Origin of the sequence: Ureibacillus sp. FSL K6-2830 (assembly GCF_038004145.1) — a bacterium.
Lineage (GTDB): Bacteria > Bacillota > Bacilli > Bacillales_A > Planococcaceae > Ureibacillus > Ureibacillus thermosphaericus.
Genome location: NZ_JBBOQR010000001.1, coordinates 1,268,776 through 1,384,118, shown reverse-complemented (window position 1 = coordinate 1,384,118; position 115,343 = coordinate 1,268,776). Strand labels below are relative to the sequence as shown.

Below are 115,343 nucleotides of genomic sequence, written 5' to 3'. Positions count from 1 at the left end.
AGGAATATTAGTGGAATAAAAACAAGGTAAGCAAACATATTTTATTCAACGTAAAAATGTAGCTGCTACGTTAGCGATGCAAAAGTTTCTCGAAACAGTAATGGATTCTTGTTAGTCTAAGGGAAAGAGGAGGGAAGAGAGCGTACTTTTCTTCCAGTAATCAGGAGGGCTTGACCATTTTCCCAAACACTGCCATCGTATGAATTTCGCCAAGATCCACACCGGCCGAATGTCCCGGCTGATAGGTTTTCGCTTTCTGGCCATCTTCATACGTAACCGCTAAATACCAACCGTTATCGTAACAACATTCGATTTCTTTAATCGTTCCTTGAGGTAAATTCGAGGCATAGACGATAATCGGCTTTTCTCTCTTCCCGTTATGGATGCCCATCGACAAGGTAATTTTCCCATTTTCATGAATCGTGAAACCGTCTTTCGCCCATTTAGCGGTGACAGTTTTCAGTTGGTTAGATGAGGCAGAAGTAGAAGAACTCAGGAACACGTTTCCGTCTCCGCATACAAAGGAAGAGGACGAGTGGTTTCAACAAGCGATAGAGTATGATATGCTTAAGAACGACCTGCATGAGCCGAATGTTGAATAAGAAAATAAAAAAGAACCTGTAACGCTCTTTACCACACCGTTCAGATGTTTCTTGTCGACAAGCATTCATATTAATGACCCATGATGTTCACATCGCTGAGACGGCGGAAGAGGGAGCAATTACTAAAATGTGTTTGGCAAACGGCAAGCACTGTAGACTTAAATCTGCAGTGCTTTTGTATTTGGTTTCTATTGAATTTATCGCTATGATAACGTAAGAATACGGAGCGGTTGTAATAATTTTACGATAAAAGTGAAATCGTCCCCAACAGTTACACTTGATTGAAATCCATAAATTCTGCAAATTTAGTTTATAAAATAAACATATCGTCCAAAGGCATAAATAGAGAGAGCGTACAAATATTTATTTGACGGAACCCATATGCCATATCGCTCGGAATCAACGAAAAAGAGATCAAAAAACAGTTTTTCCTAAACGATATGGAAGTTAATGGACTGATAAGGAAGGGACAAAAATGAGAAAAATCTCGTTTAAATTAGGACTATTATTTTTTCTATTTGTGTTAGGAATCGAAACGGTTTTGTTTGTGTCATTATATATTACGCTTGTTCATTCTAGAATTAATGAGGAATTTGAGCAGCTGTTGGCAAGAGGAAATAATCACCGCGATGTGTTAGAAAAAAATTACGACTCTTCTACGTTGGAACATGTCACCATGATGGAGTCGGAAGCGGTGACGGACGTTGTTATCACAGATGACAAGGGGAATATATTATATTTTTCGGATCATATTTTACCATTTGCCAAAAGAATAATAAAAAACGAAGTTAAAAACATTCCCCATGATGGTATGATTGTACAAAAAAATTGGCAAAAAGAGTCGCATATTTCAACAGTAAGCCCGATTCGGGTTGACGGCAAGATAAAAGGGTATGTCTATATGTTTCAAAATACAGCTTCCATTCAAAACATGATTTATAAGTTAAAGCATCATTTTATTATCGTTGGAATTCTTTCTGTATTTTTAACGATTATAACGATTGCTTTCTTATCAAGAGTGATTACGATTCCTCTCATTCGCATGAAACAGGCGACCGAAAAATTGAGCAAAGGTGATTTTTCTGTCCGTTTACAAGTAAAAGGAGAGGATGAATTAGCGCAATTAGGAAAATCTATTCAAACATTGGCAAGGGATTTAGAATACTTAAAAAAAGAAAGAAACGAATTTCTTGCCAGTATTTCTCATGAGCTTCGTACCCCTCTCACATATGTAAAAGGATATGCGGACATCGCCAGAAGACCAAACATTAAGGAAGAAGAGAGAGAGAAATATTTGACTATTATTTATGAAGAAGCAGAGCATATGCAAAAATTAGTAAAAGAACTTTTTGAATTAGCAAAAATGGATCAGCATTCCTTTCACATTCATCAGTCATCGACCAACTTATGTTCATTTTTAAGAAAAGTATACGAGAAAATGCACCCTGCTTTTCAGGCGAAAAACATGTCTCTTATATATCACTGTGATGGAAACATTACGGTCCATATAGACCAAAAACGTTTTGAGCAAGTGATGATGAATCTGTTAGATAATGCTTTAAAATATTCTGAGCAAGGTTCTACCGTCTCTATTGATGTAAGGACGGAGAAAAAGAACATCGTGATAATTGTTTCAGACGAAGGCAGAGGAATTCCTGAAGAGGATTTGCCGCATATTTTTGAACGGTTCTACCGGGTGGATAAATCAAGATCAAGAGCCAGCGGTGGAACGGGATTGGGCTTAGCGATAGCAAAAGAAATTATTGAAGCCCATGGAGGTTCTATTTATGCGGATAGTATCTACGGAAAAGGAACGAAAATGATGATTACATTACCGAAGGAATGAGGGAGCATGTATACGATATTACTTGTTGATGATGAAAAACGAATGTTAGATTTACTTGATCTTTATCTTTCGCCTAAAGGGTACCATTGTGTAAAGTGTGAATCCGGTTTATCAGCAATACAGTACTTAGAAAATAACAAAGCGGATTTAGTGTTATTGGATATTATGATGCCGGAGGTGGATGGTTGGGAAACTTGTAAATGTATTAGAGAATTTTCCAATGTCCCTATTATTATGGTGACCGCAAGAGATCAAACATTGGATATCGTAAAAGGACTTAATATGGGAGCTGATGACTATATCACAAAACCATTTGACGAATCCGAACTGCTTGCCCGCATAGAGGCGGTTCTGCGCCGTTCAGCAGGGAAACAACCAAAAATTGAGTTTCAAGGTTTAGTGTGGGATGAAGCTCAACATAAGGTTCAATATAATAAACATGATCTTTTTCTGACACCTAAAGAGTTTGCCATATTGGGGCTTTTTCTGAAAAACCCAGGCAGAGTGTTTAGCAGAGAACAAATTATTCTATCACTATGGGGCTATAACGCAAATACAGAAGAGCGCACTATTGATTCTCATGTGAAAAATATTAGAGAAAAGCTGAGACAAGCTGGGTTTCCAATCGATCGATTTCTGCAAACTGTTTGGGGGGTGGGGTATAAATGGAAGGGATAAGATGGGAAGAGAATGAAAGAGCAAATGATTACACTACTCAACACATATGAAAATGCTGCTTACTTCATTAGTATCGTTATAAATATAATAATCAGTTTTTAGGACTTGTGCCAAGCGTTTTTTTAACCGCTGCCAATTTGGCTGTGTTCGGGTTTTAGAAAGGCACCTTTTTATCTTTTGCTGGGGAAGCCATCGGGGCCGTTGTCTCTTTTGTTTTATATCGTAAAAAAGGATTTAGGAAACTTTCTGAAACAAAGTTGTTTTCTCATCCGAAAGTCAGACGTTTGCTTGAAGCAAAAGGTTTAGAAGCCTTTTTTCTTGTTTTATCTTTGCGGCTTCTTCCTTTTGTTCCGTCAGGAGTCGTTACCTTTGTTAAAGCGATCGGAAAAACTTCCTTGCTTATCTTTATGATTGCCAGTTCAATAGGGAAAATACCTGCCTTACTTTTAGAAGCCTATTCGGTTTATCAATTGATGAATTGGACATGGAAAGGGAAGGGAATATTAACATTTTTGTCTGTTTCTTTATTTCTTTTTACTTGGAAGAAAATCAATCGAAAAAAGGATCAAACCAACAAAACTTAGAGAGTTTATGTTTATGAAGAGTGACAAATATCATATCCAAAGAAGCAAACTCCATAAATTCTGCAAATCTTTCTGCTATAAAATGTACGATCGCTATTTCATACACAAAAAGGGGTTATCAGCAATGAAAAAAATGACGAAAGTGATGATGATATCGGCTATTCTTCTTCTGAGCGCTTGTTCATCATCCAATGAAAAAGAACAGTCCTTTATTACGAGCAAAGAACAAGCAAAATCCAACACATCTGTTACAAATAATCCTTTCTTTAAAGAAAAGAAAGAAGGAAAGTTCGAACATTTACATGGAATTGGTTATGCAGGCAACCAAAATGCGATTTACTTTGCTACACATGAAGGTTTACTTGTTTACCAAAATAATCAATGGTATGAAACCACTTCCAATAAACATGATTATATGGGCTTTTCTGCAACAGACGATGGGTTTTATGCATCGGGACACCCAGAAGAAGGTTCATCTTTAGGAAATCCGCTTGGTCTTGTAAAAAGTCTTGATCATGGACAAACGTTGATGAACTTAGGGTTTTATAAAGAATCTGATTTTCATTATATGGCAGTAGGCTATAAAAGCCATACAATTTATGTCGTGAACCAAGAAGAAAACAAAAAGCTAGGACAAGGGTTATTTTACAGTAAAGACGACGGCAAAACGTGGTCGCCAAGTCAATTAAACGGCCTACCGCAAACTGCTGCAGGAACGATTGCTGCCCATCCAACGGAGGAAAATATGGTCGGAATTAGTACGACCGAAGGAATTTTCATTTCAAAAGATAATGGAAATACGTTTGAACGGTTTACTCGAAAAATCAATACAATGGCTTTTTTCTTCCAAGAAAAATCGATTTTATTTGCTGCTGTAGAAAACAATAAGCCTGTACTTATCAAACAATCATTCGATTCAAAGCAGGAGGAAGTTCTTTCTGTTCCTGCACTCGATGAAAAAGATCATATCATGTATATGGCTTCTAATCCGAAAAATGAAAAGGAAATGGTGATGGCCACCATGAATGGCGATATTTTCGTGACAACAAATAACGGTGAAAGCTGGACTCAAATAGCAGTAAAGGGGAAACTACTATAGGCTAATGACAAGGCGTGCGATTAGCATGTCTTTGTTATTTACCACTCCACATTTCTACAAAATCCACTGCTACAATATAGACATCAGATTAGAGGGGAAGGTGAGAGGAAGGATGTATTCATTTTTCAATCAAATAAGTAACCTTTTAAGTCAACCATTTCTAAATATTGCACATGATACAACCACTATCCCCATTTTATCAGCGTTTGTTCTTGGTATAGTAGGAGCGATGGCCCCGTGTCAACTCACCGCTAACTTAGGAGTAATCACGTTATACAGTAATCAGTCCTTGCAAAAAGGAATTGCGTGGAAAGAGTTGTTTCTTTATATTTTTGGTAAAATTATTGCCTTTTCCGGTTTGGGGATGATTGTCTGGCTTTTGGGGAATGAGATTCAAAGTACACTAACATTCTATTTTCCGTGGCTAAGAAAGCTGATCGGTCCCATTCTCATTCTTGTAGGTTTATACTTGTTAGGGCTTTTTAAAATGTATTGGAACCTAACCTTGTTCAAAATACCTGAGAGATTTTTAAAGAAAGGAAAAACAGGTTCTTTTTTAATGGGGTTCAGTTTTTCGTTAGCGTTTTGTCCAACGATGTTTGTGCTGTTTTTCGTGACTTTAATGCCTCTTGTGTACTCAACGTCTTATGGAGTGATATTGCCGGGCATCTTTGCCATCGGAACCTCTGTACCTGTTATTTTCTTCATCTTCATTCTATGGTACTTAGGATTTAGCGGTACTCTAATGAAAAAAGGAAAACAAGCAGGAAGGTTCGTTCAGAAGGCAGCTGGAATCGTGATAATCTTACTTGGCATATTAGACACCATCACTTATTGGTTTTAAAATTAGGAAAAGGAGGAAAGTGAACGGTGATGTTTGGAGATTTGGCCATGATGATTGGGATGATGTTATTCTGGGTTGTATTAATCGCCATTGGTTTTTATCTCTTACATCGTTTTATCAATGACCGCAAAGAAGAGTTATCTCCGATGGAAATATTAAAAGTGCGATTAGCCAAAGGAGAGATCACTTTAGACGAATTTGAACAACTATCCAAAAAGCTATAGTAAAATCTAGCCTCTTTTATTGTATCAAGCATCAGAAATGTGATTTACAATTGTCTCCCCCTATTTCAATTTTATATAGATGAAGGAAGTTGTTGATAAGAGTATTGTCAACAACTTCTTTTGTGTGCGCCTGGCATGGATGTAATCTATAGGGTGCAAGTCCCGAGCCGTGAAGGCAGAAGTAACGGTTAGCTTAACGCAAGGGTGTCTGTGGTGACGCGGAATCTGAAGGAAGCGAGCGGCAAACTTCCGGTCTGAGGAACACGAACTTCATACAAGGCTAGGTATCATTGGATGAGTTTGCACAACAAAACAAAGTCCTTTCTGCCGAAGGTGATACAGAGTAAATGAAGCAGATAGATGGAAGGAAAGATTACATTCTTACCCAGGGAGGTCTGATGGATACGTGAAGTACACTTCATAACCTACTTAGTGATAAGTAGCTGAACCATCAGAAGTCAGCAGAGGTCATAGTATTAGTTGGTCTAGAACAACTGAGAAGGACCGAACAATGAAGAGAGAATAGCCCTTGGCATTCAGTGAGTCATGATGAACACAGAAAACGTAGTACCTCACTTGAGGGAGGAAGCGGTGAATCCCGTGGGGGACCTCTTGGAGGGTGGAGTGACCACTGGCATAAGAAGACAAGCTATTCACGGAAGGAGAATAACGATGCTTTTGAATCAAATCCTGTCACGGGAGAATATGCTTCAAGCACTAAAACGTGTAGAACAGAATAAAGGAAGCCACGGAGTAGATATGATGCCCGTACAAAATCTACGACAGCACATAGTTGAAAACTGGCTATCGATTAAAGAAGCAATTATCAAGGGAACTTATGAACCGATGCCAGTCCGCAGAGTCGAAATCCCGAAACCTGATGGCGGAGTTCGCTTACTAGGAATCCCTACCGTAACAGACCGTTTGATTCAACAAGCAATCGCCCAAGTACTTTCAAAAGTGTATGACCCTACATTCTCTGAAAACAGCTACGGATTTCGACCAAACCGAAGTGCTCATGATGCGGTGAGGAAAGCGAAAGAATATATAAGAGATGGATATCGATGGGTTGTAGATATGGACTTGGAGAAATTCTTTGATAAGGTCAACCATGACAGATTAATGGGTACACTCGCGAAGAGAATCCAAGATAAACCATTACTGAAATTGATTCGTAAGTATTTACAATCGGGCGTCATGATTGATGGTGTGGTGTCAAGCACATTAGAAGGAACTCCACAAGGAGGACCATTAAGTCCGCTACTATCTAACATTGTACTAGATGAACTAGATAAAGAATTGGAAAGAAGAGGACACAAATTCGTTCGATATGCGGATGACTGTAACATTTACGTGAAAAGTAAACGAGCAGGACTTCGCACAATGGCAAGTATCCAGCGATTTATTGAAGGAACACTACGACTGAAAGTAAATGAAAAGAAATCAGCGGTCGACCGTCCATGGAAACGTAAGTTTCTAGGATTTAGCTTTACCTATCATAAAGAGCCAAAGGTTCGTATCGCAAAAGAAAGCCTTAAACGAATGAAGAATAAAGTTCGTGAAATCACATCACGCAAGATGCCCTACCCGATGGAATACCGCATTCAGAAACTGAATCAATATCTAATGGGATGGTGTGGATATTTTGCGTTAGCAGACACCAAATCTATATTCCTTGGATTAGATAAATGGATTCGTAGAAGACTTCGAATGTGTCTATGGAAGAACTGGAAGAAACCGAAAACAAAGATACGCAACCTTATTCAACTTGGCGTACCACAATGGCAAGCGTATGAATGGGGAAATACTCGGAAGAGTTATTGGCGTATTTCAAAAAGTCCAATATTACACAGAACCCTTGGTAACTCCTATTGGAGAAACCAAGGGCTGAAAAGTCTTGAAGCTCGTTATGAAAACTTGCGTCAATTATCTTAATTGAACCGCCGTATACGGAACCGTACGTACGGTGGTGTGAGAGGACGGGAGTTAATCGCTCCCTCCTACTCGATTGACAAAGTTGACAAGCTTCAGTCTTTAGAACAACTAGCTAAGAAATTTTAATATGTTTCTCCATAAAAAATTCATATTTTTTATTTATAATAAACTCAACTTTCGCACACAGATATTGTCAGACATCCCTTGATGTAATTGGGTAAAGACGCAATCCATTCTTGTACTTTACTTTTAAATAATTCCATGTTCAAACAAACATTAGCTTCTGCTAATGTTTGGAAGATCGCTAATAATTGATTCAATGCACTCTCTAGATTCATATCTTTTACATCTTCACATAATAGAAAAAAGAGATTTCCAATCGTTTTAGGATCGTTGTTTTGTCTATGCTCCCACTCTAAGAGTATAAAGCGAGTAAACACAATCGTTGTATGACTAATCAACAGATCATACGAACGACCTTGAAATTCTTTTGCTAGGTTAAGCAATGATTTGGTACACTTGAAAAATGTTTCGATGTCCCAGCGCATCCCGTAAATACGCACAATTTCTTCATCTGAAAGTGTGGTATCTGTACTCAAAATGGCTAACCATTCACTCTTTTTATTGCGGTTACGCACGAATACAATCTTGACTTGTCGTCCTTTTGCAAGATGAACATGGATCGAACCGAGTAGGTCTTTCTTTTCCATGGTACGCTTTGCTTTTTTAAAGAGTTCATCCAGCGTATGGGCTTCACCATCTATGAAATAACGTTGTTTTAGCTGCTTGACCATACCAATGACAAATAAACCTTTATCCGTGATTTTTTTCAATCAAAGGCTCATGCGTAAACCAAGTATCCATTAACACATAATCAGCTGTAATTCCTGCATTTAAGGCATGATCCAATAAAGCAGAGACAACGCTTGGCTTATCTTGTTGTGCTTCAAGACGACGCTTGTAGCCGGAAGTGCGTTTATCAATGGATTCATCGACCCCGTTCAGTTGATTTTCCTTTTTCGCTGAACTCAATAAAGCAAAGTCTACAGGTAGAAAAGAATATCCATCAGACCAACCAAGAGTAAGCAACTGAAACCCCTTATAGAATCGTTTCTCTGTATGATCAAATACTCGTGAAAGAAGTTCAACAGACTTGCTTCGGTTGCGTGAAAAGAGTGAATCATCAACAATAAACACCTTCACTCTGTTGTTTGATGTAAGCTTTTTTATACGTCCAGTAAGATCTTGACATAAGGAAAGTAAAAAAGTTCGCCAAGCATAAGTAGATGAATTTAGAAAACGGTAGATCGTATCTTTTTTAGGTAAGTCCACGGCTTTCTTACTTTGAAGTGCTTGAAACCAATTTTTATATTGGAAAACAAGCAAAAAAAATAAGACGGAAAATAGATAAGCATGAATAACCAAATCCCTTAGTAATTCTCGCTTTTCTCAAATGTTTGCCTATATTTAATTCAGAAAATCTTCGTTCAAGTTCTTTTGGTAGTTGTGCAAAAGTATCTTTTTTCGTTATCATAATGGTGACACCTTCTTTGGTATTTGGTTTGATCACCATAATTTTACCAAAAGATAGGTGTCTTTTTCTTTTAAAAAAATAAAATCAATAAAAAACAAGAGAAATAATGAAAGACGATATAAAACAGTCATATCAAGAGTTGCAATAAGATATTACTCTGCGAAAGTTGAGTAATAAATAAATCACATGAAATTGGGGAGAGATGCGTATTGCAATTTGGTAGTATTATAGTTCAAGGTGAAAATCTTTTACTAATAAGCGGCTTATTAATTAGCTATGTGATGTTTTATTATGGTATTAGGATATTAAAAATAGAACGAAACATCATGGATTTAATTTTTAATAGTTTTATTAATGGAGTACTAATTTGGAAATTTAGCTATGTCGTTTTACACCCTAATTCAGTTTTACAAAATCCTATGACTATAATTTATTTTAACGGGGGATATGTTGGAATTGGTATAGGGATTATTTTCATCACGATCTCTACTTGGTTATCTATCAAAAAACAGAATATTTCTTTGGTTTCTTACACACGTGCGGCCGTTCCTGCGTATTTGGGGTATTTTAGTACGTTTGTATGGATCCGCGTAATGGAAGATCCTCAGAATCATCTCATCATTTTGCAAGCAATAGTAGCTGTTTGTTTTTTTATAGCAGCCTCACGAATCAACACCCAAAAAACTTTGTTACAACTTCTCATATGGTTTCATTTAATTCAATTTGAAATAGCCCTATATAAAAACAATTTTGTATACGCTGAGATAATATCAAAAGAAGTATTGTTATATGTCTCTTTAATTATTATCTTTTTATGTATTTTATACTGGTCAGAGAGGCAAGGTGTGAACGTCAACCCCAAATGAACATTTTTTGCTCATTTACGGTGAACACTTTTTGTTAGTTAAAAATTGTTTTTTGATGCTTTAATCGATAGCTTTCATTGTTCATATGAATAACCTCAACTCGGTGTAACAGGCGATCTAATATTGCTGTCATAATTCCTTGATTATCTACAAGCTCCGTCCATTCTTCAGGACTTCGATTGGATGTTAAAATGAGTGAACTTTGTTCATATAATTGGTGAATTAATTGGAAAAACAGTGTTGCTTCTCTTTCATCCATCGCCATATACATGACATCATCGATAATCACTAGATCTGAAGAACGAAGCCGCTTTAATTGAGTTCTTGATTTGTTTGTAAATTCTTCTGTTTTTAGTAGCTGAATTAATTCACCCATTGTCACAAAAGATACTTGAAATCCTTTTTGAATGGCCTCAATTCCTAATCCAACCGATAATAACGTTTTGCCTGCACCTGGTGGTCCAAGTAAGATTAAATTGTAGGCTTGTTCTAGCCACTGATACTCACGTAGCTGCTTTAATTGGCGCTCTGTTATAGCTGTTTGCTCATCTAAATCAAACATAGTGATTGGTTTATAGAATGGAAAACGAGCCCAATTCAACCGCCTTTCAATGCTTTTTTCTTCACGTCTTTTTAGCTCATACGTAGTTAATTGTTCTAAAAATTCTAAGTACGTCCACGATGTTTGCTCTGCTTTACGAAGAAGCTCTTGAAGCTCCTCCGCTGTTTCAGATAATCGTAATTGCTTAAATGCTTGTTGAATTTCTGTCACACTCTTACTCATTCACTTTACCTCCCATTCGTTGAACATATGTCCTTAAATCTCTTGTTCCTACAGGTATTGAAACAGTTGTTGTTGTTTCTACCGGTATATCAAGAACGGGAGTCGATTGCTGCCGTTTTAAATAGTCCACGACATCACGAAATGCATTTGCACTATACAATTTTTCACGGATACATTTTTCAAGTGCCGTTGGAATCCACTCTGAGTTCTCTTCGGCTACCTTTTGTAAAATGAGTAATTGATCACGACGATAACGTCCATATGTACGACAGATTTCTTCAATATATTGACGAGCTGCTTCTTCACTTGGAAATAAAGTAAGCACATGTTGTTTAAGCCTATCGATTGTTCTAGAACGGTCACGTGCATGGTTTGGATTTTTAATCAATTTCCCTTTTTCCAAACTAATTGTGTGTTTCGCAAGAATCTCACCTGTCGATGGATCTACTAAGATTAACTGTTGACCATCAATTTGTAAGTTTACTTGAGGACATTTTGTATATGTTCCTAATGGAACAGAATAACGATTAGATTTAAAACGAATCGTGTTGTCCTTATTCACATTCCTTGTTATAATTTCTGTAGGGTTGCTTTCTGAATAAGAAAGCGGTGAAGAGATCTTTCGTAAGTGTTGCTTTTCTAAGAGAAACACTTCGACAGGTCTCTTTTTTATTGTCTGATGGACTTTGTAGTTACCCGTTCGTTCAAGCCATTTCCATGCTCTTTCATTCCAATCGTCAATTGTTGAAAAGACACGATGAACAGCGAAGTTTTTCTTCACATATTTCACAACGTTTTCAATTTTCCCTTTGGACTCAGGATCTGCTTTTCGACAAAGATAGATTTTAAACTTCCTCTCATTGACATACTGTTGAAATTCTTTTGTTAAGATAACGTCTCCTGCATTTTCATTGACCGCAATGAGATTATCTTGATCATAAACAATTTCTTCAGGCATCCCCTCAAAATAACGGAATGCATTCTCATGACAACGAATCGTATCACGTGTAGTAAAAGGACGGTCTTGCCATTCCATATATTTTTGACGAGAATGAGCCAATACAAAAGCGATGAAATAGAGTTTTACTTCTTTTTTCTGTGTAGACTTTTGAATCGTTTGTCCCCAATCCACTTGCATTTGTTTCCCTGGTGGTTGCTCGTCAACTGCTTCGTAATCTCTAGGTTCATCTGTTTTTTCAATGTGATAAATTTCTCTCATCTCATTGACATACCGACGAACGGTACTTTCTCCAACTTCAATTTCGGGGAATTTTTCTTGTAGCCAATCTAATATTTGCGCTCCACTTATACTTGGATGTTCTTGTAACCAAGTCACAATCCAATCTCGGTAGGGATCCAACTTTTTCTTTCGCTCAATTGGTCCAAATTCTTCTACAGCTTCATCAAAGGTCATCTTCAAATATTTATAAACTGTATTACGTGAAATTTTTAATTGTCTAGCAATTTGAGAAATACGTGCGGTAGTGCCTCTCGTTCAATTCACTAGCGATAAAAAGAAAATGGGTGAGTTCGCAAATCCATTATGGTTGAAAGTTCTTGCTTGGATGGTAGCGGTTGTGATTATCAGCTTAAACGCATATTTATTGTTCCAAACATTCTTTGGTTAAGGAATAATAAACCTCATTATCTTTTTGCGGATAATGAGGTTTATTGTTTTTATCTAATAGAATTTTTTGATGTAGCTAATTAAATGAATAACCTGGTAAATATTAGGTTGATTTTTTTAAATCCAATTATTTTTTATTTTTCATTCAAATAAATATTTGAATAATAAAAGGAATGAGGTATAATATATTCAAACGGAAATTTGAATATGAAAGGGGGATAATTAATGAGTAAGAAAGATACATGTGAAATTTATTGTTATGACGAAGAAAAAGTCAATCGAATACAAGGGGAATTGCAAAAAGAAGATATATCCAGTGTTGTCCTGTTGTTTAAAGCACTGGCAGATGAAAATAGGGCAAAAATTGTCTATTCACTTTGCCAAGATGAAGAGTTATGTGTATGTGATATTGCTAATATCATCGGGGCTTCTGTTGCAACAACTTCCCATCATTTACGCACCCTTTATAAACAAGGGATTGTAAAGTATCGAAAAGAAGGAAAGCTAGCATTTTATTCGCTGGATGATGACCATATTAAGCAGTTAATCATGATTGCGTTAGTACATGATAAAGAGGTGAAAGTCCGTGTCTGAACAACAAGCAAAATTATCTAAATCAGAAGCGAAAACCTACCGTGTTCAAGGATTTACTTGTGCAAACTGTGCGGCAAAGTTTGAAAATAATGTAAAATCATTGCCAGGTGTTCAAGATGCTAAAGTAAACTTTGGAGCATCTAAAATTACCGTTTTGGGTACAACAACCATCGAAGAATTAGAAAAAGCAGGAGCTTTTGAAAACTTAAAGGTTCGGGAAGATAAAGAAAAATCAGTCAAGCGTGAACCTTTTTGGAAGCAAAAAGAGAACATTAAAGTGTATATTTCCGCCGTTTTGCTTGTGATCAGTTGGTTTTTAGGGAAGCAATACGGAGAAGAGCATATCTTTGCGACAATTGGATATGCTGCAGCAATTTTAATCGGTGGATATTCGTTATTTATAAAAGGTTTCAAAAACCTAGTTCGATTGAATTTTGATATGAATACGCTGATGACAGTGGCGATTTTAGGAGCTGCAGCGATTGGTGAATGGGGAGAAGGTGCAACGGTTGTTATTCTATTCGCCATTAGCGAAGCCTTAGAGCGTTATTCCATGGATAAAGCTCGTCAATCCATTGAATCGTTGATGGATATTGCTCCAAAAGAAGCATTAATTCGTCGCGGAAATGAAGAAATGATGGTCCCTGTTGACGATATTCAAGTCGGAGATATTATGATCGTAAAGCCTGGTCAGAAATTAGCGATGGATGGAATCGTCATCAAGGGTACATCTACGCTAAATCAGGCTGCCATTACGGGAGAAAGTGTTCCAGTAACCAAAACAGTCGGTGATGAAGTCTTTGCAGGAACATTGAATGAAGAAGGGTTATTGGAAGTAAAAGTGACAAAACGAGTGGAAGATACAACTCTTTCGAAAATCATCCATTTAGTGGAAGAAGCTCAAGCAGAACGAGCACCTTCTCAAGCGTTTGTAGATCGTTTTGCCAAATACTATACACCAGCCATTATCATTTTTGCTCTTTTACTAGCCGTTATTCCTCCATTATTTATGGGTGCTGATTGGAGCGAATGGATTTATCGAGGTCTAGCTGTATTAGTGGTTGGTTGTCCGTGTGCGTTGGTTATTTCCACGCCTGTTTCGATTGTAACTGCCATTGGAAATGCAGCGAAAAACGGTGTGTTAATTAAAGGTGGTATTTATTTAGAGGAAGCAGGAAACTTAAAAGTGATTGCTTTTGATAAAACAGGAACATTAACAAAAGGTATTCCTTCCGTCACCGATGTAGTCACTTATAATGGCAATGAAAATGAACTAATGACCATTACAGCAGCCATTGAAAAAGGCTCACAACATCCACTTGCTTCCGCCATTATAAGAAAAGCAGAAGAAGATGGATTGAATTTTAATGATGTATCGGTTGAAGAATTCCAATCCATTACAGGTAAAGGGGTCAAAGCCAAAGTAAATAACGCAATGTATTATGTCGGAAGTCCAGGTCTTTTTGAAGAACTTCTTCCAAATGGCATCCAATCAGAAATAAAAGAACAAATTACAACCCTTCAAATACAAGGGAAAACGGTCATGGTATTAGGGACGGAAAAAGAAATTCTGGCGTTAATTGCCGTGGCAGACGAAATAAGAGAATCATCCAAAGAGGTTATTCGAAAACTTCATCAAGTCGGTATTGAAAAAACGGTAATGTTGACAGGGGATAACCAAAGAACAGCCGAAGCCATCGGAAAACAAGTCGGCGTTTCCGATATTAAAGCCGATTTACTTCCAGAAGATAAACTGAATTTCATCAAAGAGCTTCGTGACAAGCATCAAAGCGTGGCGATGGTTGGAGATGGTGTGAACGATGCACCAGCTCTTGCAGCTTCAACCGTTGGTGTGGCAATGGGTGGTGCTGGAACCGATACAGCCCTAGAAACAGCCGATATTGTCTTAATGTCTGATGATTTAAGCAAATTGCCATATACGATTAAATTGAGCCGCAAAGCTTTAGCGATTATTAAGCAAAACATTACCTTCTCTTTGGGCATTAAGGTGCTGGCGTTATTGTTAATTGTACCTGGTTGGTTAACGTTATGGTTAGCGATATTTGCCGATATGGGAGCAACATTAATCGTAACATTAAACAGCATGCGATTGCTAAATGTGAAAGAATAATGCAACACAAAAAGACCGAATTTATTTCGGTCTTTTTGTGTGGTTTAAAAATCAACATTGAAATTTAACAAAGTCCTGATTAAAAACAGTCAAAACTAACAAAACAATGACCTAAATTTTAGAGATCTTAATTAATTAAATGGGATTTTAATAAAAATGCTTGGCGCTTAAAGCCAAGCATTTCTTATTTTCCTAAAATTACTTAGGTAATGTCATAGGTATAACATTACCAACATATTTTTATTTTAAATAATTTTGAGCGGGGGAGAAGGAGATGGAAGTATATAATGTTCACCAAGCACTAAAAATACTTCAGGAATATTACATTACTGACTCAATTCAAATGGTTACTCGTTGGATCAGAGAAGGAAAGATTAAAGCAGAACGTTCGGCAAATCGAAAGGAGGGTTGGCGAATTTATCACGATGATTTATTCGAGTTTATTGAAGAACAGAGACCAGGTTTGCCTGAAGTAATGGGAGTTTATGAATGGTATGTAGAAAACTCTTTTTCAATGTTGGCGAATGACCATCGTGAAAAGCATAATAAATTGGATTCTGAAGAAGTTAAAGGTGATAGCACTCACTCGGAATAATTAATTAAACAGCTCATGGAGGAGAAGAAGCAATTAGAAAATCAACTCATTAGCATGCAGGACGAGATGAATCTTGTTTATAGGAAAGTGGCTGAATTAACCACTGAAGTTCAAAAGCTGAAGGAAGAAAATGCTTTTTTTATCGATTTATATGAGCAAATAGATGAGATGTATCAAGAATTAAAAAAGAAAAATCAACAAGAAAGTAGTAATGAAACACTAAAAACAATGGAGCGCAAATTAAAGAAAGGTATGTCTGCTGAAGATTTTAAAATGATTGTTAAAGAAGTGATCAATGAATACGAAAGTGAAACAATAAACTTCATGCAGCAAGAAGGTGAGCCAATCAACGAAATATATCCATTGTTTTTCAATAAAGATGAGGAGTTAAGAAATGAGATTATTCATGATGAAGAATATAGTTGTCCATTGACTGGAAAGAAATACAAAAATTTAAAATCCATGCTCAAAAACACTATCCGAACCAAATTAGAACAAACCCTGAATCCAATTGACGGAACATCGTTCACTAACGGCTCGAGTCGTTAATCTTTTTTCTTTTTAAACAAATAAAGATTTGAAATGGAGTTAACAAACGAACTGAAACAAAATTTGTTTGCTTGCAATCTAGATCCGGAAGCAACAATCAAAGCCTATCGAGAAAAAGTTGTGGGTCCCTATCGCAAAAAGTTACCGGATTCTGTTGTTGCCTCAATGGAGGAACAATTGTCGGGGGCTTGTACAGTAGAAATTGCTGCTTTCGATGAATTTACCAACTTGTTAACCAACCTTGATACATCGAAACGAAAGAAACATTAAAACGTTTGTTTCCAAAAGCATAGCGACTAACGATCAATTAAGAAAAGGGGAAGAGAAATATGGTGTACTGATCAAGCGAAACAAGCACTACAAGATATTTTAAAGAAACACGGTAAAGAAGGAGTTTGTCTTTATTCTGCAAACCACAGATCGGTTGGAGATTATTAATGGTATTCGGGTAGCGATGGATGAGAAAGTGGCTTCTATCATCGAGAGAGTTACACTTGATGTGGAAGAAACGGGAAAAGGCGTTCAATTCGTCTTATTAGGCTTAAATCAATGTTGTTAAAAAGTTGAATTGCTAATAGACCAAAGTAATGAGGACAAAAAAGTTGTTTAAACATAAATTAACGAAAGTAGATTTTAATAAGCTATAAAAACTTCGAAATTCATTTGACCCTGTACTATGGTACAGGGTTTATACTTTATCTAGGGGTGATAAGATGAAATATCGTATTGGTGAACTGGCTGACAAATGTAACGTTAATAAAGAAACCATTAGATATTACGAGAGAAAAGGCTTAATCAAAGAAACTTCACGAACAGATTCAGGGTATCGAATGTACTCGGAAGAGACTGTGAAGCGCATTGGTTTTATTAAACGTATGCAGGAACTAGGGTTTTCTCTAAGTGAAATTCATAAATTACTTGGTGTTGTTGATAAGGATGAGGTTCGATGTGCGGATATGTATAGCTTTGTTTCTCAAAAAATAGGTGAGGTTCAACAACGAATTAAAGATTTAAAGCGTATCGAAAATATGTTGAATAAATTAAAAGAAAGCTGTCCGAATGAAGAGCAACTACATGAATGTCCAATTATTGAATCTCTGATTGATGATTAAAGAAATGAGATATCAATGAAAAATAAGACATTTATAGTGATCGGAACACTTGTTACATTATTACGACTTGTAGTAACGAAAATAATGTAGAAACTACAGCGAATGGAAATAATACTAAAAGTGCTACCTTTACCATTACTGAAATGGATTGTTCAAGTTGTCCTGTGTTGTCAAAAGTGCTCTTGAACGTGTAGAAGGTGTAAAAACAGTGGAAGTAACCATTACAGAAGGTTCCCAAGGAACAGCTAAAGTTGTGTTTGATGCTTCAAAAACAGATGTAAAAACTTAAAAAAATACCGTCTTAGAATTAGGATATGGTGTTAAACAATAGGAGGTGTTTCATTTGTCAATTCGTAAATATCGTTTACAAGTGGAAGGTATGACATGTACTGGGTGTGAAAGGCACGTTGAAACAGCTCTAAACAGCATAGGAGCTAAAAATGTAGATGTAAATTTTCGCCGTGGAGAAGCTGTTTTCGAATTGCCAGAACATATAGGTATCGAGAAAGCCAAAGAAGCTGTGAATAAGGTTAATTATAAGGCAGGTGAAGCTGAAGTTATTCATCAACAAAAAAGCTCCGTTGTTGGTGATGATGAAGGTGATTATGATTATGATTATGACTTTATTGTCATTGGTTCTGGGGGAGGAGCTTTTTCTGCTGCTATTAAAGCAGTGGAATATGGGGCAAAAGTGGCGATGATTGAGCGTGGTACCATCGGTGGGACTTGTGTAAATATTGGATGTGTTCCATCAAAAACATTGCTACGTTCTGGAGAAATCAATCATTTAGCAAAAAACAATCCATTCCTTGGTTTAAATACTTCAGCTGGTTCGGTAGATTTGAAAAAACTAATGGAACAAAAAGATGAACTGGTGAGAGAATTACGTCAGCAAAAGTATGTTGATTTAATTGATGAATATGGGTTTGAACTAATACAGGGAGAAGCAAAATTTGTCAATGAAAAAACAATAGAAGTAAACGGGAATAAAATAACAGCTAAACGCTTTTTAATCGCAACAGGAGCTTCCCCATTGATTCCTAATATTCCGGGATTAAAAGATGTTGACTACTTAACAAGCACTTCTTTGTTAGAGCTTAAAGAACTGCCAAAAAGTCTTGCTGTTATTGGTTCAGGATACATCGGATTGGAGTTAGGTCAGCTTTTTCACCATTTAGGAGTGGAAGTAACGTTAATGCAGCGTAGCCAAAGAATTCTTAAAGAATATGATCCTGAAATTTCAGAAGCTGTAGAAAAAGCATTAACAGAACAAGGCATTCATGTTATTACCGGTGCTACATTTGAGCGTGTAGAACAGAATGGAGATATGAAACAAATTCATGTTACTGTTCATGGTGAAAAGAAAATCATTGAAGCTGAGCAGCTACTTGTAGCTACGGGGCGCAAGCCAAATACGGAAGCACTAAATCTTCAAGCTGCAAACGTAGAAGTGGGTTCTCGCGGTGAAGTTAAAGTTGATGACTATTTACGAACCTCCAATCCTAGAATTTATGCTGCCGGAGATGTAACAATGGGACCGCAATTTGTTTATGTTGCTGCATACCAAGGTGGAATTGCTGCCGATAATGCAATCGGTGGCTTGGAGAGAAAAGTAAATCTTGATACTGTTCTGGCTGTTATATTTACTAGTCCATCGATTGCTACGGTAGGATTAACTGAGGAGCAAGCTAAAGAAAGAGGATACGAGGTGAGAACTTCTGTTTTACCACTTGATGCAGTTCCAAGAGCGCTTGTGAATCGCGAAACGACAGGTGTATTTAAACTTGTTTCTGATGCAAAAACATTAAAAGTGCTAGGTGTTCATATTGTTGCCGAAAATGCTGGTGATGTGATTTATGCAGCCACATTAGCTGTAAAATTTGGTCTAACGGTGGAAGATTTGCGGGAATGCCTTGCACCATATTTAACGATGGCAGAGGGATTGAAATTAGTTGCCTTAACATTTGATAAAGATGTTAAAAAATTATCTTGTTGTGCTAGTTAAAGCTCCTTTTCATAAACATATAGGATTTTTGATTATTCTAACTGTACTTGAGTAAATTTACAATGAAGCAGAAAAAGAGATACGAACCGATTCCTTGGTTAGAATAGAATGTACCATCAAATTCCCCAATCAAGGACAAGGAGGGAAGATGGAAAATTGGAAGGGAATTTTTTATGGGAACAGAAGCTCTCCAACTGATTGGAGAGACGTTTACTTGATAAACACTCCAAATTAAAACATTTTCATTAGCATCATTGTCGATTTCTATTAGAATCGAAACAGTATGATGGAAATCATATGAACAAAAGGAGTATATAAACATGGATTCAACTGTTTCAAAGAAAGTAACGATGATTTCATATATCATTAGCATTACATTCATTATCGCGATGATTACGGCTTCGGTGATGTTGAAAGATCACGAAATTATTTTGCCGGAAGTTGCGGCAATGGCGATTGCCATGTGGGTGTACCGAGAAGCAGGATGGATCAGGCAACCATCGAAAATTTTTCTTGCGCCGTCCATCACGGCAGTGATCGGTTTCGCAGTGAATCAACTACACATTTCTTATTTAGGAAAAGTAAGCCTTACCCTTATACTTTTAATGCTCTTTTTACGTATCATTCAATCAAATTTGGGACCGTCCATTGCAACGGGCTTACTGCCAGTGGTGACAAATGCAAATGAATGGTCATTTATTATATCCGTTTTTATTTTTACCTTTATATTGATGCTTGGAGTTCTCAAATTTGGATTGAATAAAGGACTTGAAAAGAAAGTGAAGATACAGTACAAGTACATGCTGGTATTCTTAGTGCTGATTTTCGTGTGGATGGGTTTATGCTGGCTTGCTGGCTACCCACTGGCAGTGATCCCGCCGATTCTCGTTGTTGTGTATGAGTCACTTCAGAAGCCGATGTACAACGGAAAAATGGCTTTTAAACAAGGGCTTGTATTGACCATATCTGCGACTGTCGGAACGCTGTTGTACTTTGCTATTGATTCGTGGATATTGGTCACCCTGTTAGATATGATTTTAATGCTTATTCTGTTACGTATTGTTGGCATCCGTGTCCCGGCTGTGTACGCCTTTCCACTGCTCCCGTTTGTCTTTCCTGATCATATCGTAGCCATGTTGCCGCTAGGTTCGTTGATTACATGTGTATTCTTGTTTACTTCGGTGTTAGCATATAAAAAGATGGAGATGAAGCGAAGTAGAAAGGTAATGCAAATGTAAAGGAGATAAAAGAATTCATGTACTCGAAGAGAGGACCTATTTTCTATTCTTCGTAGGCATCTCGTTTATCCGCATAAAAAGATTTGGTGACTAGGTTATAAAGTTAAACGTCATGTTTTAGGCTATCGGAACGGAAAACCACCGATAGCCTTTCTATTAGCGTTAAAACCTATTGAATTTATATAAATTTAATCAAAAATTATTCAATAAAAAATAATTGTAATTTATGTTGATAATTTGACTGTTATTTTGTACAGAACCCGTTACTTTAAAGAACGAGTTCCTTTTGTATCGATACAGATTTAAACAGAAAATAATTGAATAGATGTACGTTACTCTGATTCAAAATAGGAATAAAAAATTACACATAGAAAATCATACATTAAGTAAGATATCATTTGCCTTTTATACCCGTTACCGGTATAATGTATTTAGAAATAGCTAATATAAAAAAGAGGGGATGCTAGTGAATAACATTGAAGATAAAGATATAAATCCAAAAATGGTTCCGAGAACCGAAAAAGAAATAGAAAGCATCATTAATCGCTTGAAGCGGATTGAAGGACAAGTCCGCGGAGTGCAAAAAATGGTGGAGGAAAATCGCTATTGCATAGATATTTTAGTTCAAATATCAGCGATTCAAGCAGCATTAAAAAAAGTAGGACTTCACTTATTAGAACGTCATGCAAATCATTGTGTTTCTAAAGCGATCCGCGAAGGCAGCGGGGAAGAATCCCTCCGAGAATTAATGGATGTGATTAAGCAATTCACAAAGTAAAGGGGTGGAAAGCTTTATGAGTGAACAAAAGCTCGTTACACTTACTGTGACTGGCATGACATGTGCCGCTTGTTCTAATCGTATTGAAAAAGCGTTAAATAAAATGGATGGAGTAGAAGCTAACGTCAATTTAGCGATGGAAAAAGCGACAATAAAATATGATCCATCCAAACAAAGTGTAGCCGATATCCAATCGAAAATTGAAAATTTAGGGTATGGTGTAGCGACGGAAAAAGTGACGTTGGATATAGAAGGGATGACATGTGCGGCATGTGCGACACGGATTGAAAAAGGGTTAAATCGTATGGAGGGCATTACAAACGCAACTGTAAACTTAGCGACAAACAGTGCGGTTGTAGAATACAATGAAGGCCTTGCATCTGTAGAAGACATTTTAGAGAAAATTAAAAAGCTTGGATACAAGGGGCAAATCCGAAACGAAGAACAAGATCAGGCAGGTCGAAGAGAAGAGCTGCTTAAACAAAAACAACGGCAGCTTGCCATCTCTATCATCTTATCACTGCCATTACTTTATACGATGATTGGTCATATGCCGTTTGAAATAGGCTTACCGATGCCGGACATTTTGATGAACCCGTGGTTCCAGCTTTTATTAGCTACACCTGTTCAGTTTTACATTGGCGGTCCATTTTATGTAGGGGCGTACCGGGCATTACGAAACAAGAGTGCGAACATGGATGTACTCGTAGCCCTTGGAACTTCGGCGGCTTATTTTTATAGCTTGTATGAATCTTTCAAAACTTTAGCGAATCCTGAATATATGCCTAGATTGTATTTTGAAACGAGTGCCGTGCTAATTACGCTTGTACTTGTCGGAAAATATTTTGAGTCACTAGCGAAAGGGCGAACAACAGAAGCGATCTCTAAACTGTTGAGCCTTCAGGCAAAAGATGCTCTTGTCATTCGTAATGGGGAAGAAGTAAGAGTTCCGCTTGAGGAAGTCGTCATCGGCGATACCATTCTCGTTAAGCCGGGAGAAAAAATACCGGTAGACGGTATCGTCATCTCTGGGGTTTCTTCCGTCGATGAATCGATGATAACCGGTGAATCCATCCCGGTTGATAAGAAAACCGGCGACCCTGTGATCGGGGCAACCATTAATAAGAATGGTGTACTAACCATTCGGGCTGAAAAGGTAGGGAAAGATACAGCACTTGCTAATATCATTAAAATCGTCGAAGAGGCACAAGGTTCGAAAGCACCTATTCAGCGTATGGCTGATGTCATTTCAGGTATTTTCGTGCCAATTGTTGTAGGAATTGCTGTCGTTACATTCATTATATGGTACTTCTTTGTGGCACCGGGCGACTTGCCAAAGGCGCTTGAGGTAGCCATCGCGGTTCTTGTTATTGCGTGTCCTTGTGCGCTTGGCCTTGCCACACCGACATCCATTATGGTCGGTACAGGCAAAGGCGCAGAAAAGGGAATCCTCTTTAAAGGAGGTGAGTACCTAGAAGGAACGCATAAAGTTGATGCCGTGTTATTGGATAAAACAGGAACAGTGACAAAAGGAAAACCGGAAGTAACAGATGTGCTGGAATTCCAAGAAGGCATGCTTGACTATGCTGTCTCAGCCGAAAGTGCTTCAGAACACCCGCTTGCTCATGCCATTGTGGAATATGGGAAAAAACAATCGATTCCAGTTAAAACATTAGAGCATTTCTCTGCCATTACCGGTCATGGAATTGAAGCGGTCGTTGATGGCAAAAACGTCCTTGTTGGTACGCGAAAATTAATGAAAGAACGATCTGTCGATATCTCCATGTATGAAGAGAAGATGGTGGAACTTGAAAAACAAGGAAAAACAGCCATGTTAGTTGCTATTGACGGGCAGCTTGCTGGGATCATTGCTGTCGCTGATACTGTAAAAGAAAGCTCAAAAGAAGCCATTCAAACATTAAAACAAATGGATATTGAAGTTTATATGGTAACGGGAGATAACAAACGAACAGCTGAAGCCATTGCCAAACAAGTCAATTTAGATCGAGTGTATGCAGAGGTTCTTCCTGAGGACAAAGCGAATATCGTCGAAGAACTGCAAAAACAAGGAAAACGAGTGGCGATGGTCGGTGATGGCATTAATGACGCTCCCGCTCTTGCAAAAGCAGATATTGGAATGGCCATCGGTACAGGAGCGGATGTTGCCATCGAAACGGCCGATGTTACGCTGGTTGGCGGTGACTTAGCTCATATCCCAAGAGCGATTGAGTTAAGCCGCAAAACCATGAAAAACATTCGTCAAAATCTGTTCTGGGCTTTGTTCTATAATTCAATAGGCATTCCAGTCGCAGCTGCTGGATTATTAGAGCCTTGGATTGCCGGGGCAGCCATGGCATTCAGCTCCGTATCCGTTGTAACAAACTCGCTTCGTTTGAAACGAGTGAAAATATAAAAAATAAATGAAGGAGGAATAGAATATGGCGATTACATTACAAGTAGAAGGAATGACTTGCGGACATTGCAAAATGGCGGTGACAAACGCTCTAAAAGAGTTAGACGGAGTAAAAAATATAGAAGTACATTTAAAAGAAGGCACTGTTGATGTAGATTATGATGAAACAAAAGTAAGTGTAGATAAACTCAAAGAAGCGATTGAAGAGCAAGGTTACGAAGTGAAGTAACGGTAAAAAATCCCCTTCCAAATTTTTGGAGGGGATTTTTTACATTGTTATTCCAGTTTATTTGCGGATCTGGCTTAAAGTCTTATTTGTATTTCTGAGTTGGCCACGTGTACATATAATGAAAAAGATGAAAAAGATGAAAAAGATGAAAAAGATGTTAATGAGCATGCCTACAATGATCAGGAGGAAAACATGGAAGGAATGGATCATGGTTCATATGACCAAAAGAATGTGCAAAAAGTCTGAAATATCATGCAAAACCAGAAATATTTTGCAAAGTAAAAGATGCACACTATTTCAAATTTTGAGCTGAAATAATTTGAAAAAGTCTGAAATAATATGCTTATTTCTAATCAAATAAGTATTTAGGGCTCTATAATATTTGTTGGGTTTTAGACACAATTTCAAGGTAAAAAAAGACACGCAACTTACCATTCCTTTATACTTGAATTGAGCAGAAACAAACAAAAAGAATGGAGTTGCGTGCACGATGAATTTTATCATGAATATCCCTGGATGAAAAGACTGCATAGTGACAAAAGTAGAGGAGCGATCTGGAGAAGTTCTCATTTATGTAGAAATGGAACGGAAATATCATCGTTGTCCGAAGTGCGGACAAAAAACGAATCGTGTACATGACTATCGGTGGCAAAAAATTAAACATCTCAAGTGGTTTGAGCGAAAGACGTATATTTGGTATAGACGTCGTCGATATGCTTGTACTTGCGGGAAACGATTTTCAGAACAGAATTCTATTGTGAAACGATATCAACGGACATCCAATGAATGGAACCAAGCTGTCTCTATTCGTTCCATTACAGCTAAAACGTTTAAGGAAGTGGCAGATATCTATGGAACCTCCTCCACTACTATTATCAGACGATTTGATCGCTTGTCCCAAACAGAAGTAAAACAAGTAGAGTCCCTGCCACCTGGGATTGCGATTGATGAATACAAAGGATATACAAAGGAAGGAAAATATCAGGTCATTATAGCCGATGGGGTGACGAAACAACCACTGGATATTCTACCGAATCGGAGGAAGAAGACGACGAAGCAATATCTTCAGAAACATGGTCACCAAGTACAGATGGTTATCATGGATATGAGCCCGTCTTTTAAGGCAGCCGTTCAAGACGCATTAGGAAAGCCCGTTATTGTTGCCGATCGTTTTCACTTCTCTCGATATATCTACTGGGCATTAGATCGTGTCAGAAGACGGGTTCAAAAGAGCTTCCATGAATACGACCGTAAGAAGTGTAAACGAATGAAATACATTTTTTATAAACACTCAAAGGACTTAACAGAGAGTGAAAAATGGTATTTAGAGCGATATTTGAGTATGTCAAAGAAGCTTCAAGAGGCCTACAAATTAAAAGAGCTTTATCAAGAATGGTTTACAAAAGCAAAAATGATCGGGAAAGAACAAATCGTAAAAGTCAAACAAGAGTTGGAACATTTTTATCAAAAGGTAGAAGAATCAGGCATTCCAGAGATGATGAAAGCGATAAAGACGATTCAAAACTGGCAAACAGAAATTCTGAATAGTTTTGTTTATGACCAATCCAATGGATTTTTAGAAGGGATCAATAATACCACCAAAGTTCTTAAGCGAAATGGATATGGCTTTAGAAATTTCAAGCGATTTAGAGCAAAAATTTTACTGTTACACAAGTATAAAGGAATAGGTATACATATTGGGTAAAGGTGACGACACATGTCACCACCCCAACATTTGACATAGAACCGTATTTAGAGGCTAATCATGTATCGATTTCTTTTGAGGTTTTCTGAAAATCTTAAGACGATTTTGTTTTCTATTTCGAAAGATACCTACATTCTGACCGAGGCATTCAATAGAATCATCCTAAATTTTAAAAGAGGGTAAAGAAAATTGGTTTTCAGCAGTCTATGTCTTTCGAAAGAAGAACTGTATATGGAAACGTTAAGGAGTTCATAGAAAGTTGTTTTTGTCAATATTAATTTGAGCCAGAGTGATCGCTTCAAAAGTGAGCCACTTAATCTTGTGTAATCTCCATTTATGGGAGCAATTGGGTGTTTGGGTGTCTTGCCCCGGGGAGGGGCAAGACACCCAAACACCTCGCACCGCCGAACTATCTTTCGATTTCTTCTTTCCGTTTCATACTTTGACGAAAGCGGTAAGATTCACCATTTAGAAGATGAATATGAGCTCGATGCGTGAGGCGATCGAGGAGGGCAGCTGTCATTTTTTCATCTCCAAAAAGAGAGGTCCATTCTGTGAATTCGAGATTGGTTGTAATAATAACGCTTGCCCGTTCATACCGGCTTGAAAAGAATTGAAAAAGCAGTTCAGCTCCTATTTTAGAAAAGGGAACATAACCAAGTTCGTCAATAATGATCACATCATATTTGAGCCACTTTTTCTCCAGGGTCCCCAGCTTGTGTTCCTGATTAGCCATAAGCAGTTCTTCCACTAGTTCAGTAGCTGTTATAAACTTCACCTTATATCCAATTTGGATCATTTCAATGCCAAGGCCGGTAGCCAGATGGGTCTTCCCTGTTCCACTGTTCCCAAGAAAAATAATATTTTCTTTTCTCTCAACAAATTCTCCCTTTGCCAATGTCAAGAATCGATTCTTATTTAACGGTATAGAGTTGATTAGTTTCATAGGATCTTGGATGTTCAGCGATCACTTGATTTTGAGCCACTACGATCACACGATCAACAAAAATTTTTGCCCATACAGCTTGTCCCACAAAGTTGCACGGAACAGAATATTGATTGGTTTCCACTGTGATTAACGAAGTTTTATTCACCTGGCAGGAAACCAGTTTACACGCTTCGAACTGATTTTCAGGGAGAGGATGAAGATACACCTTTTCCTTCTCCCACATCTCCGCAACGGTGCTATTCGAGTGTGGAACTTTTTTATTCTTTGCATCTTCTAAGCACCATTCTTTCAGATACTCATTTAATTCCTCGATGGATTGGAATTCAGGGTATGGCACAAAGGCGTTTCTCCTTATGTACCCAACGGTTCCCTCCACCCTCCCTTTTTCATTTCCAGACCTTGGATTAGCAAATTCTGCTTTGAACAGATAGTGAGCCTGCAAAGCGATAAAAGATTCTTGTTCCAACCGATCTCTTCCTTGAAGGATTTTTCGTACGGCTGTTTTCAAGTTATCAAAGAGTCCTTCAGTCGGAACCCCGCCAAGGAATTTAAAACCATGGACAAAACCATCTAAGAAAGCCTCCTGTTTTTCATGAAGATAAGCTCTGACAAATCGCATCCGACTTGCCGAAAACTGAAGGCAAAAGAGGTACACTCTTTGTGTTTGACCCTGTAGAATAATATCCGCCTCTCCCCAGTCGAATTGGAATTGGTGGCCGAATTGAAACTCAAGAGGAATGAAGACTTCCTGTAGCTTTTTCTTCCGTTTGGCAACGATTTTCCGAATGTTGGATTCTGAACCCTTGAAATCATATTCATCTTTCAATCGTTGATAAATGCGTGCAGCTGTATGTTTTTGTTTACCCCATCGCTTTAGATCGTCCTCAAGCCATTGATCAATAATTGGTAACACCCGTTTCTTCTCATCTGAGTATTCTTTTGTGCCGTACACTTTCTTACGATGTATAGTGGTTGGTGCCTCACATTGTTTGAGGTATTTACTCACTGTATTCCTTGAAATGTTAAGCTTTTTTGCAATTTGTCGTTGGGATAGCCCTTCAAGTCCTTCAAAAATTTGATAGTATGAAATTGAGCCATGTTGATCATCCTTTTTTCCACTCCCTATGTAGATTGTTGCATCACTATCTATCATAAGAGAGGGTATGAAATTTGGAAATCAAGTGGCTCATTTTTTATGTGATCAAACCACTGAAAAGTGGCTCAAATTTAGATTATCAAATACAAAAGTTAAGCTATTTTACTTGTTGAAATACATCTACCTCATCATTTTACCTTCCATCCGCTTACATCTTTCGTTAATTTCATATACCATACGTCTAATTTCATCCGTCATTCTAATATGTTCTCTCATCATATCCATCATTTGTTTCGTATCTCCAGGCATCAACATTTCTTGTCTGTTCGATTGATAAGGGTAATACCACGGACTTGGTTGTATATAATACATATTTACCTCCTCATTTAAGTTTTCACCTTATTGTATGAATTCCTTTAGATAAATGCTCTAATGAAAATACCCATACTTGATACATTCAAGAAAGTAGAAATGAGAAATAAGAACTTATAAATAAGCGAAAAGGTTCAGGACGTTTATTAATTTTTTAGTGATAAAAATATAGTATAAAACGCATTTCTCCATAATTTCTTTAAAATTTCGCATTATAATTCAATGGATCGTATACATTTCTAAATAGGACGTGGGATATATTATTGGGACACTGCATTCTAATGCCGGGTCTTAATGGTATTCAATTTCCTTAGCAAACTAAAAGTATGTGTAAAATATTTCTCGAGGCTATTTACTGGAAAAAAAAGAGAAGGCGCTCTATCATTTATGTACGCTTACCAGGGCGAATACATTAAGAAAAAGGCCTTCCTATGGAGAAAATTATATCAAAAATATACGAACTAATAAAGAGTACAGAAAATCTTATTGAACTAGAGGAACGTATCCAGTGATTCATGTATGATGTCTTTTCGACATTGCTGGGGGAAGTTTTCACAAAAATCGATCAAGCCATCGTGAAAAAGAAACAAGCTGAAGGTTGGACCGTCAAACGAAGAGATTCGAAGACCATTCAGTTCACGTTTGGTGCTGTTAGTTTTCAACATACGTTAGAGGAGACAGAGAAGGACATCCACACTACGTTTTTGATGAATGGATCGGATTTCGGAAATATCAGCGCTTTAGTCCTTTGGTGGAAGTAAAGGTAGCCGAATTGGCCAGTGAATGTACCTACCGTGAAACGGCCCGTGTGTTACAAGAGTGGACGGCTGTTCACATCAGTCATCAAACAGTTGGAAGTATTGTTAGAAGGGTAGGAAAAGCGCAAGCCCAAGCAGATAAAGAAATGGTGGAAGAATTGGAAGAGGCGGCTTCCCTGCCGAAGGGGAAAGAAGTGGACATCTTATTTGCAGAAGCAGATGGAGTATTTGTTCGTGGAACGGAGAAAAAAAGCATGGAAGTTCATCATGCGATTGTGTATGAAGGATGGGATATGAACGGAAAGCGAGTATCCTTACGGCAGCCAAAAGTGATCATGACGACCGGGTCCTCGGATGCATTTTGGAAAGAAGTTCAAGCGTTTGCAGCCCATCACTATTCATTAGAAAATGCCCAAATCGTCACGAATAGCGATGGGGGAAAAGGATACACAGCTGAGAAGTTTCAAGAAGCCTTTTCACAATCACGGTATCCTGTCCTGAATCAACTGGATCCTTACCATATTTCTCGAGCTTTCATTCGGGCATTTGGGGGAGGAAAAAGTGAATATAAAGACGCAGTTAAAAAGGCGATAAAAGAGCACAATCTCGAAAATTTTAAGTTATGGATGGACACTTACGAAAGCACGCTAGAGGATCCGAAAAAGCTGGAAAAGGTAAAGGATTTTCGTACTTATATTCAACATAATTGGGACCGAATATTTGATTGGAGAGAAAAAGTGGGGAACCCGCCGAATGATGCAAGAGGCTTGGGAGCGATGGAGTCGAACCAAAGACATATCTCCTTCCGAATGAAAAAAAGAGGAATGCATTGGAGCCCAGAAGGTGGAGAAGCCATGGTAAAAGTGAAACAAGGCATCTTAAATCAAACCTTACGGGCTGTGTATCTCAAACATCAGCATAGAAGTAAAAGAAAACAACGAGACGTGAAAAAAATGACCAGACTGGCGAGTCTTCTTCACCAGACTACTCGTCCGGCAATTGGAGCGAAACAAGGTCGTATTAGCTTATATGGGGCTCATTCAACGGCGATTGGACAATTAATAAAGAGTTTACGATAATCCCCTGAATTTTTTTGTCAGGTTCGAAGAACGTGACGAAAAAATTCAGGTAACCAAGCGAAAGCGCGGTAGCTGAAAGTGAGCGTACAAAAAGGGAGCGCTGAAAATAGCGTGCTTAAAGCAATGTCGAGAAAAACTTGACACATACAAACTAAAATAAATTCTTTTACATACTATAAAGGGTATTATATAATTTGGATCAAGGAGGGAATTATAGGTATGACAAAATTTCCTTCAAAGAAGAAAGGGGTTGCAGTATTGTTATTAGTGATAGAAAAAAAGCCATCATTCCAATAAAGTAATGTGTATTGAATGAAAAGAAAAGGTGTATCTTTAAGATGGTAGGGTAGATTAGAGAAAGAATAAAGAAAGTCTAGTGTAAGTCATCAAAAAATTTTCTACTCTTTATATAATAGTAAAACTAAAGGAAAGGTGATATATATGATGGGTCCATCAGGAATGATGTTTGGTCAAATGTCAGTATATGGATTTTTTGGATGGTTAATAAACTTACTTATAAACGGTGCTGTTGTTTACCTTGCTGTTAGACTCGCACTAAAACATCATAAGTAATTGTTTCTTGTAACTAGAATGTTGAAACAGAGAGTCTTTTTGTTAAAAGGCAACCAACTTAACATCATTTAACCGTAGTCTACTTTATATCTTTGCATTAACTCAACCAATTTTTTTGAGAGGTTGAAACAATATGAAAAAAAATTTGGGCATTTTCATCGCTATATGTATCATTTTCTTTGGTGGTATACTACTGTTCTTTTTGAAAAATACAGATCGTTCAGTGGGGATGCCTCCATCAGATCTTACCATTGATAGTTCCGTAACAATTGATGAAAAACCATTACCAATACCTCCTTTATTGCAAGATCGGAATCCATTACCTAATCAGGCAGAATTTCATTTAACTGCACAGGAATCAACAATGGAATTCATAAAGGGAATAAAAACGGAGACTCTGGGATACAACGGAGATTATCTCGGTCCCGTCATCAGAGTGAAAAAGGGTGATGATGTTACGATTAAAGTCAAAAACGACCTAAATGAACAAACAACAATACACTGGCATGGGTTAGAAGTTAGTGGGGACAAAGATGGGGGCCCTCACAGTGCGATCAATCCAGGGGATACTTGGAGTCCCAGATTCACAATCAATCAGCCGGCAGCAACCCTTTGGTATCACCCTCACTTGCTGCACAAAACAGGAGAACAAGTTTACAAAGGTCTTGCAGGTTTGTTCATAATTGATGATGAAGTTACCAAAAAACTCTCTATTCCAAAAGAATATGGTGTGGATGATATTCCATTAATCATTCAAGATAAGAAATTTGCTGCGGATGGAAATATTCCTTATGACTTAGAAATGAGAGATGTAATGATGGGTCTCCACGGAGATACCATTCTTGTTAATGGAGCCATAAATCCATTTCTGGAAGTTCCGCGTGGAAAAGTTCGTTTACGATTATTAAATGGTTCCAATGCACGTGTATATGAGTTCAAATTGAATAACAATCAAGATTTCTGGCAAATAGGCAGTGACGGAGGGCTTTTGGAAAGTCCTGTGAAAATGAATAAACTTGTGTTAGGTCCTGCAGAAAGAGCAGAAATCATTATTGATTTTGCCAAATTTAAAAAGAATGACGTCGTCTTTTTACAAGATCAAGATACAAAATTGATGAAATTTATTGTGAATGGGGAAAAGAAAAATAATGAAAAGCTACCCGAAAAACTTGCGGTTTTACCGAAAATAGATCCGAAAACAGCAATAAAAACGAGAGAATTTGTTTTTCAAGGTATGGGACCAATGGTGAATATTAACGGGAAACAAATGGATCTAGACCGAATTGATGAAGAATTGAAACTTAATAGTACAGAAATCTGGGAAATTTCCAATGAAAGTATGGGAATGATGGGCGGAAGCGGAGGCATTCCACATCCATTTCACGCACATGGAGTACAGTTTCAAATTCTAGAACGAAATGGATATCCGCCTCCGGCGAACGAAACTGGCTGGAAAGATACAATCCTCGTTTATCCAGGTGAAAAAGTAAAAGCGATCGCGACTTTTAAAAATCCAGGTCTATTCATGTACCATTGTCATATTCTTGAACACGAAGATGCCGGTATGATGGGACAGTTTATGGTAGAATAAGAACGTTTTAGAAATAATTGTTATCAACACATATTCGTTAAAATGAAATCACTAAAATACCCTTTCTTATCATGATCGCCTGTCCGTTTTTTGGACAGGTTTTATTTGTTTTTTTAGGATAAATTATTTACTTTTTCTAACATATTGATTTTTAAAAAACTAGGTAAAAATCTGCCTTGTTAAAACAGGTATTTACGATATTTATTTGAAACCGAAATCCGCTTAGTAACGGTTAACTCTTCAACAATCCGCTCATTACCGAAATGGCCCATACCAATTGATTTCGTTCCTCCAAAGTGCACTGTCGGAAAACAGTGCACTTCGCAAACAAAAGTATGTAGATTTTATTAATGAATATGGATTTGATTAACGGTGATGCAACATTTGTGGAGAAGTGGTTCCAGTTGTCACCATCACTACTCCATCTATTGCCACTGTGGGTTTGATAGAACAACAGGCAAAAGAAAAAGGAAAGAGAATAAATCCAATAGATACAATAACCAACATGTATCTCCATATTTTCTTCAAAAATTTTTTTCAAAATTAATCAACGTAAAAATCAATGAAAATGGTGATTGAATTGTGTTGGGATTGCTGGGCACAATGACCTCTTAGCCGCTATGAATATCTTTACATTTTAAAATATTCATAACTCAACTTTCGCACACAGAAATATTTAAGCATTGCTTGATATAATTAGGTATAGTGGCCAACCATTTATTCATTTGATTTTTAAAGATGTCCATGTTCAAAGAAACCTCGGCTTCCGCCAAAGTTTGGAAAAGGTCAATAAGTGATTGAAGGGCAGTAATAAAATCTATGTCTTTTACATCTTCGCAAAGGATGTAAAAAAGGTTGCCAATCGTCTTAGGATCCTCCTCTTTTCGCATTTGCCAAGCAATGAGAATATATCGTGTAAAAACAATGGTTGTATGGCTAATTAACATGTCGTAGGAACGTCCCTGGAATTCTTTCTCTAAATTTAAAAGGGATTTATTGCATTTGAAGAAGACTTCAATGTCCCAACGCATGCCGTAAATACGAATGATCTCTTCATTTTCTAATGTTGTATCTGTGCTGAGAATGGCAAGCCATTCGCTCCGTTTATTACGGTTTCGTACAAATAGAATTTTTACTGGAATTCCATTGTCTAAAGTAGCATAAACGGATCCGAGAATGTCTTTTTTACCCATGTGAGGTTTTGCCAATTTGTAAAGTTGATTCAGTGTGAAACGTTCACCATTGTAAACGTATCGCTGCTTTAATTGCTTCACCATGCCAATGACAAATAACCCTTTGTTCGTAATCTTCTCAATTAAAGGCGCTTGTGTAAACCAGGAATCCATGAGAACATAGTCAGCTATAATCCCTTTTTCAAGCGCATGATCAAGTAAAGCTGAAGCCACGTCCGGTTTTGATTTCAGAGCTTCCTGGCGACGCTTATAGCCAGATGTTCGTTTATCAATATTGGTATTGATTTCTTGCAGGCGATTTTCCTTTTTCGGTGAACTTAGAAGAGCAAAATCAACGGGAATAAAAGTAAAACTATCGGTCCAGCCAAGGGTAAGCATTTGAAACCCTTTCAAGTACTGATGGGTAGAGTGATCAAAAACCTTAGCCAACAGTTCAACCGACTTACTACGGTTTCGTGAAAAGACAGAATCATCAATCACAAAAGCTGTGACACGATCTTTTGAAGTTAATGGTTGAAGCAGACGGATCATTTCACTGCTTAATGAAAGCAGAAACTTTCTCCAATGATAGGTTGGTGTATTTAAAAAGCGATAGACTGTATCCTTTCCGGGCAGATCCTGAGATCGTTTACTCATAAAAGCACGAAACCAGTTCTTATATTGGAAGACTAAAAGAAAAATCAGTTTGAAAACAGTAAGACAAGAATACCCGGAAAGTTTCGTAATATTCGCTTTTCTTAAATGATATCCAATATTTAATTCGGAAAATCCTTGTTTAATTTCTTTTGGTAATTGCGCAAAGTAGTCTTTATTCGTTATCATAGTGGTGACACCTTTCTTTTGGATTTGGTTTCGTCACCAATATTTTACCAAAAGAATAGGTGTCTTTCTTTATGTTTTAAAAAATGTCAAATGATAATTTTGTACTTCCCAAAACCATTTACATCAAGCATTTAAACAAGATTTTGGACTGCGAAAGCTGAGTTCATAATAAATAAATAGTGTAAAAATATAGAGGTTTTCAAATATCTAAAAAATGGACTATATTTTTACAGAAGGAATGTTACTGACTCCAGATTGTGCCTTAATTATTTTGTGGAAGAAACATTTTATACAGTCTATTACGACGACCGCTCGAGGCCTAACAAGCAGGGGGAGTTATCAGAAAGTGCTTCAGGGTTTAGTATATGGGACATTGATTGTCTATATTTTTTAACTAGGCAAAGATGAATGGCTAAAGGATGAACAATTGAACGGATTGGATTTAAGTCAATATTTTGGACACCAATAAGTGAAATTTAATTTTGATCTCATGCCATATTTTTCATGACATCGCTGGTCGCTTGACATGGAGCCTCTGCGGGCGTGGTGTTATGCGAAGGGCGAAAGGGGCAATGATTTCTTTCGCATGGCAAACAAGCCTACCACGCCCCGCCACTCCATGTAAAGCGGATGCTTGTAAAATTGTGAAGAGCACTACGCTGCCCCTTTGATACTGTCTTCTGTTTCTTGTGGCGTCATATAGCCCAGGCAGCTATGAATCCGTTTCCGATTGTACCAGCCTTCTATAAATTCGAATAAGGCTCTTCTGGCAGCTTGAAAGTTCAAATAGTTGACTCTGTAGATCTCTTCCTTTTTCAGAATTGCATGGAAAGACTCAATGCAGGCGTTATCGTATGGGTAACCTTTTTTACTGAAGGAGTGTTTGAACTGCTTCTTTTCCATGTATTCTGCGAATTTCTCGCTTGTATACTGGGATCCCAAATCAGAATGCAAGATCAATCCCGGACCTGGACGTTGTGCCTGATAAGCGTTTTCTACTGCCTTTAAAGCCAGTTCAGTCGTCATGTGGCGGTCAAAAGCGTAACCGACAATCTTTCTGGAATGTAAATCCATTACGGAAGCCAGGTAGCACCAACCGTCTCTCAAAGTATGAATGTACGTAATATTCGTAACCCATTTCTCGTTGATGGTTGTCGTTGAGAAGTCCTGGTTCAGCAGGTTATCGTGTTCTTCCATCTTGCCCTTATTGGAATGGGGGCGGTACTTTTTTCTGATAATGGAATAAATGCCTGCAGCCTTCATCAAACGCTGAACCCGTTTCAGGCTGACTTTGATCCCTTCTTTTTCAAGCATATGGTGGATCTTCGGTGCTCCGTATCTCTGCTTGCTTTCCGTATGGATTTTTCGTATTCTGTCTGTCAGCTCCCGGTTTTCCCGTTTTGTTTTTGACTCTGTTTTTTGTTTGGATTGATAGTAGGTACTTCTCGGCACGCCAAGGACCGTACACATGGTTTTAAGGTCATAATGGTGTTTGGCTCTTATCTCGTCAATCATGGATATTACAGTGGTTTGATCTACTTCTTTGCGAATATGGCCATAGCTTTTTTTAAGATTTCGTTTTCCTCTTTCAACCGGTGCAATTCTTTTTGCAGGTTCAGAAATTCTTCCGGGGTAAAAGAGCCCCCGTCATCCAGCTTAACCGGTTTTTGTTTTCTGATCCATTTGTAGATTGTCGTTTCAGACAGGCCATATTCGCTGCAGATCTGTTTTACTGGTGTTCCAGTTTGATAAAGCTCAACCACCATTTCCTTAAATTCAGCATGATAACTTTTACGTTTTTCGCTTGTGTTACCCATATCAGGACACATCCCTTCGTTAATATTATATTTCACTAAAGGGTGTCCATGAAACTATACTAGCATCAATCTTTGGTTCTTGTCATTTATCCAAATCACTGGTAAGGTCGCCAGTACTATAATCATCGTGTATATTTTATGTTTGTTATTTTCATTTAAATTCAGGATGATGAGTTTGAGTCTCGGATTTACGACGTCATTCCTCTTCGATCCAATATTCTCTGCGGTATCAAAATTCTTACCTTTTTATTTTTATAAAAGTGTAAATAGCTTTTTAATGCCAATTTTATTCTCAGTAACAATAGTAACTCCAGTTTTAATCATGAGTTTGCTAGTATATGGATTTGAAATAGACAAACAATTAAAAAACAGAAGAAGGTTCAACCATGTAAGAATTTGGGTATCTATTGTTTTCGGTTTTTTAGTAAGTTTGAATCTATTTTTTATTTTTTTCGTGTAAAATTTATTGTTTGGAAGGAAGAAATAAAATGTCAAAAACGTAATATCATTTACAAGTTGATTGAAACAGCACTTGCCATACTGGCGAGGCAACCATGCAAAAAAGAGGTTGCAAGTCAATATGTAACAAGCAAAAATAAACACTAAAGAAAAAGAAAAGGGAGCTATTTCCTTCTATAGGAAATAACTCCGGTTTTTTTACATCCACCTTTTTGGGGTTAGAGCCCAATGCTATTCAGGTTTATTTGTTGTGTCATTCGGATCTGGCCTATAGTCAGATTTGTAATCTTTATATTTTACTTCTGTGACCATTCCATCTGCAGCATGGTGCAAGTCATGGCAATGGAACATCCAATTTCCCGGATTGTCCGCTTTAAATGCGACTACAAATTCTTCCCCCGGTTTTAAATTCAAGGTATCCTTAATCAATAGTGAGCCTGTAATTGGCTTACCATTTTTACTTAATACTTGGAAGAAATGTCCGTGTAAATGCATAGGATGTAAATCTTTCGGTGAATTGTTCACCAACTTTACTTTTACCAGATCTCCTTTCTTAACTTTTACAGGTGCTGTTTCAGGATATGTTTTCCCATTAATCGTGTAGACCATGCCATCTTTGCCCATGGCTGTTCCTAAATCCATTGTGTACTCTACATCGTATTTTTGATCTAATGTAAATTCACCTAGCTCTTGTTTCCCATAGCTTGTCACATCAATTACAGGTAAATCTTCTGTTGCATTCGCTTTATCAGTGTTGCCTTTTTCGCCTTCGTATTGAATTTTCACTTTCATGTCACCGGTACCTTTCATATTACCATGGCATTCTAATAACCATTCTCCCGGATTATTCGCTGTAAATTCAATATCGTAACGTTCACCCGGAGCAATATTTAATAATTCATCTTTGATTGGCTGCGGATCTTTTAACGGTTGCCCGTCTGTTGCGACAATTTTAAAATCATGACCGTGTAAATGGAGTTTGTGGGACATGTATCCTGCGTTTACAAGGCGAAGTCGTACTTTTTCTCCTTTCTTCACTTTTAAAGGTTTGATAGCGGAACCGCTTTTCCCGTTAATCGTAAAAATATCATACATACTCATATCGTGATTCATACTGTTCATCGAGCTATGTTCCATCTGACTATGATCCATGCCGCTCATATCCATGTTGCTTTCATCAGGATTACTTATCCATTCATCGAATACAAGTGTATAATCCCGATCGGCTTTTTCTTCATTCCTCGGCTCTACGATGAATGTGCCATACAACCCTTTATCTACTTGTTTCGCGCTTTCTTGATGGGAATGATACCAATATGTTCCCGGTACGGTTGCAGTAAATTCATACGTAAAGGTTTCACCCGGTTGAATTGCGTTCATCGTGACGCCCGGAACTCCATCTTGACGATTTGGAACAGGGTAGCCATGCCAGTGAATCGTAACCGGTTCTGGTAATTCATTTTTCAAATGGATTTTCACCGTATCTCCTTGTTTCACCCGGATTTGTGCTCCTGGAACCGATCCATTGTACGTGTAGACCGGAAGTTTTACTTTATCATTTATTTGTAATAGCGCTTCCTTTGCGGTAAGGTGAATCTCTTTGCCCGTTAACACTTCCATATTTGTTGCTGAAGGCAGTTGTTTGCTGACTTCAGGCGTTTTATTTTTCATGTTTGCCATATCATGTCTTTGCATCGAATCGTTTGAGCATGCCGCACCAACAGCAACAACTCCCGCCAAAACGGTTCCAAACAATAATTTCTTCATTCTAGCTCCATCCGTAAATATGTCATTTTTATGTTTTTCAAAAAATATACTATTCTGACAGCAACATTGTGAATCTATAAATTCACTTGATAAAGTGAGGGAACAATATCATGTGCGGTTTTATTGGGTGCATTCATGATCATCCGAGAACCATTGATGGAAAATGGAAAGAAACGTTTCAAGAAATGAATGATATCATTATTCATCGGGGTCCTGACGATGATAGTTATTTTTTTGATGAATATGTAAACTTTGGATTTCGACGGCTGAGCATTATTGACCTTGAGGCAGGGTATCAGCCATTGTCTTATGAAAATGAGCGATATTGGATTATATTTAATGGCGAAATCTATAACTATGTGGAATTGAGGGAGGAATCGCTTGCAAAGGGATATCCATTTGAGACTCAATCCGATACCGAGGTAATCTTTTTAAAGCAACGATGATATGTATAGTTCTTATAATCAAGTTTTGTTTGATCTTTCAGAAGGAGCTTCCAGTATGTTTTCAATTTATTGTAATTCTTTTTATCCCGATTCATGACGTTGATGCGCGTTTTGTTTAAAGCTCTGCTAAATAGTTGGAGGATATGGAATTTGTCGAGTACGATTTCCGCTTTAGGGAAAACTTCGTGAATTAAGGAAATATAAGGGCTGTACATATCGATGACAATCGTTTTTACCGCATCTCTCGCCTTCTTGGAATACCGTAAGAAATACTCTTTGAGGACATGTAATCTTCGGTCCTCCACGATATCCACCATCTCCCCCGTTTCAGAGTCGCAGAAAATAAAGGACATCGCTCCAGCTGCGGATTTCACTGATTTAAACTCATCAAAACACAGGTGCTTAGGAAGATAGTGATTATTCGGCTGATAGTAGCTATAAAAGCTGTCAATGACACGACTGACAGTGGCATGATATACATTGTGTTTGATGGCAATATCTTTTTCGGAGATTTTATCTTTGGCGTTTAAAGCAATTGATACTTTGGTATTGTTGGAAATGCAACAGTTTTTAGCCACGACGCTCGTTTTTCAAGTAAACGTGGAATGACAATGTTTACAGAAATAACGCTGTTTACGCAATTTTAAGTAAGTATGAAAACCTGAAATGCTAGGCATTTTAATGAGAGACGTTTTAAAACCGTGTTTAATGATTTGATCATCGAAGACATGGCCACAAGCATAGCACGCTTTTGGTTGGTACGTTAACGTCCCATGAAAGACTTTCGCTTTTACTTTTTTGATCGTTTCGGTAGAACAAAAATTTTCATCAAATGTGATATTTTTATCTTTAATATTTAATAAATTACGTATAGAATAATGATGAGACATGTGACATCACTCCTTGTAAATGTGGTTTTGGTCGATTACATTTTACCAGAGTTTGTCACATGTCTCATTTTTTTGTGTAAAAAATGGTACTGGTTGTATCCACCAACACCAAATATTATAGAGCCCAATTTTCTTACAATATCGTTAACATTCTATTAGATATATTCTAAATTCCTCAACAAAGCATCTATTATTTTTAAAAACAGTTTCCATGTTTACTATACAATATAAAGTATGCAAGTAGGAAAAATTGTAAAATAGAACAATAGTTTATTTGATAAAACAATTTTCTTAAATCAGCACAACACTATTAATGCTCCATATGACAAAAATATCATATTAGAATAATTTAATATTTTATACCCTCTAACTAATAAAAAGTAAGGGGGTATTTTGTTATAAAAAATCTCAAAAATTAGAAAATTTTATTCATAAATAAGAAAAAAGATTAGTATATTATACAAAACATCTCATCTATTAACTGCTAATGTAACTAATAAACTAAAAGGGGGAACTTTATTGGGGCCGATATTGGAGATAGAAAATGTTTCATTACACTTTGGAGGAGTGAAAGCTTTAGATCAAGTTTCATTTCATATTAACGAAGGAGAAATATTCTCACTTATAGGTCCAAATGGTGCGGGAAAGACAAGCATGTTGAATTGTATTAGTGGATTGTATCATCCAACAAGCGGCTCAATCCGCTATAAAGGGAAAGATATAACTAATATGAAACCTTATGAACGAACAACCCTTGGAATTGCACGGGCTTTCCAAAATATTGCGTTATTTGCGCATATGTCAGTATTGGACAATATTAAATTAGGTAGACATACATTAATGAAATCAGGTGTGTTTAGTGGTGGAATTTATGTTGGTAAAGCATCAAAAGAAGAAATAGAACATCGTGAAAAAGTAGAAGAAGTAATAGAGTTTTTAGAGTTACAGGATATTCGACATAAACCAGTTGGCACTCTTCCATATGGACTACAAAAGAGAGTAGAAGTAGGCAGAGCGTTAGCCTTAAATCCCGAGCTGATTTTATTGGACGAACCAATGGCTGGGATGAATGGTGCCGAAAAAGAAAGAATGTCTCAATTTATATTAGATATGCATGAAGTCATGAAAATTACAGTAGTACTTATTGAACATGATTTAGGTGTTGTAATGAGCTTATCTAATCACATCGCAGTGTTGGATTTTGGGAAACGCATAGGTTTTGGAACACCTAAGGAAGTAAGAGAAAATCCAGATGTAATAAAAGCTTATATTGGAGAAGAAACAGTTATTTGAAGGGGGAAAAACATGGTAACAACGGTCACGTTACCGTCACTTTTATTTGAACGAGCGAAAATCGAATCTTTAGGAGTAGCTTTTAGACAGAAACAATTGGGAATATGGAAAGAAATCACGTGGAGCCATTACTTAGAGAATGTAAAGAGATTATCGATTGCTTTACAGAAACATTATGATTTTAAAGAAGGGGAAACGCTAGCCATTATAGGGGAAAATAAACCACAATGGCTATATGCTCAGCTTGCAGCACAGACAATTGGTGGAATATCAGTAGGAATTTATCAAGAATCTTTACCAGAGCAAATTCGATTTTATTTGAATGATACAAGACCGAGAATCGTCATTGTTGAAGATAAGGAGCAAGTGGATAAATTATTAGCAATTGAAAATGAAGTCCCATTCATAGAACATATTGTTTATTATGATGCTCGAGGTTTAAGACATTATCGTCACCCAAAACTAATTTACTTGGAAGAATTACTGAATATTGGTGCAGAACGATTAAAAGAACATCCGAATTTTTTCGAAGAACAGATTTGCCTTTTAGAAGAGCAAAGAGAAGCGCTTATTTCCTACAGTGCCGCAACAAGTGGAAACCCAAAAGCAGCCGTATACACCCATTATCAACTAATTGAAGCAGCCAAAAATTTAACTCAACTAGATGAAATGAAAAAAACGGATGATTATTTTTCATTTCTCCCGCTTGCTTGGATACATGAGCAAATTATGGGGATTGTGGTTCCTTTAGTTATTGGGTTGACAGTAAATTTCCCTGAACGTTCGGATACAGTTATTGGTGATTTAAGAGAAATTGGACCACAAACAATAATTGCTTCTCCGAGAGTGTATCAATCGATCATGTCAAATGTTCAAGTTCGTATGGAAGGAGCTAGTTGGTTCAAAAGAAAAGTATATCAACTATTTAAAAAATATGGTGATAAGCGCGCAAAGGCAAAGTTGGAGAATCTCCAGCTTACTGCATTTGAACGTTTTATGTACTTCCTTGGAGATGTCATTATTTTTAGTGCAATTCGCGATCATTTAGGTTTAGCGAGAACGAGAAGAGCATATGTTGCAGGAGCAGCATTGCACCCTGAAGCATTATATTTTTATCATAGCATCGGTGTAAATGTGAAGCAGACGTATGGTGGAACAGAAGTAGCGGGAATTGCCATTGTTCAACGAGATGATGATATCAAAGTGGGCAGTTCTGGTATGGCGCTTCCAAATACGGAAGTAAAAATTGGAGAAGATGGACTAGTATATTTAAAAAACAATGCCATTTTCTCTAGATATTTAAACGATGAACATCAGGAAATGGTGATTGATGGATGGATTTCCCTTGGAGATAAAGGTTTTATTGATAAGGATGGTCATCTCTATATTTTGGATAGAAAAGAAGATGTGATCGTCATGCCAAAAGGAGAAATTTATCCTCACAAAATTGAAAATATAATAAAGTCCAGTCCATATATTCAAGAAGCGATTGTGTTTGGAAAAAATCGTCCATTTTTATCTGCACTTATTAATATCGATATGACTACTGTTGGAAGATGGGCGGCTAAAGAGCGCATAGTATATACAGAATTTTCTGATTTATCAGTAAATAACAGAGTGATTAAATTAATTCAACAAGAAGTAAAAAGGTTAATGGAGGAATTACCTCCACAAGAACGGGTAAAGCGATTTATCATTTTACACAAACAATTTTCAGCAGATGCAGGAGAACTGACAAGAACATTAAAAATCCGAAGAAATTTCGTTGAAAATGCTTATAAAGAGCTAATCGATGCAATGTATTCAAATAATCAATTGATTCAAGTGCGCATATCGGAAACAGAATCAGTAGAGGAGATTCCATTGCGCATCGTTCAATTGGAGCAGAATTTGGAGGTGCCTGAGGATGTTCTTCTTGCAAATGCTTATTAATGGAATTGTCGTTGGTAGTATTTATGGTCTTGTAGCTCTCGGTTTTGTTTTGATTTACAGAGCCAGTGGAGCGCTAAACCTAGCTAATGGTGAATTTGTATTATTTGGCCCATATGTTTGTTTAGTCATTATGACGGCTTTAAACGTGCCTTTCCTTGTTGCATTTATAGGGACGTTATTATTTAGTGCATTTTTAGGGTTAGTCGTTGAGCGACTAGTCATTCGGCAATTACAAAATGCACCGACAATTTCTGTCATTATGGCAACACTAGGATTATCAAGTTTACTAGCTGGTGCTGTTCATATTATTTGGGGACATACAACTAGAACTTTTCCACCTGTGTTTCCGCAGACGCCGCTGAATATAGGAGGAATCATAATTACACCAGTCTATTTATGGTCCTTTATTATTGTCATGATTTTACTAGTTATTTTTTCAATTTTTTTCAAATACTCCAAAATGGGTCTAGCGATGCGTGCGGTTGCAGACGATCGACAAGCTGCATTATCCATGGGGATGAGCGTAAAGTTCGTTTTAGCGATGACTTGGATGATTGCCTCCATGGTAGCCGCAATAGGAGGAATATTGCTTGGAAATATTAATGGAGTTAGCCCTACTATGTCAGCAATTGGTTTAACAGTATTACCGGTTGTGATTCTTGGAGGACTTGATAGTGTAATGGGGGCAATTATTGGAGGTTTTCTCATTGGCATTATACAAAACTTGGCAGGAGGTTATTTAGATCCTCTCGTAGGAGGAGGATTAAAAGATGTAGTGCCATTTATTGTGGTTCTATTAATCCTAATGTTAAAACCATATGGCTTGTTTGGTAGCCGTGGTATTGAGAGGGTGTGACGTTGTTGAGGAATTTGTTTGTAAGAGAATGTGGAAATTACAAAACATCCTATAAAGATGATATGAAACTCTTTGGAACGAAGAGTGAAATCGTAAAATGGCTTTTTTTGTTCATCATTTTACTAACATTACCGCTCTACGTATCGAATTATTGGGTAGGGCTTCTTACCCTTTGTGCTATTTCCGCTATCGGTGCAATTGGCTTAAACATTTTAACCGGATTTACTGGACAAATCTCTATCGGAGTTGGTGCATTTTTAGGGGTAGGAGGATATACAACAGCGATACTCACTACAACTTATGGTTTAAGTTTCTGGGTTTCTCTCCCGCTAGCTGGTATTGTGACAGCATTGGTTGGAGGATTGTTTGGAATTCCATCTTTAAGACTAAAAGGGTTATATTTAGCCATTGCCACATTGGCAGCACAAGTGATTATTACATTCATCATCAGCCGATGGGATAGCGTCACAGGTGGAACAGCAGGAATGGTATTGAGCAGGCCTAGTATCGGAAGCTATTCTTTCATGTCTAACGCATCTTATTATTATTTATCGATTATCATTTTGATTTTAACCGTCATATATTCGGTGAATTTATTGAGAACGAGAGTCGGACGAGCCTTTTTAGCTGTTCGAGATCGAGATATTGCTGCGCAGATTATGGGGATTAACTTATTCTACTATAAAGTACTAGCCTTTATTATAAGTTCCTTTTTCGTTGGGATTGCAGGAGCATTATTAGCTCATTACACAATGATTGTGAGTCCTGAACTATACAATATCCATGTTTCCATTCAATACCTCGCCATGGTGTTGATTGGTGGTTTAGGAAGCATTTTAGGATCTATTTTAGGGGCTATATTCATTACCCTTTTACCTGTAGGACTAACATCTATTGTTGATTTGTTAACTGCATACATGCCTAACTTATACCAATTATTCTCAGCCTTTAAAGAATTTGTTTTCGGTTTAGCGATTATTCTGTTTTTAATTTTTGAACCAGGTGGTTTAGCTCATATTTGGCATAACATAAAAAACTATTTCAGAGTTTGGCCATTCTCCTATTAAGTTAGTTAATAAATTTTATATAAAAAAGGGGGATTTTGTTTTGAAAAGCAAACAACTTTTGGGGATTATGCTAGGGGTGTTGCTCATCATCCTTTCAGCTTGTGGAGGTGGAGACTCAGCAAATCCAAGCACTTCAAACGATGGTAGTTCATCGAATTCGAGCGATAGTGGAGGCAAACGCACAGTCGTTGTTGGAGGTTTGTATGATATCACAGGTGGTACTGGAGATGTAGGAACACCATATGCGGAAGGAGAAAAAGCATATTTTGAGTATCTAGAAATGAAAGGCGGAGTGGAAGGACTTGACCTAAAATTAATCGGTAAAGATTACGCCTACCAAATTCCAGAAGCTCAAAAAATTTATCAAGAATTGCGTGATAAGGAAAAGGCTGTTGCTATTTTAGGTTGGGGTACAGGTGACACGGAAGCTTTAAGACAGCAAGTAGCTACAGACCAATTACCATTTATTTCAGCTTCTTACTCTGAAAACTTGAAAAATATTAATGAAAGTCCATACAATTTCTTAACAGCTGCTTCCTATTCAGATCAAGGACGAGCAATTCTTAAATGGATTGTTGAAAACCATGAAGGAGACGATGCTCCAACTTTAGCATTGCTTTACAATGACACAGCATTTGGGCGTTCACCAATTGAAGATATTAAAGAATATGCAAAAGAAGTTGGAGTGGAAGTAGTTGATGAACAAGTTATTGATGTTCAAGCAACAGAAGCTCAATCCCAATTGTTAAATATGGAAAAGAAAAATCCAGATTATGCTATTATTCAACAAACTTGGGGAGCTACATCTACAATTTTACGTGATGCAAAAACATTAGGCGTTGATACGCAATTTATCGGATTAAACTGGGCAGCAGGTGAAGGAATTATTGATATTGCAGGTGCAGATGTTGCAGAAGGATATATAGGTATCCTTTCCCATGCATTCCCTTATGAAGATATGCCTGGTATGGCGGAGATTAAAGAATATTTAGATGCAAAAGGTAAGACAGTTGATGATATTAATCAAAAATTTGTACAAGGATGGATTGCAGCAAAAATTATGGTTGAAGCAATTAAAATCGCTGCAGAAAAATATCCTGAAGGCGATTTAACAGGACCACAAATTCGCGAAGGTCTTGAATCCATTCAAAACTTAGATTTAGGCGGTTTAGCTGCAAATGTATCCTTTGCTCCAGATAATCATGCTGGTACAGAAATGACTCGACTTGGTATTGTGAAAAACGGAAAATGGGAGCCAATTACTGATTACTTCAGCTACAAAGATTGAAAAAATCAAAATTAATGAAAGGGACAACATTCTATTGTCCCTTTTTCTCTTTAACGATTGATGGAAGGAGATAAAAAAATGCTTCGTGTGAGTAATTTAGAAGCGGTTTATCAAAAAATGATTCTAGCATTGCGAGGAATTTCGCTTAATGTTAAAGAAGGGCAAATAGTTGCACTGCTTGGCAGTAATGGTGCGGGGAAATCAACAACTTTAAAAGCTATTTCAGGTCTATTGGCTGCAGAAGACGGACATATTACGGAAGGAACAATTGAATTTCAAGGAGAAATCATAAACAATATTTCTCCCGATCAGTTGGTGAAAAAGGGAATCTTTTTGTGTATGGAAGGTCGTAGAATATTTAAAGATTTAACGGTGGAAGAAAATTTATATGCAGGAGCATATACAAGAAAAGATCGCTCTTCAATTAAAAGTGACATTGAAAAGATTTATGAATACTTCCCAAAATTAAAAATGCTTGAACATCGAAAAGCAGGTTACTTATCTGGTGGAGAACAACAAATGTTGGCCATTGGCAGAGGACTTATGGCAAAACCAAAATTATTACTGCTTGATGAACCATCATTGGGCATTGCCCCATTGCTTGTAAAGGAAATTTTTGAGAATATAAGAAAGATTAACGAAGAAGAAGGTTTGACGATATTAGTCGTCGAACAGAATGCTAACATCGCCCTTTCTATAGCACATTATGGATATATTATCGAAAATGGTAGGGTTGTAATGAAAGGTGAAGCATCGGCATTATTAGATGATAAAAATATTAGTGAACATTATTTAGGCACTGGAAAAGATATAAAAGAAGGTAGAAGCAATCGACGCCGACAAAGAATTGTTTGGTAAGAAGTATTTACAATTATAGAATTGGCTACCTTAAAGGTATTAGCATACTTTTAAGGTAGATATAAATTTTTTTGAAAAAAATTTAATTTTTCTATTGCATAGTTCAGTAATACATGATATTATAATTCTTGTCTTGTTAAGGAGACAATGGCCCGTTGGTCAAGTGGTTAAGACACCGCCCTTTCACGGCGGTAACACGGGTTCGAATCCCGTACGGGTCATTATTTTTTATTAATTTAGGAGGATTAGCTCAGCTGGGAGAGCACCTGCCTTACAAGCAGGGGGTCGGCGGTTCGATCCCGTCATCCTCCACCATATATTGTTTGGATATACATTTGGAGGGGTAGCGAAGTGGCTAAACGCGACGGACTGTAAATCCGTTCCCTTTGGGTTCGGCGGTTCGAATCCGCCCCCCTCCACCATTTATTGGGGTATAGCCAAGCGGTAAGGCACCGGATTTTGATTCCGTCATGCCCAGGTTCGAATCCTGGTACCCCAGCCACTAAAATAATATTGCTTAAGATTGTATATTACCCTTCAATAAAGTGTTAATCGAATAAATAATTTTAACTAGTCAATCCTTTACTCAATGAGTAAAGGATTTTTTTATTGTATAAAGGTCAAGAGTACACGAAAAACTATAATTTAATTCCATGCTTACAAGTTTAATGGAAAAACGTATTTTTGAAATACATTCTATATGAAGAATCGCTATATTCTGCGTTTTTTTATGTATATTTATACAATTTTTTGTCAAGTTGAGTCAAACCATCATTCTCTTATAGAATTAAATTTATCAGGGGGTGTTTTTATGGAAAGAAAAAAAATATCAATTATAGGAGTTCCGTCAGATTATGGTCAACAACGTAGAGGGGTAGATATGGGGCCAAGCGCGATGAGATACGCTGGCGCAATTGAAAGATTAGAAAGATTAGGATATGAAGTGATTGATGAAGGAAATGTATCAGTTCATAAAACGAAAAAAAGTGAGATTAGCGATAAGAAATTGTTAAATTTAGAAGAAGTTCTAGAGGTTAGTGAAAAATTAGCGGACAAAGTGGATGAAGTTATTCAGCAAGGAAGATTTCCTGTAATTCTTGGAGGAGACCATAGTATCTCTATCGGTTCCATTGCTGGAATAAGAAAACATTATAACAATTTAGGTGTTATTTGGTTTGATGCTCATACAGACATCAATACTTCAGAAACAACTCCTTCCGGAAATATTCATGGTATGCCTTTAGCGGTAAACCTTGGACTTGGTGATGAACGATTAATTAATATCGCAAAAAATGCACCAACGATTAAATATGAAAATGTTGTCATTATAGGCGCTCGTTCGATTGATGAGGGAGAAAGAGCTTTAATTAAAGAAAAGGGGATTAAAATTTTTACAATGCATGAAATCGATCGAGTGGGTATGACAAAAGTAATAGAAGAAACAGTGGCATATTTAAGAGAGCGGGAAGTTGATGGGGTGCATATTTCCATTGATTTAGATGCTTTGGACCCTATCTATACACCTGGAGTAGGAACGCCAGTACCTGGAGGAATTACTTATCGAGAAAGCCACTTAGCAATGGAAATGTTGGAAGAGGCCAAAATTATTACTTCATGTGAATTTGTGGAAGTAAATCCAATTCTTGATGAGCGCAATAAAACTGCTGATACTGCGGTAGCATTAATGGGGTCGTTGCTAGGCGAAAAATTAGTGTAAAATGCACTATTTATTTGATAAATTTGGTATTTTATACTTTATTAGGGTCAGAATTCTTTTTTTGTATTTCAACTAAAAATTGAAACTTTGTGAAGAATTCATTCGTATATTACGTTAAGCCAAAAAAGGTGGAGAGAAACACATGGATGCGTTAGTGAACAAAAGAATAAAGCAAGTGCTAAAAGGTGATCAAAACGCATTTTCAGATATTGTGAGCCTCTACCAGCACAAGCTATACCAAATTTGTTATCGAATGCTTGGAAATAAGCAAGAGGCGGAAGATATTGCTCAAGAAGCTTTTGTTCGGGCGTATATTAATTTACATACGTTCGATCAAAATAGGAAATTTTCAACTTGGCTTTATCGCATAGCAACGAACCTATGTATAGATCGAATTCGTAAGAAAAAACCAGATTACTATTTAGATGCTGAGGTAGATGGTACTGATGGATTAAATATGTATTCACATATTGCAACTGAAGAAGATCTACCTGAAGATGTAGCTCTCCAAATGGAATTTCAAGAACGCATCCAATATGAAATTAGCAGATTACCTGAGAAATATCGTACGGTGATAGTACTAAAATATATTGAAGAATGTTCTCTTCAAGAAATAAGTGAAATACTTGACTTGCCTTTGGGAACGGTGAAAACTAGAATTCATAGAGGCCGTGAAGCGTTAAGAAAGCAGCTTAACAAATTGTAGGAGGGGAATTGCATGAGTACGTGTCCACAACACATTATTGACTATATGCACGAGTATTTAGATGGCGACATTAGCCGTGAACACGAACAAGTGCTAAAACAGCATTTGAAGACATGTACGGAATGTCAACAACATATGCATCAACTGAGTGACACGATTGCATTTATTAAAAGTGCAGCGCATATTACAGCACCTCCACATTTTGAGGAAAAGGTAATGAAGCGTCTGCCTAGACCGAAAAGTCGAGTAGGCGTGCAAAAATGGCTTAGAAGACATCCATTTTTAGTAGCGGCCGCAATGTTTGTTTTATTTATGAGTGCAACGTTATTTGGAAGTTTTAATGATGATAAATTTTCAGTAACGAAACAACCAAACTTAATCGTTGAAGGGCAAACGGTCATTGTTCCTGAAGGTGAAGTCGTAAAAGGTGATATTGTTGTAAAAAACGGAGATATTGTAGTTGAAGGAGAAGTAGATGGCAATATAATCGTCATTAATGGGGAATATATGGCATCTACGGCAGTTGTATCGGGACAGATTCAAGAAATTGATCAAGTGTTTGAATGGATATGGTATGAGATTAAACGAATGGCATCGGACTTTGTGACACTGTTTGAAAAAGATGAAGAATAAAATAGGAATTGGATTGTTCAGCAGCAAGTAGATGTAACAGAAATTAAATGTGTTTTTAAAGAACTGTAATCTTACATGTGGCGTGGACATATAGACAGTTTCTATGCATGCATTCTTCAGGAAAGTAATGTCTGAAAAGTGGCAAAGAAGCATTTCTAGTATGTTCTTCTTTTGAAACAATAATGATTTAAACAAAAAATTATCATCCGAAAATGGATGATAATTTTTTGTTATTAATCAAAATCGATATTTTTAGACAAGAAAAGAAAAAAAGAAACAATTGATATAAAAGTTTCGTCAATACTATAAAAGCTTTATGGATTTGATTATGATATACTTGTTGATAGTATAATTGGGAATTTTTTAAATTTATAAAAATGGAATTTTTTATATACTATTTTTATAAAAAATGCATAAACTATATCGCATGTGTTTTTTTGTTATTGATTTGGTGAATTAAGTGGGGGATGCCACATGAATATAATTGAGCAATTTACTGACTTTACTCCTGTAAATATTATTTTTAGTTTATTGGACGTCATACTTGTTTGGTACGTTATATATAAAATTTTAACCCTTATAAAAGGGACGAAAGCCGTTCAGTTATTAAAAGGTTTATTCGTCATTATCATTGCAAGAATTGCAACTGAAATCTTTGGTTTGGATACATTAGGCTGGATGCTCCAAGAAGTAATTGATTGGGGATTTTTAGCGATTATTATTATTTTCACACCTGAAATTCGAAGAGCCCTTGAACAAATTGGACGCGGTAGGTTATTTCAACGTCCAGTAAATCAATTGGAAGATGAACAAGCGCGTCTTATTGAAGCAATGAAAAAAGCTGTAAGTTATATGGCGAAAAGACGAATTGGTGCACTCATTTCCATTGAAAAAGAAACAGGCTTAAACGAATATATCGAAACAGGTATTCGACTTGATGCCCATATTACGTCAGAATTGATTATTAATACTTTTATTCCAAATACCCCACTTCATGATGGAGCAGTAATTGTACAAAAAGATCGAATAGCAGCAGCGGCATGTTATTTACCATTATCAGAAAGCACATTGATATCAAAAGAACTTGGTACAAGGCATCGAGCTGCTCTTGGGTTAAGTGAAGTTACAGATGCTATCGTAGTTGTTGTATCGGAAGAAACAGGTGCAGTTAGTATTGCAGTGAATGGCAATCTACATAGAAATCTCACATTAGAAAATTTCGAATCTTTACTTAGAACATTATGGTTTGGGCCAGAAATGGAACTAGACGCATCCTCTAAGTGGACTTGGAGGGGGAAAAAACATGGATAAATTTTTTGATAATATATGGGTGTTGAGAGCAACAGCCTTCATATTAGCGTTTCTTCTCTTCTTTTACGTGAAAGCGGAATTAACTGGTGGTGGAAAAGAATCTACATCGAATAATCATGTAGATATTATTACGGATGTTCCTTTAGAGGTCTATTATGATTCCGAAAATTTAATTGTTACTGGGTTGCCAGAAACTGTAGATGTAACAATTGAAGGCCCAATGCAAATTGTGTTAAAAACAAAATTCCAAAAAGATTTTAAAGTATTTGTTGACTTAAATTCATTGTTAATTGGTGAACATAGAGTTACAATACAGCATGAAAATTTTTCTGATAAACTGAATGTGACAATTGACCCAGAGGTAGTGGATGTTGTTATTGAAGAAAAAGTAACTCAAGAGTTTAGGGTAGATCCTGAAATCAATAACCGATTGTTTGCGGAAGGTTATGTGTTAAAATCGATGATGGCTGAGCCGAGTAAAGTGATTGTAACAGGTGCCAAGAGCATAATTGAAAACATAAGTTATGTAAAAGCAACAGTTTCAGCACCGGAAGGAATTAAGGAATCTTTTACCCAAGAAGCGAATGTCAAAGTATTAGATAGTAATTTAAATAAACTAGATGTATCTATTCAACCAGAAACGGTTAATGTGGCTGTTGAAGTGGAGGAATATAGCAGAGATATTCCAATCACACTCAGGCAAATAGGAACACCACAACAAGGTGTAGTAATTAATGAACTAAATACAGATACAAAGACGATTGAATTGTTTGGTCCAAAATCTATTATTGACTCCCTAAAGTCTTTAGTCGTAGAATTTGACGTATCGAAGGTTGACCGCTCAGGAAATTATGAAGTGGACCTAAACTTGCCGAAGGGAGCTACTAAATTAGGAACTGATAAAATTATTGTACGCGCTAATGTTACAAAAACACCAACTCAACCAGATTCAGTTGATGAAGAAACCGTTGAAAACCAAAATATGGATGAGCCAAATGGTGTTGATGAGGAAATAAAAAGCGAATAAAATCTTGAATTTCAAAATAAAAAACTACTCAAATAACATAAATAGCTTGTTTTGATTCCATGAATTATTCAAATATGGAATGTCAAGTGTTGAAGGAGAGAATAGTTATGGGAAAATATTTTGGAACAGACGGCGTACGAGGAGTCGCAAATACAGAGCTCTCCCCGGAACTTGCATTTAAATTAGGTCGTGTAGGGGGATACATTTTAACCAAAAATGCTAATGAAAGACCAAAAGTCATCATTGGTCGAGATACAAGAATTTCTGGTCATATGTTAGAAGGAGCGTTAGTTGCTGGGTTGCTTTCTATTGGAGTTGAAGTCATGAGATTAGGTGTCATTAGCACACCGGGTGTTGCTTATCTAACTCGAGTAATGAATGCAGATGCAGGAATTATGATTTCAGCTTCACATAATCCAGTTCAAGATAACGGAATTAAATTTTTCGGTCCAGATGGTTATAAATTAACAGATGAACAAGAAGAAGAGATTGAAAAATTACTAGATGCTGAGGTAGATACACTGCCGAGACCAATTGGGGAAGATTTAGGCACAGTCAGCGATTATTTTGAAGGTGGTCAGAAATACATCTCCTATCTAAAACAAACGGTTGATGAAGATTTTGAAGGTATTCACGTTGCGATTGACTGTGCGAACGGAGCTACTTCTTCATTAGCAACGCATTTATTTGCAGATTTAGAGGCAGATATTTCAACAATGGGTGCTTCTCCGGATGGATTAAATATTAATGATGGAGTAGGTTCTACACACCCTGAAAAGCTGGCAGAATTCGTTGTGGAAAGAGAAGCGGATGTTGGGCTAGCCTTTGACGGCGATGGAGATCGATTGATTGCAGTCGATGAAAAAGGGAATATTGTCGATGGCGATCAAATCATGTTTATCATCGGGAAATATTTAAATAGTAAAGGGCTTTTAAAGAAAAATACAATCGTTTCGACTGTGATGAGCAACATGGGATTCTATAAAGCATTAGAAGAAAATGGAATGACTAGTATACAAACGCCTGTTGGTGACCGCTATGTCGTTGAAGAAATGCGTAAAAATGGTTACAACCTAGGTGGCGAACAATCTGGCCACATCGTATTCCTTGATTACAACACTACTGGCGATGGTATGCTAACAGCTATCCAATTAGTAAATATTATGAAATTAACAGGTAAGCGTTTATCTGAACTAGCATCAGAAATGAAAGTATTCCCGCAACGTTTAGTTAACGTACGTGTTACAGATAAAAATAAAGTGAAGGACAATCCAAAAGTGCAAGAAGCAATTAAAGAAGTGGAAGATGTACTTGGAAACAATGGTCGAGTACTAGTTCGTCCTTCTGGAACAGAACCATTAGTTCGAGTAATGGTGGAAGCACCAACGGATGAAGAATGTGAAAGCTATGTAAATCGCATTGCAGAAGTTGTAAAAAAAGAAATGGGTATTACTGAATAACATAAACAGTGCTGTGAGTAATGTCAAAATACATTGACTTTACACACAGCTTTTTTATTATGTCTGGATAAAAGAATCCATAAGTTTCTATGTTATCGGGAGTCATATCTGCACAAGCTAAAGTTGCATCCACACAAGTTACGGAAACATCAGCACGAGCAGGAATTACATCCACACAAGCTGTGGAATCATCCGCACAAATTGATAATTTATCTACACAAGCTAGTACCCTAACCACACAAGTGAAGAGGTTATCTGCACAAGTGGGCCATCATTCATATCCATACGAGTTTAAACTACATTTGTGAAATATCCCCGCAAGCTGTTTTTCATCCATCTTTTTGATTATTTACAGAAGGAATCGGCAATAGTAATAAATGTGAAATATGAAAGGGAGTGTGAAATGATGGCAAAAATCGCGACATTAATTACAGATTTATTTGAGGATGTAGAATTTACAAGTCCGAAAGAAGCGTTGGAAGCTGCTGGTCATACAGTTGTGACGATTGATAAAGTAGGTAACAAAACCGTTAGAGGCAAAAAGGGAGAAGCAAAAGTCGACATTGATTATGGAATTGAAGATGTAGATCCAGATGACTTTGATGCTTTATTCATACCAGGAGGATTTTCACCGGATTTGTTGCGTGATGATGATCGAGTAGTGGCATTTGTTAAATCATTTATGAAAGCGAATAAGCTTGTATTTGCCATTTGTCACGGGCCTCAACTTTTAATTTCGGCAAGAGAATTAAAAGGACGTGACGTGACAGGATATAAGTCGATTCGAGTCGATTTAGAAAATGCCGGTGCAAAATTCCATGACGAGCCAGTTGTTGTATGTGGCAATCAGTTAGTGACAAGCAGAACACCAGATGATTTACCTGAATTTAACCGAGAAATTGTAAATTTATTAAAGGAGAAAGAGTTTCAGAAATAAAATAACATTCATTGCCTTTGATACCCCTTATAATAAAAATAAATTCTATGAATTTGCTTGCCCAAGCTAGGAATTTTCCTACCTTGGGCAAATTTGTTTGGAATAGTGTAACTCTTGATATCTAAAAATAATAAGTAACATTAGTAAATCATTGACGTATAGATACATATTCTGTATGATGAGAATGCTTAATTTTTTATAAATATAATTTCCAGTTTTTAGAAAAATTAAGCGAGCGCGGTAAAGGAGGTTAGTTTCGCGCTATATAAATGCGATGGAAAACAATGAAAGCGCCAGGACTAAGGAAATCGGACGGCAATCAATCCTTAGTTGACGAGGTGGAGGTTTATCGAAATATTCGGCGGATGCCTCCCGATCGCATTGCCCGGTCGTAATTTCGTTCTTAAAACATAAAAGCAATTTTATGGACAAAGGAACGAAAAGGCAAAGCAATAAAAAATAAATCGCGATATCAAACCTACAATTCTTTTTTTGGACATATTGAACTGGACAGAGTTCAAATTCAAAAAAAGAGCAAAAAAGTAGGTTTAGTTTTCTGTTGCCTTTTTCAGGTAACAAAATTCTACAATTTTTTGGAAAATTGATAGTATGGTATTGCTTATGACGGAGGTATATAAATGTGTGGAATAGTTGGATATAACGGATATTTAGATGCAAAGGAAATCTTATTAAAAGGACTAGAAAAGCTCGAATACCGCGGCTATGATTCAGCAGGTATAGCCATTCAAAATCAAGAAGGAATTACAGTTTTCAAAGAAAAAGGAAGAATTGCTGACTTACGCAAAATTGTAGACGACAAAATGAAAGGAAACATCGGCATTGGTCATACACGTTGGGCAACACACGGTGAGCCTAATAAAATCAATGCGCATCCACATCAAAGTCTTTCTGGCCGATTTACGATTGTACACAACGGAGTCATTGAAAACTATCACCTACTACAAAAAGAATATTTAAAAGATGCTCCAATGCAATCAGATACAGATACAGAGGTAATTGTCCAGCTTGTAGAATTGTTCTCTAATGAAGGTTCATCAACTGAAGAAGCGTTTCGTAAGACCCTATCTTTATTGCATGGCTCCTATGCGATTGCTTTACTTGATATGGAAAATACTGAAACCATCTTTGTTGCTAAAAACAAATCACCATTGCTTGTCGGTGTAGGTGAAGGATTTAATGTAGTTGCATCGGATGCAATGGCGATGTTGCAAGTGACAAATCAATTTATTGAATTACATGATAAAGAAGTTGTATTGGTTTCGAAGGATAAAGTTGAAATTTCTACAATAGATGGACGTCAAATTGAACGGAAACCGTATACAGTGGAGCTAGATGCTAGCGACATCGAAAAAGGAACATATCCTCATTACATGTTAAAAGAAATGGATGAGCAGCCTGGTGTCGTTCGAAAAATCATTCAAGAATATAGTAATAATGCTGGAGAATTAACAATTGATGAAGCAATATTATCTGCTTTACGCAATGCGGATCGAATTTATATCATTGCGGCAGGAACGAGCTACCATGCAGGACTTGTAGGAAAACAATACTTTGAAAAGCTTGCTGGAATTCCGGTGGAGGTTCATATTTCTAGTGAGTTCGGCTATAATATGCCATTACTATCTGAAAAACCACTCTTTATATTTATTTCTCAATCTGGTGAAACAGCGGATAGCAGACAGGTGCTTGTAAAAGTAAAAGAATTAGGCTATCCTACGTTAACCATTACAAATGTTGCGGGTTCAACGCTTTCCCGTGAAGCGGATTACACGCTATTACTACACGCTGGTCCCGAAATTGCTGTTGCTTCAACAAAAGCATATGTGGCACAATTAGCCGTTCTAGCAATTGCTGCTTATGTTACGGGTAAAAACAAAGGAAACATCATGAACTTCGATTTAAAAACAGAGCTTGCCTTTGCTGCAAATGCAATTCAAACCATTGTGGATTCTAAAGAAGAACTGCATAACATCTCAAATGAATATTTAAATCATACTCGTAATGCGTTTTTCATTGGTCGAAATATCGATTATTATGTAAGTTTAGAAGGCGCACTTAAATTAAAGGAAATATCGTATATTCAAGCGGAAGGTTTTGCTGGTGGGGAGTTAAAGCATGGAACGATTGCATTAATTGAAAATGGAACACCTGTCTTTGCTCTCGTTACACAAGAGCCAGTGGCATTAAATATCCGCGGTAACGTGAAAGAAGTAGTGGCACGTGGTGCTAATGCATGCGTTATTTCAATGGAAGGTTTAAATGAAGACGAAGACCGACTTGTCATTCCGAAAGTGTATGCTCTTCTTACGCCGCTTGTTGCTGTAGTGCCGTTGCAGTTCATTAGTTACTATGCTGCTTTAGATCGTGGATGCGATGTTGACAAACCGCGAAATTTGGCGAAGTCTGTAACAGTGGAATAAAATGGCTTTGTCCTTTGCATGTTGTTGGCGAGTAATAAATTCATGAACTAAAGAAAATTTTAAGACCTATCCAAACATAAGAAGGATAGGTCTTATTGTTTAATAGAGAGTGGGATAATAATAGACTACTTCCTCAATCCTTCTGTTTCATTAACATAAAGGATATCTAAAATGTAAGTCTGTTCATCATTTAACTCACGCATAACGCTCGTATTCAATGGAAAGATCTCGGAGAATTGATTCATATGTCTGGTCAAGCAATAGGAAATAGAATTAAAAAATTAGAAGATAGTGGAGTCATTCAGTCATATTCTTTGATGGTAGATGAATCAAAATTAGGTCTTACTTATACAGCGTTTATTATAATTTCCATGATTTCAAATAAATCTTTCCTAAGTGAATAAAGTTATCGAAGTCGTTTCTACTTCTGTTAGAAAGCAGGCAACCATATATAATTGATGGGAATTCTGATAAATGAAATAGTAGTTGTATTATGGAATATTGAAACCCGATCCCTCTTATTAACGACAGAAATTCAGGAGGTAGCATGGAAACAAACTTTATTTAAACTCTTATTTGTACTGCAATACAAATAGGAGTTTTTTTATTTATATAATTTGTCTTAAAAATAAATAGCGATTGCTGCAGCATAAAATACTGCGAGCAATCCCTTACTACATTACAAACCCGCCGTCGACATAAAGAGTTTGTCCAGTCATAAAGCGGCTCCAGTCAGAGGCTAAAAACAGAACAGGACCAGCAATATCTTCTGGAGTGGCAATTCGCTTTAACGGCGTTTGAGCGATAATCAGCTCCTTTAGATTTTCCTTTGTTGTTCGGCTCGCATCTGTTGGATAAACTAGACCAGGGGCGACGCAATTGACGCGGATGCCAAAGGAGCCGACTTCGACAGCCAAATTTCTACTATACCCCATAAGTGCGGTCTTGGCAGTATTGTATTCATGATACGGGACGATGGGGCGTTCAACTAAGTTTGTAATGATATTAATAATACTGCCCTGGCTTTGTTTTTTCATGATGGGGATGACTGCTTGGCAAATATAATGGGCTGAGCGTACTGCTCCATCAATTTGCCCCTGATAGTCTTCCCATTGCACTTCCCAAGCTAACTTGCGAGTTTCAGGATTAAACTGAAAAGATTTAAAGGCATTGTTAACGACTACATCCATTTTGCCTGCTTCTAACATAATCTCCTCAATCATTTGATTCACAGCCTCTTCAGATGTAACATCTCCTTGAATGGCATAACCGTCACCACCAAGCTGTATGCATTCAGCTGCCACTTTATCAGCAAGCATTTTATTCTGCAAATAATTGACAATGACAAAAGCCCCTTCCTTTGCAAAAGCACGAGCAATTGCTGCACCAATGCCGCGGCTTGCTCCGGTAACTAGGACAACTTTCCCCTCAAAGTTCATTGCTCTACCTCCAAAAATTCCTCAGTCACGACTTGAGACATGTCCAATTGATTATTCACTAAACCTAACTGTTGATATGTTTCTGCTCCCTTTTGTAATACATCGGCATCAATAGCACCTAATCCTTTTATCTCCGTATCTTCTGAAACTGAAGAAGCATTACGTAGCTTAATTATCTCTAAATTGATGTTTTCATCTTTTCCATCAATAGCAAATTCTTTCGCAAGTTTTGCAGCTTCTTCCGGATTTTCAAGCATCCATTGGGCACTTTCTCTGTATGCGGCAACGAAACGCTTCAACTCCTCTTTTTTCTCTTCGAACGTTTTTTCTGTCACAACAAAGACATCACTTGGTACATTTAGATAATCTTTCACTTCAATTATATTTACATCGCCTAATCCTTTTTGTTTTGCAAGGTATAATCCGGTATCCGTTGCTGCAGTTGCATCCACTTGACCCTGTATTAGTGGGGCAAAATTTGATATGCCTGTTTCCACAATCTTGACATCATCCTCCGTCAAACCAACTTGGTGGAGAAGGATTAATAAGTTTTGTCGCGTTCCACTTGTTAGGCTGTAAACACCAATTGTTTTTCCTTTCAAATCTTCTGGCTTTTCAATACCGCTTTCTTTTAACGCCACAATATTGAACACGTTCTGTGGATAAATATTATAAATAACTTTTAATTTTTCTCCTTTGTCTAAAGCAAAGTAAAGAGATCCAGGGTCAGTAAAGGCAATATCTGCTTGACCGGAAAGAATATTTTTAATAGCATCTCCACCACCAGCACCGGGAATCACCTTTAAATCAATGCCTTTTTCTTTGAAAAATCCTTTTTCATCATCGACTAATAGGTTGACGGATTCTGTAATAGGCTGGCTCCAGAGTGCAACTGTCAGCTGTGCAAATGATTCTTTTTCATTCGAGCCTTCCTCTTTTGAACCGCATGCTGTTAGAAGTAATAAAAGAAATGCGATGATTATATGTTTCAACTTCATATCTTTCATATCTCCTTCTTCAATCTTTTCATCCACATTTTTTCAAGCCAAGATACAGTTAAGTAAAGAATCATACCGAAAATTGTTAATAAAATTAATGTGGCAAACATAAGGGCGGTATCCATCATTGCTTGGGTTGCGATAATAAGCGCCCCTAGTCCTTCACTGCCGCCGATAAATTCTCCGACAACCGCCCCCACAATTGCAAGGACAACCGAAACACGAAGTCCAGCTAAAATGCCCAGCATACCAGAAGGAATTTTTAAGTGAATTAATGTTTGTAGCCGTGTTGCACCAAGCATTTTAAATAGTTCCTGCTTTTGTATATCGCTTAACTGAATAGCTGTTACTGTATTTTCAAGCAATGGGAAAAAGCATACAAGCGCAGTAATAACAACTTTGGACGTCATGCCGAAGCCAAACCAAAGAATAAATAACGGAGCCAATGCCAGCTTGGGAACTGCTTGACTCGCTATAATATAAGGAAAGAGAAGCTTACGTAAAAAGGCCACTTCTCCCATTAGAACTCCTACCGTAAATCCAGCTACACCACCAAAAAAGAGACCAAGAATTACCTCAGCGGCAGTCCGCTGAATATGCTGTGTAAAATAGCCGCTTAAAAGTCCATCAACAAGGGTGAGTACTATTACAGAAGGAGCTGGTAATACAAGTTCGGAATAGGACTTGGATGATACTTCCCAAATAACTAGTAAAAAAATGAATAATAAGAATGAATAAACGGATGTTTTTTTCATAAGCGTTCACCATTCATCACTTGACGTAACGTGAAACATAGTTCGTTAAAATAAGGCTCATATCTCATTTCCATTCTACGTGGGCGTTCAAGCATGATTGGGGTTTGATAGACAATTTCTCCATGTGCCATGACAGCAACTCTATCGGATAAATATACAGCTTCCGCAATATCATGGGTAATAAAGAGCACAGTAATATTATGCATATAGCACATTCTTAAAAGATCATCTTGCAGTTCTTCTCTTGTAATGGCATCTAATGCTGCAAAAGGCTCGTCCAAAAATAATAAAGAAGGCTTTTGCATTAAGGCTCGTGCAAGAGCGACCCGGCTTTGTTGTCCACCGGAAAGCTGTAAAGGGTAACAATCTCGATAAGAGGCTAACCCAACAAGCTCTAAGTATTCCATTGCCTGCTCCATATCCTCACTTCTGATTTTCCGTTTCAATTTAATAGGGAGAAGCACATTTTCAATAACTGTTTTCCATTCCAATAGAGTTGGAGTTTGAAAGACAAAACTACAATTAGGTAAAGGTTTGATTACTTCCTTTCCTTGCAGGCGAATGCTTCCATTCTCAGATGAAAGCAGGCCAGCAGCAAGCTTTAATAAGGTCGTTTTTCCGCAGCCACTTTTTCCAAGCAGACAATGAAACTCTCCTTTATTGATTTCCCAGCTAATCCCACGTAAAATTTGATTTTTTCCTTGTTCGTAACTGTACGTTACATCCTCCATTACCAAAAAACTCATATTAAAAACCTCCTAATCAACATAAGGAGCAAATTGTTCACTATCCACTATTGCCGATGATTCGATGTCTACCATTTGAATTAAATCCATTAGATTGAAGCGTCCATCATGATGCCAACCTGCTTCAGGGGAAGTCATTTTTCCTAGTGCTGTGATTCGTGTTACGCCAACGTTAGCCAACAACTCTGCCCAGTGGAAAAGTTCTTTAGGGGTTGCGGCCATACCAATCGTTTGAAGAAATGAGCGGTATGGCTTGATGTATGGCAGAATGTCTTCTAATTTTTCAAAAGAAATAACCCGAATAACTCGATTCAACGGGCTTGCCGTAAAAACTTTTTCCTCTTCTTCAAAAACAACCGTCCATTGATGTGTGGAAGTTCCAAGCACTTCTTTTCCTGTTTCTGTAAAAGTGCTCATTTCTTCCTTTTGCCGCCATGAAGCAAGGGCAACTGATTCTTCCATGGAAAGCTTACGCCTTGGATAACGCTTTTCGAAGTTTTCTAGCTCCCCCGCAATCAAGCGGGCAAATTCCACTGGCGATACTTTTCCGCCTTTTTGCACATAAAATAAGTGCGGTGAGTAACAACCTTGCTGATCGTAACGAATGACATCAAGTGCGGCTTGATGAGCAATTCGCCATGCTTTGTGCGCATCTAAGGCAGATTTTGAAATGATGCCAAAGCTTACTTTATGACCAAAAGGTAAAAAGCGAGTAGTAATGGGAACTTGTTTTTTTAAAGCTTGCAGCGTTTCGTTGTTACCGTATCCGATAACGAGATTCGACTTTTCAAATATCATCTTCTCTCGCTTTTCATCGCCGCCTTTCCACCACACAACCGCAAAGCAATTGGCAAGACTCGGCTCGATCTCTGCTAAGGCTTTTGCAAACCAGCCGGCAAAAAGAGGTTCAGAACTTGAAACTTTTCCGATATTTCCTGCTTTTACTAGCAGACCAGATACGAAACTCCAAATAGGCAGTGCTGGAACATTCCCTGCCCATACATGGGTAATGAGTTCTGGTCCAATTGCTTTTGAAAAACCACCTTTTGCGCGCGGCTGAAAATGATCTAATAATAATGGATTTCCTAAATCTTCTACTAGGAAACGCTGGAGTTCGTGCTTGCGAAATGTTTTTAAAAAAGATGTAAGACCAAGGCGAATTACCTCCTCATCATAGCCGGTGACAATCGGAAGCAACTTTTCCGCCTGCTGTCGATAAGATGAACTGCGGTCCAAAAATTGTTCCGTTACATAACCGATGATGTCCACTACTGTTGATACCGACAGTGATTTTAAGATTTCCGCACTTTCTCTTTTCACTGTGTCAACGACTTTCTGTAATTGCTCAAGTGTAAGGAGAGGCAGTTCCACTTCTAAATCCTGAAACTTCAGGATTTTCTTATCAAATTTCGTTTCTCCGATATTTGGAATATATCCAGCTGTTATTCTCATTGTGCTGTTCCTTTCGCCAATTGAATAAACTCTTCTACCGCTAGCGAGCATCCCCTTACCTCGGCACCTTGAACTCTACCGAACAGATAAAATCCTTCATCAACCGCCATTCCTACATCCTCAGTAGCAACCGCCATTACGGAATTAAAGTTCGCTAAATCATAATGAACTAAAACACCACGTTCTCCTTCTGGAACCTCTTCACCTGTTAACGGATTGATGACTCTCGTACGAATCCAACTAGGTCCAGTTTTTATAGATGGAACGACCTCATTGCCATCATCATAAAATTGCGTGCTTAGCTCTGTTATGCCGTACATATTAATACAATTGCTTCTATCTACACCGAAATATCTTTCAAGCAACTGATAAAATTCATTTAAATCTAATTCCTTTGATTTATTTTTATAACCACCAGTATCAAGAATTTTGCTTCCCTTCGGCAGATTAAACGTTTTTCCTAAACGCTCCAATTCCTCAAACAAATGAACAAAACTGAAACTTGCTCCGAGCAAAGCAAATGGTTCTCCTGTTTTTTCGGCATGTTCCAACTCACTGATGATTTTTTGAATATGTACGCCGTTCTCTTTTAATAAATAGCAGCTGTCCTCTGTGCCAAACTCTTTCATGACAAGAGCTAAATAATGGGCTAAGGATGAGTGCGGCATTTTCTCTTCAGTTGGAAACAAAATTCCCATGCGGATGCGATTTGTTTCTTTCATAAACCGTTCTTTAAAGTTGATAATCATGGAAAGTTCTCTGATTTCGAGAGTGGAATGAAAGTGTTTGCCTTGTTTTCCTTGGGTTGTTCCGCTTGTCATAAAGACTCTAACCGCTGCCTCTGGATCTGAACATGTCAATGGAACCTCTTTAAAGGCACTCATCGGCACATAAGGAATGTCTCGCCAATTTTTCACAAGCCGCGGTGTCTTTCCTTTTTGACGGCAAAATGTTTGAAAGGGAAGATTATGTTTGTATTGATAATTAAAAATACGTAAAGCTAAGTTATTAAACTCTTCTTCTGAAGCTTGATTCTTTTTTATAAATTGAGAAAGTTCCTCTATGATTTCTCGATGCTGCGTCATCGGTTTTCACCCTTTCCAAAATAAAATGCACCCTGCCTAAGCAAAGTGCATAATTCGACTTACTACACTCCCTGCGCTGGCATTATCCAAATCAGGTTCAAACGGTCAACGACGGATTAGTCGTACTCTCAGCCTGCTTCCGCAAGCCCCCGGTTAATATATTCAGTTTCAATATAAAGTCTACTTATTCTTGTGAAAGATTGCAAATTTTTTTGAATTTTCATCCTAAGATTATGTAGATATTCAATTGGTTTTATTTTTTATTGTAAATGCAACAAAAGTTGAGTATAATGAACTAAAAATATTGCATTTACAACAAAATGAGAGGGGTTCATTATGAAAGAAGTTCTTCGTGAAATCGGGATGATAGCACGAGCACTAGATTCAATCAGTAATATCGAGTTTAAAGAATATGACTTAACAAAAGGTCAGTATTTGTACCTTGTACGAATATGTGAGAACCCGGGAATTATTCAAGAAAAGTTGGCTGAAATGATCAAAGTGGATCGGACAACTGCATCACGCGCCATAAAAAAACTAGAAATGAACGGATTTGTTGAAAAGCGAGAGGATCCACAAAATAAAAAAATTAAGAAACTCTATGCGACCGAGAAAGGCAATAATGTTTATCCGTTTTTAATAAGAGAACATGATCATTCTAACGCTGTAGCTTTACAAGGATTATCTGAAGCAGAAGTGGAAACATTATTCAATCTTTTAGAGCGGGTAAGAAAAAATGTTGAAAAAGATTGGGAATACGTTAAGAAGGGAAACAAACGAAATTATTGATATGAGGAGAGATGTTCACTATGACAATTAAAATAAAAACATGTACCCTTGAAGATTTGCACACATTACAAGAAGTGGGCATTGAAACGTTTTATTACACATTTAAAGATCAAAATTCGCCTGAAAATATGAAAGTATATTTAGAAAAGGCATTTAATCTAAAACAATTAGAGAAAGAGCTATCCAATATTCATTCACAATTTTTCTTTGTCTATTACCAAAATGAATTGGCTGGCTACTTAAAAGTCAATAGTGATGATGCTCAGACGGAAAAAATGGGCGATGAATTCCTTGAAATTGAAAGAATTTATATTCGAGAGAAATTTCAGAAGCATGGACTTGGAAAAGCCTTGCTAAATAAAACAATGGAAGTTGCAAAAGAATGGAATAAAAAGAAAATTTGGCTTGGGGTTTGGGAAAAGAACGAAAATGCAATTGGTTTTTATAAGAAAATGGGATTTGTTCAAAAAGGATTTCACTCCTTTTATATGGGGGATGAAGAACAAACGGACTTGATCATGATTAAAACATTGGAAGATTGATTAGCATGTATATACTGAAATATTGGCATATAAATTTCATTTCTTATGATTCTATATTTCATGATTCAGTTAATAAACTTTCGCATTCGTCAAACAAATCATATTTATCATTAGGTTCGAACACATAGACTGTCCCCAATAGTTCCATTTGACAATTTGATTCAGGACCAATATACTGTTTTTGTATTCATCATTAAAGGAGGATTATTAAAAAAGTGACACACTCAATGAGACTACGTTTCCCAACTTTGAACTAATGAATTGAATATGTTCAAAGGCTCTGCTTGTGAACGGCAGAGTAAATGGGAGTAGTCTGTCCTTTTTTAATAATCTTCATTTTTCATTTTTGAACCACATTTTTGTAATATCACTATTTATGGTTGATATTAATTAATGGGTTAATAACGTCATTTCCGAAGGCAGATTATTTCTGCCTTTTTTCTATTATTAAGGAATTTCACTTTCTTTCGATAGATTTGTACTACACCTAAGTACAAGTCCTTTTTTGATGCCTATCTTGTCAATATGTTATTCCAAACGAATGAGGGCGGATCTTCTTCCATTTGCTCTAAATCGCAAGCAGATGCTTGTGATTTTTTTAGAAAGGAAGAAGAATTAATGACTAAAAATCGTAAACATCGAAGAAGTGAACCACCCAATTTTTTAGGACAACATTTAATGCATAATAAGAAATTAATAAATGAAATAGTAGAAATTGCAAATGTAACTCGACATGATTTAGTTTTAGAGTTTGGTGCTGGAAAAGGTGCATTGACGTCGGTGTTAAGTAAAAAAGCAAGGGGGATACTGGCTATAGAATATGAAGGAAAATTTGTAAGTTTATTAAAAGAGAAATTTGCTGAAACCGGTAATGTTAAAATCATTCATCACGATATATTACAAATTCAATTGCCGAAAGAACCTTTTATCGTTGTTTCGAATATTCCCTATTCGATTACGACGCCCATTATGAAGATGTTATTGAATCATCCGATAAGTGGATTTCAGAGAGGAGCAATAGTAATGGAAAAGGGAGCGGCAAAAAGATTCACCTCTCAATTTGTGAAGGATCCATATATCATTGCTTGGAGAATGTGGTTTGATATTCGATACGTAAAAGAAATTTCTAAGAAAAACTTTTCTCCCCAACCAAAAGTAGATTCGGCACTGATTACGATAAAAAGAAAAGTAAATCCAAAAGTTCCTTATAAAGATTATTTCATTTTTTGGGGATTCGCAGACTATGTATTGCAAAACCCGCAGATGCCAATTGACTTTGCATTAAGGGGCATTTTTACAGCACAGCAAATCAAAAGGGTTAAAAGAAGTTTGGGCATAAAAAGTGAAACGCCAGTTGGCATCCTATCAATAGAGCAATGGGGTATGTTGTTTGAAACGATGGTAAAATATGTTCCAAAACACAGATGGCCTAAATTAGACAAGCGGAAATTAATCAAATGGAAAAATTCTAAACGATAAATGAAGGAATATAAACATTATAATTGAAGGTAATCTAATTACTTTACCTCATACTAAACAATAAAATCTGAATAACAAGATGTATTTAGAATGGAAATTGAAGCAGATGCTAGGATAAAATCCTCCTAAATAGAAAAATAGCCCATGAAGTTTTGCACATTGCAAAATTTCATGGGTTTATATTTTTTTAGGTTTTAAAAAACTTTCAGGATATCCATTACATTCATCATGTACAAAAGTAAAAGAAGGATTCTCCTTTTTTATTATATTTAAGCCAGTTAAGTATCAACTTCTTTTCTATTAATTAAATGGAAGAATTTAATAACATTAACAGAATATTTGATACAAGCCAGAACGGAGAAAAGAGGGAAGTAAATATTAAATTTTATAGTCTTAACCTTGCTACATCTCCAATAGTATCTTCAAAGAAACTAAACCACATTAAAGTGCCTACTTATCACTTTCATACTTCATTGGCATAATGGATTTCGTTGAACAAAACAATTTAATGGAGGGATTTAAAACAAAACTTGCAACAAAAGATTATCGAATCGGGTCCTTGGGAACGACATGGTGAACTTGTTTTTGGCAGGAGCCCATTCGTTATGCATAAGAAGATATTCAACAAGTATGTGAAGATTATAGAAACGGTACTTTTTTGAATGAATCTAATTAAAGCATAAAGAAAGTTGGGATATTAGATGAAAAAAAGTGTCTTATTAATTATCGCTTTATTTATGGCTTCGCTAAATCTACGTCCAGCTATTAACTCAATCGCCCCTTTACTAGAGAGCATTAGAACAGATCTTCGAATGAGTGCAGCTGTCGCAAGTTTGTTGACTGCCATTCCAGTGCTTTGTATGGGTCTTTTTTCTCCAATCGCCGTGAAAGCTGGGGGAAAATGGGGAATTGAACGGGTAATCGGCTTATCGCTTTTAATTATTGGAGTTGGTACTGTTATTCGTTTGTTCACAGATTCTGTATCATTTCTAGTAACAACAGCTATAATTGCAGGTATCGGTATCGCTTTGATAGGTCCACTGTTGTCTGGTTTCATTAAAGAGCATTTTCCTAATCAAGTACCTTTTATGGTTTCAGTATATACCGTAGCTCTGACTTTGGGGGCAGCAATTAGTTCTGCACTCTCTACATCGCTAGAGAATAGCTTTAACTCCTGGCAAACTTCCCTTGCATTTTGGGCAATTATAGCATTCGTAGCTGCAGTTATCTGGTGGTTATTTGTAAATCAACAAGTCAAAAAATCAGCTCACACTGCTACTTCTGGAACAAAAGTTCAATTGCCGTGGGGGAACGGTAAAGCATGGATTCTTACATTGTCCTTTGGTCTGATGGGTATGCTATTTTACTCAATTACGGCATGGCTACCTCAATCATCCAAGGAATGGGGTACACGAAAGATTACGCCGCAATCGCATTAACAATTTTCGTAGTCGTGCAAATACCAGTTAGCCTAGTGCTTCCAATTTTGTTAAGAAGGTTTCACTCCCGTCGTTTCTGGTTGATTGTAGAATCCATTATAGAACTTGTTGGATTTATTTTACTCGTGCTAAATATTGAACCGTTGCTAGCTTCTGCATTGATAGGTATTGGAGCAGGCGGATTGTTTCCTTTAAATCTTCTTTTGCCAATTGATGCTACAGATAACGCTCATGAAGCAGCCTCTTGGTCGGCCATGATACAATCTGCTGGTTATGTAATTGGTGCATTAGGTCCTATTATTCTCGGTTGGATTTATGACGCAACGAACAGCTTTACTTCTGCAGTAGTTGGAATGATAGTGATTGTTCTAATAATGATGATTTTTCAATTTGCAGCAACCGCAAAAAGAAGTGTTAACACATTACACATTCAAGGGGAAAGCACAAGATAGTGGTGAGAAGCAGACCGTCGTTTAAGCAAGTCATTTTATTGCAGGTTGAAATGAAGGTTAAAATAATTGGATATTGAACCAGAATGTGAATGATTCTTTCTTTTATTTTTTGAAAACACCCAGCTATCTAGTGAAGAAACTGGGTGTTTTCAGTATTTATTTACTCATCGATTCATTCATTTTTTGTTTTTTATGCTGGATATGGTTTGTTCCCCATTCGTGCATTGCGTGTAAGATTGGTTCTAAGCTCCGGCCGTACTCGGTAATCGAATATTCCACTTTAGGAGGAACCTGTGGATAGACAACACGCTGAATAATATCCTCGTTTTCTAACTCACGTAATTGATTGGTCAGCATTTTTTGTGTAATTCCAGGTATACTTCGTTTTAAATCACTAAATCTTTGAGTACCATTCTTCAATAAATGCAATAAGATAATGGGTTTCCATTTTCCGACTAATATGCCTAAAGCATCTTCAACACGACAAAGATCTGGTTCTATATTCATTCTAATTACCCCTTTAGTATCTTTTTGTCAATTATGATGCTTTTTAGTTTGTACTTCTTTTTTTTACTTTACTGACTATATTAGCATTGTGAACAGAAATTTGAAAGAGGGGTTCTAGAGGAGTGCTTAAATACGATAGAACGCATAATTGGTGAAATAAGTAATATCCCCAATTGTAAGAAGATCTTCTAACGATTGGGGATTGTCATCATGGAGAAATAGTAAGTTTAACATAAAACGATGATTCGATATGGAGTAGTTTGTGCAGGGATGCTACGAGTTGTTGGACCATAAATCACGACTAAATCGCGGTTCCCAGGATATTTTGAAAAGAACTGACCATTTGTTAACAATATGGGAGTAGAAGGAGTTAAATGTAATTGCAATTGGCCATCACTGCTCAATAGTTGATGGTTAAAATAACTTACTTTTACATTTCGATTTGGATACTCTTTCACCATCACTATCGTTTGATATCGGGGTGGGTAAATGAGGATGGCAGGTAAGTCTCCATCGTAATAACCAGTCACCTTATCCCCAATTTTGACCGTTTCTTGATCAATGAAGTAAGTTGAAGGAGAAACAATGAAATGAACAATTAATCCATCGTCATTTTCTACGGTAAACAATTTATTGCAGCCCTCGATTTCACCACTTTGACTTGTAAAAAAATCACTAATGGCAGTAACAGTTCCACTGAATGAATAAAAATTCGTCATAAAAAACCTCCAATAAAATTATGGGGGAATACCAGTTATAATTGATTACACCGTGCCTTTGGATAATGTAAATTGAGAAAAGCTTTTTGGATTTAAATCATTATATGTTGGAAAGATGTAAAAAGACTTTGGATAAAACTTACAAAGACCCGAATTTATGTTTTCGGGTCTTTTGGTGTTTCAGATTTTATTAATTTGATTTCCGTATCTACCGAGTTTTCCACAACATGTTTTTACGATTGGCTACTTAACTACAAAAAACTTAGATTTTGAAGAATTTGATGTCGTTGAAGTTCCTGCACTTACTTGGGCGATTTTTTCATCAAAAGGGCCATTTCCAAACGTCATGCAAGAGACTTGGGCAAAAGTTGCTTCAGAATGGCTACCTTCATCGGATTATGAATTAGTAGAAGCTCCCAACATTTCCTTTACAGGTGATTTAAGTGATATGAACAATGTGTATAGCGAGATTTGGTTTGCTGTAAAGAAAAAGGGAAGTTAAATTAATAGGATGAGTAGAAATAGGCATAACATATTTAATAGAATATGTTATGCCTATTTTTTTACCCAATCACTACAAACTTTAATTATTTGTATTTTGGGCTTTTAATAAGTCGCGAATTTCCTTTAATAACTCTTCCTTCGTATCTAACTCAGGTGCGCTTTCTTCCACAGCTTCTTCTTTTTTCTTTTTTGCTATCTTATTTATGATTCGAATAAACATAAATATGGCAAAAGAAATGATTAAGAAGTCAATAACACTTTGAAGGAATATTCCAAAGGAAACAGTTGCATCTCCCACTTGCCATATAAATGACTTCGTAAAATCTATTCCTCCTGTAAGAATGCCGACAAGCGGCATGATAATGTTGTCCACTAGAGAAGAAACAATTTGTCCAAATGCAGCCCCAATCACGACCGCAATGGCAAGATCAATTACATTTCCTTTCATAGCGAATTCTTTAAATTCTTTCCACATAAAATAGCCTCCAATATTAATGCATTTCGTTAACCTATTCCCTTAAATATTATTTCATAAACCACTTAAGTTCTCAGGAATTAACAGATTGTGTATAATAAATATAGAAATATTTTCCATAGAACACTTAAATACCTGAGGGGTGGGAGAAATGAATGGAAATGAAATCAAAAATTTAAGAATGAAGCAATTAGCCGTTACAAATGTCATTTTGTTATCATGCCTTATACTTTTTTATTTAATGATATTTTTTTCAATGAACATTGCCCATATTCTTCTTGTACTAGGGATACTATGTTTCATTCATGCGGGTGTTCGGATGAAAAAAGGCGGGTCTACAAAGTCAATCATTCCAATTTATGAAAAAGTAGCGATCTATGAAAAAGAAAAACTAGGTGATGAATGGTATAAGCAGAGCAAATTAAAAAACATTGTTTATTTGATAATAGGTTGTATTGCAATTCTACAATCTTATATGAATTGGAATTCTACAGTGAATTTTCTCCGGCCAGATATGATTGGAATGTTTGTTGGAATCACAATTTTACTATTGATAACAGCAAATGTTTCGCTGCTTATCCACAATCGAAAAATTGATTATTCTTCAGTAAAGGAATTGAAGGGCTACACTTGGAAATCTGTACTTGTAGCAATTGTTTTAGGCATTGTACTTGCAATCGTATTTTTTACATTTATCTTTTCCTATGTAATTTCAAATATTATTTAAGAAGTTAAATTTTAATAACTCCATTATGAAACTAATAAGTTCATAATGGAGTTTATTATTTATAATATAGTCTGTTGTAGTGAGTTATGAAAGTCAATTATACTCTCTAATTTATTGATTCTTTGTAAATGCATTTTACAAAAATTTATTAATTTAATATGTTGGAATCGATAAATTCAATAATTATACAGCAAAGAAAAAACTTTATTTGTAATTGTTACAATAACAGTTAAATATTTTATATACTATACTAATGAAGTATTGTAGAAAAATGTGTATGCCAATGCAACAAAGGAGAGAGCAACATTGAAAAAAAGAATGTTCCTACTATATGTTTTACTTTCCATCGTGATGTTATTTGGTTGTGCCAGTGAAGGTGCAGATTATTTAGATGAAAAAGAACCAGAGGATAATCTAATAGAGGATCGAGCGGATGAATCGACAGATGTTAACCCCAATGAAGAACAACAAATTCCGGTAAACTCTGAGCTGCCAGCGGATATTAAAACATTCGATGCGGAAGTCGTATCAGTTGTGGACGGAGATACTATTAAAGTAAAGATTAATGGAAAAGTAGAATCCGTAAGATTTTTACTTGTAGATACACCGGAAACAAACCATCCACAGCTCGGTGAACAACCCTTTGGCCAAGAGGCAAAAGCCTTTACGAAAAAGATGTTAGAAGGCAAAACTGTTCAACTTGAAAAAGATGTGAGTGAACGGGATAAATACGGTCGCCTTTTATATTACGTTTATGTTGATGGGAAAAGTGTTCAAGAAGAATTGTTAAGAAATGGACTAGCAAGGGTTGCTTACGTCTATGTACCGAATACAAAATATGTAGACCGATACTATGAAATTCAAAAAGAGGCTCAAAAGAAAGGGATTGGTATTTGGAGCATTGAAAACTATGCACAAGAAGATGGATTTCATAAAGAAGTAATAGAAGAACATGTAGGGAATAATGAAAAAACAAATAATCAACCAAATTCAAACACCTCAGGAGATTGTAATATCAAAGGAAATATTTCATCAAATGGTGAAAAAATTTACCATATGCCGGGTCAACAATTTTATGATGTGACCAAAATCGATCTTTCAAAAGGTGAGCGATACTTCTGCAGTCGAGAAGAAGCGGAACAAGCAGGATTCAGACCAAGTCAAAGATAATCATCAAAATAATTTTTGCTTCTACTATTATGTAGAGGCATTTTTTATCTCAATTCCTTTTTTGAAATGATATCAGACTATATCCTTTTAAAAGGGGTAAAATAGAAAGTAAAACGAAGATGATGCTTGTTGAGACCTTTGAATTGCAAAGGGGAAATATAGAGGAGGTTCTAAATGGAAAAACGCGAATTAACCGAGGAGCAAAAAGAAGAATTGTTTAACGTATTGAAAGAACGGTTTGAAAAAAATATGCATCGCCATGAAGGGCTTGACTGGAATCAAATTCAACAAAAGCTTGAAGCAAATCCTATGAAGCTATGGTCGTTACATGAAATGGAAAAAACGGAGGGCGAACCAGATGTCATCGGGTTTGATGAGAAGACAGGAGAATATCTTTTTTGTGATTGTTCGAAAGAAAGTCCTAAAGGACGCAGAAGCTTGTGCTACGATCGAGAGGCATTAGAAGCTAGGAAAAAGCATAAACCAGAAAATAGCGCCATGGATATGGCAAAAGAAATGGGAATTGAAATACTAACGGAAGAACAATATCGAGAACTGCAAAAGTTAGAGCCGTTTGATACAAAAACTTCCAGTTGGATAAAGACGCCGGCAGATATCCGAGAACGGGGTGGAGCTTTATTTTGTGATTATCGCTATGGCCACGTTTTTGTTTACCACAACGGAGCAGATTCTTATTACAGCTCAAGAGGATTTCGTGGATTATTAAAGGTATAATCAATTCGCAGTATTCAATCGAAAGAGATTAGGATAATCCTAAGTTCTTTCGATTTTTTCATCGTTATAACATTTTATTTAACGATGTATGTTGGAAATTATTTTCCTATATCAATTGTCATTTGTAAAGCTTTAGACTGTCTAAGAATATGGGCCAGAAGAAGAATGGCTACACTGAATGTGCCCTCCTTCATTGATTTTTTGAGCAATTCGCAGAATAACAGTAACATTACGTCGTTTGAAAGTTTACGGAAGGAGTAGACGATAATGGCTATCCAATTAAAAGAAATAAACTCAAAAAAGATTTTAACTGAAGCGACGGGATATTTAGATATCGGTTTTACTCATTCTTTAAATCCCTATAGTGGTTGTGCTTTCGCTTGCCGGTATTGTTATGTTCGAGAATTGCCAATCCAAAGGTTTAAAGGGATTCCATGGGGACAATGGATTGATATAAAAAAGAATGCAAGGGAAAATTATCGAAAAGAGATGAAAAGCCTTCGTCGAAAACAACAACCAGTAAATATTTATATGTCCTCTGCAACAGATCCTTATCAACCCTTAGAAAGGAAAGTTCAAATTACAAGGGGAGTATTGGAAGAGATGTTGGAATACCCACCTGATGTATTGGTCATTCAAACGAGAGGTACTTTAATAGAAAGAGATAAAGATTTACTTGTTGAACTGAAAGAAAAATGTAAGCTGATTGTTTCACTGACAATTGAAACTGATCGAGAGGATGTGAAACAAATTTTTGCTCCTTATGCCCCAAGTATTAACAAGAGATTAGAGGTTCTAAAAAAATTGCATGATGCTAATATTACAACACAAGCTGCCGTCTCCCCTGTATTACCATTTACTCATGAATTCCCAAAAAGGTTAAAAGATAAAGTGGATTATATTTGGATTGATACATTAACAATTGGCGACGGTGCGGACGGGAAACGTTCGTTGCGATTAAAAATGCCAGATTTTTTTGTAGAAAATCATTTTTCAGAATGGTACAAACAAGATTTACATATAAAAGTGGCGGAATATTTTAAGCGATATTTTCCAAACGAAATGATTCGGGTTTCTAAACAAGAAGCTTTTTTAAAATAAATATTCGTTTTAGAAAGTACATGAGAAATAATAGTCGGAATGTTCTGTTGGATAGATAAATTGTCACAAACATTTCATTACTATTATTCCTAAAATTAACAAAAACTATTGTGAATGTTTTAAAATAATAGTTAATATTGTCTATATTTTTGTTTTTGATAAATTTTTCTATGGATATTTCGATTATAAAGACATGATTTATAAAAAAATGATAGTATGATAATAAGAAAAAAGTAATTTATATTCAAGTTATCTTCCTGTTTGTTATAAGGGGAATGGGGAATATATAATGGTGCGTTGTAGTGTCAATTGGTTAAAAAGGAGGGGTAGAGTTGGCCATTTTTAGAAGAATCAGTAAAAATCCTAATTACGAAGAGCCTAAATGGATTGGAGTGAACAGCCAACAGGAAAATTTACTGGAAATTAGTAGAGATTCAGACGTTTATGCACAATTAAAATTGATTCATTTAACAGAAGAAGATTTAAACTTATTAACTTGTATTAAACCATACATTGAAAAATCAATTGAAGAAATAGTAGACACTTTCTATGATGCATTAAGCTCCATTCCACAACTAAAGAGTATTATTAATCAACATAGTACAGTGGAACGATTGAAAAAGACCCTTAGTGTACATATATTAGAAATGTTTTCTGGAAAAATAAATGAAGAATTTATTCAGAAAAGAATGCGCATTGCCCAAGTACATTTAAAAATTGGCTTATTGCCGAAATGGTATATCGGGGCTTTTCAAAATATCTTAAATTCAATTATTAACATTATCAATCGAAGTAATTGGTCAAAAGAAAGTATCGAAAAAGCAACAGTTCTAAGTATAAAACTTATAAATTTTGAAACACAAATAGTTTTAGAAGAGTATGAAAAAGAGAAAAAACAATATATCGAATTACAGCATAATCAAGTGAAAGATGAATTAAAAAATAATCTTTCCCTCATTATGAAAAGTTTAGCGCAATTGTCAGAGGAGACAACAAATTCCATCAAAGAAATTATCGATTATTCATTAGAAATTAAAAACGATACTAAAAGTTATATTGGTCAAGTAAAAGAAATGGAGAAGAATACTAGCGGTGGAAATATTTTAATGGAACATTTGGAGGAAAAAATCGTATCCATTTCAGAGAGAACAAAAGAAATGGAAGATCTTGTTTTAGAACAACAAAAATCTTCTGAAAAAATCAATAACATTATATCCATCGTTACCCAAATTGCTGACCAAACAAATCTTTTAGCGTTAAATGCAGCAATTGAGGCTGCAAGAGCTGGAGAACACGGAAAAGGTTTTGCGGTTGTAGCAGAAGAAGTACGAAAATTAGCGAACCAGTCTAAAGAATCAGTAAAACAAATTACTGAGATTATAGAAAATACATCTAAAATTACGGAAAATACAGTTTCTACAACTCGGACTATTCGAGAAACGGTAACAACCGGGTTAGAAAGTGGAATAAAAGTGAAAAAGACATTTAATCAAATTGAAAATGCACTGCAAGAAAATAAAAAGCAGATTGAAACGGTTGGTAATGACTTAGAAACTCTCGTTGAAACCATAGATAATATCAATCAATATACTTTAAAGGTTGCTAATCAAGCAAGAGAATTATATGAAAAAACTGTTAATCTATAGAGAGCATCGGGCGGGATAAGTAAATTTAATATACTGTTTGTAAAATGATCATCAATTCGATGATCATTTTTTATTTGCAATATAAATAATTTGCCTTTCAAAAAATCGCCTTTAATTAACATCAAAAATATTGCGTGAAATGGAAGATTATTATCATTATTTTTGATAGTATAATAGTTAATAGGAATTCCTAGGAGGTTTGAAAGTGGAATTAAAGGATTTGGAGATTTTTCAGTTAGTGGCGGAGAAAGGGACAGTTACCGAAGTAGCAAAGGAATTAAATTATGTTCAATCGAACATTACATCTCGTATACAAAAACTTGAGGCGGAGCTGAATACCCCTTTATTTCATCGTCATCGTCGAGGGATGACCTTAACACCGGAAGGAAAAAAACTATTATCTTACAGTGAAAAAATATTAAGGTTAACAGCTGAAATGAAAAAGGCTGTCCAAAATCATGACGAACCTTCTGGAAAGTTAGAGATTGGTACAGTCGAAACAGTTTATCATTTACCCGTAATACTTTCTTATTATATAAAGAAATATAAAAATGTGGAGTTATCTCTTTTTACAGGGGTAACGGACAGTTTAGAAGAAGAAGTATTAAATCATAAATTGGATGGGGCATTTGTCACGAAGTCGGATTTTCATCCTGAATTGGAGACGTATGATGTATTTGATGAAGAGTTAGTATTAATTTCAAATAATCGGGAACTGACGATGGAAGAATTAAAAGATGAACCAATCTTATGTTTTAGCAATGGTTGTGGATATCGTGCACGTTTAGAACAGTGGTACAAGGATCAGAACATCACACCACAAAAAATCATGGAATTTGGAACCCTAGAAACGATTTTACGAAGTGTAGCTATGGGGCTCGGTGTTTCATTCGTACCGAAATCCGCCGTTGCTCATTTAGAACAAAGCGGAGAAATTCGCTGTTATAGTTTACCTGAAAAATATAGTAAAGTAAAAACTGTTTTTATAAGAAGGGCCGATTCGTATTTAACATCAAGTATGGAAAAATTTATAGAAACAATTGAAGAAAATAAGCGATTCATGCATGGGCATTTCAATCAATAGTAGTACAAATCATGATTTGTGCTGCTTTTTTATTTTCAGCATAAGAAGTTCAACTTCTGGAATTTAATTTTACAAAACAATATAGGTCCAATTTGGGCGGTAATTTGCCAAAATTACTAAAGACTTATCCATTTTTGAAAACTAAAGACTTATCCATTTTTGAAAACTAAAGACGGTATGAGCACTTAAATAACAAGTTTCTTCTTTAACTTATCAAATAGGAATTTTTCTTATTTAAAATTTGATAAAATATAAAGACATCTAATGAAAGAAGGCTTTGCTAAATGTTACACCGTTTTAACGCATACTTGCAAAAGTTAATGCCTATTTTGACGCCATTAAGTCTAATTATAGGGGTGATATTTGAAAAAGTCGGTGGGCATTTGCTTTTCCTAGTTCCTTGGATATTTGCTTTTATGACTTTTGCTGGGAGTCTTAGCATCAACTTTGAAGGATTAAAAAGTTTAAAAAAATATCCAAAGTTCATTTTCATTACGATTTTGTTTTTACATGTATTGATGCCGTTTTGGGCTTACGTATTGTCAGCGCTAATAATGAATGATCATTTATTAACGGTTGGTTTTATTTTGTCAGTAGCAGTTCCAACAGGTGTGACAAGTTTTATTTGGATTAGCATTTGTAAAGGAAATATTCCACTTGGCTTATCCATTATATTAATTGATACAATACTTTCTCCCCTCATCATACCGCTCATAGCTAAATTGGCTGCGGGACAAATAGTAGCGATTGACACCACGTCTATCATGATCGATTTACTTTGGATGATTGCATTTCCATCCATGCTTGGCATGTTGATGAATGAGTTGGGGAAAAGTGAATTTGTCAAAAAATTATCCCGAACTTTCGCTCCTTTTCAGAAAGTCAGTATATTCCTCATCGTGTTTATCAATAGTAGTGTCATTGCACCCTATTTAAAAAATATCTCATGGGATATAGTTGGAATTATTCTATTAGTTTTAGTTGTATCTTTATCCGGCTATACCTTTTGTCTGATTATTGGACATTTTTTATGGAGAAGAATCGATTTGATTACAACTTTTGTTTTTACAGGAGGAATGCGCAACATAGCGGTTGGTGTTGTTGTGGCCAGTACATATTTTCCATCAAGAGTAGTGCTTCCCGTTGTATTTGGTATGCTGTTCCAACAAGTATTGGCATCACAATTTAGTAAAGGGTTGGAGAAATATCGAGAGAAGTTTGATCGGAATGTTGGAAATGAAGTGAAAAGTTAAGTAAACAAATGTTTAATTGGGAGACTGTCCAAAGTGATACATGCTTTGAGCAGTTTTTTTTATTTATGCAATAAATGAATAAAGGTAACAGTAGATGGTATAAAAACAAATAGTTGAACCACATTAATGGTAAATGCTATTAGTGGGAGTATATGTATGAGACGATTTTATCGAAAAGTGCCTAGAAAAAATCCAATAAACAAGCATCAAAATAACATAAATACTCAACACATAAAAAATGACATAAATGGTATTCAACAAGAAATAAATGTGCAACAGTGTCAATGTAACCCTCAGTTTCAGCAAAATCAAAAGGCTCAACATATACAAGGAACACGAAACAATTTAAATAATGAAAATGTTGGATCGCAACATAGTCAAGATTATCAACATACTCAAAGCAGTATTCAATCAAATCAAAATATACAGTTTCAACAAAGTATTCAGTGCCAATGCCATCTAAAAAATCATCAGTTACAAAACCAAACTCAAACACAAAACCATAACCAGTCTCAAGACAATGTTCAATCGCAGAACCAAAAAACATCACAAAACCAAAGTCCATCTCTTAAACAAAACGGCAATGCGAATTCAAATGCAACACAAACCAACAACCAGAATGTATCAATGGAAATACACGTGCCCATATATAAAAAAATGAATAATAATATTGAATTCATTAGAAGGTTATTAGGGAATCCGGATGATTTAGTGATTCGTGAATTAACGCTAGAAACTTTTAACGACAATCATGAAAATGAACAAGGAGATTGTCCGAGCAGTCGAAGTGGACATGATGACGGGAACTTGCCTATTCAAACTTTAAGCGATCCAGAGAATAATGATAGCAAGATAAATCAACTAAACATTATAGATGAACGACCTTTAGAAAAAGCCAAACAAAAAAAACAAAAAATTCATTGTAGTATTTTATATCTCAGTGGATTATCAAACACAAATATTATAAATGACAATATTTTAAAAACTCTTCAGAGGAAAACAAATGAATTTAATGGGGACATACTTGATCAAATTTATCAAGAAATTATCGCTGTTACAGAAACAAAAAGAGTTAATACCCTTGAACAAGTGGTACACGCACTGTTATCAGGGAGATCCATTTTTTTAATAGATGGAAAAATGACGGCTCTAGATATGGGGACTGCCGGTTCCGAGAAACGTGCCCTTGATGAACCGCAGTCGGAGGCGCTTATTCGAGGGCCACGCTTAGCTTTTATTGAAAGTATTGAAACAAATTTAACATTAATCAGGCGAGAATTAAAGGACCCTAACTTACGTTTTAAAATGCATGAAGTTGGAAGGCGTTCTAAGCAAAAAATTGCCGTTTGTTATGTGGAAGGAATCGTTAACCCAGACATTTTAGATGAGGTCAATCGAAGACTTAAAACAATTGATATAGACTTTGCACCAGATTCTGGAGTTATCGAACAATGGATTGAAGATAGCTTTCTATCTCCATTTCCGCAATTACTGGATACGGAAAGACCTGATCGAGTGTCTTACAATCTTATGCAAGGAAAAGTTGCCATACTAGTCGATGGAAGTCCTTTTGCTTTGATTACTCCTATTTCATTTGTTGATGCCTTTTTAACGATTGAAGATTTTAGTCAAAGATGGATTATTGCTACATCGATGAGATTGTTAAGATATTTTTCAATGTTTATTGCATTATTTTTACCTGGTTTATATGTTGCATTAACCTCCTTCCATCCTGGGATGCTGCCAACACAATTAACAATCTCGATTGCAGCCACTAGAGAAGGGGGACCGTTTCCAGCGATTGTAGAAGTTCTATTAATGGCGGTAACTTTTGAAATCTTGCAAGAAGCGAGTATACGGCTTCCAAAAGTAATAGGTCAAACAGTAGGTATTGTTGGAGGTATTGTGATTGGAGATGTTGCAGTAAGTGCAGGAATCGTGGGTCCCGCATTAGTAATTGTTACTTCTCTAACTGCTATGAGTTCGTTTACTATACCGAATTATAGCATGTCCATTGGTTTACGTATTTTGAGATTCATTTTTGTCATCGCGGCATCCATATTTGGGTTATATGGGATTATCTTAGTGCTTATTATGATTTGTATTCATATTGTTAATTTAAAAAGTATGGGTACACCTTACTCTGGACCATTTGCCCCTTATTTCATAGACGCTTTGAAAAACACCTTTATTCGCGCGCCAATTATGACGCTTAAAAAGCGCCCACCCTATTTAGAGCCAATAGATGATCAAAAAGTAAATAGTGGGGGTCAACGACAATGAATCGGTCGCCTGATTATCAAGGAATTGTTAGTGATAGAGATATTTTAATAACAGTGATTACAAATATTATTGGAGTATTAACGTTAACTTCTCCGAGAGTAGTTGCAGAAGTAACAAATTCTTCCGATGGTTGGATAACTGTCTTACTTGGCGGCATCATAGCGAGTCTTTGTGGATGGTTTATTGCAAAAATTGCTTCATCCTTTCCGAATCAATCGTTTTTAACTTATACGTCTTATTTACTATCGAAACCTGTTGCAATCGTGATGACATTAATATTTTCATTACAATTTTTTATGACAACAGTTTTTTATGTTAGGGAATTAGCGGCCCTTTCACACCAATATTTGTTTGACCATACGCCTCAAGAAATTATTTCATTAACATTTTTGTTCGTTGTTATTTATGCGGTATCTGGTTCTCAGGCCGGTATTTTCCGTTTAAACGTGTTATTTTTTCCGATTTTAGTAGTTGGATTATTTTTAGTAATTTTTCTTCCGATGGGGTTAATAGATTGGGAAGGATTTCTTCCGTTATTTCAAACGGACTTTGAGGGGTATTTGAAAGGGACATATTTTAGCGTCGTTAATATGTTAGGATTTGCAATTGTCTTTTTTTATATTGGACTTGTAAAAAATCCGCGAAATACGCCCAAAATGACTGCTTATGGAGTATTGGTAACAATGGGTTTCAATTTGGTTATTTACCTTGTATGTGTTGGGGTTTTTGGAAATACGACGATGAGGAATATTTTCTTTCCGACCTTCGATTTGTCAAGAACGGTTGAAATTCCTGGAGGTTTTTTTGAGCGGTTTGATGCGTTTCTTTTTTTGTTTTGGACAATCATTTTTTTTACGACAGCTACGATGGCTTTAGATGTGACAGTCATGACACTTAGAATGGTTTTTAGAAATTTCAAAAAGATAAATGCAGTAATCATGTTGTCACCAATTATATATTTTACAAGCATGGTTCCGAAAAGTTACTTAGATGTAGTCTCTTTTAATCGCCTCCTTGGCCATTTTACAATTATATATTTTCTATTAGTTACCATACTTTTAGGGATTGCATTCAAGATTAAAGGTGGGAATTCAAGTGAATAAATTGAATGCGATGCTAATTTTGATGATGTGTACTTTAATTTTGGCAGCTTGCTGGGATCAAATTGAAATTGAAGAAAGAGTTTTTATATTTGGAATGGCTATAGATGCAGCAGACAAAACTGAAGTCAAATTAACCCAACAACTTGTTGTTCCTGAAAATATGGCAACCGTTGCTGCAAATGCTGGAGGAGGCGCGGGAAAAGCCTATCGGAACCTTTCGAGCACAGGAAAGACCATTTATGAAATTAATTTAGATTTAGCAAAACAGGCAAGTCGTTCAATAGATTCTACCCATTTAGGTGTGATTCTATTTTCTGAAGATATCATGAAACAACCAGGGCGTTTTAAAGAACATTTTGATATTTTTTTTCGTGAAAAACGCATGCGTAGAGGCATTAAGTTAGCGATTACAAATGGGTTAGCGGAAGACTTACTATATGTTGAAGCGGAACATGAAAAAATACCAGCAGAATATATAAAAAATTTATTAGAAAATAAAAAAAGATTGGATGTTACTGATTTGGTGAGAATTGGAGATATCGATGAAAAACTATATGAAGAGACAAGTTTCCCTTTACCATACCTAAAAAAAATTAGTTCCACAGTCATTGATTATGAAGGAATAGCTATTTATAACGGTAAAGAAGAGCGGATGGTAGGAGTATTGAAAGGAGATGATGCGAAAGCGTTAAGTTATATTAGAGGTTTAAAAAATAATGGTTCCATTAATACAGAAATCGATGGTGGGCCAATGACGATTGAAATTCTTACGATAAAAAGAAAAATTACTCTAACCAATAATGATCCAAATAACTTACAATTCTCTATCAAAATTCAAATTAAGGGAGCAATTGCAGACCAATCTGGTTGGGAAAATTTAAAGGAATATGAAGTGTTAAATAAGTTTTATAAAAAAACGAGCGAGAAAATTGAAGAAATGGTTAAGAATACAATTAATAAACTGCAAAATGATTTTCAAACAGATGCCATGGGATTGGGGGAGTATTTAAACCGTTATTATCCAAAAATATGGAAGGAAGTACAAGATGAATGGGATAATGGGAAAAATTATTTCTCAAAAAGTGATATCGATTGTGAAGTGAAGATCGTAATCGAGGAACCAGGAAGCATTAATAAAACAACATCTAAATGAGGTGATGCACATGAAATTTATTATCGAGCATTTACCTACAACATATGCAATTGTTTGCACAGTTTTCGCATTTTTAGTTCCTTTTACTGTGTACAAAATTAATGAGAAAATTCATATTGTGATGGATCCACCTTGGAAACAAGAGGATCGGTTAAAAGGAAATAATGAAGAACAGCAAGATAATTAGAAATTGCTCATCGGAATTTCGAAAGAAAAGGAGCATTTCATGATTTACTATATAGGCATTACAAAAGATAACCATTTAGAAAAAGGAGATTCAATAAATAATATTGACATTACCAGTTATAAATGGTTTTGGGTAGATTTTAGCGAACCGACAGAAGAAGAAATGAAGCATTTATCAAATACCTTCCACTTTCATCCTTTAGCAATAGAAGACTGTGTACAAGATCTTCAAAGGCCGAAATTAGATTATTTTAATCATTACACCTTTTTCGTTACTCATACAGTTCGTGAAGAAAACGGTAGACTAATTAAAGAGGAGCTAGATTTTTTTGTAGGAGAATCGTTTATTGTTACCTTTCACAAACATCCTTCTGTAGAAGTTACAAAAGTATGGAGTGAATTGCTTGCTCAAACTTCAATCGAACAATGGGATCCGTATTATGTATTTTATGAATTATTAGATAAAATTGTCGATAATTATTTTCCCATTATCTATAAAATAGAAGATGAACTTGAGAAAATTATTATACAAACAGGCATTCAACCGATGAATAGCTTGATGGAAGCTAGAAATATGCTTTTACAGTTGTTGCATTCTGTCAATCCTATGAGGGATTTATTATATCGCATGTTAAACTCTCATCATTTGAATTTAAATCAAATTGACGAGAGAAGAGAATACTTTTCAAATATTCATGACCATCTATTAAAATTATCCGAAATGGTCATGTCTAATCGAGAAGTAACGGCAGATATTCGTGACAGTTATATTTCCTTAAATGCACATCAAACCAATAATGTCATGAAACTACTGACAATTATTACATCTATTTTTGCCCCATTAACATTTATTGCAGGTATTTATGGGATGAACTTCAAAAACATTCCTGAATTATCTTGGAAATATGGTTATTTTGTAATTCTTTTTATCATGTTTCTCATTGGAATATCGATGCTCTTGTGGTTTAAAAGAAAAGGCTGGTTCAGATAATATCCTGAATTATTTCATTTTCATGCCGATAATAATGAGCACGATGCCTGAAAATAGACAAAGCATTTTTAAGAAAGAAATTTTTTCAGAAAGTCCGCTAATTCCTATTCCAGTTGTCACTATTAAGATAGTTGGACCAACTAACGCTAACATTGAATTGAGCATCAATGCTTTTTCTAAATCATTGGACCTCCACATCAGTGTGGCAATTGATAATTCGATACTTCCAGATAAATATCTTAATAACACCATATAAAGAAGTGCACTTTCCAATTCGTCATCCTTCCACTGTTTCTTGGAAAATGATATGCTTGGCCAAGAAATATTATTAACAATTGGTGAGATTATGATTGAGCTATCTACGTTGGATGAAATTAATTCTTTTATTGAAAGAAACCCACTTACTTTTCTTTACTTTTCACGAATGAATTGCGGGGTTTGTCATGCACTACTTCCTCGGGTAGAGGAAATGTTAAAAAATTATCCTAGAATCGCTTTTGGGTATATAAAAGTAGATGAAGTGGAGGAGACAGCAGGACGCTTTTCGATATTTACAGTGCCTGTACTACTGTTTTTGGTGGAAGGAAAAGAATTTATTCGAGAAGCAAGATTTGTGCACATGGATATTTTAAAAGAAAAATTAAATAAAATTGTGCAATTGTATGAAGAAAAATAGTAAAGAAAAAAGGAGGCGTTCCAATTTGACGTCTCCTTTTCCTTTTTATAGCTTGTTCACAAGCGCATGTATTGTTTCTTTTAATTCATCATCGTGATCGGAAAGTTGAATTAAGTTAGCAAGGCGCTCTTTTAAAATATGGCGTTCAATAACTTGTTTTTCGTCAAGTACGCTTACTAACAATTCGATAATTAAACGGTCACGAATGTCTAATGCTTCATCTACGCGTTCAGGTGTAATTTTGGCATTTGTATTCAATGCTTTGCTACCCATTTTTATTCCCCCCTAAAATCTTTCCTATAGTTCATAGTACCATAATATTATACTTTTTTGGATATTGAAATATATTTGAAAAATGGAATTTTAATGGAATTGGTGCACTAGTTTTATCCATGATAAAAATTTTGCTATTTTAAAAGGGTTTTAAAGAAGTATTTAGAATATATATTTGTAGAAAGGGGTTGGGAGAAGTGAGAGGAATTATAAACAACAAAAAAAGAGAAATTTCAGTTGATGATGCATTAGCTTTTTTGCGGGAAGCGAAAGTTGCTCATGTTGCAACAGTAGGAGAAGACGGCTATCCTTATGTCATTCCGTTTGTTTTTGTTTATGAAGAAGGGAAAAAATTGTACTTGCATATAGGCAATTTAAGAGAAAGTCATTTTTGGGAAAATGTTAAAAAGAATCCGCGGGTAAGTATTGAAGTTTGTGAAATGGGAGCTATCGTTCCTGGAAAGAAATACGCTTGTCAATCGGCTTTAGCTTATACAAGCGTCGTATTATTTGGGACGATTCATCGCATTGAAGATGAACAAAAGAAAGAATGGTTTTATGATCGCCTTTGGAAAAAGTATGGCGATCCAAATTGGCAATTTGAAAAAGGTGGTTATCCTGCTTTGCCAAAAACCGAACTATTTGAAGTAGACATTGAAAATGTTACAGGAAAATGGAGTGAGGCTTTAAGTCATTAGTAGATAGTGATTAAGTTGCATAACAAACCGATTGAAGGCTAGGCGCAAATTCGCTTCAGTGGTAAAAATAGCCGAAGACATTTTACGATTGTAAAATGTTTACGGCTATTTCTAATTTAAGGCTTCCCACAAGAGCTATTTAAAAAGAATATTTATTTTATGTATTTGATTCTAAATCCCCACACTTTTCGGCTAATTTATATAACTTGTTTTGAATGTATTGTTCAATTCTTTTTTGCCCCTCTGAAAAATCTTCATTGTCTTGAAAAGAAATTGGCTCATCAGCAATAATCAGTCGATTTTTTTTGCTTACGTGTAAAGGTACAAAACGAACATGTTGGCCAGTCTCTTTAAAAAAGTATTTTTCAATATATAGGTATCCTTCATACATTGCCTTTGTTTCATTGGAAGTATTTGTATAGTCAATCGTTGGATAAATGACGATGCTTTCGCCTCTTTTCAACGCTTCCACAGAAAGTCGAAACGTATTTATTATTTTTCTAGATCCTCTATACACAGGAATGCCTTTGCCGGATTTCAACAGTTTAGAAATAATAAATGAAAGGGGATATGCACATATTTTTGCAATTGTTTTATTCATTCCCATTCTTTTAGTAAATGTGTAGTCCACATATTGTTGATAGCATGTTTTACGGTCTAAAAAGACGTGTAAAATCCAAGTTCGCAAACTTTTCGGAAACCATAAATATATAATAAATGGATTAAAAAGATTTTGATGGTGTGAAATATAAACAACAGGATCTTGCGCTTTTTCATGGATTTCTACATTATAGGTAGGGTATATTTTACGAATAAGCCATTGAGAGATTAGGAAGAACTTACCGTAAAAATTAGATACCATGTTTTTCACCTTCATCCAACTTCTTATTTGCAACAATTCCCGAAATAATCATTGTAAAAATTTTTAATGAATCTTTTATAGGGTGATAATAGGAGCTTTTATTTTTGTTGATGTATATAGTTTGGATAGGAATTTGCATGATAGGGATCTTCTTTTTGGCGGCAGCAATTAACATGTTCATTTCATATTCATAACGTTCTCCTTCTAAAGCAAGGAGTGAAGGAAGTATTTTTATTGGAATGCCCCGAAGGCCTGTTTGCGTATCTTGAAGATGAATTTTAAATAATGCTGTAAATAAATAACTAGTAATTTTATTTCCAATATAACTTCTAATCGGGACATTTTTTTGGTCAAAATTTCGGACGCCAAGAATAATGGCATCTTGAACATCACTGAGTAATTCAGCAATGTTGATGACATCTTCAATGGAATGTTGACCATCTGCGTCAGCCGTTATCACCCCGTCCACATGACAGTGCTTCAAAACGTGTTGAAATGCGGTTTTTAATGCACGACCTTTGCCTTTATTTTTTTCATGTGTCAGCACGGTGCAATTTTGTATTAATCCAATTTGATGAAATATTGCATTGCAACTAGTCATGCTCCCATCGTTAATTACGACAATCTGTGAAACTTTATGACTTTTTAAATCGTATATATAATCGATTAAATCATGAGTTGGATTCAAGGCGGGAATGATAACGCAGACTTTATTCATATCGTCCCTTCCTTTCTAAACCGTTATGTTGACTTCAAATCTTTCAGCAAATTTGAAGTAGAAATTTTTAAATATATGGATTCTAATATTAGTTTTCCAAGTTCATAAAAAATCTTATATTCATGTATATTCATAAGTTTGAATTTCATTCCAAAAGAATGAAAAATAAGGTGACTCTAGTTAAACAGAATAAAATTTTAATAAAGTTTTCTTTTGCTTGAAAATCAATTATGTGTAATAGAAAATTTTGCACATTAACTACGTATTGTTAGGCATAAGTTATAAAAATAAGTATTATTTTTTGGAATGATTACCTATTCAATATTGTTTAAATAAAATGAAAACGATGGATTTTATGTGTGAGGGTGATATTGTGGAGAGGGATTTAAAGATTCTGCTATTAACGGGGAGCTATGGAAATGGTCATTTAAAAGTATCAAATACTTTAAAAAATACATTCTTTAACTATGGCATTACAGATGTAATAGAATCTGATCTTTACTACGATTCTCACCCATTATTAACAAAGGCTTCAAAATATTTATATATAAAGAGTTTTAATTATGGTCGGAAAATCTATGGATTACTATATTATGGCGGTAGAAGAAATAAAAGGTATTTCGATATTCACTACCGTCGCATAAATAATGCCTGAATTTTCAGTTTTATTTTTTCTGGACTTTAGAGAAAAAACGAAAACACCTAAGCGAGGGTAGTAAACATCCATTTTTTTACTATAACCTATGACTTGTGCAACAACGACTGGCAAACCTTTATGGGACGCCGTTTCCTTCGATTTTTCGTAACCAAATGTGAGCGGATTTCCACAAAGAAGCCTTCAAATAGCGACTAATTTGTAAGTAACTGCGTTCGCTATTCGTGTTCAGCTGAGCTAAAACATTCAGACAGTACACTATCATGGCTACGTACACTTGATTATGTACAGCTTGTTCACTGTGACCAAAAAACTTTTTAATGTTCAGATGTTGTTTCATCCATTTGAAAAAAAGTTCGATTGCCCAACGTGATTGGTAGATTTCTGCAATTTCATCTGCGTCAATGTCAAACCGATTTGTCAGTAAATGAAGCTCATTTCCTTTTGTATCATGCAATTTGAGTAAGCGAAACACGTTTTCAGAACGATTTTGTGGTGTTCCAATGACAACCATTTCATCAGAGAATACGGGTGAATCTTCTGGTAACGAAAAGGATTCTAACACTCGGACAACAGCGTTTTTACGCAAACGGGTCACAAAGAAATAGCCATCTTCCGTCATTTGATCAAAGCGCCCATAATCCAAGTAACCACGATCAAACACGTACATGCATTCTTTGTCATCCACGAATACTTCTAGTTGACCACGATCATGTTCGTTGGCATTCGTGAGTACGGCTTTATCTGGATAGGAGAGTCCTTTTTCCATAAAAACAAGTCGTAAGTGAAGCTTTACTCCTGATTTTGTTTTTCGAAACTCTGCCCACTGATGATTGGTCAAATTAAGCGGTAATGTACTCGAATCAATGATTTTCAAAGGCGTTGTCACTTTTCTTCTTGTTTGGAAATTGGTTTTCCGATGAATTTGTGCCACTAAATCGAGAAAAATCGTTTGAAAGAACTCAGTTGGGATGGTATTGATTCGTCTCCCTAACTGTGAAAAACTAATCGATTCCAATCCCGTTGCTCGTTGTAATTCTTCTAAAAAGACAGCGTCACTCAACGCCCGTAAACTCTCGGTTTCATGGAGTTGGGCATACAAAAGCAGTTTCATAAATGAAGCCATATAAAGCTTCTTGGTATAGTGATTTAATTGATGTGTTTTCACTAGGTCGTCAAATAATGGACGATTAATCGGTGAAAACCATTGTTCAAATGATGTTTTTCGTGTAAACTTATCCATAGTTTTGTCCTTTGTATTGGATTTGGATGGTTTACTACCACCCAACCATTATAAAGGCTTTTTTTGTGTTTGGATTATATTTCAGAAAATTCGGTTTATTTGAAGGTGTTAAATTATTTTAATGCGACGCTAGTGTTCGATATTGAATTTATGAATACTTATGGAATGAAAAAACTGATGCGAATGGTTGAGACAGTAAAGCCAGATATTATAGTGAATACATTTCCAATGCGAGTTGTACCAGAATTAAAAAGAAAAACAGGTATTCAATTACCCATTGTAAATGTGATTACAGATTTTCAAGCTCATAAAAATTGGATTCATGATTATATAGACCGATATTATGTGGCAACTGAAGATTTAAAACAAAATTTAATAAACGCTGGAACACCTGATTATAAAATTAAGGTCACAGGAATTCCAATTGAAGAACAGTTTGAACGCTCAGTGGACCGAAACGCTCTTCTTGAATCTTATGGTTTAGATTCAAAAAAGCCTGTAATTTTAATTGCAACGGGAGCTTATGGAGTAATAAAAGATATTGAAGGAGTTATGGAGAAATTATTGCAGCATGACAATAACCAAATACTCGTCATATGCGGGAAGAATGAGGAGTTGAAAAATAATTTATTAGAAAAATATTCTAACAATCAAAATGTTAGAATATTTGGGTATACGAACAAAATGGATGAAATGATGAAAATGGCTACCGTTATGATTACAAAGCCAGGAGGAATTACGTTAAGCGAAGCATTAGCAGTTCAAGTACCGCTATTGCTTTACCAAGTAGTGCCTGGCCAAGAGTTGGAAAATGCAAATTACTTTCAGTCTAAGGATGCGGCAATTATTGTAAATCATCCTGATGACTTAGTTATGTCTGTACTTCAGTTAATTTGTAATGAAAACCAACGAAACCGATTAATTAATAATATGAAAGAAATATATTGCCCAAGATCAGCAGAAGTTATTTGCGAAGATGTTATTTCGTTAGTTGAACAAAAACACCAATTCAATCGATTTATCGGATAAAAGGAGGATCAACAAGTAGAACCTCCTTTTAATTTGTAAAATATTAGATCATTTTTAATAATGCTTCTTCTCCAGTCATTCCTTTAACAATTCCCATTTTTTCGGCTTCAGTTGTAACAGATTCGAGCGGAGCTTGTAATAATTCATCGATGGTTTTTACCCCAACTGCACGACCTGCAATAATTTTTCTGTCAGCTAGCCGAGTGTTCAATAATTCAACATCTAGCGCACCACACATAATGTACCCAATTTCATTCGAGATTGTTAATAAAGTTGTTTTCGGCAAGTGAACAGTGATGGCAGTGTACATATGTCCTTGTAATTCAATGGGTTCAATTGAGATCAACCACATCGCTCCTTTCTTTAATAAAATATGGAGCGATGAAAAAAATGTTCAATTGATGTCGAAGAAATTTTCTGTCGATTCTAAGTGTGCTGCAAAATAAATTGAAAATATTAGGAAAGAATAGTTATTTGCTGAAGTTTTCATACTAACAATGATTTCACTAAGGAAATCGACCATGATGAAAGAGGTGATTGCCGATGAGTAAGAAGGAAGTTTTTCCGAAAGCTCTTCGAAATCAAAACTTAAAGCCGAAATATCAAAAATCTCAAATTAACGGTCAAACGGAAATATCACTTCATAACCAAATTTTGAGAACGGATGCGAAGGCAAGGCAGTATTAAAGAGCATCATGGCGTCCTAGTGAAAGTGCCCGGAACTTAGTTTCCGGGTTTTTTTCAGATATTTTTTCAAAAAAGTAGCGATTTGTGTATAAATATTTGTAAAGCAGTCATAATAAATAATGATTTCACAAGACAATCCGACATGATAAACAGGAGGGATTTCCCGATGGAAAAGATCAAAGACCAATTTGATTCTGACACTCCGCCGAAAACTCGTCAAGGTGAAGGAAAGTCCATTGTTCAAAAGTAAATTGAATATGGAGTAACACCGAAGAGTTTCTGAATTCATGTCGTGATTTGTGAAATCGAGGCCCGGAACTTAGTTTCCGGGTCAATTTTTTTATCAAATAGGAAAATGACAAATAAGAGATGAACACAATATGCCCATTCCCTTCCATAACAATCCCCTATTTGTAGGTCTATTCTCCAACTATTGCGCTGTTTATGATTTATCCATCTCAAATAAACAATATTATTTCCATTGCAATTCATTACATATTGATTAAATACGACCTAAGACTGAAAAGAATATATTTCTTCGGGCGGTTTAATGGTGTATGTAATGTCGTTAGAATGGAGGTATATTTACAAAGGAGAAAGTCGAGATGGAAAAAGTATATTTATTATTTACCGATACTGGAACGCTTTTTACGAGAATGATTAAGCTTTATACGAAAAAAACTTATAATCATGCATCCATTGCATTTGACTCAAATTTTCAGGAAGTGTACAGTTTTGGAAGAAAATATCCAAATAATCCATTTATCGGCGGTTTTGTAAAGGAAGATTTACGTAGTACGCTTTTTTTAAAAAGTAGAGGAGCTGTATATAGCATTTGGGCTACAAAAGAACAAATTGCTCGTATGAAAGAAATCATAAAATCTATTGAAGCAGAACAACAAAAATATAAATACAATTTAACAGGGCTTATTACATACACTTTTAATAAACCATCACATCGAAAAAATGCTTATTTTTGCTCTCAATTTGTTGCTCACGTTTTAAAAGAAGGGGCGAATTACGAATTTCATAAACCGATTTCTCTGATTTCCCCTTATGATTTACAGTGTTTAACGAATTTGCAGTTGGAATATGAAGGACCTTTATTTCATTTGATAATGAGCGAAAATCGAATGAATGATTTATATCGATATAATGTTGGATAAGGGAAACTTTACTTGTCAGTCTAGTTTAGCAATTGTTGTATCTCTGTATGAAATATAAAACCTGTAACAAAATAAATATAGCCAAATATTGTTTGTGAGGTGCAACAATGGAAAATATCAATGAAATTCCAAGAGATGAAGGTATTGATCATAGCCTAGCACTTTTAAAAGAAGGGTATGAATACATTTTAAATCGCAGAAAAAGCTTGCAAACCAATATTTTTGAAACAAGAATATTGGGGAAAAAGGCGATATGCATGGGTGGGAAAGAAGCGGCACAATTGTTTTATGATCAAACAAAATTTCAACGTCAAGATGCTGTTCCAAACCGCATCATTGAAACCTTATTCGGGAAAAATAGCGTTCAAACCCTTGATGAAGTAGCTCATCGACATCGCAAAAAAATGTTTATGAATGTCATGACAAAAGAAAAAATAAATGAGTTTTTAGATATTGCAAAACTTGAATGGGAAAAAGCATTAGATCAATGGAGTAAAGAAACAGAAATTATTTTTTATGAAGAAATGAAAACGCTGTTATGTAAAGCGGCATTTAAATGGATTGGGTATCCTCCCCATGAAAAAGATATGGATATATTGATGAAGGAAATAGGAGCGATGTTTGAAACGCCTATCGCATTTGGCCTGCAACGTTGGATAGGCAGAAATAAAAGAAATCAATTGGAAAAAAAGATGGAGAAATTGATAGAAAAAATACGCTCCAACGAAGTACAAGTACAAAGTGAATCGATATTACATCAATTTGTATTTTATAAAGATTTAGATGGCAGTTTGTTAGATGTCGAAACAGTGGCAGTTGAGGTTATTAATATTTTAAGACCTATTGTTGCGATTTCAATCTATATTAATTTCATTGTAATGGCATTATCCCAATTTCCTCACGAAAGAGTAAAATTAAAAAATACGCCTGATTATATCCACTTATTTATTCAAGAAGTAAGACGTTTTTATCCTCTTGTTCCTGTTGCTGCAGCAAAGGCTAAAAGTAGTTTTACTTGGAACGGATATGCATTTCATGAAGGGACGCTTGTTTTATTGGATATTTACGGTACTAATCATGATCCGAATATTTGGGTAAATCCCGATGAATTTCAACCTGAACGTTTTGCCCAATGGCAGGATGACCAATTCAGTTTCATTCCGCAAGGCGGCGGAAGATATGAAACAACCCATCGTTGTCCAGGTGAACAACTAACCATTGAAGCGATGAAATTAAGTTTAGAGTATTTGTTAAATAAAATGGATTATGAGATTCCAGAACAGGACATGTATATCACGATGGATACGATACCAAGTATTCCTAAAAGTAAAGTGATATTAAAAAATGTTAAGCGATTAAAAGAAAGCATTCATTAGTAATAAGAAGCCTCAAAAGTTTTCTACTTTTGGGGCATTTTTTTCGAAAATAAAAAAATTTAAATTGAAAAGAGAAGGAGTTTTCTTTTTTGTATCGAAGGATTACTACAATAAGTAAACCTATAGGAGCTGACATTCTTGGATAAAAATAAAGAAAAAATATTAATTCATTTCGAGAATTCAGTGGATTTTGTAAAAAATTTATCAAAACTGACGGAAAATGAATGGTACTTATCATTAACAAATGACGAATGGACAATTGCAGGCGTTGTCACTCATTTCATTGCGTTAGATGAATTTGTCCTTCAAAAACGAATTCCCTACTTTAAAAAAGATGGAGTTTTTCCAAAAGAACTAGACAAACAAGCAATCAAACAACAATCATTAATTGAGAGTAGAAAAAGAAAAAAGGAAGAGATTATAGAAAAATTTACCTCTGTTAGAAGAAGCCTTATTATTGCTGTAAATAATTTAGAAGATGAAAAATGGTCGAAAAGTTATCGCATTCATTCATCCAAATATACTATTTCGTCCTATTTGTTTGAATATATTCATTATGATTTAAAACAGTTTAATAAAGTGAGAGAAGCATTATACTTAAAAAAATAGTTTTGGCCTCCATGAATAGGGCCTTTTGTTTTTTTATAAAGAGAATGTCAAAGAAAGTCCTTGTAGCAGATTTCATCACAAGGACTTTCAATCCTATTTGTTTATTTACGGCCGAATAGTATAGGGATATAATGGATGATATCCATTGGAGTTACTCCATAATTGGACGAATTTCTCCCTAATTCTTCCGCGGCAATAGCATGATAAAAACTTGCACATAACATGGCTTTTAGGGGATTCTGATGCTGGGAAACTAGGGAAGCAATTAAACCAGTTAATACGTCTCCACTGCCACCTTTACCTAAAGCATCATTTCCATAAGGATTTATCCAAAGTTCGCTAGTAGGTGTTGCAATGATTGGTCGATGTCCTTTTAACAATAAATAAGCTCCGTATGTTGCAGCAAAATTTTTTGCTGTTTCTAAGCGATTCGCTTCAATTTCAGCAACTGATTTTCCCGTCAAGGTAGCCATTTCTCCTGGATGTGGAGTTAAAATAATATCCCCTTTATAATGTTGCAACTGTTTTAAATGGTTTTTAAGAAAATACAATCCATCTGCGTCTATAATGAGTGTTTGTGTTGTTAGCTGATCTAGCAATGTTCGAATTATTGCATCGCCGTCTAACTCTCTTCCCAATCCAGGCCCAAAGGCGATTGTTGTATATTTAGAAAAGTCGATTGTTTCAATAGCTTTCCAGTTAATAAATCCATTTGAATCGGATAGTGGGATAAAGAGACTTTCATGACATGTTCCAGCAACAAGTGGATAAATTTTTTCTGGAATAGCAAGGGTTACAAGACCAATTCCTGAGTGAAAAGCAGCCTTTGCTGTATAGACTGGCGCCCCTACATAATGTTTACAACCACCTATTACAAGGCAGTGTCCGAAAGCTCCTTTATGTCCATGTTTTATTCTTTGTGGCAGAGAGGATATTGCAGTAGCTTCATCTAGTAGTTTAGGCAGTTTTAATTGAAGGGTCTCAACAACTGAATCAGGAACGGAAATATCTGCAACTTCCCATTTGCCAATCACTGTAGGACCATCACCAACAAAAAATCCCATTTTTGGCATGGCAAAAGTAATTGTTTTCGTTGCTTTAATCGTTGTACTTGCGGCTTTACCCGTGTCGGAGTTAAGCCCAGAAGGAATATCCACACTTATTACATCTTTTTTTGAATCATTAACAGCTTCAATGATTTGATTGAACGGAAATCGAACTTCACCGGAAACTCCAGTTCCTAGCATCGCATCAATAATGACATCCGCCTGTTGAATATATGTAAATATATCATTTTCTTCAGCATTAAAGTGATAGAAAGGCAACTGACGATTTTTGTATACTTGAAAATGTATTCGAGCATCGCCTTTTAGTTTAGCTTCATTTCCAATAAAACAAAGTAATACATCGTATCCAAAATCAATTAATCGTCTTGCGATAACAAAGCCATCACCACCATTATTCCCGTACCCAGATAACACAAGTACACTAGTATTTTTGGGGTAGTCCTTTAAAATTGCTTGCACGACAGCGTTCCCTGCGTTTTCCATCAATACAGCACCAGGTAGCCCTAGCTGTTCCATTGTAAAATGGTCAAGCAGTTGCATTGTTTTTTGATTGGCAACATACATAAACAAACCTCCTTTACATAAGATGTTCTGAGATTTTTCTTCTTAACTTAATTTTACAATATAAAATGATCCATAATCATGAAACTTATGGAAACGATATACAGTCTAATAATTTGATTAGTTTGACTATGAGAAGGAATAAATTCATAATGATATAGTTAGTGTGAAAATAGAAATAAATATAAGAAATACATAAGGGGAAGAATAGATGGAAACTTGGATTCAAAGAATTATGGAGGATTTTGGGTATATAGGTGTATTCCTGTTAATTATGTTAGAAAACCTATTTCCTCCAATTCCTTCAGAAGTTATTTTAACCTTTGGTGGATTTATGACTACTTTTACTGATTTGACGGTCACAGGAGTAATCATTGCTTCAACTCTTGGTTCCGTTGCGGGCGCAATCATTTTATACGGTATTGGCTTGTTGTTGGATGTCGAACGGCTAGTAAAAATAGTTGATAAATATGGTCACATTTTAAGATTAACAAGAAACGATATTTATAAAGCTGATGCTTGGTTTGACAGATATGGTTTTTGGACTGTGTTCTTCTGTCGATTTATACCTCTCATTCGTAGTTTAATCTCCATTCCAGCCGGGATGAGTAATATGAAATTCTGGCTATTCATTTTATTAACGACATTAGGTACGTTAATATGGAATACTGTATTGGTGCATGTTGGTGCAACAGTTGGAGAGAATTGGGAGAAAATTGTAGAAGTGATGGACGTCTATTCAAACATTGCCTATGCAGTAATAGCCGTTGTTTTCATTTGGTTTGTTGTACGATTCATTCGTAAGAAAAAGTTATTTAAAAGAAAATAGAGGGAAGAGTTGTATTCTTCCCCCTTACTTTTAAATTAGCGTTACGAAAAAGATACAATATGCCTTGATGCACTTGGCAAGTATCGATTAGCTTATTAACTCAGTTCTTTTTTGACTTGATCCTTAGGCAATAGAAATGCGACTACTAAGATGATTGGTAATACGGAGATGATTTTCATTGTCATTTCTATTCCTATTGTATCCAGTAGCCAACCGATAGCGACAGATCCAACTGCACCCATTCCAAAGGCAAACCCCGTTGTCAGTCCTGCCATTGTTCCGATTTTGCTAGGTACTAATTCTTGAGCATAAACGACAGTTACAGAGAAGCTAATCATTATTAGTGTTCCGATAATAATTAAAAATACAGGTACAAGCCAAAGAGGCATGTACGGCAGTAATAAACATAAAGGAATCGGTACAACTACTGAAAGTAAAATGACATTTTTGCGACCGATGCGATCGGAAAGGGATCCTCCAAAAAATGTTCCAACAACGCCAAAAGCCATAAATATAAAGATTAAAATTTGGCCGATACGGGTAGTCAAATCATAATGATCTATTAAATAAAACACATAGTAATTTTGAATATTCGTTGTGTAAAAAGAGCGTGCAAAAATAATCGTAAACAGCAATATGAGAGCGATTCCCACTTGTTTTTTTGTTAATGGTGGCAAGGAAGAAATTAACACTTTTTTTTGCTTTTGGTTTAATTTCTCGGCATTTAATTGTCGAGCATACCATTTTGAAATGTTAAATAACAACACAATTCCGATAGCAACGAGAAGAAGCAATACAGCAGCCCCTCTTTGTCCTAATGCATCTAAAATAAAGGCACCAATTAAAGGAGCAATAGCTTGCCCAGAATTTCCACCGACTTGGTAAATCGATTGTGATAGGCCCCGCTTATTGCCTGCAGACATAAATGAAACGCGAGAGCCTTCCGGATGGAAAATGGCTGAACCAAATCCTAAAAAGATGGCAGCAATTAAAAGGATGTAATATTGATTAGCGAATGCAAACATACTTAAACCGATGAAGACGCTCATCATTCCTATAGGTAATGCGTATGCAATCGGTTTTTTATCACTAATAAAGCCGATGATCGGTTGAAGTGTTGAAGAAACCATATTTAATACAAAACTAATAAGCCCCAGTTGAGTAAAAGTAAAACCTAAATCTCTTGCAAGATAAGGGAACATTGCTGGTGCAATATTTTGAACAGTATCATTAATTAAATGTCCTATTGCAATGGCAATCATGATAGGGTAAATGGGAGTCCGTATGTTATTTTCTACCAATGGAACGTCACACCTTTAAATATTGATTATTACTTTATATGCTTATAATTCCACATTACATCAACATTCAATCTATTACTAATGGCTAGATTACTTTATTTGAATAGGTTATTTCTTCAAAGGGTAAACCCTAAATGATAATAAATTGTTTTAACCATTTACAATAAACAATTTTAAAATGAATTATACGATAAAGGAAGTAATTGCCTATGAAAACAAATCATTATATTCATTGGAAACGAAATATTAGCGTATTTCTAACGAGTCAAACGATATCGCTTTTCGGTTCTTCAATCGTTCAATACGCCATTATGTGGTACATCACGTTAACGACTCAGTCGGGAATCATGATGACGATTGCCATTCTCTGTGGATTTGTTCCTACTTTTTTATTATCGCCTTTTGCAGGAGTATGGGCAGATCGTTATAACCGGAAAATGTTAATTATCTTATCAGATTCCGCCATTGCTTTGGCTACACTTATTCTAGCTATTTTATTTTTAAGCGGTTATGAATCTCTTTGGATGCTCTTTATAATGTACGTCATTCGCTCATTTGGAACTGGTATTCAAACGCCGACAGTAGGGGCAATATTACCACAAATCGTTCCTGAAGAGCATTTAACAAAAGTGAACGGAATTAATGGCAGTATTCAAGCCCTTGTAATGCTGCTTTCACCAATGGTTAGTGCGGCTTTGCTTACTATTACAACGTTGGAAACACTATTTTTTATTGATGTCGTAACAGCTGCGATTGCGGTGGCAACTTTGCTATTCTTTTTACAAATTCCCCCGCATGAAAAAGCATTACAACAACAAATCAGCTATTTTGCTGACTTTAAACAGGGACTTGTTTATATTAAAAACAATGAATTCTTGAAAATTTTATTTATATATTTTGCGATATTCTTTGTTATGGCGGCCCCTGTTTCCTTCTTAACACCGTTGCAAGTAACTCGTACATTTGGAGAAGATGTATGGCGGCTTTCAGCGATCGAAATTGCATTTTCTATCGGTATGATGGCTGGGGGAGCAGTCATTGCTGTATGGGGAGGATTTAAAAACCGAACATATACGATGGCATTATCAAGTATAATATTCGGAGTTTGCACATTTTTATTAGGGATTGTGCCAAACTTCTGGTTTTATTGCTCCATTATGGCGTTGGCTGGAGTAGCGATGCCGTTATTTAATACACCTTCAACCGTACTTTTACAAGAAAAAGTTGAAGGAGACTATTTAGGGAGAATTTTTGGTGTACTGACAATGATTTCTACTTCCATGATGCCTTTAGGAATGCTAATTTTTGGTCCGATTAGCGATTTCATTAAAATTGAGTGGTTATTATTAGGAACAGGAGTAGCGATGTTCGTTCTTAGTTTTGTTTTAGTAGGAAACAAAGTATTAGTAGAGGCGGGAAAACCAAAGAATATGGAATCCAGCCAATAAAAAAGTGCGGCATGATTGCCGCACTTTTTTGGTCATTAATATACTAAACCGTATAATGCTTTAATGTGTGATAAGTAGCGTACATGGCTTGCTTCTTTCATAAGTGAAGCTGGTAAACCTTTTAGGTGAATATTGTTTTTACCAACAGTTGCTACACCGTCTTTACGTCCAAGGCTTGCAAGAGTACCAGAATTAACTGGGCTGAACTCTTTTAGTTTTTGGCCTTTAATTGTTGCGTAAATGTTGTAAGCTGCAGCTTCTCCCATTTGCCATGCATTTTGAGCAGTTGGTGCATATAATGGACGACCTCCATCTTCAGGAAGAGCAACGGAAGCATCTCCAACAACAAATACATCTTGATGTGATTTAGAACGTAAATACTCATCGATGATTGCTTTACCACGGTCGCATTCAAGACCAGATTCTTGAACGATTGGTAGAGCTGCAACTCCACCTGTCCAAACAAATGTGTTTGCTGTAATTGTGGAACCGTCTTTTAGTGAAATTACATTACCTTCTACACCTGTTACAGGAAGGCCAGTTAAGAATTCAACTCCACGAGCTTCTAAGCTTTTTGTTGCGCGTTCAATTAATTCATCAGGTAATACCGGTAAAATTTTTGGACCAGCTTCTATTAGTTTAATATTCAACTCGCTAGGGTCAACTGCGTATTTTGCACAAATATTTGGAGCGTTGTCTACAATTTCACCAACAAGTTCCACACCTGTTAAACCGCCGCCACCAATGACGATTGTTGCATCCGCAATATTTTTTGTTTTTGCATAGGAAGCAATTTTGCTTTCAATATGGTTGTAAATTCTTTTTGCATCATCTACAGATTTTAATACCATTGAGTTTTCTTCTAAACCAGGAATACCGAAGAAACCAGTTTGGCTACCAAGTGCTACAACTAAATAATCATAAGATAAGACAGAGCCGTTTGCTAAATATACTTCTTTATTTTTCACATTGAATGATTTTACTTCTTGGATAACCGTTTCAATGTCTTTACCTTTAAATAATTTCTTTAATGGGAAGGATATTGCTTGTTCAGAAATTGTTCCACCTGCAAGACGGTGTAATTCAGTAATTAATTGGTGATTAGGATATTTATTCACAACTGTGATTTTAGCTTCATCTTTACTTGCATATTTACGTAGTGTTAGGGCCGTTAATAACCCACCGTAGCCTGCACCTAAGATGACGATTTCTTTTGACATATTATTCCTCCGTCCTTACTTTATTAAATAAACAAAACCTTATTGATTTTTGCGTTCAGCTGAAACTTCTAAAAATGCATTAGCAAAGCGTAATAGTTTTTGAACTTCTGGGTCCTTCAACAATTTTAATACTCCGAATAAACCGATTGCTTCTTTAGATTCGTCTGCACGTTCTTTTGCTTCAATAGCTGTTTGTGCTAAGCTTTTTACAGTACTCACAACTGGTTCAGAAACTTCTTTAATTGCGTTAACTGTGTCGCTCTTTAATACATCATCTGTTGCTACTTGTTGTGCAAAATCATAAGCCTTTGTAAGAAGTCCTACTACTTCGGCAAGCTTTGGAAGCTGTTCTACTAAATATGTTAAGGACTCTTGCACTTCTGGTTTTAATAATTGATCCAGTAAATCTTGTTTTTCTTTCAAAGCCGACTCTTGAACTTGATTCACTAATTCTTCTGCCATTACCCATTCTCCTTTACTTATCATTGTGCCCATTATTAAAAACAGCATAGATACTTCACATACTATTAAAGAAAAAACTCTTCAATTATAACTATGTGAAATGTTTAACAATGTTAACTACAGTTTAAATATAATACAAATATTTCGTAAATCAAGTACTGTTTTTAATAGTGAGTGTTTTATTGGATGGTATGAATAAAAATAAAGATTGAAAGCGTTTTCCTTTTCTATAACTATTAATAACAAAAAAAGAAAACCCAATCATTTTTTGAATATTTCTTAAATTGTGACAAATATTTTACAAAAGTGTTGACTTTTTTTGAATTTGCCGTCAATTTGAATTATACGCTTTATCTATTATAATTTCTAATATTATTTTGCTATTTGTTATTAGAAATTGATAACGAAAAGTTAAAACAAAGATTTTTTATTATTATGTTTACGAAAATAAAAATTATGTTGATGAAAATGGAAAAAATTCAGCTATGGTGCTGAATTTTTTTATTAAATACATATTCATAATTTGTCGCTTCCATTAATGCTTTTTCTTCAATTGGTATTCGAATCGATAACATAATGAAGTTTAACAAGGTAAATACAATGGCAGTAAAATAAGCTTGAAACATAATTGGCAATATAATAATTTCACAACAAACAACGAAATAATTTGGATGTTTAAGAAAAGCATATGGTCCCTTTTTAACAATTTGAGCTCCTGGCAACACAATAATTTTCGTATTCCAATACATACCTAATGAAGATAAGCACCATATTCTTAAAGATTGTACGAGTAGAAAAATAATAAATAAAGGTAGAAAAAGAGGGGATATTGTACGTTCAAATACAATGACTTCTACAATTAAACTGATGAAGAAACTTACATGTAACAATATCATGAAGGGATAATGTGAGGCCCCTACTTCATAAGCCCCAAGTTGCAACATTTGTCTCTCGTTTCGTTTTGCAATAAACAATTCAAAAATTCTTTGTAAAATGACGATTGTTGTTACAATCATAAAAATTAGCATATTAATCCCTCCATTGCAGCAATACTGCTTCTCCACTAAATCCAGGTCCAAGAGCTACTATTAATCCATATGATTCATCTTTCTCGATGGTTTTCATATATTCATCTAAAACGTATAGTACCGTCGGCGATGACATATTGCCGTTTTGTTGAAGAATTTTTCGAGAAATAGCTGTATGTTTGTCGCTTAAATTCAGTGCTTCTTCGTAAGCTAATAACACTTTTTTCCCACCAGGATGGGCGATGAAATGTTCAAGATCATTTAATGAAATGCCTGCCTCTTTGAAAAATGAATGGATGAATGGCCCTAGCCAATTAGAAATAATTGTCGGTATACTTTTTGAAAAGATGACATGAAACCCATCGTTTCTAACGTCCCAACCCATCACATTTTCCGAGTTAGGCATCCATTTTGAAGCTGTTTGAATGATATATGGTACTGTTTTTCGATTTTCTACTTTCGCTTCATCACCACAAATTAAGGCGCAAGCAACACCATCAGCAAAAAGTGATGCGCCAATTAAATTGCTTTTTGAAAAGTCATTTCGTTGGAAAGTGAGGCTGCATAATTCCACGCAGATAACAAGCACTTTTTCCTTTGGATGGGCAAGACAATAATCGTAGGCTCTACTAATTCCAGATGCTCCTCCAACGCAACCAAGCCCCCAAATAGGTAAACGTTTGATCCGATCTGAAAATTTCAATTTATTCATGATTCGAGCATCAATGCTGGGAGTTGATATGCCTGTGCTAGATACAAAGAAGATGGCATCAATTTCTTCTGTCGAAATTGGTCTTTTTAAATATAGTTCGTTTTGTAGACAACTTTGAATAGCTTTTACACTATAATCCACTGACAATTGAATATATAATTGATTGCGTTCTTCAAAAGTATGATCTTCTTTATGCCATTCTAACGGTACGCAAAAATGCCGCGTTTTTATTTCCCCATTTTCAAACACTTTTAATAGCCGCTCTAATTGCGGAATTTTATTTTGAAATAATGCCTTTGTAAATTGTTCTATTTCATGTTGATGTAATGTGTAGGGAGGTTTATAAGTACTGACAGATACAACTTTTGGCATTTATATCTTCCTTTATTAATTTTATTTCTAGTATTTCCAAGTGGATGAACGAGTATGCAAATAGTGGATAAGAGCAATTTCCTATTTTCAAGCTTCTTTTTCTGTACGTTTATCATTTAATGAAAAAGTTTTTTGCAATAACTCTAAATACAATAAGAAGTAATCGATGCAGTCTTTAACAAGTTCTGTATATGAGAAAAACTCCGGCCCCTTTTGATAATGCAAATAGTCATTTTTTAATACTTCCAACAATTTTTTTGAGAATAAATGAATATTAGTTGAGTGGAATTTTTCTAAACATTGAATAAGGCTGCTAAATAGCACCATATCTTCAGAATCAGGGTGTTCGATCATCGCGATATCTTTCACAAGTACTTCAAGAGATTTAATATATCCAAAAAAGGCGATATCATCATTTCCTTGCAATTCTGCATGGGTGGATTGGGTATATAAATTTTGAAATTTCTTCGATGTATTTTGAATGAGAGATACATCTTGAAATGTATGACCCGGTATCGTTAACAAGTATCGCTCTTGTTTATTGTTTAGTTCTCCACAATTATTAACAACAAAATAGTCTTTGCGGCAGGAAGGGCAAGTTAATGACAAAATATGAATTTCAAAACTTTTATTTTCAAATCGATAGATATTTTCAACCGTAGGATATATCTAAATTGCAGTGCGGACATTTATTTAAAATTATGTATTCTCGGTTATCGTGGTTGTATTGAACTTTTGTTAGCTTTTTCTCATTTTTTTGCATCATTAGGGCAAATATCCTTTATGAGCAGTTAGTGAACGATTGTTTCTTCAGCTATTATTTCCCGTTTTTTAGGAAATCATTCAATACTTATAAAAAGTGGAAAAAGTCGCCCGATAAGTTTCAGAGCGACTTTTCACAATATCTGTTATGAATTGTTTTCAAGGTAATGAATAATGGCATCTTTCAAAAATTCTGTACGCCCCGTAACTTTTTGGTCATAATAAGCTTTAAAGCGTTCATCAGCGACATACATTTCCGCAAGTCCCCGGTGAGCTTCTTTTGAATAAGATGGCCAAGTGAAAGTGAGCCACTGTTTATGTTTCGCGGCAAGCTCTTGTGCAAGGGGTGATGTAGGATCTCCAATTTCATAAGCTTTTGCTAGTAGTTCAAGTATTTCGTCTCCAAGTTGCACAAATCTTTCGTAGTCTTCTTTCGACATGTTGCGGAATTTTTCGTTGGACTTGCTGACGACATTCTCACCATATTTTTGGCGAATTTCCTCACCATATTTTTGTTCATTTTCTTCTATCAGCTTTTCCTTAAAAGCTTCAAATTTTTCTTCATTGCTCATCATCATTTCTCCTTTCTCATGGGCAATCGTTTTTTTTACGGATTCAATTAATCGGTCTAGGCGGGATCTCTTATTTCTAAGCTGTATTAAATGATCTTTCAATGCTTTTATCGAATCGTAATTTGGATCATTCATGATAGAAATAATTGTTTCAATGTTGACGTCTAATTCCCGGAAAAATAGAATTTGTTGCAATCGATTCACTTCTTCTTGACCATAAATCCGATATCCAGAGCTGTTGATTCGTTTTGGTTTTAATAAATTAATTTCATCGTAATACCGCAATGTTCTTGTACTGATGCCTGCTAATTTTGCTAATTGACTAATTGTGTACTCCATTGAAATCCCTCCTGACAACTTCATCATAAAGGTTGACGTAACGTGAAGGTCAATATACAAATGAAAATATTTTTTAGAGAAAAAACTGGCTACTGATATAGACATCGATTATATTTAACTTTGTAGTAACGGAATGAAAGGTTGATGCAATAGATGGGAGATAAAGAATTAAAGATTGTAAAGCAACCAAAATATCAAAAAATTGCTGCCGACATAGCGTCAAAAATTGTTGAGGGAAAATATTTAATAGGTGAAAAAATATATGCAAGATCGTCATTGGCAAGTCAGTATGGGGTCTCAGCTGAAACTGCAAGGAGAGCTATTGCCGTTCTACAAGACTTAGAAATTGTGGAAGCTACGAAAGGGAGCGGTGTTGTTATTAAGTCTTATGAAAAAGCGGCAAATTATATAAAGCAGTTTTTAGATGTTCAATCCATTCATCAAATACAATTGGAAATGTTAGAGAGCATTGACCGACAAAAAAAGGAACTGGATCAACTAAAAGAGACTGCAGAAAGATTAGTCAGCCGAACAGAGCGCTTTCGTTCAATTAATCCTTTTGTTCCATTTCATTTAGAAGTAATAAAGAATTCCCCATACTTATCTAAAACGATTGGCGAAATAAATTTTTGGCATCATACAATGGCAACGATTGTAGGTATACGTCGTGGGGAAAAACTAATCATATCACCTGGACCATATACCACAATTGAACTGAACGATGTCATCTATTTTATTGGAAACGATGAATGTCTAGAAAGAGTACAAAAATTTCTATTTCCTAATTAAAAAAGGCTTACAGAAGCAAAATTGAGCTTTTGTAAGCCTTTCTTATTTATATTTTTGTAGTTTCCGAGATTAGCAATTTGACAAAAGTAACAACTTATTGTTAATATTGAGTTGTTACTTTTGTAACATTCTATTCATTTTTAAATAGATCAAAATGGTGGAAAGGAGTATGAGATGGAAAAAATTAAAGTTGAACATGTGACGAAAATTTTCGGTAAACATATAAATGCTGCGATGAAACTCGTGGAACAGAAAAAAAGCAAAACAGAAATTCTCAAAGAAACCGGTGCAACAATAGGGGTTTACGATGCGAATTTCACAGTAAACGAAGGAGAAATTTTTGTAATCATGGGTCTTTCGGGCAGCGGAAAATCGACATTAATCCGTCTATTAAATCGATTAATAGATCCCACTAACGGAAACATATACATCGACGGACAAAATATCTCCAAATTAAATAAAAAGGAATTAAGAAAAATTCGAAGAGATAAAATGAGCATGGTTTTCCAAAACTTTGGATTATTTCCTCATCGAACAATTTTGCAAAATACAGAATATGGTCTCGAAATTAAGGGAGTTCCAAAAGAGGAAAGGCGATTGAAAGCAGAAAAGGCTTTAGACAATGCTGGACTGTTGCCTTATAAAGACCAGTATCCAAGCCAATTATCAGGCGGAATGCAACAACGGGTTGGTCTTGCAAGAGCACTTGCTAATGATCCGGATATTTTACTAATGGATGAAGCTTTTTCTGCGCTCGATCCACTCATTCGGAAAGAAATGCAAGATGAATTATTAGATTTACAACAAAGAATGAAGAAGACAATTGTATTTATTACTCATGATTTAAATGAAGCCCTTCGCATAGGGGATCGCATTGCGTTAATGAAAGATGGTGAAATTATTCAAATCGGAACAGGAGAAGAAATATTAACAAATCCAGCGAATGATTATGTTCGTACCTTTACTGAAGATGTTGACCGTTCGAAAGTATTAACTGTCGAAAACGCAATGATACGTCCAGTGTCCATTAACGTTGAAACAGATGGACCAAAAGTTGCTTTACAGTTGATGAGAGAAGAAAAAGTGAGCGTCATCTTAGCGGTTGATAAACAAAGAAACTTTAAAGGATATATTACTGCTAACGATGCCCTTGAAGCATCTAAGCGTGGTGAAAGGCATCTCCATGGAATATTAAGAAATGATATGCAGACGGTACCACCAGATACGTTAATTCAAGACGTGTTAGGGCCGATGTCCGATTCACCTACACCGATTGCCGTCGTGGAAAACGGAAAATTACTTGGCGTGTTAATAAGAGGAGTAGTGATTGAGACACTCTCTTCATCTAACGGTAATGGAGGTGTTGATGATGAATAAAATGCTCGACTTTATTCCTACACTTCCAGTTGCTGATTGGGTTGAAATGTTCATGGATTTATTAACAGACAATTTTGCCTCAATGTTTTCCTTTATTCAAAAATGGGGAAAAAATTCGATGGAATCCTTTACGGATTTATTGCTGCTTATTCCACCTATTTTATTCATCCTCATTGTCGCTATCATCGCCTTCTTTGCCACAAAAAGGAAATTCGGATTAGCGGTATTTACGATTGTTGGATTAACGTTTATTTACAATCAAGATCTTTGGAAAGAACTCATGAATACCGTCACGTTAGTGGTGTTTTCAAGTATCATTGCAATCATTATTGGTATACCAATCGGAATTTTAATGTCAAAAAGTAATGTTGCGGAGAATATCATTAAGCCGATTTTGGACTTCATGCAAACAATGCCGGGATTTGTATATTTAATACCTGCCGTAGCCTTTTTTGGTATTGGTGTCGTACCGGGTGTTTTTGCATCGGTCATTTTCGCATTGCCGCCTACGGTAAGATTTACGAATTTAGGTATAAGACAAGTGCCGAAAGAGTTGGTGGAAGCTGCGGATTCCTATGGAAGTACAGGTTGGCAAAAACTGTATAAATTAGAGCTTCCATTAGCCAAATCAACAATTATGGCAGGCATTAACCAAACAGTGCTTTTATCATTATCAATGGTCGTCATTGCATCGATGATTGGTGCACCTGGATTAGGTCGGGATGTATTGTCGGCACTACAAAGAGCTCAAGTAGGAAATGGATTCGTTGCAGGTATCAGTTTAGTTATCTTTGCCATTATCATTGATCGCTTAACACAAAGTTTAAATAAAAAGAAATATTAATAGGAAGGAAGTATATGATGAATTTTAAAAAATTTAAGATGATTGGATTAGCTTTAGGTATGAGTGCAGCTTTAGCTGCGTGTGGAAATGGCTCTTCTAATGATGTTGACAATTCAAATAAGGAAGAGGATAAAGAAATCAATTTAGCGTATGTTGAATGGGATTCTGAAATAGCATCAACTCATGTCATTGGAAAGGTGTTAGAAGATTTAGGTTATGATGTAACATTAACACCACTAGATAATGCCATTATGTGGGAAGCTGTTGCAAATGGAGAAGCAGATGCATCAGTAGCGGCGTGGTTACCAGTTACTCATGGTGAACAATATGAAGCATATAAGGATGATATTGTTGACTTAGGTGAAAACTTATCAGGTGCAAAAATTGGATTAGTTGTACCTGAATACATGGAAAATGTAGACTCCATTGAGGATTTGAATAAACACGCTAATATGCAAATAACAGGCATTGAATCAGGTGCCGGTGTAATGCAAGCAACGGAAAGAGCCCTAAAAGAATATGAAAATTTAGCCGATTGGGAATTAGTACCATCTTCTTCAGGGGCGATGGCGGTTGCTTTAGGAGAAGCAATTAAAAATAAAGAAGAAATTGTTGTCACTGGATGGACTCCTCACTGGAAATTTGCGAAATACGAATTGAAGTATTTAGAAGATCCAAAAGGAGTATTTGGTGGGGAAGAAAAAATTAACACATTTGTAAGAAAAGGGTTAGAAGATGAAATGCCAGATGCATTTAAAGTGTTAGATAATTTCCACTGGACAACGGCAGATATGGAATCAGTAATGCTTGATATCAGTAATGGTATGAGTCCAGCAGATGCTGCGAGCAAATGGATTGAAGAAAATGCCGAAAAAGTAGCTAAATGGACAGAAGGAATCGAATAATGAAGTAAGGTGATGCGATTAACGCATCACCTTTATTTTTCTTTTACATCGTATCCTATAACCGTCCAAATGCCTGTTTCATCTTGTCGAATAAGCCTTTTTAAGTATACTGTTTGAATGTTTGTATCTGAATCATTCACTTCAACGATTGCTAGTTCGTTATCGCTATGAAGCAATTTTAAATTCTCCAGTTCAATAGGGTATTCCCCTTCAATACCGCTTGGTGAGATTTGAAGACTTACAAACACTTGTGTGGTTGCAATAGCATCAAGTCTCCACGGCGAATGCCCCTCATCAACACTTTTTTGAGTATTCTTTTCTATTTCTAAATTATATTGAACTTCTACTTGAGGAGAAATTTCTTTCGCTGATACTGGGAACATAATGTTTTCATATATTCCAACACTTTCTAATTCAAAAGTTAGTTCGGTTGATTCAAGATATGCTGGAATTGCATTATAGTCCATAATCTCCACAGTGAAAACCTCCGTCTTTTCCAGATTTCCTAAGAGGAAACATGTTCTAAATGATAGTAGCTTTGTTTTAACTTTATTATTTACAAATTAGATGAAAATATTAATTATTCTTGTCAAGAATAGTATGAATTTCTTTGTTTAATTCTTCTATGTTGACATTTGGAATTAGTGAGTGGCTAAGTTGATATTTTTCTTTTAGCTTTAGAATTCGCATAACGCACCTTGAATATCTTGCATATGAATTTGGGATAAATGTTTATCATAGGAACGAATATCAAAAATTTGCTGTCCATCCATTCCGATTGATCAATTGTGTGCAGGGTAATAAGCGTAATTTCCGACAGTTGTCTATACTGTTCGTAAGTATCAATTTCGATATGTATGATTTTTTTATTAAGGAGTAGCCAAAAAGTTACTCGATTAGATGAATATTGGTAGGTAGAGCGTCGCTACATGTTCGTTTGTAACAATCAAGTTATTTTAGAAATGCAAAAACCTGTGCCTTTTCCATCTTCCGTCGTGATTTGAACAACCGCTTTTTTGTAAGATTGAATGTCCTCTTGAGAGGATAGCTTTGCAGATGTTTTTAGAAATTCGAGTGCGGGGATGGAGTAAATTTCAAAAATTACGGCAAAGGTGCTAAAGGTGAGCATAATCGCCATAATCCAAGCAACGAACTTCACTTTATGAGGCGTTTTTTTTTTCGGTTCTGTGATTCCTTTTAGCTTGGCTTCCCGCTCTTTTTCTAACGCTTCCTCTTGTGCTTCTAAATACGAGTTCAAGAAATTCTTCTACACTAATAGGATCGAACTCATCTTTTTCCTCTTTTGACATTTAACCCCTTTTTCAAGGAAGTTCCGTTAATGTTAACAATACTGCATCTTACATTCATTCTCCAAGAAAAGCTTTGTTGACAAAATACCTATGGGGGTATATATTGTAATTAAATTAGTTCTTCTTTGAAAAATTACTGTTGATGCACAGAGGTTTTGGGGATGAAACAAAATACCATTCAGGGTATAAAGGAGTGCTTGATATGAAGAAAGTATTGATAGTGGGAGGCGTAGCTGGTGGTGCAACAGCTGCTGTGAGAATTCGCCGTTTGGATGAGAAAGCAGAAATTATTATGTTTGAGAAGGGGCCGCACGTGTCCTTTTCCAATTGTTCATTGCCGTATTATTTAGGGGGAGTTGTTGAGTCAAAAGAAAAATTAGTGTTGATGACGCCTGAGAGCTTTAAAACGAAATACAATATTGAAGCCCGCGTAAATCAAGAAGTCATTCGAATTCATCGGGAAGAAAAGACAGTGGAAATAAAAAATTTAGAAACAAATGAAGTGTATAAGGAAAGTTATGATGTTCTCATTCTTTCACCGGGGGCAAATCCTGTTGTGCCTCCTTTTGAAGGGGTGAACCTGCCTCATGTATTTACTGTAAGAAATGTAGCCGATATTGATCGATTACATCAATATGTGAATCAGTCGAATGTAGAAAGAATTGCTGTCATTGGCGGTGGATTCATCGGAGTAGAAGTGGCAGAAAACTTGAGAGAAGCTGGAAAAGTAGTCACATTGGTTGAGTACTCCCCGCAAATTATGGCACCGTTTGATGAAGATATGGTGCAGATTCTGCATAAAGAAATGCTTGACCATGGTATTCAATTAATTGTGGGAGATGGGCTGAAGAAAATAACAGAAAATGCAATTGAACTTAATTCAGGAAAACAAGTGGAAGCCCAAGCGGTTGTGCTGGCAATTGGGGTAAAGCCTGAAATCACTCTTGCGAAAGAAGCAGGACTTGAAATTGGCGAGTTGGGCGGCATTAAAGTCAATGCCAACTATCAAACGTCTGATCCATCCATTTATGCGGTAGGAGATGCCATCGAAGTGTACCACCGCTTAACCCACAAACCAACAAGACTTGCTTTAGCAGGACCAGCTGTGCGACAGGCAAGAGCGGCAGCAGACCATATATATGGTCAAAAAACGAATAATAAAGGAGTTATTGGTTCATCAAGCGTCAAAATTTTTGACTTAAATTGTGCCGTGACGGGATTAAATGAAAGAGCAGCAAAAGAGGCTAACATCAGATATGATAGTGTTTATGTGATTGCACCGGATAAAGTGGGACTCATGCCAAACAGCAATCCGCTTCATTTTAAACTCATTTTTGAAGTACCTACAGGTAGAATCCTTGGTGCTCAAGCCATTGGAAAAGGAAATGCAGATAAACGAATTGATGTGATTGCCGCTTTAATTACGATGGGGGGTACCCTTGAAGATTTAAAAGAGCTTGAATTAACCTATTCTCCAATGTATAGCACCGCTAGGGATGTTGTGAATATCGCTGCTCTTGTCGGATTAAATATTTTACATGCAGATTATAAGCAAGTTCACGTTTCCAAAGTGCGAAACTTAGTTGAACAAGGAGCAACATTTATTGATGTTCGGGAAAACCATGAATTTGAAAGTGGCCATTTAGTAAATGCTATTAACATTCCGTTGAGCGAATTGCGCGAGCGGGTAGATGAAATTCCTCGCGATAAACCAGTTTATATCCATTGCCGTTCAGGACAACGGAGCTACAATGCAGTAAAAATCTTACAACACTTAGGCTTTGCAAATGTTTATAACGTTTCCGGTTCATTTTTAGGGATTTGTTTATATGAATACTTTACAGATGTGACAACTAGCAGAGAAAAAATCGTAACAGATTACAATTTCAAATAAACAGTTCGGATTTGCAACTTTCTTGCCAATATGGCACAATAATTATCAAATTAAACAAAAAAACAGTTTTCTAGGGTTCCGCTATTTGTAGGTCTGGTCCGAGAGAAAACGACGCATTTGCGTACACGGAAGGATAAAAGCCTGGGAGATAAATCTATCTCTTTAGGCTTTTTTTGTTGGAGGAGTGAATATGAACAAACAGTGGATGAAAGTCTATGTCGCAGCTTTATTTGAAGTGCTTTGGGTTATTGGTCTTGCTCATGCAGGTACTTTCCTTGAATGGTTAGGAACAATCATCGCCATCATCTTAAGCAATTATTTATTAATCAATGCATCTCAATATTTGCCTGCAGGAACAGTATATTCAGTATTTGTTGGATTAGGGAGTATAGGGGCTGTCATCAGTGAAATTGTATTTTTTAGCGAGCCTTTTCATCTTTTAAAAATTTTATTCATATTGCTCATTTTAGCAGGTGTGATCGGATTGAAACTTGTGACAGATGAAGAGAAAAAGGATGTGAATAAGGAATGGCATGGGGAGCGTTAATTATAGCTGGATTATTGGAAACGTTAGTTGTTGCGGCGATGAATCAATATGCAGCTCGTAGCAGTTGGAGACCGATTGTGATATTTAGTACCAGTTTTGTTGGAAGTTTGTTTCTATTGCAATTTGCGATGCAAACAATTCCAATGGGAACAGCTTATGCAGTTTGGACAGGAATAGGTGTTGTCGGTGGTACCCTAGTTGGTATGCTCTTTTACAAAGAATCACGTAATTGGAAAAGAATCGTGTGTATTTTTACCATTCTATTAGCGGTGATTGGTTTAAAATTATTAGAGGGGTAAATACTATAATGAATTGTTAATTAGGAACGGGGGATTTTATTGGCAAAGCATCATTATTTTTTTGCAGTAAAATTACCGAAAGAAGCAAAAGATTTCTTATATGAATGGATTCAAGAAAGAAAAGGAGATTTCCCTTTTACTCGGTGGGTTCATCCGGGAGATTACCACATCACCTTAGCTTTTTTAGGGTTTGCTGAAAAATTGATGCTAAATGAAGTCGTGGAAAAGGTAAAACCAATCTTAGAAAAAGAATCTTCTTTCACCTTGACGTTGAATTCTTTAGGGATTTTCGGTCCGAAAAAGGCTCCCAGAATTTTTTGGGCAGATGTGGAATCATCAGAACAGCTCGATTCCATCCAAAAATCGGTATATAGGGAATGTGAAAAAACGGGTTTTCAATTGGATAAAAAACCTTTCCGTCCGCATATAACGTTAGCGAGAAAATGGAAGAGTGAGGATGCTTTTGAAGAAGGAACGTTATTACAAATTCGGGAGAAAGATGGAAAAACCTTTTCTTTCAATGTAACGGAAATTGTTCTTTACGAAACACATTTAGATCGAACGCCGAAATATCATGAGTATGTAAGCTTTCCTTTAGCAATTCCAGGCGGTTAAATTAAAATCCGTATCATAAGCTTACCCCTTCCTTAATAGGATAGTAGTAAGACAGATGAAGGGGTTGCTTATGAAATTAAGACAAGCTTTCGTATACTTAATACTTTTATTTGCTATTGCTTATTTTTTTATTTATGACCGTGAACCGCTGCAATCCGTTCAGTTTTCCATTATAATGTCTGGATTATTAATCATGATTCATAGATGAAATAAAGCGATTCGTTCCTTTAATCGCTTTTATTATAGTTGACTTTATACCTACGAGGGTATAAACTAAAATTAGAATAAGCGTCAAGAAAGAAGGGATACATAATTGAAAAAATATGATGCGAAAACAAAAAATCGCATTAAACGTATTGAGGGGCAAATACGCGGAATACTGCGCATGATGGAAGAAGGAAAAGATTGTAAAGATGTTGTAACTCAACTTAGCGCTGTGCGTTCTGCAGTCGATCGAACAATTGGCGTTATTGTAAGCGAAAATTTAATTGAATGTATGAATAATAGTAAATCAGAAGATGTAGATGAATTAGTACAAGAAGCCATTAATTTAATCGTAAAGAGCCGTTAAAAGATAGCTGTATAATCAGCTATTTATTTAGCTTAAAAATTATACCTATAAGGGTATAGGGGGTAGAAATATGGAATGGATCGTGTTAGCAGTCATCATTGTGTTCATTGCATGGCGCTTAAAGCCGGTAAATGTGAATACTATTTCAACAAACGAATTGAAGAATATGTTAAACGACAAGGACAAAGTATTGATTGATGTACGAACTCCTGCAGAATATAAAGCCAATCATATTCGGCAATTTCAAAACTTGCCATTAGGTTCAGATTTTACAAAGCTTCCAAAGGATAAAGAAATCATTGTCATTTGTCAAAGCGGGATGAGAAGTAGCCAAGCTTGCAAACAATTAAAAAAGCTAGGTTATGAACGTGTCACAAATGTTCGTGGAGGCATGAATGCTTGGAAAAATTAAAAGGAGGATTTATGCATGAAAGAAATTAGTGCGAAAGAAGTGCAACAACGTTTAGAAGGTGGAGAGCGACTAAATATACTGGATGTTCGTGAAATAGAGGAATACCACGGAGGGCATATTCCGGGAGCAGTTAATATTCCATTAGGGTTACTTCCTATTCGCATGAATGAATTGTCAAAAGATAAACCGTATATTGTCGTTTGTTTAGCAGGTGGTCGCAGTGCCCAAGCAACAACGATTTTAGAGAAAAATGGGTTTAATGCTACAAATATGATTGGTGGCATGAGTGCTTGGGAAGGTGAAGTTGAGTAGTCGTGTGAGGATCATTTAATTTTGAAGGGTTCAAATAAATATTAGGGTTCTCGTTGAAAAGGCATACTTTCTATCTTTTTTAATAAGATATACAAAAGGAGTTGTTTTCAATGAGAATTCCAGGTTTACCTAAATCAAACACGCCAAAAAGAGAACGAAAATTATTAAAAGTTTTTACGGAAGTTGCCATGAAAAAGATGAAGAAAAAAGGGTATGTTCGAGTACCTCCGAGAAAATAAAGCTGTTCTACTATTTAGGAACAGCTTTATTTTGTGGTAAAATTTAACTGATTATTTTATGTAGTTTGAATAGGGGATGGAGAAATGTTGATAGAAGTCTTAAATGGCATAGCTATATTATTTTATTGGACTTGGTTTGTTTGGCCGTTTGTTTTTGTATTTTCTCTCGTTTATTCGGTTGCTTCATTTATAAAGGATCAACGAGCATCTACAAAGCCAATTTTTATTGCAGGTTTTGCATTACTAATCATGATTTCACCTATGGTCGCTGTATGGAATTAAGCAAGTGTTGTCAGAAAATACGATTCAAACCGTGCATCTTCTACTAGATGTACGGATTTTTTTATTTATTACATTCAAATAAATATTTGAATATTAACCTTTTACATGATATACTAATATTCAAATAAGTATTTGAATGATAGTGGGGAACGATATGCC

At 35.9% G+C, this 115,343-nt stretch carries 115 protein-coding genes, 4 tRNA genes, 7 pseudogenes and 2 riboswitches (1 of these 128 running past the window's edge); of the genes and pseudogenes, 88 read left to right on the top strand and 38 right to left on the bottom strand.

Going from position 1 to position 115,343, the window contains the following annotated elements; translation table 11 throughout:
* Positions 1-160: 160 nt before the first annotated feature.
* Entirely contained in the window at positions 161-397 is a 237-nt protein-coding gene (locus NSU17_RS06830; protein ID WP_340704656.1) for a hypothetical protein, read from the bottom strand.
* A 680-nt stretch (positions 398-1,077) separates the two neighbouring features.
* Here NSU17_RS06830 and NSU17_RS06825 point away from each other — a divergent pair.
* From NSU17_RS06825 to ltrA, 7 genes and pseudogenes are all read left to right on the top strand, one after another.
* Positions 1,078-2,448: a sensor histidine kinase gene (locus NSU17_RS06825; protein ID WP_340434111.1), complete on the top strand. Its 1,371-nt coding sequence runs from the start codon at positions 1,078-1,080 to the stop codon at positions 2,446-2,448.
* A gap of 6 nt (positions 2,449-2,454) precedes the next feature.
* Positions 2,455-3,126 (top strand): response regulator transcription factor, encoded by a 672-nt coding sequence (locus tag NSU17_RS06820; protein WP_340704655.1) that lies wholly within the window; start codon positions 2,455-2,457, stop codon positions 3,124-3,126.
* Between the two features lie 12 nt (positions 3,127-3,138).
* Positions 3,139-3,710: pseudogene (locus tag NSU17_RS06815) on the top strand (TVP38/TMEM64 family protein).
* A 124-nt stretch (positions 3,711-3,834) separates the two neighbouring features.
* Positions 3,835-4,809, top strand: coding sequence for a F510_1955 family glycosylhydrolase (locus NSU17_RS06810; protein ID WP_340704654.1), 975 nt, complete (start codon positions 3,835-3,837; stop codon positions 4,807-4,809).
* A gap of 112 nt (positions 4,810-4,921) precedes the next feature.
* The gene (locus tag NSU17_RS06805; protein ID WP_208651694.1) at positions 4,922-5,653 is read left to right on the top strand and encodes an urease accessory protein UreH domain-containing protein; all 732 of its coding nucleotides are present in this window, start codon (positions 4,922-4,924) and stop codon (positions 5,651-5,653) included.
* A gap of 29 nt (positions 5,654-5,682) precedes the next feature.
* The gene (locus NSU17_RS06800; RefSeq protein ID WP_141103885.1) at positions 5,683-5,877 is read left to right on the top strand and encodes an SHOCT domain-containing protein; all 195 of its coding nucleotides are present in this window, start codon (positions 5,683-5,685) and stop codon (positions 5,875-5,877) included.
* Positions 5,878-6,549: 672 nt separating this feature from the next.
* Positions 6,550-7,812 carry a group II intron reverse transcriptase/maturase gene (gene ltrA, locus NSU17_RS06795; RefSeq protein ID WP_340704653.1) on the top strand — a complete coding sequence of 421 codons (1,263 nt, stop codon included), beginning with the start codon at positions 6,550-6,552 and terminating at the stop codon, positions 7,810-7,812.
* Positions 7,813-7,982: 170 nt separating this feature from the next.
* Here the strand turns inward: ltrA and NSU17_RS06790 are convergent.
* Positions 7,983-9,346, bottom strand: a pseudogene (locus NSU17_RS06790) (IS4 family transposase).
* 209 nt (positions 9,347-9,555) lie between these two features.
* Here NSU17_RS06790 and NSU17_RS06785 point away from each other — a divergent pair.
* A complete protein-coding gene (locus NSU17_RS06785; RefSeq protein ID WP_340704652.1) occupies positions 9,556-10,212 on the top strand; it encodes a membrane-associated thiol-disulfide oxidoreductase in 657 nt (218 codons plus the stop codon).
* A 34-nt stretch (positions 10,213-10,246) separates the two neighbouring features.
* On the opposite strand, the gene istB (NSU17_RS06780) is transcribed toward NSU17_RS06785, so the two are convergent.
* Together istB (NSU17_RS06780) and istA (NSU17_RS06775) are read right to left on the bottom strand one after the other, a co-directional pair.
* Positions 10,247-10,996, bottom strand: a complete 750-nt coding sequence (istB, locus tag NSU17_RS06780) for an IS21-like element helper ATPase IstB (RefSeq protein ID WP_340704651.1) — start codon at positions 10,994-10,996, stop codon at positions 10,247-10,249.
* A complete protein-coding gene (istA, locus tag NSU17_RS06775; RefSeq protein ID WP_340705489.1) occupies positions 10,989-12,470 on the bottom strand; it encodes an IS21 family transposase in 1,482 nt (493 codons plus the stop codon). Before istA (NSU17_RS06775) ends, istB (NSU17_RS06780) begins: the two co-directional genes overlap by 8 nt.
* Before the next feature lie 4 nt (positions 12,471-12,474).
* Here istA (NSU17_RS06775) and NSU17_RS06770 point away from each other — a divergent pair.
* The 15 genes and pseudogenes from NSU17_RS06770 to NSU17_RS06700 form a co-directional block, all read left to right on the top strand.
* A pseudogene (locus NSU17_RS06770) lies at positions 12,475-12,624 on the top strand (Nramp family divalent metal transporter); the annotation flags it as partial.
* A gap of 224 nt (positions 12,625-12,848) precedes the next feature.
* Positions 12,849-13,217 carry an ArsR/SmtB family transcription factor gene (locus NSU17_RS06765; RefSeq protein ID WP_055358810.1) on the top strand — a complete coding sequence of 123 codons (369 nt, stop codon included), beginning with the start codon at positions 12,849-12,851 and terminating at the stop codon, positions 13,215-13,217.
* Positions 13,210-15,348: a heavy metal translocating P-type ATPase gene (locus tag NSU17_RS06760; RefSeq protein ID WP_340704650.1), complete on the top strand. Its 2,139-nt coding sequence runs from the start codon at positions 13,210-13,212 to the stop codon at positions 15,346-15,348. Before NSU17_RS06765 ends, NSU17_RS06760 begins: the two co-directional genes overlap by 8 nt.
* A 274-nt stretch (positions 15,349-15,622) precedes the next feature.
* Positions 15,623-15,943, top strand: coding sequence for a helix-turn-helix domain-containing protein (locus tag NSU17_RS06755; RefSeq protein WP_340436893.1), 321 nt, complete (start codon positions 15,623-15,625; stop codon positions 15,941-15,943).
* A gap of 66 nt (positions 15,944-16,009) precedes the next feature.
* A complete protein-coding gene (locus NSU17_RS06750) occupies positions 16,010-16,492 on the top strand; it encodes a hypothetical protein (protein WP_208651696.1) in 483 nt (160 codons plus the stop codon).
* Between the two features lie 27 nt (positions 16,493-16,519).
* Positions 16,520-16,759, top strand: a pseudogene (locus tag NSU17_RS06745) (arsenical pump-driving ATPase); the annotation flags it as partial.
* Between the two features lie 446 nt (positions 16,760-17,205).
* A complete protein-coding gene (merR, locus tag NSU17_RS06740) occupies positions 17,206-17,604 on the top strand; it encodes an Hg(II)-responsive transcriptional regulator (protein WP_035067772.1) in 399 nt (132 codons plus the stop codon).
* 157 nt (positions 17,605-17,761) lie between these two features.
* Positions 17,762-17,893, top strand: a complete 132-nt coding sequence (locus NSU17_RS06735; RefSeq protein ID WP_268753480.1) for a hypothetical protein — start codon at positions 17,762-17,764, stop codon at positions 17,891-17,893.
* Between the two features lie 90 nt (positions 17,894-17,983).
* Complete coding sequence (gene merA, locus NSU17_RS06730; RefSeq protein ID WP_445684092.1) at positions 17,984-19,609, top strand: mercury(II) reductase; 1,626 nt, start codon at positions 17,984-17,986, stop codon at positions 19,607-19,609.
* 320 nt (positions 19,610-19,929) lie between these two features.
* On the top strand, positions 19,930-20,847 hold the full coding sequence (locus NSU17_RS06725) for a hypothetical protein (protein WP_063389316.1): 918 nt from the start codon (positions 19,930-19,932) through the stop codon (positions 20,845-20,847).
* Positions 20,848-21,349: 502 nt separating this feature from the next.
* Positions 21,350-21,625, top strand: a complete 276-nt coding sequence (locus NSU17_RS06720; RefSeq protein WP_445684091.1) for a metal-sensing transcriptional repressor — start codon at positions 21,350-21,352, stop codon at positions 21,623-21,625.
* 16 nt (positions 21,626-21,641) lie between these two features.
* Complete coding sequence (locus NSU17_RS06715; protein ID WP_340704648.1) at positions 21,642-24,038, top strand: heavy metal translocating P-type ATPase; 2,397 nt, start codon at positions 21,642-21,644, stop codon at positions 24,036-24,038.
* A 25-nt stretch (positions 24,039-24,063) separates the two neighbouring features.
* Complete coding sequence (copZ, locus tag NSU17_RS06710; RefSeq protein ID WP_340704647.1) at positions 24,064-24,267, top strand: copper chaperone CopZ; 204 nt, start codon at positions 24,064-24,066, stop codon at positions 24,265-24,267.
* Between the two features lie 99 nt (positions 24,268-24,366).
* Entirely contained in the window at positions 24,367-24,513 is a 147-nt protein-coding gene (locus tag NSU17_RS06705; protein ID WP_340704646.1) for a hypothetical protein, read from the top strand.
* 283 nt (positions 24,514-24,796) lie between these two features.
* Complete coding sequence (locus tag NSU17_RS06700; protein ID WP_340705487.1) at positions 24,797-25,972, top strand: ISL3 family transposase; 1,176 nt, start codon at positions 24,797-24,799, stop codon at positions 25,970-25,972.
* A 409-nt stretch (positions 25,973-26,381) separates the two neighbouring features.
* Here the strand turns inward: NSU17_RS06700 and istB (NSU17_RS06695) are convergent, their stop codons facing one another.
* The 3 genes from istB (NSU17_RS06695) to NSU17_RS06685 form a co-directional block, all read right to left on the bottom strand.
* The gene (istB, locus tag NSU17_RS06695; RefSeq protein ID WP_340704645.1) at positions 26,382-26,918 is read right to left on the bottom strand and encodes an IS21-like element helper ATPase IstB; all 537 of its coding nucleotides are present in this window, start codon (positions 26,916-26,918) and stop codon (positions 26,382-26,384) included.
* Entirely contained in the window at positions 26,887-28,074 is a 1,188-nt protein-coding gene (istA, locus tag NSU17_RS06690; RefSeq protein WP_340704644.1) for an IS21 family transposase, read from the bottom strand. Before istA (NSU17_RS06690) ends, istB (NSU17_RS06695) begins: the two co-directional genes overlap by 32 nt.
* A gap of 123 nt (positions 28,075-28,197) precedes the next feature.
* Positions 28,198-28,389 (bottom strand): hypothetical protein, encoded by a 192-nt coding sequence (locus NSU17_RS06685; protein ID WP_340704643.1) that lies wholly within the window; start codon positions 28,387-28,389, stop codon positions 28,198-28,200.
* Positions 28,390-28,904: 515 nt separating this feature from the next.
* On the opposite strand from NSU17_RS06685, the pseudogene NSU17_RS06680 reads away from it, so the two are divergent.
* The 3 genes and pseudogenes from NSU17_RS06680 to NSU17_RS06670 all read left to right on the top strand — a co-directional run bounded on the left by NSU17_RS06680 (position 28,905) and on the right by NSU17_RS06670 (position 32,390).
* A pseudogene (locus NSU17_RS06680) lies at positions 28,905-30,226 on the top strand (ISLre2 family transposase).
* A 441-nt stretch (positions 30,227-30,667) separates the two neighbouring features.
* Positions 30,668-30,799, top strand: coding sequence for a hypothetical protein (locus NSU17_RS06675; RefSeq protein WP_340704642.1), 132 nt, complete (start codon positions 30,668-30,670; stop codon positions 30,797-30,799).
* A 133-nt stretch (positions 30,800-30,932) separates the two neighbouring features.
* Positions 30,933-32,390 carry a multicopper oxidase family protein gene (locus NSU17_RS06670; protein ID WP_340704641.1) on the top strand — a complete coding sequence of 486 codons (1,458 nt, stop codon included), beginning with the start codon at positions 30,933-30,935 and terminating at the stop codon, positions 32,388-32,390.
* Positions 32,391-33,043: 653 nt separating this feature from the next.
* Here the strand turns inward: NSU17_RS06670 and NSU17_RS06665 are convergent.
* The 3 genes from NSU17_RS06665 to NSU17_RS06655 all read right to left on the bottom strand — a co-directional run bounded on the left by NSU17_RS06665 (position 33,044) and on the right by NSU17_RS06655 (position 38,448).
* Entirely contained in the window at positions 33,044-34,405 is a 1,362-nt protein-coding gene (locus NSU17_RS06665; RefSeq protein ID WP_328101957.1) for an IS4 family transposase, read from the bottom strand.
* 654 nt (positions 34,406-35,059) lie between these two features.
* A protein-coding gene (locus tag NSU17_RS06660; protein WP_445684071.1) for an IS3 family transposase occupies positions 35,060-36,222 on the bottom strand; the annotation gives its coding sequence in 2 pieces (ribosomal slippage) (positions 35,060-35,979 and positions 35,979-36,222; 1,164 coding nt in all).
* A gap of 690 nt (positions 36,223-36,912) precedes the next feature.
* A complete protein-coding gene (locus tag NSU17_RS06655) occupies positions 36,913-38,448 on the bottom strand; it encodes a multicopper oxidase family protein (protein ID WP_340704639.1) in 1,536 nt (511 codons plus the stop codon).
* 110 nt (positions 38,449-38,558) lie between these two features.
* Between NSU17_RS06655 and NSU17_RS06650 the strand changes: the two are divergent.
* Positions 38,559-38,876: pseudogene (locus NSU17_RS06650) on the top strand (asparagine synthase (glutamine-hydrolyzing)); the annotation flags it as partial.
* Here NSU17_RS06650 and NSU17_RS06645 read toward each other — a convergent pair.
* Positions 38,855-39,472 carry a transposase gene (locus NSU17_RS06645; RefSeq protein ID WP_340704638.1) on the bottom strand — a complete coding sequence of 206 codons (618 nt, stop codon included), beginning with the start codon at positions 39,470-39,472 and terminating at the stop codon, positions 38,855-38,857. The pseudogene NSU17_RS06650 and the gene NSU17_RS06645 sit on opposite strands and share 22 nt — an antisense overlap.
* A gap of 12 nt (positions 39,473-39,484) precedes the next feature.
* Positions 39,485-39,784, bottom strand: a complete 300-nt coding sequence (locus NSU17_RS06640; protein WP_197722756.1) for a transposase family protein — start codon at positions 39,782-39,784, stop codon at positions 39,485-39,487.
* Positions 39,785-40,303: 519 nt separating this feature from the next.
* On the opposite strand from NSU17_RS06640, the gene NSU17_RS06635 reads away from it, so the two are divergent.
* The 16 genes from NSU17_RS06635 (at position 40,304) to glmM (ending at position 53,932) form a co-directional block, all read left to right on the top strand.
* On the top strand, positions 40,304-41,077 hold the full coding sequence (locus NSU17_RS06635; RefSeq protein WP_016839636.1) for an ABC transporter ATP-binding protein: 774 nt from the start codon (positions 40,304-40,306) through the stop codon (positions 41,075-41,077).
* A gap of 12 nt (positions 41,078-41,089) precedes the next feature.
* Positions 41,090-43,009, top strand: coding sequence for an AMP-dependent synthetase/ligase (locus NSU17_RS06630; RefSeq protein WP_340704637.1), 1,920 nt, complete (start codon positions 41,090-41,092; stop codon positions 43,007-43,009).
* Entirely contained in the window at positions 42,984-43,865 is an 882-nt protein-coding gene (locus NSU17_RS06625) for a branched-chain amino acid ABC transporter permease (protein ID WP_096550125.1), read from the top strand. The genes NSU17_RS06630 and NSU17_RS06625 overlap by 26 nt, the downstream gene beginning before the upstream one ends.
* A 5-nt stretch (positions 43,866-43,870) precedes the next feature.
* Entirely contained in the window at positions 43,871-44,932 is a 1,062-nt protein-coding gene (locus NSU17_RS06620; protein ID WP_026019165.1) for a branched-chain amino acid ABC transporter permease, read from the top strand.
* A 40-nt stretch (positions 44,933-44,972) separates the two neighbouring features.
* Complete coding sequence (locus NSU17_RS06615) at positions 44,973-46,220, top strand: ABC transporter substrate-binding protein (protein ID WP_340704636.1); 1,248 nt, start codon at positions 44,973-44,975, stop codon at positions 46,218-46,220.
* A gap of 78 nt (positions 46,221-46,298) precedes the next feature.
* Positions 46,299-47,078, top strand: coding sequence for an ABC transporter ATP-binding protein (locus NSU17_RS06610; RefSeq protein ID WP_340704635.1), 780 nt, complete (start codon positions 46,299-46,301; stop codon positions 47,076-47,078).
* Between the two features lie 149 nt (positions 47,079-47,227).
* A tRNA-Glu gene (locus NSU17_RS06605) sits at positions 47,228-47,299 on the top strand.
* 18 nt (positions 47,300-47,317) lie between these two features.
* Positions 47,318-47,393, top strand: a tRNA-Val gene (locus NSU17_RS06600).
* A gap of 22 nt (positions 47,394-47,415) precedes the next feature.
* Positions 47,416-47,500, top strand: a tRNA-Tyr gene (locus NSU17_RS06595).
* A 5-nt stretch (positions 47,501-47,505) separates the two neighbouring features.
* A tRNA-Gln gene (locus NSU17_RS06590) sits at positions 47,506-47,580 on the top strand.
* A 309-nt stretch (positions 47,581-47,889) separates the two neighbouring features.
* Positions 47,890-48,795 (top strand): arginase, encoded by a 906-nt coding sequence (gene rocF, locus NSU17_RS06585; RefSeq protein WP_016839642.1) that lies wholly within the window; start codon positions 47,890-47,892, stop codon positions 48,793-48,795.
* A 142-nt stretch (positions 48,796-48,937) separates the two neighbouring features.
* Complete coding sequence (gene sigW, locus NSU17_RS06580; RefSeq protein WP_340704634.1) at positions 48,938-49,501, top strand: RNA polymerase sigma factor SigW; 564 nt, start codon at positions 48,938-48,940, stop codon at positions 49,499-49,501.
* A gap of 12 nt (positions 49,502-49,513) precedes the next feature.
* Complete coding sequence (locus NSU17_RS06575) at positions 49,514-50,134, top strand: anti-sigma factor family protein (RefSeq protein WP_016839644.1); 621 nt, start codon at positions 49,514-49,516, stop codon at positions 50,132-50,134.
* Positions 50,135-50,608: 474 nt separating this feature from the next.
* Positions 50,609-51,445, top strand: a complete 837-nt coding sequence (cdaA, locus tag NSU17_RS06570) for a diadenylate cyclase CdaA (protein ID WP_016839588.1) — start codon at positions 50,609-50,611, stop codon at positions 51,443-51,445.
* Positions 51,438-52,472 (top strand): CdaR family protein, encoded by a 1,035-nt coding sequence (locus NSU17_RS06565; protein WP_340704633.1) that lies wholly within the window; start codon positions 51,438-51,440, stop codon positions 52,470-52,472. The genes cdaA and NSU17_RS06565 overlap by 8 nt, the downstream gene beginning before the upstream one ends.
* Positions 52,473-52,579: 107 nt before the next feature.
* Positions 52,580-53,932: a phosphoglucosamine mutase gene (gene glmM / locus NSU17_RS06560; RefSeq protein WP_339287662.1), complete on the top strand. Its 1,353-nt coding sequence runs from the start codon at positions 52,580-52,582 to the stop codon at positions 53,930-53,932.
* Here the strand turns inward: glmM and NSU17_RS06555 are convergent.
* Complete coding sequence (locus NSU17_RS06555) at positions 53,922-54,170, bottom strand: hypothetical protein (protein ID WP_340704632.1); 249 nt, start codon at positions 54,168-54,170, stop codon at positions 53,922-53,924. The genes glmM and NSU17_RS06555 overlap by 11 nt on opposite strands.
* Before the next feature lie 168 nt (positions 54,171-54,338).
* Here NSU17_RS06555 and NSU17_RS06550 point away from each other — a divergent pair, with 168 nt between their 5' ends.
* The 3 genes and pseudogenes from NSU17_RS06550 to NSU17_RS06540 all read left to right on the top strand — a co-directional run.
* Complete coding sequence (locus NSU17_RS06550) at positions 54,339-54,869, top strand: type 1 glutamine amidotransferase domain-containing protein (RefSeq protein ID WP_340704631.1); 531 nt, start codon at positions 54,339-54,341, stop codon at positions 54,867-54,869.
* A gap of 638 nt (positions 54,870-55,507) precedes the next feature.
* Positions 55,508-57,310, top strand: coding sequence for a glutamine--fructose-6-phosphate transaminase (isomerizing) (gene glmS / locus NSU17_RS06545; protein WP_340704630.1), 1,803 nt, complete (start codon positions 55,508-55,510; stop codon positions 57,308-57,310).
* 206 nt (positions 57,311-57,516) lie between these two features.
* Positions 57,517-57,714 (top strand): annotated as a pseudogene (locus tag NSU17_RS06540) (Lrp/AsnC family transcriptional regulator); the annotation flags it as partial.
* A 270-nt stretch (positions 57,715-57,984) separates the two neighbouring features.
* Here NSU17_RS06540 and NSU17_RS06535 read toward each other — a convergent pair.
* From NSU17_RS06535 to NSU17_RS06510, 6 genes are read right to left on the bottom strand one after another with little or no spacing between them, the layout of a single operon-like run.
* Positions 57,985-58,749, bottom strand: a complete 765-nt coding sequence (locus tag NSU17_RS06535) for an SDR family oxidoreductase (protein ID WP_340704629.1) — start codon at positions 58,747-58,749, stop codon at positions 57,985-57,987.
* Positions 58,746-59,747 carry an ABC transporter substrate-binding protein gene (locus NSU17_RS06530; protein ID WP_340704628.1) on the bottom strand — a complete coding sequence of 334 codons (1,002 nt, stop codon included), beginning with the start codon at positions 59,745-59,747 and terminating at the stop codon, positions 58,746-58,748. The genes NSU17_RS06535 and NSU17_RS06530 overlap by 4 nt, the downstream gene beginning before the upstream one ends.
* Before the next feature lie 5 nt (positions 59,748-59,752).
* Complete coding sequence (locus NSU17_RS06525) at positions 59,753-60,502, bottom strand: ABC transporter permease (protein WP_340704627.1); 750 nt, start codon at positions 60,500-60,502, stop codon at positions 59,753-59,755.
* A complete protein-coding gene (locus tag NSU17_RS06520) occupies positions 60,499-61,248 on the bottom strand; it encodes an ABC transporter ATP-binding protein (protein WP_168412081.1) in 750 nt (249 codons plus the stop codon). The genes NSU17_RS06525 and NSU17_RS06520 overlap by 4 nt, the downstream gene beginning before the upstream one ends.
* Before the next feature lie 12 nt (positions 61,249-61,260).
* On the bottom strand, positions 61,261-62,700 hold the full coding sequence (locus tag NSU17_RS06515) for an acyl-CoA reductase (RefSeq protein ID WP_340704626.1): 1,440 nt from the start codon (positions 62,698-62,700) through the stop codon (positions 61,261-61,263).
* On the bottom strand, positions 62,697-63,785 hold the full coding sequence (locus NSU17_RS06510; RefSeq protein ID WP_340704625.1) for a LuxE/PaaK family acyltransferase: 1,089 nt from the start codon (positions 63,783-63,785) through the stop codon (positions 62,697-62,699). Before NSU17_RS06510 ends, NSU17_RS06515 begins: the two co-directional genes overlap by 4 nt.
* 51 nt (positions 63,786-63,836) lie before the next feature.
* Positions 63,837-63,948: riboswitch (TPP riboswitch) on the bottom strand.
* A gap of 173 nt (positions 63,949-64,121) precedes the next feature.
* On the opposite strand from NSU17_RS06510, the gene NSU17_RS06505 reads away from it, so the two are divergent.
* From NSU17_RS06505 to NSU17_RS06485, 5 genes are all read left to right on the top strand, one after another.
* On the top strand, positions 64,122-64,574 hold the full coding sequence (locus NSU17_RS06505) for a MarR family winged helix-turn-helix transcriptional regulator (RefSeq protein ID WP_096550137.1): 453 nt from the start codon (positions 64,122-64,124) through the stop codon (positions 64,572-64,574).
* Between the two features lie 20 nt (positions 64,575-64,594).
* Positions 64,595-65,116, top strand: a complete 522-nt coding sequence (locus NSU17_RS06500; RefSeq protein WP_340704624.1) for a GNAT family N-acetyltransferase — start codon at positions 64,595-64,597, stop codon at positions 65,114-65,116.
* A 618-nt stretch (positions 65,117-65,734) separates the two neighbouring features.
* Positions 65,735-66,595 carry a 23S ribosomal RNA methyltransferase Erm gene (erm, locus tag NSU17_RS06495; protein ID WP_096550139.1) on the top strand — a complete coding sequence of 287 codons (861 nt, stop codon included), beginning with the start codon at positions 65,735-65,737 and terminating at the stop codon, positions 66,593-66,595.
* A gap of 812 nt (positions 66,596-67,407) precedes the next feature.
* Positions 67,408-68,034, top strand: coding sequence for an MFS transporter (locus NSU17_RS06490; protein ID WP_340704623.1), 627 nt, complete (start codon positions 67,408-67,410; stop codon positions 68,032-68,034).
* Positions 67,998-68,486 (top strand): MFS transporter, encoded by a 489-nt coding sequence (locus tag NSU17_RS06485; RefSeq protein ID WP_340704622.1) that lies wholly within the window; start codon positions 67,998-68,000, stop codon positions 68,484-68,486. The genes NSU17_RS06490 and NSU17_RS06485 overlap by 37 nt, the downstream gene beginning before the upstream one ends.
* A gap of 156 nt (positions 68,487-68,642) precedes the next feature.
* Here NSU17_RS06485 and NSU17_RS06480 read toward each other — a convergent pair whose 3' ends face one another.
* On the bottom strand, positions 68,643-68,993 hold the full coding sequence (locus tag NSU17_RS06480; RefSeq protein ID WP_168412086.1) for a winged helix-turn-helix transcriptional regulator: 351 nt from the start codon (positions 68,991-68,993) through the stop codon (positions 68,643-68,645).
* A 227-nt stretch (positions 68,994-69,220) separates the two neighbouring features.
* Positions 69,221-69,712: a hypothetical protein gene (locus tag NSU17_RS06475; protein WP_340436090.1), complete on the bottom strand. Its 492-nt coding sequence runs from the start codon at positions 69,710-69,712 to the stop codon at positions 69,221-69,223.
* A gap of 238 nt (positions 69,713-69,950) precedes the next feature.
* Between NSU17_RS06475 and NSU17_RS06470 the strand changes: the two genes are divergently transcribed.
* A complete protein-coding gene (locus NSU17_RS06470; RefSeq protein ID WP_232019934.1) occupies positions 69,951-70,214 on the top strand; it encodes a GyrI-like domain-containing protein in 264 nt (87 codons plus the stop codon).
* Positions 70,215-70,295: 81 nt separating this feature from the next.
* Here NSU17_RS06470 and mscL read toward each other — a convergent pair whose 3' ends face one another.
* Positions 70,296-70,691 carry a large conductance mechanosensitive channel protein MscL gene (mscL, locus tag NSU17_RS06465; RefSeq protein WP_016839032.1) on the bottom strand — a complete coding sequence of 132 codons (396 nt, stop codon included), beginning with the start codon at positions 70,689-70,691 and terminating at the stop codon, positions 70,296-70,298.
* A gap of 151 nt (positions 70,692-70,842) precedes the next feature.
* On the opposite strand from mscL, the gene NSU17_RS06460 reads away from it, so the two are divergent.
* From NSU17_RS06460 to corA, 12 genes are all read left to right on the top strand, one after another.
* Entirely contained in the window at positions 70,843-71,418 is a 576-nt protein-coding gene (locus NSU17_RS06460; protein ID WP_340704621.1) for a hypothetical protein, read from the top strand.
* Positions 71,419-71,724: 306 nt separating this feature from the next.
* Entirely contained in the window at positions 71,725-72,588 is an 864-nt protein-coding gene (locus tag NSU17_RS06455) for a thermonuclease family protein (RefSeq protein WP_340704620.1), read from the top strand.
* Positions 72,589-72,762: 174 nt separating this feature from the next.
* Complete coding sequence (locus NSU17_RS06450) at positions 72,763-73,323, top strand: DUF4256 domain-containing protein (protein ID WP_016839038.1); 561 nt, start codon at positions 72,763-72,765, stop codon at positions 73,321-73,323.
* Positions 73,324-73,590: 267 nt separating this feature from the next.
* The gene (locus tag NSU17_RS06445) at positions 73,591-74,424 is read left to right on the top strand and encodes an SPL family radical SAM protein (protein WP_340704619.1); all 834 of its coding nucleotides are present in this window, start codon (positions 73,591-73,593) and stop codon (positions 74,422-74,424) included.
* Between the two features lie 332 nt (positions 74,425-74,756).
* A complete protein-coding gene (locus NSU17_RS06440; RefSeq protein ID WP_340704618.1) occupies positions 74,757-76,070 on the top strand; it encodes a globin-coupled sensor protein in 1,314 nt (437 codons plus the stop codon).
* 205 nt (positions 76,071-76,275) lie between these two features.
* Positions 76,276-77,154 carry a LysR family transcriptional regulator gene (locus tag NSU17_RS06435; protein ID WP_340704617.1) on the top strand — a complete coding sequence of 293 codons (879 nt, stop codon included), beginning with the start codon at positions 76,276-76,278 and terminating at the stop codon, positions 77,152-77,154.
* Between the two features lie 284 nt (positions 77,155-77,438).
* Positions 77,439-78,407 (top strand): bile acid:sodium symporter family protein, encoded by a 969-nt coding sequence (locus NSU17_RS06430; RefSeq protein ID WP_340704616.1) that lies wholly within the window; start codon positions 77,439-77,441, stop codon positions 78,405-78,407.
* A gap of 156 nt (positions 78,408-78,563) precedes the next feature.
* Complete coding sequence (locus tag NSU17_RS06425) at positions 78,564-80,690, top strand: spore germination protein (protein ID WP_340704615.1); 2,127 nt, start codon at positions 78,564-78,566, stop codon at positions 80,688-80,690.
* Positions 80,687-81,793 carry a GerAB/ArcD/ProY family transporter gene (locus NSU17_RS06420; RefSeq protein ID WP_340704614.1) on the top strand — a complete coding sequence of 369 codons (1,107 nt, stop codon included), beginning with the start codon at positions 80,687-80,689 and terminating at the stop codon, positions 81,791-81,793. Before NSU17_RS06425 ends, NSU17_RS06420 begins: the two co-directional genes overlap by 4 nt.
* Positions 81,786-82,946: a Ger(x)C family spore germination protein gene (locus tag NSU17_RS06415; protein WP_340704613.1), complete on the top strand. Its 1,161-nt coding sequence runs from the start codon at positions 81,786-81,788 to the stop codon at positions 82,944-82,946. Before NSU17_RS06420 ends, NSU17_RS06415 begins: the two co-directional genes overlap by 8 nt.
* 10 nt (positions 82,947-82,956) lie before the next feature.
* Complete coding sequence (locus NSU17_RS06410) at positions 82,957-83,133, top strand: hypothetical protein (RefSeq protein WP_016839053.1); 177 nt, start codon at positions 82,957-82,959, stop codon at positions 83,131-83,133.
* A 39-nt stretch (positions 83,134-83,172) separates the two neighbouring features.
* Positions 83,173-84,123: a magnesium/cobalt transporter CorA gene (gene corA, locus NSU17_RS06405; protein ID WP_016839054.1), complete on the top strand. Its 951-nt coding sequence runs from the start codon at positions 83,173-83,175 to the stop codon at positions 84,121-84,123.
* A 9-nt stretch (positions 84,124-84,132) separates the two neighbouring features.
* On the opposite strand, the gene NSU17_RS06400 is transcribed toward corA, so the two are convergent.
* A complete protein-coding gene (locus NSU17_RS06400; protein ID WP_409373609.1) occupies positions 84,133-84,396 on the bottom strand; it encodes a YqhV family protein in 264 nt (87 codons plus the stop codon).
* Between the two features lie 34 nt (positions 84,397-84,430).
* Between NSU17_RS06400 and NSU17_RS06395 the strand changes: the two genes are divergently transcribed.
* Positions 84,431-84,799, top strand: coding sequence for a thioredoxin family protein (locus NSU17_RS06395; RefSeq protein ID WP_340704612.1), 369 nt, complete (start codon positions 84,431-84,433; stop codon positions 84,797-84,799).
* A 45-nt stretch (positions 84,800-84,844) separates the two neighbouring features.
* Here NSU17_RS06395 and NSU17_RS06390 read toward each other — a convergent pair whose 3' ends face one another.
* Positions 84,845-85,072 (bottom strand): phosphate-starvation-inducible protein PsiE, encoded by a 228-nt coding sequence (locus NSU17_RS06390; protein ID WP_096550153.1) that lies wholly within the window; start codon positions 85,070-85,072, stop codon positions 84,845-84,847.
* A gap of 197 nt (positions 85,073-85,269) precedes the next feature.
* On the opposite strand from NSU17_RS06390, the gene NSU17_RS06385 reads away from it, so the two are divergent.
* Entirely contained in the window at positions 85,270-85,770 is a 501-nt protein-coding gene (locus NSU17_RS06385; RefSeq protein ID WP_340704611.1) for a pyridoxamine 5'-phosphate oxidase family protein, read from the top strand.
* 157 nt (positions 85,771-85,927) lie between these two features.
* On the opposite strand, the gene NSU17_RS06380 is transcribed toward NSU17_RS06385, so the two are convergent.
* The 3 genes from NSU17_RS06380 to NSU17_RS06370 form a co-directional block, all read right to left on the bottom strand.
* The gene (locus NSU17_RS06380) at positions 85,928-86,632 is read right to left on the bottom strand and encodes a lysophospholipid acyltransferase family protein (RefSeq protein ID WP_340704610.1); all 705 of its coding nucleotides are present in this window, start codon (positions 86,630-86,632) and stop codon (positions 85,928-85,930) included.
* On the bottom strand, positions 86,622-87,350 hold the full coding sequence (locus tag NSU17_RS06375; protein WP_340704609.1) for a glycosyltransferase family 2 protein: 729 nt from the start codon (positions 87,348-87,350) through the stop codon (positions 86,622-86,624). The genes NSU17_RS06380 and NSU17_RS06375 overlap by 11 nt, the downstream gene beginning before the upstream one ends.
* A 773-nt stretch (positions 87,351-88,123) precedes the next feature.
* Positions 88,124-89,248, bottom strand: a complete 1,125-nt coding sequence (locus tag NSU17_RS06370) for an IS4 family transposase (RefSeq protein WP_096550405.1) — start codon at positions 89,246-89,248, stop codon at positions 88,124-88,126.
* A 105-nt stretch (positions 89,249-89,353) separates the two neighbouring features.
* On the opposite strand from NSU17_RS06370, the gene NSU17_RS06365 reads away from it, so the two are divergent.
* On the top strand, positions 89,354-90,277 hold the full coding sequence (locus tag NSU17_RS06365) for an MGDG synthase family glycosyltransferase (RefSeq protein WP_340704608.1): 924 nt from the start codon (positions 89,354-89,356) through the stop codon (positions 90,275-90,277).
* 43 nt (positions 90,278-90,320) lie between these two features.
* On the opposite strand, the gene NSU17_RS06360 is transcribed toward NSU17_RS06365, so the two are convergent.
* Positions 90,321-90,623: a YunC family protein gene (locus NSU17_RS06360; protein ID WP_340704607.1), complete on the bottom strand. Its 303-nt coding sequence runs from the start codon at positions 90,621-90,623 to the stop codon at positions 90,321-90,323.
* Positions 90,624-90,820: 197 nt separating this feature from the next.
* On the opposite strand from NSU17_RS06360, the gene NSU17_RS06355 reads away from it, so the two are divergent.
* The 4 genes from NSU17_RS06355 (at position 90,821) to NSU17_RS06340 (ending at position 94,115) form a co-directional block, all read left to right on the top strand.
* Positions 90,821-90,964 carry a YpzG family protein gene (locus NSU17_RS06355; protein WP_016839063.1) on the top strand — a complete coding sequence of 48 codons (144 nt, stop codon included), beginning with the start codon at positions 90,821-90,823 and terminating at the stop codon, positions 90,962-90,964.
* 605 nt (positions 90,965-91,569) lie between these two features.
* Positions 91,570-92,130, top strand: coding sequence for a hypothetical protein (locus NSU17_RS06350; RefSeq protein WP_016839064.1), 561 nt, complete (start codon positions 91,570-91,572; stop codon positions 92,128-92,130).
* Positions 92,131-92,237: 107 nt separating this feature from the next.
* The gene (locus tag NSU17_RS06345) at positions 92,238-93,506 is read left to right on the top strand and encodes a cytochrome P450 (RefSeq protein ID WP_340704606.1); all 1,269 of its coding nucleotides are present in this window, start codon (positions 92,238-92,240) and stop codon (positions 93,504-93,506) included.
* A gap of 138 nt (positions 93,507-93,644) precedes the next feature.
* Positions 93,645-94,115: a DinB family protein gene (locus tag NSU17_RS06340; protein WP_016839066.1), complete on the top strand. Its 471-nt coding sequence runs from the start codon at positions 93,645-93,647 to the stop codon at positions 94,113-94,115.
* A gap of 101 nt (positions 94,116-94,216) precedes the next feature.
* Here the strand turns inward: NSU17_RS06340 and NSU17_RS06335 are convergent, their stop codons facing one another.
* On the bottom strand, positions 94,217-95,746 hold the full coding sequence (locus NSU17_RS06335; RefSeq protein WP_340704605.1) for an NAD(P)H-hydrate dehydratase: 1,530 nt from the start codon (positions 95,744-95,746) through the stop codon (positions 94,217-94,219).
* Positions 95,747-95,954: 208 nt separating this feature from the next.
* Between NSU17_RS06335 and NSU17_RS06330 the strand changes: the two genes are divergently transcribed.
* Positions 95,955-96,572, top strand: coding sequence for a DedA family protein (locus NSU17_RS06330; RefSeq protein ID WP_016839068.1), 618 nt, complete (start codon positions 95,955-95,957; stop codon positions 96,570-96,572).
* A 95-nt stretch (positions 96,573-96,667) separates the two neighbouring features.
* Here NSU17_RS06330 and NSU17_RS06325 read toward each other — a convergent pair whose 3' ends face one another.
* The gene (locus NSU17_RS06325) at positions 96,668-97,834 is read right to left on the bottom strand and encodes an MFS transporter (protein WP_050988855.1); all 1,167 of its coding nucleotides are present in this window, start codon (positions 97,832-97,834) and stop codon (positions 96,668-96,670) included.
* A gap of 248 nt (positions 97,835-98,082) precedes the next feature.
* Between NSU17_RS06325 and NSU17_RS06320 the strand changes: the two genes are divergently transcribed.
* The gene (locus NSU17_RS06320; protein WP_016839070.1) at positions 98,083-99,321 is read left to right on the top strand and encodes an MFS transporter; all 1,239 of its coding nucleotides are present in this window, start codon (positions 98,083-98,085) and stop codon (positions 99,319-99,321) included.
* Positions 99,322-99,356: 35 nt separating this feature from the next.
* Here the strand turns inward: NSU17_RS06320 and NSU17_RS06315 are convergent, their stop codons facing one another.
* From NSU17_RS06315 to NSU17_RS06290, 6 genes are all read right to left on the bottom strand, one after another.
* Complete coding sequence (locus tag NSU17_RS06315; protein WP_016838379.1) at positions 99,357-100,541, bottom strand: NAD(P)/FAD-dependent oxidoreductase; 1,185 nt, start codon at positions 100,539-100,541, stop codon at positions 99,357-99,359.
* A 39-nt stretch (positions 100,542-100,580) separates the two neighbouring features.
* Positions 100,581-101,003 (bottom strand): DUF1641 domain-containing protein, encoded by a 423-nt coding sequence (locus NSU17_RS06310; RefSeq protein WP_016838378.1) that lies wholly within the window; start codon positions 101,001-101,003, stop codon positions 100,581-100,583.
* A 479-nt stretch (positions 101,004-101,482) separates the two neighbouring features.
* A complete protein-coding gene (locus NSU17_RS06305) occupies positions 101,483-102,031 on the bottom strand; it encodes an isoprenylcysteine carboxyl methyltransferase family protein (RefSeq protein ID WP_016838377.1) in 549 nt (182 codons plus the stop codon).
* A 1-nt stretch (position 102,032) separates the two neighbouring features.
* Positions 102,033-103,115, bottom strand: a complete 1,083-nt coding sequence (locus NSU17_RS06300) for a type III polyketide synthase (RefSeq protein WP_340704604.1) — start codon at positions 103,113-103,115, stop codon at positions 102,033-102,035.
* An 87-nt stretch (positions 103,116-103,202) separates the two neighbouring features.
* Positions 103,203-103,640 (bottom strand): hypothetical protein, encoded by a 438-nt coding sequence (locus NSU17_RS06295; protein WP_340704603.1) that lies wholly within the window; start codon positions 103,638-103,640, stop codon positions 103,203-103,205.
* 383 nt (positions 103,641-104,023) lie between these two features.
* The gene (locus tag NSU17_RS06290; RefSeq protein ID WP_340704602.1) at positions 104,024-104,788 is read right to left on the bottom strand and encodes a MerR family transcriptional regulator; all 765 of its coding nucleotides are present in this window, start codon (positions 104,786-104,788) and stop codon (positions 104,024-104,026) included.
* A 153-nt stretch (positions 104,789-104,941) separates the two neighbouring features.
* On the opposite strand from NSU17_RS06290, the gene NSU17_RS06285 reads away from it, so the two are divergent.
* The 4 genes from NSU17_RS06285 (at position 104,942) to NSU17_RS06270 (ending at position 108,703) form a co-directional block, all read left to right on the top strand.
* A complete protein-coding gene (locus NSU17_RS06285; RefSeq protein ID WP_340432570.1) occupies positions 104,942-105,577 on the top strand; it encodes a TrkA C-terminal domain-containing protein in 636 nt (211 codons plus the stop codon).
* A gap of 174 nt (positions 105,578-105,751) precedes the next feature.
* Positions 105,752-106,954, top strand: a complete 1,203-nt coding sequence (locus tag NSU17_RS06280) for a quaternary amine ABC transporter ATP-binding protein (RefSeq protein WP_340704601.1) — start codon at positions 105,752-105,754, stop codon at positions 106,952-106,954.
* Positions 106,947-107,798 (top strand): ABC transporter permease, encoded by an 852-nt coding sequence (locus NSU17_RS06275; RefSeq protein ID WP_340704600.1) that lies wholly within the window; start codon positions 106,947-106,949, stop codon positions 107,796-107,798. Before NSU17_RS06280 ends, NSU17_RS06275 begins: the two co-directional genes overlap by 8 nt.
* 17 nt (positions 107,799-107,815) lie before the next feature.
* Entirely contained in the window at positions 107,816-108,703 is an 888-nt protein-coding gene (locus NSU17_RS06270) for a glycine betaine ABC transporter substrate-binding protein (RefSeq protein ID WP_340705486.1), read from the top strand.
* Between the two features lie 32 nt (positions 108,704-108,735).
* On the opposite strand, the gene NSU17_RS06265 is transcribed toward NSU17_RS06270, so the two are convergent.
* A complete protein-coding gene (locus NSU17_RS06265) occupies positions 108,736-109,179 on the bottom strand; it encodes a hypothetical protein (protein ID WP_096550164.1) in 444 nt (147 codons plus the stop codon).
* Between the two features lie 470 nt (positions 109,180-109,649).
* Entirely contained in the window at positions 109,650-109,961 is a 312-nt protein-coding gene (locus NSU17_RS06260; RefSeq protein WP_340704599.1) for a hypothetical protein, read from the bottom strand.
* A 254-nt stretch (positions 109,962-110,215) separates the two neighbouring features.
* Between NSU17_RS06260 and NSU17_RS06255 the strand changes: the two genes are divergently transcribed.
* From NSU17_RS06255 to NSU17_RS06205, 11 genes are all read left to right on the top strand, one after another.
* Complete coding sequence (locus NSU17_RS06255; protein WP_340704598.1) at positions 110,216-111,907, top strand: FAD-dependent oxidoreductase; 1,692 nt, start codon at positions 110,216-110,218, stop codon at positions 111,905-111,907.
* A gap of 59 nt (positions 111,908-111,966) precedes the next feature.
* Positions 111,967-112,057: riboswitch (guanidine-I (ykkC/yxkD leader) on the top strand.
* A gap of 40 nt (positions 112,058-112,097) precedes the next feature.
* Complete coding sequence (locus NSU17_RS06250) at positions 112,098-112,454, top strand: DMT family transporter (protein WP_340433418.1); 357 nt, start codon at positions 112,098-112,100, stop codon at positions 112,452-112,454.
* Entirely contained in the window at positions 112,436-112,753 is a 318-nt protein-coding gene (locus NSU17_RS06245) for a DMT family transporter (RefSeq protein ID WP_340433415.1), read from the top strand. The genes NSU17_RS06250 and NSU17_RS06245 overlap by 19 nt, the downstream gene beginning before the upstream one ends.
* Positions 112,754-112,792: 39 nt before the next feature.
* Positions 112,793-113,368, top strand: coding sequence for an RNA 2',3'-cyclic phosphodiesterase (gene thpR, locus NSU17_RS06240; protein WP_340704597.1), 576 nt, complete (start codon positions 112,793-112,795; stop codon positions 113,366-113,368).
* A gap of 70 nt (positions 113,369-113,438) precedes the next feature.
* Positions 113,439-113,576 (top strand): hypothetical protein, encoded by a 138-nt coding sequence (locus NSU17_RS06235; protein WP_172597826.1) that lies wholly within the window; start codon positions 113,439-113,441, stop codon positions 113,574-113,576.
* A 105-nt stretch (positions 113,577-113,681) separates the two neighbouring features.
* Positions 113,682-113,939, top strand: coding sequence for a metal-sensitive transcriptional regulator (locus tag NSU17_RS06230; RefSeq protein WP_016837692.1), 258 nt, complete (start codon positions 113,682-113,684; stop codon positions 113,937-113,939).
* Positions 113,940-114,009: 70 nt separating this feature from the next.
* The gene (locus tag NSU17_RS06225; RefSeq protein ID WP_168411896.1) at positions 114,010-114,351 is read left to right on the top strand and encodes a rhodanese-like domain-containing protein; all 342 of its coding nucleotides are present in this window, start codon (positions 114,010-114,012) and stop codon (positions 114,349-114,351) included.
* A gap of 15 nt (positions 114,352-114,366) precedes the next feature.
* Entirely contained in the window at positions 114,367-114,663 is a 297-nt protein-coding gene (locus NSU17_RS06220) for a rhodanese-like domain-containing protein (protein ID WP_096550171.1), read from the top strand.
* A gap of 110 nt (positions 114,664-114,773) precedes the next feature.
* Positions 114,774-114,902, top strand: a complete 129-nt coding sequence (locus NSU17_RS06215; RefSeq protein ID WP_269471057.1) for a hypothetical protein — start codon at positions 114,774-114,776, stop codon at positions 114,900-114,902.
* Between the two features lie 84 nt (positions 114,903-114,986).
* Positions 114,987-115,184: a hypothetical protein gene (locus NSU17_RS06210; RefSeq protein ID WP_096550172.1), complete on the top strand. Its 198-nt coding sequence runs from the start codon at positions 114,987-114,989 to the stop codon at positions 115,182-115,184.
* A gap of 154 nt (positions 115,185-115,338) precedes the next feature.
* Positions 115,339-115,343 carry the 5' portion of an ArsR/SmtB family transcription factor gene (locus NSU17_RS06205; RefSeq protein WP_096550173.1) on the top strand. The gene runs 373 nt beyond the window's last position, so the window shows 5 of its 378 coding nt (coding positions 1-5); the start codon lies at positions 115,339-115,341; the stop codon falls past the right edge of the window.

What these genes read in the sequence shown, in the direction of transcription:
- NSU17_RS06825 (WP_340434111.1), top strand. Translation starts at nt 1,078, where the DNA reads ATGAGAAAAATCTCGTTTAAATTAGGACTATTATTTTTTCTATTTGTG.
- NSU17_RS06820 (WP_340704655.1), top strand. Translation starts at nt 2,455, where the DNA reads ATGTATACGATATTACTTGTTGATGATGAAAAACGAATGTTAGATTTA.
- NSU17_RS06810 (WP_340704654.1), top strand. Translation starts at nt 3,835, where the DNA reads ATGAAAAAAATGACGAAAGTGATGATGATATCGGCTATTCTTCTTCTG.
- NSU17_RS06805 (WP_208651694.1), top strand. Translation starts at nt 4,922, where the DNA reads ATGTATTCATTTTTCAATCAAATAAGTAACCTTTTAAGTCAACCATTT.
- NSU17_RS06800 (WP_141103885.1), top strand. Translation starts at nt 5,683, where the DNA reads ATGTTTGGAGATTTGGCCATGATGATTGGGATGATGTTATTCTGGGTT.
- ltrA (WP_340704653.1), top strand. Translation starts at nt 6,550, where the DNA reads ATGCTTTTGAATCAAATCCTGTCACGGGAGAATATGCTTCAAGCACTA.
- istB (WP_340704651.1), bottom strand. Translation starts at nt 10,996, where the DNA reads ATGAGTAAGAGTGTGACAGAAATTCAACAAGCATTTAAGCAATTACGA.
- NSU17_RS06765 (WP_055358810.1), top strand. Translation starts at nt 12,849, where the DNA reads ATGAGTAAGAAAGATACATGTGAAATTTATTGTTATGACGAAGAAAAA.
- NSU17_RS06755 (WP_340436893.1), top strand. Translation starts at nt 15,623, where the DNA reads ATGGAAGTATATAATGTTCACCAAGCACTAAAAATACTTCAGGAATAT.
- NSU17_RS06750 (WP_208651696.1), top strand. Translation starts at nt 16,010, where the DNA reads ATGAATCTTGTTTATAGGAAAGTGGCTGAATTAACCACTGAAGTTCAA.
- merR (WP_035067772.1), top strand. Translation starts at nt 17,206, where the DNA reads ATGAAATATCGTATTGGTGAACTGGCTGACAAATGTAACGTTAATAAA.
- merA (WP_445684092.1), top strand. Translation starts at nt 17,984, where the DNA reads ATGACATGTACTGGGTGTGAAAGGCACGTTGAAACAGCTCTAAACAGC.
- NSU17_RS06725 (WP_063389316.1), top strand. Translation starts at nt 19,930, where the DNA reads ATGGATTCAACTGTTTCAAAGAAAGTAACGATGATTTCATATATCATT.
- NSU17_RS06720 (WP_445684091.1), top strand. Translation starts at nt 21,350, where the DNA reads ATGGTTCCGAGAACCGAAAAAGAAATAGAAAGCATCATTAATCGCTTG.
- NSU17_RS06715 (WP_340704648.1), top strand. Translation starts at nt 21,642, where the DNA reads ATGAGTGAACAAAAGCTCGTTACACTTACTGTGACTGGCATGACATGT.
- copZ (WP_340704647.1), top strand. Translation starts at nt 24,064, where the DNA reads ATGGCGATTACATTACAAGTAGAAGGAATGACTTGCGGACATTGCAAA.
- istB (WP_340704645.1), bottom strand. Translation starts at nt 26,918, where the DNA reads ATGAAACTAATCAACTCTATACCGTTAAATAAGAATCGATTCTTGACA.
- istA (WP_340704644.1), bottom strand. Translation starts at nt 28,074, where the DNA reads ATGATAGATAGTGATGCAACAATCTACATAGGGAGTGGAAAAAAGGAT.
- NSU17_RS06685 (WP_340704643.1), bottom strand. Translation starts at nt 28,389, where the DNA reads ATGTATTATATACAACCAAGTCCGTGGTATTACCCTTATCAATCGAAC.
- NSU17_RS06675 (WP_340704642.1), top strand. Translation starts at nt 30,668, where the DNA reads ATGATGGGTCCATCAGGAATGATGTTTGGTCAAATGTCAGTATATGGA.
- NSU17_RS06670 (WP_340704641.1), top strand. Translation starts at nt 30,933, where the DNA reads ATGAAAAAAAATTTGGGCATTTTCATCGCTATATGTATCATTTTCTTT.
- NSU17_RS06665 (WP_328101957.1), bottom strand. Translation starts at nt 34,405, where the DNA reads ATGATAACGAATAAAGACTACTTTGCGCAATTACCAAAAGAAATTAAA.
- NSU17_RS06655 (WP_340704639.1), bottom strand. Translation starts at nt 38,448, where the DNA reads ATGAAGAAATTATTGTTTGGAACCGTTTTGGCGGGAGTTGTTGCTGTT.
- NSU17_RS06640 (WP_197722756.1), bottom strand. Translation starts at nt 39,784, where the DNA reads ATGTCTCATCATTATTCTATACGTAATTTATTAAATATTAAAGATAAA.
- NSU17_RS06630 (WP_340704637.1), top strand. Translation starts at nt 41,090, where the DNA reads ATGGTAACAACGGTCACGTTACCGTCACTTTTATTTGAACGAGCGAAA.
- NSU17_RS06625 (WP_096550125.1), top strand. Translation starts at nt 42,984, where the DNA reads ATGTTCTTCTTGCAAATGCTTATTAATGGAATTGTCGTTGGTAGTATT.
- NSU17_RS06610 (WP_340704635.1), top strand. Translation starts at nt 46,299, where the DNA reads ATGCTTCGTGTGAGTAATTTAGAAGCGGTTTATCAAAAAATGATTCTA.
- rocF (WP_016839642.1), top strand. Translation starts at nt 47,890, where the DNA reads ATGGAAAGAAAAAAAATATCAATTATAGGAGTTCCGTCAGATTATGGT.
- sigW (WP_340704634.1), top strand. Translation starts at nt 48,938, where the DNA reads ATGGATGCGTTAGTGAACAAAAGAATAAAGCAAGTGCTAAAAGGTGAT.
- NSU17_RS06575 (WP_016839644.1), top strand. Translation starts at nt 49,514, where the DNA reads ATGAGTACGTGTCCACAACACATTATTGACTATATGCACGAGTATTTA.
- cdaA (WP_016839588.1), top strand. Translation starts at nt 50,609, where the DNA reads ATGAATATAATTGAGCAATTTACTGACTTTACTCCTGTAAATATTATT.
- NSU17_RS06565 (WP_340704633.1), top strand. Translation starts at nt 51,438, where the DNA reads ATGGATAAATTTTTTGATAATATATGGGTGTTGAGAGCAACAGCCTTC.
- glmM (WP_339287662.1), top strand. Translation starts at nt 52,580, where the DNA reads ATGGGAAAATATTTTGGAACAGACGGCGTACGAGGAGTCGCAAATACA.
- NSU17_RS06550 (WP_340704631.1), top strand. Translation starts at nt 54,339, where the DNA reads ATGGCAAAAATCGCGACATTAATTACAGATTTATTTGAGGATGTAGAA.
- glmS (WP_340704630.1), top strand. Translation starts at nt 55,508, where the DNA reads ATGTGTGGAATAGTTGGATATAACGGATATTTAGATGCAAAGGAAATC.
- NSU17_RS06535 (WP_340704629.1), bottom strand. Translation starts at nt 58,749, where the DNA reads ATGAACTTTGAGGGGAAAGTTGTCCTAGTTACCGGAGCAAGCCGCGGC.
- NSU17_RS06530 (WP_340704628.1), bottom strand. Translation starts at nt 59,747, where the DNA reads ATGAAGTTGAAACATATAATCATCGCATTTCTTTTATTACTTCTAACA.
- NSU17_RS06525 (WP_340704627.1), bottom strand. Translation starts at nt 60,502, where the DNA reads ATGAAAAAAACATCCGTTTATTCATTCTTATTATTCATTTTTTTACTA.
- NSU17_RS06520 (WP_168412081.1), bottom strand. Translation starts at nt 61,248, where the DNA reads ATGAGTTTTTTGGTAATGGAGGATGTAACGTACAGTTACGAACAAGGA.
- NSU17_RS06515 (WP_340704626.1), bottom strand. Translation starts at nt 62,700, where the DNA reads ATGAGAATAACAGCTGGATATATTCCAAATATCGGAGAAACGAAATTT.
- NSU17_RS06510 (WP_340704625.1), bottom strand. Translation starts at nt 63,785, where the DNA reads ATGACGCAGCATCGAGAAATCATAGAGGAACTTTCTCAATTTATAAAA.
- NSU17_RS06505 (WP_096550137.1), top strand. Translation starts at nt 64,122, where the DNA reads ATGAAAGAAGTTCTTCGTGAAATCGGGATGATAGCACGAGCACTAGAT.
- NSU17_RS06500 (WP_340704624.1), top strand. Translation starts at nt 64,595, where the DNA reads ATGACAATTAAAATAAAAACATGTACCCTTGAAGATTTGCACACATTA.
- erm (WP_096550139.1), top strand. Translation starts at nt 65,735, where the DNA reads ATGACTAAAAATCGTAAACATCGAAGAAGTGAACCACCCAATTTTTTA.
- NSU17_RS06490 (WP_340704623.1), top strand. Translation starts at nt 67,408, where the DNA reads ATGAGTGCAGCTGTCGCAAGTTTGTTGACTGCCATTCCAGTGCTTTGT.
- NSU17_RS06485 (WP_340704622.1), top strand. Translation starts at nt 67,998, where the DNA reads ATGGGGTACACGAAAGATTACGCCGCAATCGCATTAACAATTTTCGTA.
- NSU17_RS06480 (WP_168412086.1), bottom strand. Translation starts at nt 68,993, where the DNA reads ATGAATATAGAACCAGATCTTTGTCGTGTTGAAGATGCTTTAGGCATA.
- NSU17_RS06475 (WP_340436090.1), bottom strand. Translation starts at nt 69,712, where the DNA reads ATGACGAATTTTTATTCATTCAGTGGAACTGTTACTGCCATTAGTGAT.
- mscL (WP_016839032.1), bottom strand. Translation starts at nt 70,691, where the DNA reads ATGTGGAAAGAATTTAAAGAATTCGCTATGAAAGGAAATGTAATTGAT.
- NSU17_RS06460 (WP_340704621.1), top strand. Translation starts at nt 70,843, where the DNA reads ATGAATGGAAATGAAATCAAAAATTTAAGAATGAAGCAATTAGCCGTT.
- NSU17_RS06450 (WP_016839038.1), top strand. Translation starts at nt 72,763, where the DNA reads ATGGAAAAACGCGAATTAACCGAGGAGCAAAAAGAAGAATTGTTTAAC.
- NSU17_RS06445 (WP_340704619.1), top strand. Translation starts at nt 73,591, where the DNA reads ATGGCTATCCAATTAAAAGAAATAAACTCAAAAAAGATTTTAACTGAA.
- NSU17_RS06430 (WP_340704616.1), top strand. Translation starts at nt 77,439, where the DNA reads ATGTTACACCGTTTTAACGCATACTTGCAAAAGTTAATGCCTATTTTG.
- NSU17_RS06425 (WP_340704615.1), top strand. Translation starts at nt 78,564, where the DNA reads ATGAGACGATTTTATCGAAAAGTGCCTAGAAAAAATCCAATAAACAAG.
- NSU17_RS06420 (WP_340704614.1), top strand. Translation starts at nt 80,687, where the DNA reads ATGAATCGGTCGCCTGATTATCAAGGAATTGTTAGTGATAGAGATATT.
- NSU17_RS06410 (WP_016839053.1), top strand. Translation starts at nt 82,957, where the DNA reads ATGAAATTTATTATCGAGCATTTACCTACAACATATGCAATTGTTTGC.
- corA (WP_016839054.1), top strand. Translation starts at nt 83,173, where the DNA reads ATGATTTACTATATAGGCATTACAAAAGATAACCATTTAGAAAAAGGA.
- NSU17_RS06395 (WP_340704612.1), top strand. Translation starts at nt 84,431, where the DNA reads ATGCTTGGCCAAGAAATATTATTAACAATTGGTGAGATTATGATTGAG.
- NSU17_RS06390 (WP_096550153.1), bottom strand. Translation starts at nt 85,072, where the DNA reads ATGGGTAGCAAAGCATTGAATACAAATGCCAAAATTACACCTGAACGC.
- NSU17_RS06380 (WP_340704610.1), bottom strand. Translation starts at nt 86,632, where the DNA reads ATGGTATCTAATTTTTACGGTAAGTTCTTCCTAATCTCTCAATGGCTT.
- NSU17_RS06375 (WP_340704609.1), bottom strand. Translation starts at nt 87,350, where the DNA reads ATGAATAAAGTCTGCGTTATCATTCCCGCCTTGAATCCAACTCATGAT.
- NSU17_RS06370 (WP_096550405.1), bottom strand. Translation starts at nt 89,248, where the DNA reads ATGGATAAGTTTACACGAAAAACATCATTTGAACAATGGTTTTCACCG.
- NSU17_RS06355 (WP_016839063.1), top strand. Translation starts at nt 90,821, where the DNA reads ATGAGTAAGAAGGAAGTTTTTCCGAAAGCTCTTCGAAATCAAAACTTA.
- NSU17_RS06350 (WP_016839064.1), top strand. Translation starts at nt 91,570, where the DNA reads ATGGAAAAAGTATATTTATTATTTACCGATACTGGAACGCTTTTTACG.
- NSU17_RS06345 (WP_340704606.1), top strand. Translation starts at nt 92,238, where the DNA reads ATGGAAAATATCAATGAAATTCCAAGAGATGAAGGTATTGATCATAGC.
- NSU17_RS06335 (WP_340704605.1), bottom strand. Translation starts at nt 95,746, where the DNA reads ATGTATGTTGCCAATCAAAAAACAATGCAACTGCTTGACCATTTTACA.
- NSU17_RS06330 (WP_016839068.1), top strand. Translation starts at nt 95,955, where the DNA reads ATGGAAACTTGGATTCAAAGAATTATGGAGGATTTTGGGTATATAGGT.
- NSU17_RS06325 (WP_050988855.1), bottom strand. Translation starts at nt 97,834, where the DNA reads ATGATTGCCATTGCAATAGGACATTTAATTAATGATACTGTTCAAAAT.
- NSU17_RS06320 (WP_016839070.1), top strand. Translation starts at nt 98,083, where the DNA reads ATGAAAACAAATCATTATATTCATTGGAAACGAAATATTAGCGTATTT.
- NSU17_RS06315 (WP_016838379.1), bottom strand. Translation starts at nt 100,541, where the DNA reads ATGTCAAAAGAAATCGTCATCTTAGGTGCAGGCTACGGTGGGTTATTA.
- NSU17_RS06310 (WP_016838378.1), bottom strand. Translation starts at nt 101,003, where the DNA reads ATGGCAGAAGAATTAGTGAATCAAGTTCAAGAGTCGGCTTTGAAAGAA.
- NSU17_RS06305 (WP_016838377.1), bottom strand. Translation starts at nt 102,031, where the DNA reads ATGCTAATTTTTATGATTGTAACAACAATCGTCATTTTACAAAGAATT.
- NSU17_RS06300 (WP_340704604.1), bottom strand. Translation starts at nt 103,115, where the DNA reads ATGCCAAAAGTTGTATCTGTCAGTACTTATAAACCTCCCTACACATTA.
- NSU17_RS06290 (WP_340704602.1), bottom strand. Translation starts at nt 104,788, where the DNA reads ATGGAGTACACAATTAGTCAATTAGCAAAATTAGCAGGCATCAGTACA.
- NSU17_RS06285 (WP_340432570.1), top strand. Translation starts at nt 104,942, where the DNA reads ATGGGAGATAAAGAATTAAAGATTGTAAAGCAACCAAAATATCAAAAA.
- NSU17_RS06280 (WP_340704601.1), top strand. Translation starts at nt 105,752, where the DNA reads ATGGAAAAAATTAAAGTTGAACATGTGACGAAAATTTTCGGTAAACAT.
- NSU17_RS06275 (WP_340704600.1), top strand. Translation starts at nt 106,947, where the DNA reads ATGAATAAAATGCTCGACTTTATTCCTACACTTCCAGTTGCTGATTGG.
- NSU17_RS06270 (WP_340705486.1), top strand. Translation starts at nt 107,816, where the DNA reads ATGAATTTTAAAAAATTTAAGATGATTGGATTAGCTTTAGGTATGAGT.
- NSU17_RS06255 (WP_340704598.1), top strand. Translation starts at nt 110,216, where the DNA reads ATGAAGAAAGTATTGATAGTGGGAGGCGTAGCTGGTGGTGCAACAGCT.
- NSU17_RS06250 (WP_340433418.1), top strand. Translation starts at nt 112,098, where the DNA reads ATGAACAAACAGTGGATGAAAGTCTATGTCGCAGCTTTATTTGAAGTG.
- NSU17_RS06245 (WP_340433415.1), top strand. Translation starts at nt 112,436, where the DNA reads ATGGCATGGGGAGCGTTAATTATAGCTGGATTATTGGAAACGTTAGTT.
- NSU17_RS06235 (WP_172597826.1), top strand. Translation starts at nt 113,439, where the DNA reads ATGAAATTAAGACAAGCTTTCGTATACTTAATACTTTTATTTGCTATT.
- NSU17_RS06225 (WP_168411896.1), top strand. Translation starts at nt 114,010, where the DNA reads ATGGAATGGATCGTGTTAGCAGTCATCATTGTGTTCATTGCATGGCGC.
- NSU17_RS06220 (WP_096550171.1), top strand. Translation starts at nt 114,367, where the DNA reads ATGAAAGAAATTAGTGCGAAAGAAGTGCAACAACGTTTAGAAGGTGGA.
- NSU17_RS06215 (WP_269471057.1), top strand. Translation starts at nt 114,774, where the DNA reads ATGAGAATTCCAGGTTTACCTAAATCAAACACGCCAAAAAGAGAACGA.
- NSU17_RS06210 (WP_096550172.1), top strand. Translation starts at nt 114,987, where the DNA reads ATGTTGATAGAAGTCTTAAATGGCATAGCTATATTATTTTATTGGACT.